This window comes from Leptolyngbya sp. FACHB-8, assembly GCF_014695575.1.
Lineage (GTDB): Bacteria > Cyanobacteriota > Cyanobacteriia > Elainellales > Elainellaceae > Vacuolonema.
Genome location: NZ_JACJOO010000053.1, coordinates 1 through 100,615, shown reverse-complemented (window position 1 = coordinate 100,615; position 100,615 = coordinate 1). Strand labels below are relative to the sequence as shown.

Below are 100,615 nucleotides of genomic sequence, written 5' to 3'. Positions count from 1 at the left end.
TGGCTCAAACGTGGGTGTTAAACGTTCAGCTTTTAGAATAGAAGCCTGAAAGCCAGTGATAACAGGGATGATAGAAAATATTAAGAAGCTCTCAAATGACCTTTAGAGGGCTGGTATTTGGTACTTAAGGAGGTTTCTGCATAAGAATTTAACCAGAATATTGGTGCTTTGCCCGCGAAGCGGGCAAAGCACCAATATTCTGGGGGTAATTTCATTACTGGAAATCTCCTAAAATTAAATTTAAGAATTTTTTGGTGGGTCGGAGCCCCACCAAAAAATCTTGAAAGAACGCTAGAAGTTAGGAGGGAGATGAGCAGGAATTTCAATGATAAATTCAGTACCTTGACCAGCTTGAGACTCACAGGTCAGCCAGCCGTGGTGTTTCTCAACAATGATTTGATGACTAATGGAAAGACCGAGGCCGGTACCCTGGCCTACGGGTTTTGTTGTGAAGAAGGGGTCAAAAACTTTCTGTCGAACATCCTCAGCCATGCCATGGCCGTTGTCTTGGATGCGCACAACAACCCAAGGCTCATCCGTTCTGGAATCACTAGCTTTGGTCTCAGATTCATTCATCGAGCAAGCCGATCGCACGCTTGTTGTAATCGTAATGGTGCGCGGTTCAGAGCGATCCTGTAGGGCATCAATGGCATTACTGAGCAAATTTAGAAATACTTGGTTGAGCTGACTGGCGTAGCAGTCAATGAGAGGAAGCTCACCATAGTTCTTAACCACTTCAATAGCAGAACTAGTCGCGTGAGCTTTTAGGCGATTTTGCAAAATAAGTAGAGTGCTATCAATACCATGGTGTAGGTCAACAGCCTTTACCTCCGCTTCATCGAGCCGCGAGAAATTGCGAAGAGAGAGCACGATTTTGGAGATCCGCTCGGTTCCTATTTTCATCGAGTTTAGCAGGCTGGCATAGTCATCCAGCAGGAACTCCAAATCAATATTCTTGATATAGGTTTGAATTTCAGGATTGGGTTCGGGATAGTGTTTTTGATAGAGATTAAGCAGCCCGACTAAATCCTTAAAGTAAGTGTCAGCATAGGATAAATTGCCACTAACAAAGCCGACTGGATTGTTGATTTCGTGGGCAATGCCTGCGACTAATTGACCCAAACTCGACATTTTCTCATTCTGGATCATTTTGGCCTGGGTTTGTCGCAATTCCTGAAGCGTTTGATTCAGTTGCTGGGCCTGTGCTTGGGCCGCGAATGCGGCGGCGCGAGTTTGGGCGTAGAGCTCTGCCTGGTCAATGGCGATCGCTAACTGGTTTGTCACTGCATACAGTAATTCCACCTCAGGCTGGCTCCAGTGGCGAGGTTCACGACAGTGGCTACAGGCGATCGCTCCCAATTGCCCAGAGTGGGTTTCTAACGGTATTAGCAAGAAAGATTGAATGCCCCAGGTTTCGATCCAGGTTTGTAATCCTGGTTCTTCTGTGCTCTCATTGCGAGCGTCTTCCAACTGTAAGGACTCTAGGCGCAGAATGCGTTCGACTAGGGATTGGCCCAGTTCGGGGGCGTGTTCCCCTAAAAGGCTGGGAAGTTCGGGATGAATCGATTCGTGGGTGATGGCGAGAGTCGGTAGAATTTCCGCTTGGGTGTTGTTGCCCATCAGGCACCAAAGAAAATGGCATCCATCGATGTTAAAGAGCTGGCGGATTTCCTGCACAGCGATTCCCAAGATTGTGTCTAGATCCAGGGAGTTGCGGATTTGGCTGGCAAGGCGAAACAGTAGAGATTCACGGCGACTTAGCAGTTCGGCTCGGGCAACGCTGCGGTCGATAGCGATCGCCATGCTATTGAAAATCCATTGTAAGGCGGCATAAGTGCCTTCGCGAATAGGGGCTTTGCTTAGAAGTGTGATCACTCCAACGAGGCGATCGTCCACTACCAGCGGGTAACCCACAAATGCAGCCAGGTGATCGCTCGTGGCCCACCGCTGCAACTCAAAACACATTTCCCGGTTGAGTTGATTGGTGCGGTAGGGTTGTCGGCTCTGAGCAATCAACCCAACAATAGAAATGCCCAGGGGTATGCGGGGGGCTAAGTCGGTAGGAGAGGAAATAGATCCGGCGATCGCCCGCAAATCCAAAAAATTGCTTTCCCGATCGAATGTCCAGATTCGGGCTAGAGCGATACCTTCCAATTCATCGACCAGTGCCTGCATACAGCGGCTGAGCATCGCAGGTAGGGGATCACTTCCGGCCAGTACTTGACTGATGATGGTGTTGAGGGTTGAAAGGCGAGTGTGTTCCTGTAAGGAAGCTGTTGCTTTGCGGTGTGCCGTCACATCCCGCAGATAGAGAAATAACCCACCTTTGTGGGGACTAACGACAATCTCTAAGATTAACCCGTAGGGCTCATAGGGTTGTTCAAAATGAATCTCTGCTTGATGTTCTAAGGCCCGCTGACAAGCATTCTCGCCGTGGGGCTGAGCAATCTCTGGTATGGTTTCCCACAGAAGGCAACCTATGACCTGTAGGCGATCGCAGCAGAGTATTTGTTCTGCACGCGCATTGATCGCTACCACATATCCATCATGATCCAACGAAATGAATCCATCGGGTAGATGGTTATGTATTTCCTTGGTTTCCTCCAGAGTGTAATGCAGCCGTTTGGATTTTCCAGTTTGGAATGCGGTCATGGTGGATAGCGAATCCCCGGTGAGTCGAACAGGAAGTGACGGTGAGCTTGGCCGGTGAAGGGACATGGCGATCGCTCCAAAAAACAAGGGCCAGGTTGAAATGAGAGATTCGGATTTTCAGGTTGCATATTTAGAATTCCCAAAGCCCATATTTTTTATCTCTGTAAGTTACGCTTTTTCTTAAAGCTTTGATAATGCTAAGGAGATGTGAATATTGATGTATTTGTAGCTCAAAATTTGCCAGTATTTGCTTGGTCGCTTTCTTTAGAAAGTGCTTATTTGATTGAGGTTTAGCTTTTTGAAGTTAATAGTTTTGTAAAGGCTAAAATCTGTGTTCTCAAAAGTTAATTATGGGATTGATTAACTACTAAATCAAAGCTGTCTCTGAGCAAATTACTCTGCAAATATCAAGTTTTATAGAGAGACGTGGAAGGAACGGTAGGGCGATCATTCATATGGGAACGCTAAGAATGTCAAGGGGAAACTTTTAAGTTGGGTGATCTGAATGGACGATGAGCTCTCCCCTCGTTCAATTGGGCGTAAGTTTGTCTACCATTTGATGAGATGGACGCTCAGCACACCCCTCATCAAATGGTAGACAAACTTACGTCGCAGCATATTAGTTTGTTACAGACTTTGGAGTGAACACTATGTCTGTTCCCGTGGGCGATCGCCCCACTATCCTGACGGTTGATGATAGCAAGGTCATTCACCAGATGGTGAAACGGGCGTTGGAACCTGACTATCGGGTTTTGGTGGCAGACAATGCAGTAGCGGCGTTGTCTATCATTTACCAGGAGCCGATTTCGGTGTTGTTGCTCGATGTCATGATGCCCGATGTGGATGGGTTAGAGTTTTGCCGGACAGTACGAAGTCTGCCCCAATTTCATGCTCTGCCCGTGGTGATGGTCACCTCAAAAGACTCTGCCTTTGATCGAGTGCAGGGTAGGCTAGCAGGTGCAACGGAGTATTTGGTGAAGCCTTTTGATGCCGAACAGTTGCGGAAACTGGTGCAACTGTTTGTCCAAAAGGTGAAAACGCAAAATTAATATTGTTAGTTCCTGTTTTAAAGCTAGTAAAAGAACCATTTTTTCGTGCGTGAAATGCACGAAAAAATGGTTCTTAAAATAGACTCTAGGAACTAGGAGATTTCCAACAATGAAATTACCCCCAGGATGTTGGTGCTTTGCCCGCGAAGCGGGCAAAGCACCAACATCCTGGGTAGATTCTTATGCAGAAATCTCCTAGTACGCTGCGGCGGAAATTCATCACCTATGTTTTTGTGTGGCGTGCGAAGTACCCCACACAAAAACATAGGTCGCGAACTTAGGCCGCAGCCTACTAGCTTGATGTCGGCGATCGCTCAAAAATCTGCTTCAACATTGGCCCAATGCGCTCAATGGAAAGGATATGTTCAGCGGCATTAAGGGCGATCGCTTCCTTCGGCATGCCAAACACAATGCACGTGCGTTCATCCTGGGCAATGGTGGTGCCCCCCGATTGGGAAATTGCCAGTAAACCCTCGGCTCCATCACGGCCCATGCCGGTGAGTAGAATTCCAATACTAGAGCGGCGGTAATAAGCTGCGATCGCCTCAAACATGACAGTAATGGATGGGCAATGTCCACTCACCGGCGAACCCATCTGAACCGCAAATCGTCCCTGGGAGTTTAGCTTGAGATGACAACCATCAGGGGCAAAATAAACGGTGCCGGGAGAGGGGAGGGTGTTAGGGCGGGCGATCGTGATTTTCAATGCACACTCAGCATCTAACCAATCCACGAGACCCTGCAAAAATCCCTCGCTGATATGTTGTACTACGACAATGGGTGCTGGAAAGTTAGGCGGTAAGGGTTTCAGAACTTTGTAGAGCGCTTGAGGGCCACCTGTAGATGCGCCAATGGCAACGACTTGGGGGAGGCGGATATCTGGAGTGGGAAGGAGGGAGGCAGAGAGTCGGGGAGTTGGTGGAGTTGGTGGAGTGGAGTGGGGTGGGGTGCGACGGTGTTGCGTAAAGACGGCGACGCCGGAGAGGATGCGAATACGATTGATCAACTCCTTGGCGGTTTGGTCGTACTCGCCGGGTAAGCCGGAGAGGGGTTTTGGAAAAACATCCAGGGCTCCGGCCTGGAGAATTTGAAAAACGTTGTCAGTGTCGTTCTCCTGAACAGAGGCACTAATGACCAGGATGGGACGGGGGCACTCAGCCATGATCCGTTGGGTCAGTTCCAGGCCACCCATTTTAGGCATGTGAAGGTCGGTACAGACAATGGTGGGATTGACCTGGGGAATTAGATCCAGAGCTTCCTGGCCATTGCGGGCAGTGCCGGCGATCGTGATCCCAGGGGCACTCGAAAGTAGCCGTGTCAGGATTGTTAAAGCGACAGGCGAATCTTCGACCAGAAGAACACGGATGGGGGGAGAAGACATGGTGATGCAGCTAGGTGACGGGGCATAGGTCAGGGGGAATGGGGTAATAGGGGCGGGACGTTAGGCGACAGAAAATGTGGCCGTGGGGAGGGAATGCGCAGAAACGTTGCTGTCGGTGTCCAGGGAAGAGCCACTTAGCGTTGCTCCCTGGAGACGGGCTCCGTGGAGTTGGGTCCCGTCGAGGGTCGCATGATCCAATCGAGCAGCCCATAGGTATGCATCGCGCAGATCGGCATGGTTTAGATTGGCATGCTGGAGGCGAGCAGCGTTGAGATTAGCATGGGTGAGAGTAGCTCCGCTAAGGTCCGCTCTACTCAGCTCACTGCCACTCAAGTCGGCCTGGGTTAAATCGGCGTTAGCCAGGGAGGCGTGCTCCAAGTTGGCGGCATGGAGGTTAGTCTGATTGAGGATGGCGACACGCAGATAGGCATTGCTGAGGTTGGCAGCTGAGAGATTGGCGTGGCTCAGATTTGTACCACTAAGTTTGGAGCCGCTGAGGTTCACCCCGTCCAGATCGGCATGGCTGAGGTCGATGCCGTTCATATAAGCACGGGAGAGTTTGGCCCCCAGCAGTTTAGTGCGAGTAAAGATGGCTCCGCTGAGGCGTGCGCCACAAAGGTTAGCCCAGTTAAGGTTTGCGTCCGTGAGATCGGCCGATCGCAAGTTGATGTCATTCAAATTCGCGCCACACAGATTAACCTCGGTTAAGTTCGCCTGCCGCAAGTTTACCCCCCGTAAAATTGCTCCACTCAACTTAACCCGAGTCAGATTAGCGCTTACCAGACTGGCCCCAGTCAGGGTCGCTTTGGTGAGGTCAGCCTCACGCAGATCTACCCCATTGAGCCGGGCATAGCTCAGGTTAGCGGCATAGAGAAATGCCCCCTTAAGGTTTACCCCTGTTAAATTCGCTCGGTTAAGGCTAGCCGATCCCAAAAATGCGCCAGTTAAGTTAGCGCCACTGAGATTAATGCTATTGAGGTTAGCCCCGGCCAGGTTTACGCCTGTGAAGTCGCGTTCCCCTTTAGCGTAACGGGCCATGAGTTCTTCGAGGTGCATAGTGTTGATCCGTGGGTAGGGTTGGAGGGAGGGTAGAAGGTGGAGGGCAGAGGGCAGAAGGGTGTTGGTGGTGGACAGGTGGATTTTCTTCTGCCTTAAATCAATCGATGTAACGTCTCCAGAAGGACATTCTGATTGAAGCTGCCTTTCGTAATGTAGGCGTTAGCTCCAGCCTCGGCTCCGCGGCGTTTGTCTTCGTCGCTGGCGAGGGACGTGACGAGGATAATGGGGATTTCGTTGTACTCTCGATGCTGACGGATGCGGGCAGCGAGGGAAAGGCCATCCAGATTGGGCATTTGAACGTCTGAAACGACAGCATCAAAGGGGCGGCTTTGGAGCTTGTTGAAGCCATCCAGACCATCAACAGCCGTGATCACTTCGTAACCTGCAGATTCGAGAATGCGTTTTTCTTGGGTGCGAGTGGCGATGGAGTCTTCTACAAGTAGGACGCGCTGTTTCTGAGTGGGTTCCAAGTGAGTTTCCGTAGGGGCGATCGCCACTGCTTGCCGTCGCACTGACTTCATTAGGTCAACCGGATTCAGCACCATACATACCTCGCCAGTTCCCAGGATCGTCGCGCCAGAGATATTCCGGACGCGTTTCAGAAGTTTGCTTTGGGGCTTAGTCACGACATCCTGTTCGTCAATCAGAGCATCAACACAGACACCGAGGCGATCGCCCCCTATGCTTAGAATGATGCAGGGTTGCCGCTGCGATCGGTTCCGATTTCGGGTCAGGTTGTTTGGCTCCGGTAATTCCAATAACTGAGCCAGGGGAGCAATGGAAAGGGGTTGGTCATCCCGCACGATGGTGGGACGACCTTCCAGCATAAAGATTTCCTGGGGTTCCACCAGGGTGGCGGTTTGTACGGCTTCAACAGGAATGGCGTAAGGACGGTCGTTGACCATCACGATCAGCACATGGGCAGTAGCCAGGGTGAGACCGAGCTGAATACGGATCGTGCAACCTTTGCGGGGAGTGGAATTGAGGGCGATCGCCCCCTTCAGCTTCTCGACATTGGTGCGTACTACATCCAGCCCCACACCGCGTCCTGACACCTCTGTAACCAGGGGAGCCGTGGAAAAGCCCGGCGCAAAAATTAATTCTTGAATCTGGCTGGGGGACATGGCGTCAAGCTCGTCGGGGTGGCAGAAGCCGCGCTTGAGGGCGGTGCGCTTAATTTTCTCCACATCAAGGCCACGGCCATCGTCCGAGACTTCCAGCACAATCATAGTGGGGGTTTGGTAACCACGCAGACGCAGGGTTGCCGTAGGGGATTTGCCACACCGCTGCCGTTCCTCAGGAGGTTCCAGGCCGTGGTCGATGGCATTCCGCAAAATGTGCATCAGCGGATCTTTCATCTCTTCCAGGATACGTTTATCCGCTCGGGTGTCGCCGCCTTCCACAACAAAGTTCACTTGTTTGCCTTCCTGGCGGGCTAGATCCCGCACCATGCGCGGAAAAACATTGAACAGAGTAGACAGCGGTAGTAGTCGCAGCGTGCGAATATCCTCTTCTAACTCATCGCTAATCAGTTCCAAACGGGCGGTGTCCTCGGAGAGGGAGCTACGCAGCGCCTGAAGTTTATTACCCAGTTGATCTAACCGCTCTTCTGTCCGGTTGTGAAAGCCTGCTAGACGGTTAAGGGCACCGTTGCCTTTTCGTAATTCATCAAATACAAAGCGGTTGTTGAACAGATCCCGATTCCACTCATCCCAAAGAGTCGTGACCGCCTCCAGTTCTGCCAACCGATGGGCAATACGAATTTTTGTGACTGTCAATTCGCCTGCCTGCGTCAGCAAACTATCCAGGTTCTCCGTTGCTACGCGAATAGTGCCAATCCGATACCCTGGAGCGGTTTCGGCTCGGACCCCAGGGTTCGGTTCTGAGGGTTTGGGCATAGCCATGGCCTTGCCATTCATCGCCCCAATGCTCATGGCTTCAGCGGTGGCCGTAGGCTGCTCCATCTCAACCAGCGACCTATCTTCTATTCCCGCTGGCTCTGCGTCCAAACTCTCGATGTGGTCAACCTCTTCCTGCTCCTCTGCTTCCCTGCTCCCTTGCTCCTGCCCTTTACCCTCTGCCACCTCTTCACTGCCCATCAACTCGGCCAACACCCGGAATGTATTGACATGCGCTTCTTTTCCTGTCGTGGCTTCTTCCACCAGGGCACGGATGGCATGAAGGGCGTGGGAGAGGCGATCGCTCAACTCCGATGAAATAGGCTCGGGATGCTCCTTCAGGTCACTCAGCAAGTGCTCGATCTGATGGGCCAGAGTTCCTATATCCTTCACACCCAGCATGTTCGCGTCGCCTTTGAGGGAATGGGCATCCCGCAATAGCGATTCCAGGGTTTGAGGATCGGTAGGATGGCTTTCCAGATAAAGTAGCCCCGTGTCGAGGTTCTGGAGGTGTTCCTCACTGGCGGTTTTGAAAATGGCTCTCAGTTCGTCATCTTGAATCATCATGGTGGCCTTTCTTGTAGCCGAGATCGAGGCGAGTTAGGGCAATGGAGTCTAGCAGGAACGGGTGAGCAGCGACAGCATTAAGGGAGGGGGGGAGCAGGGGAGACTCAGCACAAATTATGAGGGGCCGTTCAGGCCAGAGGGAATGTCAGATAAGCTTTTACACGATCGCTTTCAGTCCCTTCGCAGCATCATTGAGGCGCTGAGTACCGCTGCGGATTTGACCGATGCCGTTGACATTTTCTCGGGCGGCCGCATTAAGTGCGTTCATTGCATCGACCACCTGCTGGATAGCGATCGATTGCTGCTGAATGTTTAAGGAAATTTGCTGACTGTTGAGGACAACATTATTGACAGCATCAGCAACGCCAGAGAAAGAATTGGCTGTGTCTTGGGCAATGCGTACTCCTTCATCCACGGTCTTGGTGCCTTCATCGGTGACCATTACCGTGGAATTAATGGCAGTCTGAATATCGCTGACCAAGGTGTTAATTTTCTCAGCGGATTTCCGGCTCTGGTCGGCTAGTTTACGAATTTCGGTGGCGACTACAGCAAATCCCTTGCCATGTTCACCGGCTCGCACGGCTTCGACAGCGGCGTTGAGGGCCAGCATGTTGGTCTGGTTCGCCAGGTCGCTGACTAAGCCGGAAATGCTGCCGATCTGGCTGGTTTGTTCGCTGAGGCGGAGAATTTGGTCGGCGATCGCTTCCACTTTTCGCTTCAGGTCGCTCATTCCATGAATAGTTCGGTCCACGGCGACCGTACCACCACTGGCCAGCACCAGGGCTTGCTTCGCCCCAGCAGCGGCAGCTTCGGCCTGCTGGGCAGATTGCCGAGAGGATGCACCAAGCTCATCCATAGTAGTTGTGGTTTCACTCACGGATACAGCCTGTTGATTCGCTGTCCGTTCTTGCTGCTCAATGGTGGCAGCAATTTCGGTGGTAGAGGCGGCGATTGTACTGGCGGATTCGGTCATCTGGTTGGATGTCCGGTTAATGATCCAACTTCCCAAGCCCAGAGATACAAGAATGGAAGCGGTTGTCGCTAACAGAAGTGTGGATTTGAGATTATTTAAGGCTTCCGTTTGATTGTGATTATCCTCTTCAACTAATTCCTGTTCTCGGGCGCGCATACCGTCGATCAGTGTAGTAACGATATCGACCTGTTCGCGGCCTTTATCATTACGCCATACGTTGATCGCCTCATTCGCTTTATTTTGATTAACCAGATTAACCAGGTTTTGTCTAGTGGCTCCTAGACGGACCAATTGCGGTTGTAACTCTGCCAAACTTGTTTTCTGTTGACTATCCCGAAGCATAGAGCTTAACAGGGCTATGTCCTCTTTGAGATCAGCTTCTGCTTTATTGACAGAATCCAGTGAAACTGGATCTTTGTCCAGCAGGTAACCACGGATTGCCCGTGAAGAAATTTGTACATCCAATGAAACTTTATTGATAGCTTCTACGATATTGCGGGAAGTGCTGTACTCTTCTGACAAATGGTTAAGTGTATTAACACTACGGATCACAACTCCAGCAGAAATGCAGAGAGCGACAACTGGAATACTGTATCCAACAACAATCCAATGTCTAAGTTTCCACCGTGTGGTCTGGTTCATAATGGGATCTACCTTCGAGTCAAATAAGCGATAAAAACGACGATGCATTTATGGATATAAGCATCTCGCCATGTTGAGTGATTCGGTGTTAACCCAATCACTCAACATGGCTACACGACTGATTGCAGTTGTCGGGCTGCGTCATTCAATTGGTGTGTGCTGGTGCGGGTTTGCGTGATGCCGCTAGCCGTTTCCCGGGCTGCCACGTTCAGGGAACTCATGGCCAGCAGAACCTGTTGCACGGCGGCGGCTTGTTGTCTTGCATTCAGCGAAATCTGTTGCACATTCATGACGATGTTGCTGACAGAGTCCGTAACATTGTTGAACACGGCAGCGGTTTGTTGGGTGACGTCGGCTCCTTGCTGGGCGGTTTTGGTACTTTCGTCGGTTACCATAACCGTGGAGTTAATCGCCCCTTGAATATCGGCTACCAGGGTGTTAATTTTCTCAGCAGAGAGACGGCTTTGATCGGCAAGTTTGCGAATCTCGGCTGCAACGACTGCAAAACCTTTACCTTGGTCTCCGGCTCGCACCGCTTCAACGGCTGCATTGAGGGCCAGCATATTGGTCTGATTGGCCAGATCGCTAACTAATGCGGAGATGCTGCCAATTTGATTGGTTTGCTCGCTTAACCGCACAATCTGATCCGCAACATTGCCTACCTTTTCTGTCAATGCGGCCATGGTAGTCAGGGTTCGCTCAACCGCCTGATTACCTTCCTGTGTCAACCCCAGTACCCGTTGAGCGCTGGAAGCTGCCGTTTCAGCTTGCTGTGCAGATTGTTGTGAGGACGCCCCCAGCTCTTCCATAGTGCTGGTGGTTTCGTTAACGGAGATTGATTGCTGATTGGCTGTTCGTTCCTGCTGCTCAACAGTACAGGCAATCTCATTGGAGGAAGATGCGATCGCATTCGACACGTCGTTAATGGGTCGAATGACAGACCGGGCAATGAAGGCTAGCACGCCGGAACCGAGGGCGATCGCTATTAATGTGCCCCCCAGAGACACTGCATTGGCAAAGGCGGCAGCTTGGTTAGCAGTGGCTTCTCGCTGGTCTAGAAGTTCCTCTTCGACTTCCTTCATCTCGGCAACTTGTGCACGGATTTCATCCATGAGTTGCTTGCCTGTCTGAGCCCGAATCAACTCCAAAGCTTCGTCGCGCTTACCACTCTGCGTCAGTTCGATGGTGTTAGCTAGTTCTTCCATCTTTTGCTGAGCATGGTCGTACACAGCGTCCAAGCGACGTACCTGCTCTGGGTTGTCCTGAATTAAGTCCCGGAGCTCCTGAAAACTCTCCTCAAAATTCTCTTGGGCCCCGTTATAGGGTTCTAGAAAGTCAAGTTGCTGTGTTAGGATATACCCCCGTTGCCCTGTTTCTGCATTGAGCAATAGGGTTGTAATGTCTTCCAAATTTTGTTCAACGGTTTGGGTGTGGGATACCCATTCATTCGACTCCACCAGGCGATTCAAACTAAATTTTGAGGTTACGCCAATACCGAGCATGATGACGAAGATGCTGCCAAAACCAGCTTGAACCACACGCCCCAATTTCATTTGCTGATGTTTCATACCAATCCTTCTGCTCCCAGGGAGCGAACTAAATGATGCAATCAAACTTCTTCGTCAACATCTAAAACCCCAGAGGTCAAAATCTTGGATAGATTGATAACGCTCATTAAGGTGTTTTGGTAAGGGGCAACTCCCTGGAGATAGTCATTGTGGTTGCCCTGAGTAGCGATAGGAGCCGTATTGATTTGGCCGGGGTGGACATGCACAACATCGAAAATGTCTTCTACGGCAATGCCTGCCACAATGTCATCCATGCGCACGACGATCGCCTTCTGCCACGGATGCTGGTTTTTGGACGTCAGGTTAATAACGGGGCTAATATCTACCAGAGTCACGATTTCCCCACGCAAGTTAATGTTGCCCAACACATGGGGTGGGCAACAGGGGATGGGTGTGATGGCATGAATATCTGTAAATTCGTGAATCGTATCCAGTCCCAGCCCAAAGTACTCACCCTGCAACCCCATGACGGCCAATGCTGTAAGGCTTTGAGAGTCTTCCAACTGAAGCGCTTGAGCCAGCCCATTCCGTCGTTGCCGCAACACTTGCCGCTCATCTTTAGATAGCTCAGCCCAGGGGTCTGAAAGCAGTTCTGTTGTAGCTTCAGCTGCCTGCCATTGTTCCTCCAGGTTGGTACCCAGGATGGCCTGCATTGTGATGGCTGTAAAAGCGGTCGGGTTGAGGATGGTGACGATTTCTCCCGCTCGCTTTGCAATACCCAAAAATGCCGGGGGGCGATCGCTATCAACTTCCGTTGTAGCCCAAGGGGTAATGTAGCTGGGGGCGATCGCCTCCACCTCATGGGTATGCTCTACGACCAACCCTAAGGCCTGACGGTCGTTGCGGAGAACAATCACGCTATTGGTAAGGGTATAGGGGCGTGATCCCTGCCCTAAAAACAGCCCCAGATCAAGAATAGGTAGAATTTCTCCTCGTAAATCGATGACCCCAACAACACATCTAGGCAGATTAGGAAGCGGGGTCACTTCGGGGAGAAAAAATAGCTCCTGGACAGCGGTTGCCGCCAGGCCATAGCGGTTTTGGCCGGAATCAAAAATGAGGTAAGACGTATCAGCCATAGCACAGTTGCCAAAGATGGAGAGTCGTCACGTGGAGAAGGTTAGACAGTTATCTCAAAGCACGCAGAAACAATTTGCTTCAACAGTGTGGAGATTAATGGGTTTATCGTTTTATTAAATGTACATACAGCCTGCAACGGCAGCCTTCAATATCTGTGTTGTTCAACAATGAAATGAGTTCTCTTAACCCAAGCCTATTTTTCCCAAACCTTGCAATTTGGGTCAAAGTCGATATAAAAATACAAGGTAAATCGAGTTTTGTAAAAAGTCTGGAGCTCTTTTTAAGGGAAAACTTTAAATTTTAAATTAGGGCTGTGCTTAATAGATTTCTATATGGCTGAAGCTAGATAAATGCGGGGCTATAATCCTTGTAGGCGGGACTTTTGACGGAATCTAATCAATGGTTAAGTTTTGAAATATCGTCAATGTCTCTCTTTGCTGAAGATGGTATATCCCTTTCCAATTCAGGAAGGTATGGGGGAAGGGCATAGGGCTTTGCGCATGTGCCTTTCTTATACCCTACTAAATCGGAAAGTGATACATGCGGTATGTCTTAAATGTCAGATAAAGTGTAATTAATATTGGTGGAATCTACGCGCATAACTGTTGATAAAGGCTTTTATTTTTTTGCTGTTTCCGTAATTCTATCGATGCACAAGTATGGCTCGGCAGCATTGAAATAAAAAAGCTTGGATTTCCAAATTTTTCAAGAAAATGGAAATCTAACGTTTTTACACAGCACTGTGCTTACAGCGCTTTTCAAGCACTTAAAATCTGGTTTTTTTGTGAGAGCCGCGCGGAGCGCGGCTCTCACAAAAAAACTGGCTGATTACAGCGCAAAGCGCTGTAATCAGCTTGAATACCGCTATCTAGCCCTTGTTAAAGACCCAGCTTCATCTTCAAGTCGGTTTCTAAGTCCATATGATTGGTATGGAATGGGGTGCTTGTGGCCAGGTGGGGCGATCGCTGTACCAGGGTTAGCGCCGACTGCCATATACTCATGGCTTTCTTACGATTTCCTTCCCGCGCGTATAATGACCCCAGTTCTAAATAAGCGGAAATGAATTCCGGCGCGGCGTAAATGATACGTTTATAGAGAATTTTTGCTGCCTCGACATCTCCTTGCTCTTCACGGATTTGGGCCAGGAGGTAGCAGGGATCGACTGCCAGAGGATCACACTGCATGGCTTGTTGGCAGGCCGCGATCGCCAGCTCATGCTGCCCTGAATTGGCGTATACCTGTGCTAGCCAATGGTAAGCTGCTCCGTTTTGGGGTTCATTCCGCACGATTTGCTGAAGCTGCTGGATTGCTTGAGCATAGGCCTTTTCTAATAGCAAAGGCCGGATAACCTCAAGAGACGATAGCGATGTGGAAGCTGGTGCTGTAGGGGATGTGGAGGCCAATGGGACTGGGGGCAGAGGCATCGTCGGGGAAGAAGGACGTGGCTGACCCGAATATTCCATACAAAGTAACCCGCTCGTATGGGAGGGTTGAAGCGCTACTTCTCCAGGCCGTTGATAAATGACTGATTCTGTAAAACTACGAATCTGAAAGTTGCCCAAATTTATCCCTTGAAGTTCTGTATGCCCTGCTAACAGGTAGCCTCGGGGGGCTAAGGTCGTGTAAAACTTTTGGAGAACCTGGGCGATCGCTTCCGGCTGAAAATAAATGAAAACATTGCGGCAGATAATTAAATCTACCTGATCTAACAGACGGATAGGGTCGGGATACCTATCCTGTACGAGATTGCTGGATTGAAAGGTCACCATTGCGGCAATGTCAGGACGAATACGCCAGCTATCCCGATGGGCATGAAAATATCGCTGTTGAATAGACGGGTCTAGGGAGCGGAATGACCAGTTGCTGTAAATTCCTGACCGAGCCTGTTCCAGCATGGCCGGATTGATATCTGTTCCTAAAATTGTCAAATCCCAGCGAGCAAAATCAGGGATCAGTTCTCGTAATAGGATTGCCAGGGAGTACGCTTCTTCGCCACTGGAGCAGCCTGCGCTCCAGACCCGGAGGGAAGGCCGTGTGGTAATCGAAGCAGCAACTTGCTGGCGCTTCTGGGCTATGAGATCGGGCAGCACTTGATGGCGCAGTAGCGAAAACTGCCCCTTATCTCGAAAGAAATAGCTCTCAGTCGTTGTCAGGGATTCGATTAACCAACGCCATTCCTGCTGCTGGCGGGAAGAATCAGAAGCTGTTAATAGTGTGTAATAGGCGCTCAGGCTGGGGAGACCAAGGGTTTGCGATCGCGCATTGAGTTTGTGCGCGATCGTTGCCTCATCCTGGGGTCGCAATTGAAGACCCAGTGTTGTGGTGATCAACCGCATCATCTGCGTTTGCATTGCTGTATCCGTTCCATTTGGGGTGCTAGATGCACTATGCCGCCAGTAGTTAAAAAGGTTCACCGTTACACGCTCCCGTATCCTGCCGCATTGCTCTTTTCCCTTTTAACCGGCTGAATTGCCATCCAGAGTGATTTTGAAACAGTCACTTGCTACGGATTTAGCTCACCCCTATGCATCGAAAACTCAAGATGAGAATTGATATAAAACTAAAGTTCTATATCAATTCTCATCACAGAATTACCAGCCCATTTGAGCCGTGGGCTGACGATTTCATAGATGATTCAGACTCTCGAATGAGCTTTTTCAAGAGCGCCTTGTCATCGAGTTGAACGTTCCAAAAATTAGCCATCGATACATTGGCCCCTGTAAAATTTGCCCCATTCAAGTTGGCTCCGCTGAAGTTGACCATGCACAAGGTTGCGTCTCGAAAATCGGCTCCCTGTAAATCTGTCAGGCTCAGCGTCGCCTCCCGCAGATCTGCCCGGCTGAAATTGACTCCACGTAAATTTGATTTGTAGAGATTGGCTCCTACCAGATTGGCCATCTTCAGGTTGGCGCGCTCCAGGTTGTTATCTACAGCGCTGACCATACAAAGATTTGCCCGTTCCAGGTTTGAGTGAGCCAAATTGACCAGGTACAGGGTAGTACCGACCAGCTTGGCTCCCTCCAGAGTTGCTTCCCGCAAGTCAGATTTGTAAAAGATAGCCTCTCGTAAATCGGCCTTGTATAGCACCGCTTCCCGCAAATCAACTTCATAAAAGATGGCGTTTTTCAGTTGCGCCTCTACGAGGGTCGCCGTATAAAAATTGGATTTGTAAAGATCGGCTTCGTGCAGATCAGCCTGGTACAGATCTGCCATACAAAAATCAGCGCGATACAGAATGGAATGACTCAGATTCGCCTGGGAAAGCGATGCCTCCCTCAAACTAGACTGACATAAATCTGTTCCTGCCAAATTGACGCCCCGCAGATGGGCCCGACACCAATCCATATCCCTCAAGTCAGGTCGAACAAGCGGATTATCGCGCCGCCAAAAGTTCCACTCTGGTACACTGCGTTGAACGATTGCCAGTTGCTCCAAGTTTGCCATGATAGTGCCCCTATCCCCCCAGCCCCCTGATGAAACCTACAGCCATCTGTACGGCAACATACTGTATGAGGGGTGACAACCCTAGAGTGCCCCGGTGGGCTTGGAGCAAGACAATCACAGGGCTTTCGCAATATTTCTATAGCTATTGCCGGATAGATAGGACTCAGTCAGAAAAAGGGGTTAACTGTCTTTAAATCCGGGCAAATGCGCTTGATAAAAGAAACTGATCATGTTTGTTTGCGATTTAGGCGATCGCTCCTCCTACACAGCAGGCATAGAGGTAGGCAAACTGGCTCAACATGAAGCTGCCAGTCAGGTATCGTTTTACCTACCCTGTCCAATATCCATGGAATTCGGTGTAGGAACCTTTGCGAACCGGTTCTCAGTCCAAAATCCTGGCGGCGCACGTCAACGTTTGATGATCTATTAATTGACTAAGTTGTACTGTTCGATACAAAGCGAAAACCAATTTTATATTCAACTGGAAATATCCAGAACTGTGTTTCTTTCTGTCTTCGAGCCCGTTGCGTATTTTTGGGCAACTGCTGCCTTTTCTCTTCGCTGTCGTTTTTCTCGCACGGTCTCTGTGGTTGACCTCGCTGCTCCACTTCTTGACTCTACTCGTCTCCTCTTCGAACTCCAGCACGTCAATGAGATTGCCCGGACGATCTCGGGGTGCTTGGAACCGGAGGCGATCGCTCAGCATGTCACGGAAGCTCTTGTTCAGCAATTCGACTGTGTCTTCGCCCGTATTTGGTTGGTGGAGCCTGACCAGGCCGCCCTGCGCTTGGTTTCCTCGTCGGGTCTTTACACTCATATCAACGGCTCTTTTGCCCGAATAGCCATGGGGGCCTACAAGGTCGGCAAAATTGCCCAAAATCGCATTCCGTTTCTCAGCAACCACTTGGCCGACGAGTCCTGGGTAAAAGATCGGGAGTGGGCGATCGCTAATAATATCCAGGGGTTTGCGGGCTACCCTCTGTTGGCAGGCGATCGGGTTATTGGGGTGCTGGCTACCTTCAGCGATCGCCCTCTCGCCCCAGAGTTTTTAGAAGTGTTACAAGTGCTTTGCATGACCACCAGCATTGCTCTGGATGCAGCAGTACAGATACAGCAAATGCAGCCCAGGCCAACTCCTGCGCTTCCTATAAATGAGGTGTTGGCCCTGTCAGAGCATCTGGCCACGGTGCTCAGCTCTACCCGTCCGATGCTGGTGGGGACTGAGCAGCCCCTTCCGCCTGCGTCCACCTATATCTTCCTGAAAGTGGCGGAAGTGTTGAATCGGCTGCAATGTAACTACTGCCGCTTAATCTACAGCCCACAATCAGTTTCTTTGGAGGCGATCGCCCCCGTTCCCAAACACTTAGCGGAGGCTGGAACGGCATGGGTGCGATCGCACTTCGAGGATCTCCGGCTGGTGGTTACCTGTCTGGGAGGAACCTTGAAAACGCAATTGGGGAGCCCGCGGCCTGTGGTGCAAGTGTTACTAACATTGCCCTACCCTACATGTACTGTGGGGCCAGCGATCGCTATTCAATGCAGCGCTCCGGCCCTACAAGCGGCTCTCACCCATCTCGCTTACCTGGCTGGATTATCGGTTTGCGAATCCTCAGAACTCGATGTACTGCTGCTCACAGATGATTTTGGCGCGACTACCCCAGAGCGCCCTTTGATATGGCTCCGTTGCGGTTCTGCTGGCCCAGTGCCTCCCACAGCCCTGGCTATCATTGATCTCTCGATTCAGCCGAATCAATTACGGGCATTGGTGGAGCAAGTGCAGCATGGCAAGAGCGCCCCCTGTCACACGGCTGAAGATAATCAGCAGTTGTCGGAGCGGGAGCAGGAGATTATGCGGTTATTAGTGCAGGGAATGCGCGATCGCGATATCGCTCAGCATCTCTTTATTAGTGAAAGCACCGTTAAGTTTCACATCAACAATAGCCTCACCAAGTTGAATGCGAAGAATCGGTATCAGGCCGTGTATCAGGCTGCTATTCGCGGCTGGGTATGAGTTTATTTCCTGTCACTTTCAGTGGAGCTCGGAATCCGTCTCAGACGGCGGGCCGTTTCCGAGCTTAATTTCAAAATGAGAATGGCTGTTTGAGGGTTCATCTTGTCACCCAGATTCATCTTTCCACCTAGAATAAGGGGAACCACTTTAATAGAACTTTCGTTTTATGTCTGTACAAGCCATTGGAAATCCCCCTCCCGAAGCGGATCAGTTACGTGCTGAAATCGAGCAACAACTGCCTGCAATTATTGCCAGTTTTAGCCAGGTGTTGCGGGAGCAATTTGGGTTTGAAGGTATCCGCGTCGGTGGCTTCACCATCGTTCCTGAAGAGGCGGCTGCCAGCATTTCCTGCAATGAAGAAAACTGCTCCATTGATGGGTGATTGAGCTTCTGCTAGCGTACGCACAAATTGCCCTGTAGTTAAGTCCCATACTTTGATGGTTTGGTCTAAGCTGCCGCTAGTCAGAGTTTGACCATCGTCGCTGATAGAAGGTATGGCAAAAGGGAGACGTTCTATGGAATGTCTCTCCTATTTCGCGAGGCTTACTTCTATGGTGCAAAGGATTCTGGGTGATAGGACTGAATCCCCTTTATGTATTGCACTCGTTCAAAAGCGCTTTCGTTAGGGCAGTTAATTTGGTTCATACTGCCTTACATTTGCTTGACGGATTCGTATTCGTTTTCTTCCATCTAGTGTACCGTTTCCTGTTCTAACACTCGTAAATAGCTGATGCCATGGCGCATTAACACAGAGCAGGCATGGGTGACTTTTGCGCCAGCCATGAGCATTTTGATGCAATCCTGTCCGTGGCTGATGCCGCCTGTTGCTGCCAAATCAGGGATAGAGGATGGCGATCGCTGGTGTTCTAGACCTGTGGATCTGAGGCAAAATGTTCCTACACCTACCCAGAACTCGTGGGTGCGATCGCACTACGAAAAGTAGATAAGCCCAGGGCGAAGTGAGCCGTTTGTTTGCATAGCAAACAAACGGCTCACTTCGCCCTGGGCTTAAAAATCCCGGTGAGTACATCCTCACAACTTCCTCAACATCTTTTCTTAGAACTGGGGATGGAGATGTTCGTTGTCCATGAAGGCGCCCCGTTCGGGCATTTCTCAGTTGTTCCAAACTGTTCCACCCGTTCTGCAACGTGTCACCCACAAGGACTTACCTGTAATGACTACTGCTGTTACTAACCTGCAAGAGCTAGAGGCCCTGATTCAACGGGTCAAAGCCGCTCAAGCGCAATACGCAACGTTTACCCAGGAACAAGTGGATACCATCTTTCGGTATGCTGCTTTAGCTGCCAATGCCCATCGCATTCCCCTCGCCAAGCTCACCGTTCAAGAGACGGGGATGGGCATTGTTGAAGACAAAGTGATCAAAAATCACTTTGCTTCCGAAATGATTTACAACAAGTACAAACATGAGAAGACCTGCGGCGTGGTCGAATCCGATCCGGCCTACGGGATTCAACGTGTGGCGGAGCCTGTCGGGATTCTGGCGGGAATTGTGCCCACCACCAACCCCACCTCTACCGCCATTTTTAAGGCATTGATTAGTCTCAAGACCCGCAACGCGATTATCTTTTCTCCGCACCCTCGCGCCCGTCGCAGCACCATGGAAGCGGCGCGTGTGGTGCGAGATGCAGCTGTCGCGGCGGGTGCCCCTGCTGATATTATCGGCTGGATTGATGAGCCAACGGTGGAATTGTCGCAAGCGCTGATGAGTCACCCCGATGTGAAGCTGATTCTGGCGACGGGTGGCCCCGGTATAGTGCGGGCGGCTTACTCGTCAGGTCACCCCTCCCTGGGTGTGGGTGCAGGCAATACACCCGCCGTGATTGATCGTTCTGCACACATCAAAATGGCGGTGAACTCCATTTTGGTGAGTAAGACGTTTGATAACGGTATGATCTGCGCTAGTGAACAGTCGGTCATTATCGAAGATGCAGTTTATGATGCAGTCAAACATGAGTTTGCTGAACGTGCGGCATACTTTTTGAATGACGAAGAGAAGGATTTAATTCGCAAAGTCATCCTGAAAGATGGGCGGATTAATGCGGATATTGTGGGCCAATCTACCGAGAAAATCGCTCAACTCGCTGGCATCACCATCCCTACTGGAACCCGTGTCCTAATTGGCGAAGTCGAATCCGTTACCTGTGACGAACCCTTCGCCTACGAAAAGCTTTCACCCATTCTCGCCCTCTATCGCGCACCTGATTTTGATATAGCTGTCGATCTGGCTGAAAAACTCATTCAGTTTGGTGGGCAGGGTCACACGTCTGTTCTCTATACCGATCCACAGAATTTAGAGCACATTCGCACGTTCAAAGATACGCTGACGACGGGGCGTGTGTTAATTAATACACCGTCTTCGCAGGGGGCGATCGGCGACCTCTATAACTTTAAGCTTGATCCGTCATTAACGCTGGGTTGTGGCACCTGGGGCGGTAACTCCGTATCCGGTAACGTTGGCCCGCAACACTTGCTGAATATTAAGACGGTGACGGAGCGGCGAGAAAACATGCTGTGGTTCCGCGTTCCGCCGAAGGTGTATTTCAAGTATGGTTGCTTACCCATGGCATTGCGGGATTTGCAAGACCGTCAGCGGGCTTTTATTGTCACGGACAAGCCGCTGTATGATTTGGGCATGACTAATCGCGTAACCGATGTGTTGGAAGAAATCGGGATGCGGTATGACGTGTTCTACGATGTAGAACCTGATCCGTCTCTCAGCACAGTCAATCGTGGCTTGGAACGAATGCGTCAGTTTAATCCTGATGTGATTATTGCGATCGGGGGCGGTTCCCCAATGGATGCCGCTAAAGTGATGTGGCTGATGTACGAGCATCCTGAAACCAACTTTGATGGGTTGGCGATGCGGTTCATGGACATTCGCAAACGGGTGTACGAATTGCCGCCTCTCGGTGCGAAGGCTCAACTGGTGGCGATCCCCACGACTTCGGGGACGGGATCGGAAGTCACACCGTTTGCAGTAGTAACGGACGATCGCACGGGGATCAAGTATCCTCTAGCGGATTATGCGTTGACACCGAATATGGCGATCGTTGATCCCGAACTTGTCTTGAATCTACCCAAGACTTTGACCGCTTACAGTGGTCTGGATGCCTTGACCCATGCGATCGAAGCCTACGTTTCAGTGCTGGCCTCGGAGTATACCAACGGTCTTGCATTGGAAGCGATTCGGCTCCTGTTCAAATACCTGCCCAGTGCTTACGAGAGTGGCGCGACTGACATAAAAGCTCGTGAGAAGGTACATTATGCCTCCACGATCGCCGGGATGGCTTTTGCTAACGCATTCCTGGGTATTTGTCACTCGCTGGCGCACAAGCTGGGATCAACTTTCCACGTACCGCACGGTTTGGCAAACGCGCTGATGATTTCTCATGTCATTCGCTACAACGCCACAGATGCGCCCTTTAAGCAAGCCATCTTTCCTCAATATAAGTATCCGAATGCTAAATTCCGTTACGCACGGATTGCAGATTATCTGAATCTGGGCGGAATCACCGAAGATGAGAAGGTGGAAAATTTGGTGAATGCGATCGAAGCGTTAAAACGCCGCTTGAACATTCCCCGTACATTGGCAGAAGTGATTCCTGCTGATGCCCGCACCTTCTATGAGCAGGTGGAAGAAATGGCTGAGCAAGCCTTTGACGACCAGTGCACCGGGGCCAACCCCCGCTATCCGTTAATTAGTGATTTGAAGGAATTGTATGTGCTGAGCTATCTAGGCTGCCGTCCCGATGCCACACCTCGCTACACGGATGAGGCACACACTGATCCCTCGGAACTGCTAACAACCTGATCGAATGACCACGGGATGGGAGTGTAAACTTCCATCCCATCTTCTCTGCGCGAGCCCCATCGACGAAAAAGAAGGGATATCCTATGTCGAGTGCAATACTCCACAATCCTATGGCCCTGACAAGCGACCCCACCCACGATCTGCTGCGCGTTGAGTATCGTCCGCTAGATGCGATTTTTGCTCCGAAGGCGATCGCCGTCATTGGTGCCAGTGAACGCCCCAACAGCGTCGGTCGTACCCTCCTCTGGAATTTAGTCAGCACTTCGTTTGGTGGCACTGTTTACCCCGTGAACCCCAAGCGCAATAGCGTCTTGGGAATTCGCGCGTATCCCAACATCGCCGCCATCCCTGAACAGGTGGATTTGGCGGTGATCGCCACCCCAGCCCCTACCGTTCCTTCCGTGATTCAGGAATGTGGGGAAGCCGGTGTTAAGGGGACGATCATTATTTCCGCTGGTTTTAAGGAAACGGGAGCAGCAGGGATTGAGTTGGAACGGCAGGTGATGGAGCAAATCCGCCGTTACAAGATGCGGCTGATTGGCCCCAACTGCCTCGGCGTGATGAATCCGATCAGTGGGCTAAATGCGACGTTTGCCAGTAGTATGGCTCGGCCTGGTACCGTGGGATTTATCAGCCAGAGTGGCGCGTTGTGTACTGCCATTCTCGACTGGAGTTTCCGGGAGAATGTGGGGTTTAGTGCATTTGTCTCCATCGGTTCTATGCTGGATGTGAGTTGGGGCGACCTGATCCATTACTTGGGGAATGATCCCAACACGGAAAGCATTGTCATCTACATGGAATCCATTGGGGATGCGCGATCGTTCCTCTCGGCGGCGCGGGAAGTGGCGCTTACCAAGCCCATCATTGTATTGAAGGCGGGTCGTACCGAAGCCGCTGCGAAAGCTGCTGCATCTCACACAGGCGCATTAGCAGGTAGTGAAGCGGTCTTAGAAGCCGCATTCCGTCGCTGCGGCGTCCTCAGCGTTAACCGCATTTCTGACCTGTTCGATCTGGCGGAAGTTCTGGCGAAACAGCCGCGACCCAAAGGCCCGAAACTGACCATCATTACCAATGCCGGTGGGCCTGGTGTATTAGCAACGGATACCCTGATCGCGACAGGCGGCAAATTAGCAGAATTGCCCCAGGAAACTGTGGATGCAATGAGCGAGTTTCTGCCCACCCACTGGAGCCATGCGAATCCTATCGACATCCTTGGGGATGCCGAACCTGAACGTTATGCAAAAGCGTTGGAAGTGGCGGCAAAAGATCCCAACAGTGATGGTTTGTTAGTCATCCTGACACCCCAGGCGATGACCAACCCCACGGCAACTGCTGCTCAACTGAAGCAGTATGTTGAGGCCGCTCAAGCGAGGCCGTTTGCCTCTCGCAACGCCAAGCCCATCATTGCGAGTTGGATGGGCGGCGACGATGTCACTCCGGGGGAAAATTTGCTGAATGATGCAGGGATTCCCACCTACCGCTACCCCGATACAGCGGCGCGGGTGTTCAGTAATATGTGGCGTTATAGTGATGCCCTACGGGGATTGTATGAAACGCCAGTGTTGCCTTCCCGAGGGGACAAAGCACCCGATCGCACTCTAGTCGAATCCCTCATCCAAACAGCGCTCAAGGAAGGGCGTACACTTCTGACGGAAGCGGAATCCAAGCAGTTATTAACGGCCTATGATATTCCCACCGTTGAAACACACGTTGCTACCAGCGTTGACGAAGCTGTTCGTTATGCAGATGCGATTGGATATCCAATTGTCCTCAAATTGCATTCCAAAACTATTACTCACAAAACGGATGTGGGTGGTGTGAAGTTGAATTTAGAGAATGCAGAAGCGGTGCGGAATGCGTATGCGGCGATCGCCCAAGCCATTTCCAACCCTGATGATTTTCTGGGCGTAACCGTTCAACCGATGTTGAAATTAGAAGGTTACGAACTCATTCTCGGTAGTAGCTTAGATCCACAATTTGGCCCGGTGTTACTCTTTGGTTCGGGTGGTCAATTGGTGGAAGTGTATCAGGATCGGGCGATCGGTCTGCCGCCCCTGAACAGCACACTGGCTCGGCGTTTGATGGAACGCACCAAGATTTACAAAGCCCTGCAAGGAGTGCGCGGTCGTGCTGCCGTAGACCTGGCTGGATTGGAGCAACTGCTCACCCGCTTCAGCCAACTCATTGTGGAGCAGCCCTGGATTAAGGAACTGGACATTAACCCATTAGTGGCCTCTCCCGTTCAGGCGGGGACGAACACGGGTCTGGTGGCTCTGGATGCACGGGTTGTGCTGCATCCTCCGGAAACACCGCTTGAGAAACTACCCAAAACCGCGATCTGTCCCTATCCCAGCCAGTACATTACCGACTGGTTCTATGAGGACACCCCTGTTGTACTGCGCCCCATTCGCCCCGAAGACGAACCCCTGATGGTGCGCTTCCACGAAACCCTGTCGGAACAAAGCGTATATATGCGCTACTTCCACATGATGAAACTGAGCCAGCGCACAACGCACGAACGCCTTACCCGAATTTGTTATGTCGATTACGACCGGGAAATGGCCTTCGTGGCAGAGCGCCAAGATCCAGCCACAGGCGAGTCTGAAATAATGGCCGCCGGACGGTTGAGCAGACTGCACGGGACAAACTCAGCAGAGTTTTCCATGATGGTGAGCGATCGCTACCAATGCCACGGCCTTGGTACCGCTCTGCTCCGCCGTCTGGTGCAGGTCGGCGTCGATGAAAAGCTTGATACCATCACCGCAGACATCCTCTCGGATAACATTCCCATGCAGCGGGTCTGCGAAAAGTTAGGCTTCAGTATTCATCGCACTGCCGATCCATCCGTGGTCAGAGCCGACCTGGATTTGCACTCGGCTTCATAAACCTCTATCGCGGGAGCACTATATGAGCAAACAAAAGCGCATTGGCATTATGACCAGCGGGGGGGATTGCCCGGGCCTAAATGGCGTTATCCGGGCGGTCGTCCACCACGCTACCCTCCAGTATGGCTGGGAGGTAGTTGGCATACCCTATGCGACACAGGGCTTATTAGAACGCAAAACCATCCCCCTCACCCTTTACGAGACGGCTCTACGAGGCATGGACCCGTTGCTGACGATGGGTGGCACCATCCTGGGCACCATTAACCGGGGCAACACCCTGGCAGAGGCCCAGGAAATCATCGCCAGCTATCACGACCTGGCTCTGGATGCCCTGATTGCCATCGGAGGCGACGGGAGTCTTGGCATTCTGCGCCAACTGGCTCACCAGGGTAACTGGAATATGGTTGCTATCCCCAAAACCATTGATAACGATGTCGGTGTAACGGAACGCTCTATTGGTTTCGACACGGCTATCAATACGGTGATCGATGCCATTAGCCGCCTTACCTTCACAGCAGCTAGCCACGATCGCGTCATGGTGGTCGAAGTAATGGGCCGTGAAGCCGGACACCTGGCCCTGAATGCAGGGATTGCAGGGGGTGCGGATGTGATTCTGCTTCCCGAAATTCCCTACTCCATTCAGGAAGTGTGCAATCACCTGGATAATATGCGCGATCGCTGGGGCCGTAAGTTTGCGATCGTCGTCGTTGCCGAAGGCATCCAGGCGGTTCCCGGTGCTCCCATCTGTACGACCGAAGATGACAAACCCAGTTGTGGGATGGGTCAATACATCGCGGATCAAATCGCCCTCCTCCGCTCCGTCCCGGTGGAAACCCGCGTCACCGTCCTGGGTCATGTCCAGCGAGGCGGTATGCCTTCAGCCCTCGATCGCCTGGTCGCCGCTGCCTTTGGGACTACAGCGGTAGACCTCGTTGCTCAGGGTCGCTTTGACCACATGGTGACCTGGCAAGGTGCCCAGGTGAAGGTGCATCCCCTGGAATACGTCCTCTCCCAAAGCCCTCGCCTGGTAGACCCCACTGGCTTCCTGGTGCAAACCGCCCGTGGTCTAGGGATTTATGTGGGTAATCCGGCGTTGGGGACGACGCATCCAGAGATTGTGGGTGAGGGGGCGATCGCCCCAGCCCTGGCAACATAAACCATACAAACGAAGCTGGAACTGTCTCTTCCAGCTTTAATATTCTCTTTCCGTATAAACTAAAAATATTAAGAACACTTAGCGTGTTATAGGTAATGATTCCCCGGCTTTTTGCCTTGCTTCACCATATAAGATTCGCAAATACTTAAGCTTTTCAGAAATTCATTTGGCTCCAAATAATCTTTAGAGAAATTCTTGTGGGTCAACTAATTAGAAGTGTTATAAAGAAAACAAGTTAGGATCAGTTTTCCTTCTATCAGGCTGGTAGAAGTGTAGCTTTTATCAGACTAGCATCTCTAAAGATTTGCTCCAAACTACTGTATCGAGTTTTGGTGAAGATATGACAGATGAGCAAAAAGCCATTCTTGAATCCATCCGAGCAAGGATTGAACTCGCGAAAGCGCAAGGTGATGGAACAAAAACGGCTGAAATGAATATGCAATTTTTAATTCATGCCCCAATACTTCAATCTCTCGATTTTGCTGAGGTTATGAAGGAATTAGGTTTGAGCGATTCATTCAAAACCGAATTGAGTAAAATGGTAAACCTATACAAGCAACTTAAGCTTAATGGAATAAGTCTAACAAAAACTTTCTAGAGGCAGCAGCGATTCAAGAGACAAGTATTCTTGGGAAGTTAGGGCTTACAATGAATGAGTTTGAAGCAAAACTGCATCGCACTTGGGTTCAGCTTCTCGTTGATAATGATTACAAAGAGATTGCAGCAATTGCCATAGAAACCGAAGTATCTTTTGTATATAGTGGCTATAACCCTGAAGCTATTGCATTTGATGTTTCAACTTCTGCTTATGTCTATATAAAAAATGACGAGCGGATAAAAAAGGTTATGGAACGTGCAATGCAAACTGTTAGTCAAGGATATATTTATGATAACAACGATGTTCTAGTAGAAGATTTGCCTTTCGTCTACCGAGTTCGTCTCTTAGAAATAGAGAATGACTGGAAAAACATTGTTAAAAATTTAATTGTCAATGCACAAAGCTCTAATCAGGCTTTGATAAGCGAGAAAGTAGCTTTAAAGAAGGAAAGGCAAATTTATATTTACAATGAAATGAAGTTTGCTTCTCATTCTGAGGTTAGAATCGCTCAGGAATTAGAGGTACGAAGAGTTTTATTCTTTCCTCTTCCTTTAGGAGTTCGTGCGGATACAGGGAATTTCTACAATGATCATCGCGAGGTAGATTTTCTCATTTGCCAGGATGGTGTCTGGGGTATTTTAGAAGTTTCGTATCATCCAGGTAGATATGAGAAGGATTCTGAGAAGGATATATGGTTTAAGAAATCAGGTATTCTATGTATTCAGCACTACTCTGCTGAACGATGTTATAGTTCACCAAGAGAAGTAGTTGATGAGTTCCTAGTAGTTTTGGCAAAGCATAAAAGATAAATTCACGAACTTTTAGGGTGAAAGAATCGCCTTCACCAAAATTTTGGATTGAGCGCTCGCTTGTAAGACCAAGAGAAGGCGATCGCTGCTAAGGAGAACCGGGGCTATGAGGGCGATCGCTTTTACTGAGGAAGAGGGGGCGATCGCTTGGGTTAAAAGAAGGGGGCGATCGCTTGAGTGAGCAAGAGGAGGGGATCGCCCCAAGAAAGCCTTATGTTTTTTAGGTTATCCTCAAAGAGTAACTGTCGGTAACGTCGTTATGAGTGTTGTTATCTCAGACGAGATTTTGCAAGCATCCCAGCTCACACCCAGCGAGTTTCGCCAGGAAATTGCGCTGCACCTATTCCAAACAGGCCGCTTGACCGTAGGCTATGCCAGTAAGCTAGCCGACATGCCATTGAACGCCTTTCGCCAACTCCTGAAGCAGCGCAACATCCCCCTTTACTCCTACGATGTTGAAGACTTTGAACTGGACTTGAAAAACCTGCGGGAGTTAGGACGGTTGTGATCGTCATTAGCGACACATCAGCGATTACAAATCTGGCAGCCATTCAATATCTGCAACTCCTGCCCGAGCTTTATCAACAAGTCATCATCCCAGAAGCGGTATACCGAGAACTTACAGATCTTGATCCGCCTGTTCCGGGAACCCTTGAAGTTCAAACTGCTTCCTGGTTGGGAATTAGACAAGTTACGCATCGAGAGGTTGTTGAACGCCTCCAGAATGAAGTGAGGTTAGATCCTGGAGAATCTGAGGCGATCGCCCTCTCTCTTGAACTCAACGCAGACTTACTCTTGATCGATGAGCGTCGCGGAAGAGCAGAAGCAAACCGCCTCGGAGTCAAAATTACTGGGCTGTTAGGTATCCTGGTCGAAGCCAAGCAAAAGAATGTTATCCCTGCGGTTAAACCCTTAATGGATGCATTAATAGCAACTTCCGATTTCAGAGTATCCAAAGCTTTATACAATCAAATCCTGAACATAGTAGATGAAATCGAATAAGCCTTTGCAAGAGAGCAATGTCAATTCTCTTATAGAGAGGTTTCTCCAAAGCTTATGCTGAGGGAAAGGGGGCGCTCGCTTGCGTGACCAAGAGGAGGCGATCGCTGCCGAGGGAAGCCAGGGATATGAGGGAGATCGCTGCAAATCCCTGGCTAGTCAAATTTGGGAAGATTGGGAGTCGCTAACGTTCCTGGTACAGCGGATTCCCCGAAGCCGCTTGCTGTGCAGGAGAGACCCTGAAAACTGCTGTTAGCTAGCTTTGTTTCTTGGTTGCGACTGCACAGCAAACTTGTTGGTCAGTTGTGGGTGTTAGACTTTACTCAGAAATATGAGGAGAGCGATCGCTGTGGCTTCTATCACCATTGATCTTTCAGATAGCCAATTCCAACAGCTACAAGATTTAGCAAAGGTACACGGCATTGCAATTGAGGTGCTCTTGAAAGCAAGCCTGGAGGATTGGCTCAATCTGCAGAAAGGTGGTTTTGTTAGTGCAGCTGATTATGTGCTGAACAAGAATGCTGAACTGTATCGACGTTTGGCATGATCCGCTATTTGACGCTCATTGAGGTATTAGAACTGCATCGCAGAATTCTTGAGCAATCCGGTGGAGCATTAGGTATCCGAGATATTGGGTTGCTAGAGGCAGCAATCGCTCAGCCCCGAATGACGTTTGGTGGAGAAAATTTGTACCCAGGATTGCTTGAGAAGGCAGTCGCATTAGGATTTTCTATCATCATGAATCATTCATTTGTGGATGGTAACAAACGTACAGGTCATGCTGCGACAGAAACTTTTCTTGTCTTGAATGGAATGGAAATTAACGCCTCTGTGGATGAACAAGAACATCTGGTGTTGGCGATTACATCGGGTGAACTAAGACGCGAGGCATTTTTAGAATGGTTGCAACAGAACACAACCGCTCGCTAACAAGTCATTAAAGTGGTCAACCATCCCCTTCAAATTCGTTCAGAGTGCTTATGAGACTAGCTTCACCTGTGTCTGAGTTAGGTTCTTCGTGTATATAATTCAGGACGTGTGAACTGCCAGCATTGGAAGTTTGTGTAGAAAATTCGGTATTGGGAATGAGGCATTTGGCAGTTGTTGGTAAGGGGGCGATCGCCCAAATCTATACAACCTAAGCAATACAAACGAAGCTTGAGCTGTCCCTTCCAGCTTCATCATCACTCCACCTAGCTCTAGACGCTGATGCATACCTACACGCTGCCGGGCACTGATTTGAGGGTTTCGCGAATTGCCTATGGCTGCATGAATATTGGTGGCACCTGGGATGATGCACCGCTTTCTACAGATGTGCAGGAAACCGCATCTCGGGCCATTCAGGTAGCCTTAGAAACAGGCATTACCCTGTTTGACCATGCCGATATTTACACACGCGGCAAATCAGAGCAGGTGTTTGGTAATGTGCTTAAAGCCTCGCCAGGTTTGCGTGAGCAAATGGTGCTTCAGTCAAAGTGCGGTATTCGTTTTGCGGGAGAGCCTCAACCTGGCGACCCGCAGCGCTATGACTTCAGCTATGAGCACATCATTGCATCAGTGGAGGGCAGTTTGCGAAGACTGCAAACCGACTACCTCGACATTCTGCTGCTGCATCGCCCTGACCCACTGGCAGAACCCGAAGAGGTAGCGCGAGCCTTTGATGCATTGCATTCAGTGGGCAAGGTGCGCTATTTCGGTGTCAGCAATCATACCGCAAGGCAGATTGAGCTATTGCAAAAGAGCTTGAGGCAAGGACTACTGATCAATCAGGTAGAGCTGAGCCTGCTGCACCCGTATTTGATTGATGAGGGCATTGTTGCTAACATACCTGGCGTTAGCTCAGCCCTGGCAACAGGAACGCTGGACTACTGCCGTAACCACAAAATCCTGATACAGGCATGGGCTCCACTGGCCGGTGGCAAGCTTTTTAAGCCTAATGTAGAAGCAGATACGGCATTGGGCAAGACGGCTCAGCTAGTGAGTCAGTTGGCTGAGGAAAAGCAGACAACTTCTGAGGCCATTGTTCTTGCTTGGCTGTTGCGCCACCCTGCGGGCATTCAACCCATTGTGGGGTCAACGAAACCAGAACGGATTGCAGCGTGCGCTTTAGCAGATGAAGTCGCCCTGACACGGGAAGAGTGGTACGCAATGTTTACAGCAGCTAGGGGTGAACGGGTTCCCTAAACAAGTGAGAAGTTAGGAGTTTCGAGACTCCACCGAACTCAACACCACGGCCTTACTATTTGGCATCAGCGCAGGCAGCGGTTCACTTGAGTTTGAGGGGTTTGCGATCGCTCCCCTCAAACTCATCCTCATCTTCGGAACTGGTTTGCAAAGCCCCGGAAAGGGTTGGAGCTGCATACACAGCATTACCCCTTTCCGGGGCTTTGCAAACGGATTCTCAGAGATCATCGCCTTCCACGTTGTACTCAGGCTGTTTATCGATGCTCACTAACCCCGACCTGTTGGCACATTTCCAAGAGAGGACAGGTGGAACAATGGGGCATTTCGCCAGTACAGATATGCTTTCCAAACGGAACCAGGAGAGCGTTAATTTCGATCCAGTACTCCTTCGGTAATTTGGCCTCCAGGGCTGCCATCGTTTTCTCTGGAGTGCGAGTCTGCACATAGCCCCAACGATTCGTTACCCGGTGAACATGCACATCTACACTGATGCATGGGTAATCACAGGCAATACCTAGAGATAAATTCGCACATTTGGGGCCCACTCCTTTAAACGAAGTGAGTGTTTCGAGATCACACGGAAGTTCTCCCGCAAACTCGTGCAGGATGCGATCGCTAATCTCCCAAATCTGTTTGGCTTTGGCGTCGGCAAAGGTTGATGCTTGAATCAACTGTTCGATTTCGGCTACCGATAGCTGCCTCATCGTTTCTGGGGTATTCGCACGCTGAAACAGCTTTTTGGCAACGGGTAGCGAGGTTTCATCACGGGTGCGAATGGATAGGATGCAGGCAATGAGCTGTTCAAAGAGCGATCGATGACCCTCTTCTGCCAAAGCAAACATGGCTGCTTTAGGAAACGGATGTACCGCTTCCCGTAATTTGCTAATTGCCAGATCAATATCAAACGATTGTTTTGACATGAGAGAACTGCTCAAATGCCTCCTGATCGTAGCAACTCTTCCCGCCTATCTTAATCATCACAAATGTATACTAGGGCTTGCTTTAAAGCTTGCTGAAAGGGTTATTTTTTCGCGTGCTTTGTACGCGAAAAAATAACCCTTAAAACAGAGCTTCGTACTTCATCGGGTTGGAAAATGCTGTATCTCTCTTTAGAGTATCTCATTAGTTATTAAGATTCGTTACAGTTGCAGAGTAGGTCAGGATGATAAGCACATGAGTTCTGAGCGGGTTTCAACATCGCAATCCCACATGAATTACTGTTGTGTTGATCTGGGGGATTGCAGTATTTTTTACACGCAAACTGGGTCAGAGTCAGACTCAACGCCTATTCTCTTTCTACATGGTTGGGGAATTTCTGCTGAGCCTTACCATAAAATCCTGAAACTCCTGGCACAGCAGCATCGTGTGCTGGCTCCTGACCTACCCAGTTTTGCCCGCTCGTCCTACTCCAAACTGATTCCAGACTACGACAGCTATGCTAAATTTCTGCTTTCGTCTCTGGACACACTCAATCTCCAACACGTGCATTTAATTGGGCACTCATTTGGTGGAGGCATTGCAATTGCTTTGTCTGCTCTTGCTCCACATCGAGTAAGAAGTCTGATTTTAGTGGATAGTACAGGCCTTCCCTGTGTATCTATTCCAGAACTCTTACCTCGTCGGGCTCTTGAAATGACTGCTCAGCTTCTACTTCCAGGGCTGAGATTAAAATTGGTTGATATTCCTCAGATCTTTTCTTCTAATCTTTTGTTCAATACAGGAAACGTTATTCAAGCATTACTACTTGCATTACAGGTAGATCTAAAACATTTGTTACCTGAAATTCAGGCTTCTTGTTTGTTGTTATGGTCAGAAAAAGACTTGACGACACCACTAACGGCTGCTCGGGAAATGGCTGCAATAATTCCAAATTCTAGCCTAACGATTGTAGAAGAAGGTTTCCACGAATGGGCGCTCTGGTACCCCGAAAAATTTACGTCAACGATGCTTGATTTTATTCGCCAGGTTGAGCGTGCCGATGCGATCGCAAACCATTCCTGAACATCAGTCTAAAATACCTTCTGATCATTGATTGGAAAGCCAGGTAACAGGATATGGGGCAATGCCAATCTTCCCCTCCAGAATGTCGCCCTCTTGGACTAATTGTCTATACTCAGCGATCGCCTTCGCATGGGCAACATTGACAATATGAGAGACTTCAACGGCTCTCCGTTCATCCTTGACTTCGAGTGGATGAATGCCATCTCGATAGCCGCGCATGATGAAATGAATCACTTCATTGAAGGTGATCCAATATTTGACGCGATCGCCAAACTGTTCAAAACAAGTTCTGGCATAACCAGCAAACGCATCAGCAACGTCTCGGCAGCGATGTCTCCATTGATGCCCTGATAAGTTGGGCCCGGTAGATGGGAATAGACGTCCCAGATAGATAGCCCTTTCCCATCCTGTTGATAAGCCCCCTCAACTTGATAGGAGGCGGTAGCGGCTCCCCAGAGAAAATCACTTGGAAGGTCCATAGTTAACGTCAGTTCGGGATAAGCCGAACCGCCCATTATTGCGTGCGCGACGCGCACACAATAATGGGCTTTTTCGAGTGCCGCGCGAAGCGCGGCACTCGAAAAAGCCCTTAACCCGAACTGACGTATAGTTAAGGCAACATGAAGATGTCATGCTGCACCAAATAACTGCATTGTAGATAGAATTCTGTTATCCTTCAGGGCGTTTAAGGATGATATGGGATTCCCCAATCCAGTAAGCGCAATTCGATCCTTTAACTTATTCCTGTAGAGAGAGGAAAGTTTGTGGGATGCCCACTAAAACACAATCAGCTTGTCGGTTCATGTGAAGCATTTGAATTTTGCCACTTTGCAGATGTGGAATGCGGGAGCATTAAGATTGCAAACAAGAACTGGTCTGAAAAGGTTGATTTTTTGTGCTCCAAGGTCACAAAAAATCAACCTTTTCAATAACTTCTCAACTGACTCCTCAACCAGGAGGGAAAATAGGATGTGAGTATGGGTGCAAATCTCCTCAGCAGGGTGAATGTGTAGATGGTTAGTGATAACAGCTCAATACACGATGACATTCGGTTTATCCCATTGTCCCTCGCGCATCACAGTTCCCGTGAGGTTGCCGCGTTAATTTATGAGTCAGCCCCAGAGCTATTTACTGTAGTGTATGGGCCGTGGGCAATTTCATGTTTGACGAAGTTTGTAGAGCGATCGCACAATCGATTCGGCCATCAATATATCCGTGTTGCCGAAAAAGCTCAGCGGGTTGTGGGCATTGTAACCCTGCTGCCTGTGCTTCATCCAGACGATGATACAGACGGTCCTGCCGTCCTCAGCCGGGGGCAGCGGCTCTGGTTAAAACTATTAGATCGGCTCATTTTGCGGCATGTTTTGCATCGGGATTACCCGCCGGGAAGCTTTTATGTCGGCAACCTTGCTGTTGCTGCCGAGTATCGTAATCAAGGAATTGGTCGTCAGTTACTCTCGCAATGCATCAACGATGCTGTAGTGGCTTCACGTCCTATTTATATCAGTGTTGATATTCATAATCCCAGGGCTCAGAAGCTTTATGAATCTTTGGGATTTCAAGTGATAGCAACCAACACAATAACAATTTTGGGAACGGCTGTTGGCTCGCGCACCTTATTTCTTGAGCATCCCAGCAAAGATATGGAAGGGACACGAAATGCCTCTTCCACATCCCCTCCACAGTTTGAAACATAACCCCCTGTAACCCGATAAGAAGTGGCACCATAGAACAGTAAGGACGTTGCTTCTTGTCCTTGTGTGCTAGAGAACGGCTTTATTATTCCTTGGGTAGCGCTATGGAACCGACGCATTCAGACGTACAGCCGGAGCTTGAGCGGGAGCCGTTGCCCCATCTCGGTCATTCCATTGGGGGCGGGCTGCCTGTGATTGAGCAATGGGTCAGCCACACGCTTACCCCAGAAGGGCCACACCTCTGGAAGACGTTGTTTCATAAGAGCGCCTGTCTGTCTTGTGCCTGGGGAACGGGAGGGCAAAAAGGTGGCTTTAGCAACGAACTGGGGGAAACGCTGCAACGGTGCGCGAAAAGTGTAGAGGCGATCGCCGCCGAACTCCAACCGGGCATTAAATCCCACTTTTTCGACCATCGCAGTATTGGAGAATTACAACAACTCACCTCTCTAGAAGCCGATCGGCTGGGACGGCTGAGTTTCCCGGTTATTCTACGGACAGGGCAGTCTTACTACGAACGGATTTCCTGGGCTGAAGTTTATGACCGGGTAGAAACGGCTTTTCGTCGGCCTGCAGAACGGGTTGCATCTTATAGCTCCGGGCGATCGTCCAATGAAGCAGCATTTTTGTTGCAACTGATGATTCGTGCGATGGGATCGAACAATCTCGCTGATTGTTCAGACCTCTGTCATCGTGCATCTTCTGTGGCATTAAAAACGGTGTTTGGTACCGGGACATCTCTCGTGAGTTTGGAGAGTTTACACCAGGCAGATTGTGTTGTTTTAATTGGCTCAAATGCGCCTGCGAATCATCCGCGTTTGATGAATGATTTGATTAAATTGCGCGATCGCGGTGGTACTGTCATCGTGATCAATCCTGTTCAAGAAATTGGGTTAATCAAATTCGGTTCTCCGGCGTTTCCATTGAAATCGCTGCTGCCTGGTTCTGATATTTCGTCTTTATTCCTTCAGCCTCATCCGGGTAGCGACTTAGCTATTTTTGTTGGTATTCAAAAATTCTTACTTGAGCGAGGTCTGGTTCAGATCGATTTTCTCAAGGCTTATACGGAAAACTGGGAAGCGGTGATTCGACAGGCCAATGCTACATCCTGGGAAGACATTGTAGAAACCTGCGGCGTATCTCAGGAAGAGATTGAGCTTGCGGCAGCTCTGATAAGTCGATCGCAGCGCATTGTCTTTGCCTGGGCTATGGGTGTAACTCAGCAGCTCAACGGTGTCGAAACCATTTTCAGCATTGCCAATACCGCATTGATGACCGGTAATGTCGGTAAAGTGGGTGCCGGGTTGATGCCCATTCGGGGGCACTCCAATGTGCAGGGATTTGGCTCGATGGGGGTGTCGAATGTGTTGGGTCAGGAATTGCAGAAGTCGTTGGAAAAGCTTTTGGGGCGATCGCTCAACCGGGTGCCGGGGTATGATGCGCGATCGCTCATTGATGCCGCTGATGCCGGTAAGGTGGACACCTTGCTGTGTTTAGGAGGCAATCTCTATGCGGCTAATCCTGACTTAACCCAGGCTAAACGTGCCCTGGGTAATATTGATACGGTTATTTACCTCTCAACCAAGCCGAATCTCGGCCATTTCCACGGCTTGGGACGGCAGGAAACACTGATTCTTCCGGTTCTGAACCGCTTCGAGAATCCCCATAAGACGACGACAGAGTCGGGTAATAATTTTGTGCGGCTGAACGACGAAGGCAAAACCCACCTGACGGAAGGTGATTTGGTTTCTGAAGTGGAATTCATAACAGAACTGGCCCATCGCATTCACGGCGACACACCTGTTAATTGGCGTCGGTTGCAAGACACCCGCTACGTTCGTCAGTTGATTGCCCAGACGATTCCTGGTTACGAAAAAATCGGGCAAATCGACGAAACGGAAGCGGAATTTACCATATCCGGGCGCATCTTCACGACACCCCGATTCAACACCCCGTCCGGCAAAGCGCAGATGCAGAAAACACCGCTCCCACAGCTCACCCTACCGACTCCAGCAGATTTTGGTGCCTCCAAGGGGATTGTCGTAGCTCTCATGACGGGGCGTAGCTATACTCAGCACAATACGGTCGTTTATCGTACTGCTGACAAATACCGTGGGATGCCTCACCGTCACTGCATTTTGATGAACCCGGAGGATGTGCGCGAAGGTGGCTTTGTGGATCACCAGCTGGTTACGGTACAGGGCGATGCAGGCAAGCTGGAGCAGATTGAGATTATTTGTGGGGCGGTGCGCCGGGGTGCGGCATTGATGTTTTACCCCGAGGCGAATGTGTTGATGACAGCGCAGGTGGATGAGCGATCGCGTACTCCCGCCTACAAACGAGTGCCTGTTCTGGTCTATTAACCTTGAAAAAATCTGGGTTCTGAAGGTTTTGTCCTGTACTACAGCGCTTTGCGCTTGAATCAGCCACGGTTGTTTTTGTGAGAGCCGCGCTCCATGCGGCTCTCACAAAAACAACCAAGTTTTAAGCGTTTGAAAAGCGCTGTAAGGTTAAAAAGATATTAGTTGCCGTGCGTTCTCTTTTACAAAAATACAAATTACTCTGATTTAACTGAGAACATTAAGTATCCGAATAAAGATCAATGGAAGTATATCTTTGAAAGGTTACTTTTTATTAAAAACTTATAGTGTAATAAATGCTTTGTTAAGGCTGAAAATGCTTGATTGGTAAGCCTTTTATTTTGAGCTGTAAAAATACCTATTTCTTTGGTCGTACGCTATTCGGAGGAGAGTGAAAAAAACGCCTCGTATAGGATTAGAAAATGGAGAGCAAATAAAACGCTGATTGAAGACCCGAGCTTCATGGGTTTCTTGACGAATTGCCATTGGTTTTATGTTCCTCATGGGTGTTTACTGTGAATAACCCTAGTTTTTCAAAGTGTTTTTGGTTCCTAACCATTGACGCGTTTTGCTTTTAATATGTTGGGCTAAATCCGTTTAAGCAAACACAACACTGTAGGAACATCTCAGCTTTGTATTTTGGATGAACAAGCTTTGCTCGCTACCGCAGCAATCAATAGCAAAGCACCTTGACGTCAAAACAGAGCTAGCGCAAAAAAGTTAAGGAAACCGAGAGTTACTTCAGTTGGTTAGGTTAGAGCCTGGTTAAGCCGAGCTCCAGCTTTGCGATGTCGAGATGGTTTGTTTCCTGCTCCTCCGCTTGATCCGAACTGTAGGAAAGGAGATACGTTGTGAGAAAGTTAGCGATCGCACTTGGCCTATTTGGGCTTATCGGTGGGACTCTGGGATCCTGCACGATGGAGAATTCAGGTCAGGCTAACAATCCCCAGGCTGGAACGACAGCTGGTGGAAATGGTGAGGCAAAAGAGCTGAAGGCTGTGGGCGTTACTGTTGGGGATTTAGGCAACCCCTTCTTCGTTCAAGTTGGGGAAGGGGCTAAAGCTGCTGCCCAGCGCTTGGGTGGGGGTGCCATTAAAGCAACCGTTGTGTCGAGTGGCTACGACCTGAACCAACAAATTAACCAGATGGAAAACTTTATTTCCTCTGGGGTCAACCTGATTCTGCTCAATGCTGCAGATTCTAAAGGTATTGCTCCGGCAGTACGAGCGGCTAAAGAGGCTGGGGTAACTGTTGTAGCGGTTGACGTCGATGCTGAAGGTGGTGTGGATGCCACGGTGACATCGAACAACATACAGGCGGGAGAATTGGCGTGCCAGTTCATTGTTGAACGGCTCAACGGTCAGGGCAATGTGGTAATTATTAACGGCCCTCCAGTGTCTGCCGTCATTGACCGGGTGAATGGTTGCGAAAGTGTGTTTGAGAAGAATCCAGGCATCAATGTTCTTTCGCGTGACCAGAATGCTGAGGGTAGCCGCGAGGGTGGCCTGCGGGTGATGGGAGATTTGCTCACCTCCTTCCCAGACATTGATGCGGTGTTTTCGATCAATGACCCCACTGCGATTGGAGCCGAGCTGGCGGCGAAACAAGCAGGACGCAGTAATTTCTTCATTGTCGGTGTAGACGGCGCACCAGAAGCGGTGGAAGTGCTGAGGCGTCCTGATAGTTTGTTCATTGCCACGGCAGCCCAAGATCCCTTCAAGATGGCTGAAACTGCTGTTGATGTGGGCAATAACATTTTGCAGGGCAATCCACCCGCTGAAGACCGAGTGCTAGTTCCGGTTCAACTGATTACTCAGGAGAACGTGAACGAGTACAAGGGCTGGACCAGTGACAGTGGTAAGTAGGGTTTTAATTCCAGTTTGAGACGCTGATATTGGGTGCGCAGGACGCATCCAATATCAATTCCTTCTAATGAGCTATCTAAAACACTATGACCGATGCAACTCACCTCGGCTCCACGGCTCCTGTGTTGGAGATGCGGGGTATTAGTAAACAGTTTTTTGGTTTCTCCGCCCTCCGCAATGTCAATCTGACTGTGTATCCTGGCGAGGTCCATGCCTTGATGGGGGAAAACGGTGCGGGCAAGAGTACCTTGATGAAGATTTTGGCCGGGGCCTATAGTGCAGATTCCGGTGAAATTCTCATTAACGGGCAACCCACCAAGATTACGCACCCAAGCGAGGCACGGGCAGCGGGCATCACCCTGATTTATCAGGAGTTGAATGTCGCCCCTAACCTGACCGTTGCCGAAAACATTTTCATGGGGCAGGAAAGAACTCGGGCAGGGTTGTTTTTGCAGCGGGATCAAATGTATCAGGAGGCAGAGGCGATTCTAGAGAGTTTGGGAGCCAGTTTCTCCCCTAAAACGACCGTCTCGACCCTTTCCATTGCCGAGCAGCAGCAAATTGAGATTGCACGAGCCCTTAAAGATAAGAGCCGCATTTTGGTCATGGATGAGCCGACAGCCGCTCTGTCTGATCGGGAGACAGAGCGGCTGTTTGGTCTGATCCGGCGGCTGCGGGATGATGGCATCGCAATCATCTACATCAGCCACCGCATGGAGGAAGTGTACGCCCTTGCCGATCGCGTCAGTGTGTTGCGAGATGGCGAATATGTAGGCAGCCTGGAGCATCAAACTATTTCCGCCGATCGCCTGGTACAAATGATGGTAGGTCGCCCACTTCAAGACTTTTATGAGCATGAATCCCATGCATCAATGGCTGCCGATGAGGCACCGCTCTTGCAAGTCGTTGATCTGACCGATGGTCGGGAAATTGGGCCAGCCAGCTTCAATCTCTATGCCGGAGAAATCCTCGGGTTGGCTGGATTGGTAGGGGCGGGCCGTACAGAACTGGCGCGCCTCATCTTTGGAGCAGACCCGAGATCGGGGGGCGAGGTTTACTTGCAAGGGCGCAGGCTGCATATTGACAGCCCGGTCGATGCTTTACGCGTTGGGATTGCTTACGTTCCAGAGGATCGCAAAGACCAGGGGTTGTTCCTGGAAATGAGTTCGCACAACAACATCACTATGAACGTGTTGGGGCAGCGAGCGAAAGCTGGAGTAATGAACCTGGGGTTCCTCAAAAACATTGCTGCCGATGCCATTGAGCAGTTGGGCATTCGTCTTGCCAGCCCCAATACGCGGGCGGTGGATTTATCCGGTGGCAACCAACAAAAGTTACTGCTGGCTCGTTGGCTGGCGATTAAACCCAAAGTGTTGCTGCTAGATGAACCGACCCGAGGTGTAGACATCGGCGCGAAAAGTGAAATTTATCGCATCATCAGCGACTTAGCGGCTCAGGGAGTCGGGATCTTAATGATTTCGAGTGAACTGCCGGAGGTGATTGGTATGAGCGATCGCGTTCTAGTCATGCGCGAGGGCCGCCTGGTCGGCGAAGTGGGCGGCACTACGGGTGAAGCGATTACCCAGGAAAACATTATGGTTTACGCCACGGGCGCAAGGGAGATGAACTTAGCATGAGCCAACTACAGACCCATACCACGCGGAAGCAGGGGGGCGATCGCCGCAAAGCGGATCGGCGGGAGTCCTTACGAACCTTCTTTCAAGTAGCAGGTATCCTTCCCATCCTGCTGATTATCTGCATTCTATTCACGGTTCTCACGCCCAACTTTCTTACCGCTAGCAACCTGATCAACGTTGTTCGGCAAGCTTCCATTAATATCGTGCTGGCAGCGGGGATGACCTTCGTGATTCTGACCGGAGGGATTGACCTATCGGTGGGGTCAATCCTCGGAGTCACAGCGGTGGTGGGGATGCTGACGTCGCTATCGCCGTTGGGTGCCCTTTCGATCCCAGTGGCATTGTTAGCAGGCCTGGGCTTAGGACTGTTGAACGGTTCGCTCATTGCGTACCTGGATTTGCCCCCCTTTATCGTGACTCTGGGTTCTTACACGGGCTTGCGAGGGCTGGCCTACCTCCTGGCTAATGGTACGACTGTCATTAACCCAGACATCAACTTCGCCTGGGTTGGCAACAGCCGTATCGCCGGCATTCCCACCCTGGTTATCATTGCCCTAATCACGATCGCCGTCTGCTGGTTCATCCTCAGGCGCACCGTGTTAGGAACCTATATCTATGCTGTGGGAGGTAACGCCCGAGCCGCCCGCTTGACTGGTATTAAAGTCAGTTGGGTGTTGCTGTTTGTCTATGGCATGAGCGGCTTACTCTCCGGCCTGGCTGGGGTAATGAGCGCCAGCCGCCTCTACAGCGCCACCGGTATGTTGGGCCAGGGGTATGAATTGGATGCGATCGCTGCCGTCATCTTAGGCGGCACCAGTTTCTCCGGCGGCATCGGCACCATCTGGGGTACCCTCCTCGGTGCATTAATCATTGCCCTGTTGAACAATGGTCTTACCCTATTAAACGTGTCCTTCTTCTGGCAGTTAGTAGTCAAAGGCCTGGTCATCATCATCGCCGTCGCCATCGACCGCCTCCGCACCCGCTCCGCCGCCCGCTAGGCTTTTTCTTTTGTTGTTTTTGGCTCCTAGGAGCCAAAAACAACTCCCCTAATATGTACCCCAGACGTGCCCCCAAGCCAGGTCTTCGCCAAATATCTCCATCTTTGACGAATATATTTCCAGGGTTGTTTTTTAGGCGCTTTGCAACTAAAAAACAACCCTTAAAGTTGTCACACAGAGTTAATAAGGACGAGCTTATATGAACTGGTATCCCATCAAACTCACCGCCCACGTTCGTCACTATGCCTTCGGTGAACGTCTCATCCCCGATCGCCTTCACAAGCAGAACATGCCCGAAGGCATCATCGCTGAAACCTGGGAAATTAGCGACTACCGCGATACCACCGGCACCGTCACCAACGGCTCCTTCGCCGGAAAAACCCTCCACGACCTCATTCAGAGTGACCCCGATGAACTGGTCGGACAGGGTTGGCGCGGGCCCCACTTCCCACTGCTAGAAAAGTTTCTAGACGCCTCCCACATGCTCCCCGTCCATCTCCATGCCGATGACGAAATTGCAGCCCGGGTATACAACGAACCCAACGGTAAAACAGAAGCCTGGCACATTCTCTGGGCCGCACCCGGTGCAACCATTTTGGCTGGATTAAAAGGCGACTTCAGCCGGGAAGAATTGTTCGAAGCATTCGTTAATAAAGACTACGATGCCGTCATTCACCGTTATCCCATCCAGGCTGGAGACACAATATATGTGCCAGGGGGAATTATCCACTCCTTTGGCCCAGATGCCCTGGTATTTGAGGTGCAGCAAACCTCTGACTTAGGGCAATTTGTCATGCCTCACGACCTGTATGGCCAACCGCTCTCAACCGAGCAATGGCACGCCAACATCAATGGGACGTTGGATGAGCTAAAGAATCATTATCATCCCCGCCCAAACCCAGGCCTGGTGTTGGAGAGCGAACCTAACCGTCGTGTTCTCTGCTGTGCTGGTCCCTACTTCGCCATGGAACGCTGGACGCTGACGGCACCTCACACCGAACCTTCCCACCCCCACCGTTGCTCCACGCTGACGAATGTAGGTGATCATGCTGTAGAGCTACAGTTCGCGGGCGGTACTGAATCTTTGCCTCCCGGAGAGTCCTGTATCTTGCCTGCGGCGATCGGGCAAGTACAAATTGTGCCTCAAGGGGAGGCGAGCCTGGTCGTTTGCTATGTGCCAGACATGGCTATGGATGTGGTTGGTCCCCTTCAGGCTGCTGGCTATGAGGATGAACAAATTCAGCAGTTAGGGGAGGTTGCGGTTCATTAGTTGGATGGCATTTTGGTTGGCTTTTATAAGCATCTGGCCGACCAAAACAGAAGGCTATGCTCTGCCGCGAAGTGACAGAAAAATAGCCTTCTGGTTTTGGTCCATGCTCAGAAGATTTGATACGCGCTCTTGAGGATCTGTTTAGGGACGCTGAACCCTTCGTGCACTGGTTGTAGGAATCTTCACGTCGCTGTTAGGGCCGACGATTAAGTAGGTTTCCATATCTCCTTTTCCTTTGATGGGCATAATGCCCTGAGACTCGGCCTGGTACTTGTGCTTGATCCGTTGATACGTACTGTCTGTAATGTGGATGCCACCCGGAACGCCATAGGCTTCCATCCGGCTAGCTGTATTGACCGTGTCACCCCAGAGATCGTAGATAAACTTTTTGATGCCGATCACTCCAGCAACGACGGGGCCAGAGTTGATGCCAATACGAATCTGAACAGATTGCTTGTTTTTCTGATTAAAGGTGGCGATCGCCTTCTGCATATCGATCGCCATCGCTACAATCGCCTCTGCATGATCGGCCCGGGGCGTGGGCAAGCCTCCCACCACCATATACGCATCGCCAATGGTTTTGATTTTCTCCAGGCCGTGTCGTTCTGCCAGTTCGTCAAAGGTAGAGAAGATCTCGTTGAGTAACCCCACCAGTTGTTGGGGCGGCATGGTGGTGGAGAGTTGTGTGAAGCCTACAATGTCAGCGAATAGAACAGAGACTTCTGCAAAGCCATCGGCGATCGCCTGCTGGCTCTCTTTCAGCCGATGGGCTACAGGCCGAGGCAAGATATTCAGCAACAGTTTTTCCGATTTCTTCTGCTCCTGTTCTAGCCGTTTAGCCATGGCTTGAGTTTTTTGCAAGGACTCTGCCAGTGCCCTCATGGTTTCACGAATTTTGTTGACAGCCGGGCGAAATACCACCAGGCCCTCCATGGCTAGCACCCCTAACGTCACCACCAAAAGCCCCAACTCCAACTGCTTGAGATACTGGGTACTGGCGGCCACCTGCTGGTTGTAGGTCAGAATCAACTGATCCAAATCCCGCATAAATCTGTGTTCCAATTCCATGGGATCACCCCCCTGCTGCCCTCCCGCTCCGGGTGGCTGCCTCTGCCCAGAACGTTGTTCAGGTGCTGGTGGCTGTTGCTGTCCCCTTGGAGGAGGAGGTTGCTGCCCAGCTTGAGCCTGTGGGTCTTGGCCAGGACGCTGTCCCAAGGGTGGTGGCTGTCTCTGTCCCGGCAGCGGAACCGCACCTCGGCTGTTTCCACCTGGCTCAGCTTCTTGCCCCCCAGCTCCTCTGTCCTGCCCTCCTTGCCCCTTCTGCCCTGTCATCGCTTGCTGCGCTGTCGTAATCAACTGTTGATGCGTGGGTGCAAGCTGATCGACCATTTGTTGAATTTGCTGCCGTCGGGACTGAGACAGCCGTCCGTCTCGTGCCAACGTACCCATGGTTTGTTCCCAGGAATTCGCGTTAGCGATTGCCTCCTCCATTTCCTCCTGATACTGGGTTTTTGTTGTACTATCGCTGCTCATCTGCATCAGCATTGCGGTTCGCGTCATCTGCGGAATCAGCATTTTTTGCTGTTGAGCTTCGCTAATGACTTGAATGTCGAGTTCCTGCTGTTTCAGTGCATTTTGAATGAGCAATTGACCCAGAATGGAAAGACCGGCGATCGCACTCAACGACGACACATAAAAAATAGTGAGGCGGCGGGTTGCCTGGGTGCGGTCAGTCATCGGTTGGGATGAGGAACAGGCTGAAGCGTTAGAAGACTTAGAAGCCATTGTGTTGCCAGGAACTCATGGTCTAGGTTTCCCTGGCCGGGAGAGTTGTGAACAGGACGCAGAGAGGCTGAAACTTTAGAGGTCCAGTGTTTTGGGAAACACTGGACCTTTGCATGCAACGCAGCCGGAACGCGTGACTTCGCTAATGGGCAATCAGGACTCTAGTTTTTTAAGAAGTGCAAGCAATGCGTTCGGCAGTATTTCTTCTTCCATCGGTTGCTGCAGCAGTTGCTCAATCAGAGGTTTGACGACCTGAGGGCGCTGGGCCAGAGTTGTATAGATCAGGTTCCAGCGATCGCGCAAGGTAGATTGCTGAGGTATGAGTTCGCGATCGATGGTTGTCGCTAATGTGCGCCAGTCCATTTGTTGAAGCTGCAACTTTCTGACTCGTAGTACCCAGTTATCACTCCGGAATGGAAAGGCTGGTAACCCCGCAGAGTTATAGAGATTGCCAATGGGGTTATTGGCCCAACCGTAGCGCACAGCAACTGGTTGTTCGACCGATGGACTGCTCAGCACAACGGTATTGTTTACGGTGCGTCCCTTTGCCCAGAAGAAGCGCTGATCTGTCCCTGCCAGGGCAAAGCCTCTGAGGGGCTGACCATCCTGAGTGACTAACCTCTCGGCAACGTGATCAAAGGTCGCGATCACCTCCTTGCCTCGAAATTCCACCGATTTAAACACTGGCCCGCTCCACTCCTGATCTGATTGGTTGTAGACCTGGGCGATCGCGGCCAGGTATAACCGATGCCCAGCCAACTGTTTATTGCTGGGATGTCCGGTGGTGTCTTCCCCGGGTAGCAGAATATCAATTGTGGAAACCATGGCTGTGTTGGGTAAACGCAAGGCTTCCTTCTGAGCGTCGCGCAGTGCAGGCCAGGGAGCATCCTCAACGGGGAAGGTTTGGGGCTGAAGGAAGTTGGCTAACTCGACAAAGAGAAATGGCGCATCTTCCTGGTGCCACAGGTGTCGCCACTCCTCGATTAATCCAGGAAATAAAACCCGGTATTGGAGGGCGCGATCGGCATTCGCTTCACCCTGCCACCACAGAAAACCACGGGTCGTAAAAGGAGCTGCGGGGTAAACCATGCCGTTGAATAAGCCACTGGACCGCACCTCTTTTTTAGAGCCGGCCGCTTCAACCATCGGCGGTACGTGGGCCGTCATAAATTCGCGGCTGAGAAATGCTTCGATGTCCTGTCCGGGTACGGCCAGATGAACGATCCCAATGGGCACTTTGAGAGCCTGATAAAGCTCCTGGGCAAAGAAGTAGGGTGTTGCAGGAAATGCCCCAACGCTTTCAGGGGTAGTTATTTTCCATTCTGTAGGTACCGTTTTTTGAGGGGTATCCGAACTCCAGCCCAGAGCACGATCGCCCGTGTTCGCGTCCCAGATGCGGATGGCCGAGTTGGTGGCAGCCGGGATGGTTCGCTCGGCATTCCAACTGGCCTGTACCGCCCACCACATATTGCTTTGCCCACCTGCAACCCACACTTCCCCAACCCACACATCTTCTAAGACAATGGTTTGGGTGCCACGAACGCTGAGGGAAAATGCACCTCCTGCAGGGCCACTGGGAATTTGCACCATCCACTGGCCATCCAATCCTGCCTGAGCAGATTGCTGGTGGTCACGAAACTCAACCTGCACAGTGGTACCTGGCCGATCCCATCCCCAAACCGCCACATTCGCTTGCTGCTGAAGCACCATGTGGTGGTTGATGATAGAGGGCAGGGTCAATGTATTGGGAAGTTGATTGGTGACTAAAGCATTGCAACTATTTAGCATCAGTACCATTGCGAAACCGATAACTAGAGTAACAATACTTTGAATGATTTTTGAGGAAGGTTTGATTTTAGGGAGGCGAATTACAGAGGCCATTCAGTAGGGGATAGTTGAAACAAGCTCGTTATCATTATTTTAGGCAGACTTTGTGAAGGAATTAATTCTTTTGATTTGAAGCGTTTGTAAAATCAATTTCACAAAATCTGCCTCGGTTTGTGTATGGAGATGATTATGGATTTGCGATCGCCCAGAGGAGGCTAAATTCCATAATCTATGGCTCAGTCTTGTCGCCATGAATCTGTGCTTGTCTACCCTTTCAGGTGATGGGCAACCTCTACAAGTAAACCTGATTGTGCTGGCGATCGTAATGAACGGTGCCTGCTTGGGATAGCGTATGGAGTGCTTCGGTAAATGGAGCCAGAACTTCTTGAATGGGTTGACGTAACTGCCTGGCAGATTCCTGGACGAGTTCCTAGAGGCTACAGGGATGATCAGAGAGAATTTAAGGAAGAACTTGAAGTAGAGAGAACAGAGCCAGTTCGAATTCATTCATGAGTACTTATACTTAACTCTACTTCTAGAGTACCGAAGCAAAATTGAGCTGACGAGCTTTGATTACAGACTGTATTAGAGCTTCAAATTACTTCGTGAAGAACGGCAGATCGTTTCAGAACCGCTACATTTGTAAGCTATTGATTCATTTTTCAAGCTTGGTCACGAACCCGGAAATGACACTGAGCCATCGGCTAGTAGGGATTAAGGAGATTTCCAGCAATGAAATTGCCCCCCAGGATGTTGGTGTTTTGCCCGCTTCGCGGGCAAAACACCAACATCCTGGGTAAATTCTTATGCAGAAATCTCCTAAAACTGCTTCCCAAAAGCCTGTGTTTGCTGAGTGTAATGTAAAGTAACCTCACTTCGGGATAAGCCGAAGTTCTCATTTTGGCGTGCGCTTTGCGCACGCCAAAATGAGCGTTTTCGAGTGCCGCGCAACGCGCGGCACTCGAAAACGCCCTTAACCCGAACTCAGGTTAAAGTAGGAGCGGTCAACTCATATCAGATCCGGTTAAAGAACGATGATATGCGGTGGCGCGTTGGGCCGTACCACTGCATATTCATCGTTCTTTAACTGGAGATCGTATAACCCCTCATCCATGCCACCTTCTATTCCTGACGTTCTGGCTCCTTTACTGCAAACACTTCGCTCGTTACGCGATCGCCCCCACGCTCCTTTCTACGTGCCGGGGCACAAGTGCGGTCACGGCGTCCATCCAGAACTGGCCGAACTCTTGGGAGAGCACGTCTTCCGGGTCGACCTGCCGGAACTGCCCGATCTCGATAATTTATTTGCTCCTGAAGGGGTTATTCGTGAAGCACAGGAGTTAGCGGCTCAAACCTTTGGAGCCGATCGCACCTGGTTTTTGGCAAACGGGTCTACATCGGGCATTGAGGCAATGGTGCTGGCCACCTGCCGCCCCGGAGACAAGCTTATTCTGCCGCGTAACTGCCATCAGTCTGCGATCGCCGCCCTGATCCTTTCGGGAGTAGTCCCCATCTTCGTCACCCCTGAATTAGATCCCCATTGGGGGATTGCCCATGGTGTTCCCCCTCAACGAATTGCAGAGGCGTTGCAGCAGCATCCGGATGCCAAGGCTGTGATGCTGGTGTCTCCGACCTACTACGGCGTATGCAGCGATGTGAAGGCGATCGCGCACCTGACCCATCAACACAACATTCCCCTTTTAGTAGATGAGGCGCATGGAGCCCACTTCGCCTTCCATCCCGACCTGCCAACTCCTGCCTTGACCGCCGGAGCAGATGTGGTTGTGCAGTCCACCCACAAGACCCTGGGAGCCCTAACCCAGTCAGCAATGCTCCACGCCCAGGGCGATCGTGTTTCCCCCAATCGTATTCAAAAAGCCCTAGCCCTTGTGCAATCTACCAGCCCCAGCTACTTGCTGCTAGCCTCGCTGGATGCTGCCCGCCTGCAAATGGCGGAATCTGGTTTTGTCTTAATGGAACGGACGTTGGCCTTGGCTCAGATGGCGCGCGATCGCCTTTCCTCTATTCCCGGTCTCAAAGTCTTAGATTTGCCAGATCTACAACTGCAAGACGTCGTAGATTCAGTCTTTTTTGACCGTACCCGCTTGACTGTGGACATTCGTGAGCTTGGGCTTACAGGCTTCGAAGCTGACGAAATTCTCCACGAGGAGTACAAGGTCACTTGCGAACTTCCGGGTCTGCACAGCCTCACCTTCGTCCTCACCCTGGGCACCACCGAAACCGACATTCAGCAACTCATTAACGCTTTTAAGACTTTGTTAAATCAACACCATCCCTCTCCCTCCCTGTCTCCCTTTTCCCCCACCCCTACCCCACCCCACTCTCCCCTTGCCCTCACCCCCCGTGATGCTTTCTTTGCGGATACCAACCTCATTCCAGTCGAGCAGGCTCCCGGCCATATCGCTGCCGACCTCATCTGCCCTTATCCTCCCGGTATTCCCGTGCTGGTACCTGGCGAAATCGTCACGGAAGAAGCGATCGCCTACCTCCAGGGCATCCAGTCTGCTGGCGGCATCCTGACTGGCAGCACCGATCCCACCCTGGAAAAATTCCGTGTGATTCAATAGTCATCCCTTGGCACTCGGAGAATTCTACAGTAGACTTCCTGCGTGAATCGTTGCGTGGCGGAGCTACGCAACGATTCACGCCCTGAAAAAACGATTCATGCAGGAGGTCTAGTGTAGGGTGTTATAAACAACGTGCCTGCCCCCACTCATTCACCCCTCCCCCATGTCCCCCTCCCTCTGGCCCTACAGCACCCCCGGCATACCTGACGAACTCTTCGAACAGCTCCCCGGTATTCCCCTCACCAAGCGCGAAATTCGTGTACTGCTGGTGTCACAACTGCGGCTTCAATCGAATGCAATTTTGTGGGACATCGGCGCAGGAACGGGGACAATTCCGGTGGAAGTGGGACTTCTCTGCCCGCGAGGGCAGATTTTTGCCATTGAGCGAGATGAAGAAGTGGCAAGCTTGATTCGGCGGAATTGCGATCGCTTCTCTGTCACCAATGTCACGGTTATTGAAGGGAGTGCTCCGGAGTGCTTGGTGGATTTGAAACAAGCTCCGGATTGCGTTTGCATTGAGGGAGGCCGTTCTATCAAAGATATTTTGCAGGCAACTTGGAAGCGGTTGAAAAGTGGAGGACGTGTCGTTGCAACCGCGACTAATTTTGAGTCACTTTATGCAATTTCTGAGTGCCTTTCAGAATTGCGAATGCGAAACATTGAAGTGGTTCAATCAGCTCTCAACCGTTTAGAAACTCGAGGTATTAATCAAATCTTTGCAGCCCTCGATCCGATGTTTATTGTTAGTGGCGAGAAGTTTGAGTGATCGCGAACCGCAATCAGAAAACCTACACAGCCTCGGATGTTGTGTCATACTATGCCCAATTACGTCAGCTCCAGCCCGCAGAAGCTACTATTTTGCGCCGCTTCAAGCCTGAATGGCCGCAAATCAAACTCTTAGATATTGGTGTAGGCGGTGGGCGAACAACCCAGCATTTTGCCCCACTGGTATCAGAATATGTGGGAATTGATTACTCTGCCGATATGATTGCTGCCTGTAAACGGCGCTTCCCGAGTACATCACAAATGCACTTTCAGGTTTGCGATGTCCGTGACCTGAGCCAGTTCGCCGACAACACATTTGATTTTATTTTATTTAGCTTTAATGGGATTGATTATATTTCTCACGAAGAGCGCTTAAAGGCATTACAAGAAATTTCCAGGGTGGGAAAGTCAGGAGGGTATTTCTTCTTCTCAACTCATAGCCTTCAGGGGATGATACGGGAATTTAAACTACAAAACAAATTCAGTTTTAATCCCCTTAAAACTTACGTGAATTTAGTTATGCTGGCGATTCTGCGCTTGGCGAACCGATCGCTCACGTTGGCTCAACTACAACAATTAGATCACGCCATTATCAAAGACGAATCCCATAACTTTCGTCTAAAAACCTATTACATCAACCCCGCTGATCAATTAAAACAACTTGCCGAAAACTTCTACGATATTCAAATCTATTCTTGGAGTACTGGATTAGAAATTAAAAACCAGCTTGAATTAGATGCGAATGTAGAGATGTGGTTATATTACCTGTGTACCATCAAGTAGCTGTTTCTGAAAGAACAAAGTAGCCTGGGTAATAATTCATCTTCATAGCTTCTTTATACAATACTCTGGACAGTTTTTCTGAAACCGTTGATTTTGCGTGCGCTTCGCGCACGCAAAATCAACGGTTTCAGAAAAACTGTCCGAACTAATGTTTATAGTTGTCTGCATACAAATGGCGATCGCACAACAAAGTGCCGACCTGAATAGTACGCAAAAAAACTCGAATTTCTAACGGTAATTCCGGAGGAGTGCTGAGGCTTTAAGACCTGAAAGTTAGAGATAATCCTAGCGGCAAAATGTCTCGCTGCACCTGTGCATTGCTTCTATACACATGAGTTCAACGCAGGATAATACCCTCAACACAGCTCGAAATCTCGGTACACTTTCGGGTCTCCGTAGCCTGCAAGATTCCCTCACAAGCCTGGATCGAGTTAATTATGTGAAGTTTCAATTAGGAACTCGTAGCCGTCTGACGTTTTCTCTAAATCAGTTGCAGCAATCAACCAACTTGAAATTGCTGAATCGGTCAGGTACTCTAATTACCCAATTTAACCAACCTCCTGCTGGGCAGGGGCAGGCGATCACTCGCACCCTCAATACCGGTCTCTATTACATCCGGGTTGGCAGAATTAGCGGCAATACTTCATACACGCTAAAACTCAATGCCTTGGTCGTGCAACCGGAACCAGGAAATACTCCATCTTCAGCCCGCAATTTAGGAATTTTGCCCGGAAGCCTCACACTCCGAGAGTCTGTCGGGGGCACGGATGCGGCAGACTACTATCGCTTTCAAGGAAGTGCCTTGAGCAATGTTGGTGTTAACATCAGTAGTCCCAGCGGAAGTTTGAGCACTTACCTGTATCGGGATATTAACAATAATCGGGCGATTGACAACAATGAACTGGTTACGAGTCGTTATGGCAGTAGCATTAGTTTCAGCAATTTACTGCCCACTGGATTCTACTTCTTGAGGGTTGAGGGTTCATATTATAGTTCTGCAGGCTACACCCTCAATCTCAGTTCAATTAACTATCCAGGCTATACGCTAAGTCTTGATCCAGGAAATCAGGCCAACACAGCACGCCTGCTTGGGTCTCTGCCCGCTAACGCTGTTTTCAAAGACTATGTGGGTGCTTTAGATGATGTTGACTATTATCAATTTCAAGTTGATGAGGTCACGCAGTTTAATGCCATTACGGAAAGTTTGGATGGCAGTACATGGACGCGATTGTACAAGGACCTGAACAATAACCGTGTGATTGATAGTAACGAAAACGTTGCGAACGGCAGTGCTGGTACGAGTAGCAGCTTCAGTGCCTTGTTAACACCCGGTAGTTATTACATTAGTGTTCAACAATATTTGTCGAGCTCAACCCGTTATAGCCTCACTCTAAACTCAACAACCTATCCAGGGTATGTCTCGACGCCTGATCCGGGTAATCAGGCTTACCTGGCGCAAAACTTAAATGCACTGTCTACCACAACAACTTTGCAAAACTATGTTGGTGATCTCGATGATATAGATTACTATCGCTTCCAAGTCGATTCTGTAAGCAGTTTTAGTGCCGTTTTTAATGGTTTAGAAGGTAGGATTAACACTGCCCTTTATAAAGACATCAACAATAACAGTGTGATTGATAGTGGTGAGTCGGTTGTGAGTAAGAGTGGTGTGACGGAAAGCTTTAGCGAATGGCTAACACCTGGAGTTTATTACCTGAGTGTTAAACGCTATATCTATGATTCAACCCGCTATGATCTCACGTTAAACGCAACAGCCTACCCTGATTACACGACTTCTTCTGATCCGGGTAGTCAGGCAAATACTGGTCGTGATTTAGGGCTCCTCTCTCAATCCATAACGTTGAAAGATTACGTGGGTAAATTCGATGAGGTAGATTACTATCGCTTTCAGGTAGATAGTAATCGGAGCTTTACTGCAACACTGATCGGTTTGGATGATAGTGCTACAGTAACGCTGTATCGAGACACAAATAATAATGCAGTGATTGATTATGGTGAGCAACTGATAGCACGAACCGGAACAAGTGTGAGTCTGGTTCAAGCATTAACGCCAGGTGTTTACTACATCAGTGTCGGAGGATCTGCTTATGATTCCACACGCTATCAATTAGATTTGGTTGTGTAATATCTTTGGCACCTCTTTGTCCTTGTGTGGAGAACTGTTCAATACATGCCTTCGCAACCCTGGCAGATTGCCCAGGGTTATCCAATTAGCGGAGGTGTGCGGCATCTTGCATCGCACACCTCTGCCTAGGTAGCGTCCTACTCGCCTTCTACCAGGGCACGATACTCGGGGGCTGACATCGCATCTTCCATTTCATCCAGTGCATCCAGACGCACCTTGAGTAACCAGGCTTCGCCATACGGATCATCGGCCAGTTGTTCGGGGGCATCGACTACCGCATCATTGCGTTCAATGACGGTCCCTGTTACTGGGGATTTGAGGTCTTCGACCGCCTTTACAGACTCGACGGTACCAAAATTTTCACCTTTCTCAAGGGCTGCGCCTACATCCGGCAATTCCAGGAATACGATGTCGCCCAGTTGATCAATGGCAAAAGCTGTAATGCCAATCGTGGCGATTTCGCCTTCGACGCGAGCGTACTCATGGGTATCTGTATATTTCAGGTCTTCGGGGTAGTCAAAGGACATAATTCGATATTCCTTGTAACAAGCACTGCTGTAGACACGATGGGAGGGTATGCGGCGTTGCCGACCCAACGAAAATCGCTCAAACCGATTTTGCGCTATTTCTAGGAATTCTGACCTCTAGGTTTTTGAATTCCTTCAGCACTTTTCCGTCGGGTATTTCTATCTCACAATGCGTTTCGATAAAAAGGACGCTTAACCACCGTTGCCGGAAAGGTTTTGCCCCGAATACTAACTTCCACGACTTGTCCCACTTTACTAAGAGCCACGGGCACATAGGCCAACGCGACTGGGTAACCCAGAGTTGGCGATAGGGTGCCGCTGGTAATCTTACCCACGACTTCCCCGTTATACAGCACCGGATAGTCATGGCGCGCAATGTTTCGGCCCTCCAGTTGTAGCCCCACCAACCGTCGAGCGACACCTTCGCGCTTTTGCGCTTCCAGTACGGCTCGCCCTATAAATTCCGGTGTGCTGTCCAGATGCACCAGCCAGTTCAACCCGGCTTCCAGGGGAGTGGTGGTATCGTCGATATCCTGGCCGTAAAGGGCCATGGCGGCTTCTAAGCGGAGAGTGTCACGGCACCCCAAACCACAGGGGGTAACGCCTGCTGCGAGGAGCGATCGCCACAACTCCTGCGCTACTTCTGGTGCCACCATCACTTCAAAGCCATCCTCCCCGGTATATCCGGTGCGAGCTAAAAAGCTGCGTTGACCAAGTACCGTTCCTTCCAGATGTCCAAATCGGGGAATGACTGAGAGATCTTCCTGTACAAACTTTTGCAAGGTGGCAACAGCAGCAGGCCCCTGCACAGCCAGCAGGGCCTGAGAGAGGGATTGGTCCTCAAACTGAATGGCGTGGCCTACATTTCCCAAAACCCAATCGCGATCTTTCTGGGTCGTGGCAGCGTTGACGATCAGTTGTACCCGCTCATCCCCGTTGCGGTCGGTGCCCTGAAAGTACACGATCAGGTCGTCAATAATTCCACCCTGGGGGTTTAGAAATACGGTGTATTGCGCCTGCCCGGATTGTAAACGGCTGAGATCTGAAGGGACGAGGGTTTGCAACAGGGCCAGGACACCTTTTCCCCGTAAGGCAAACTTACCCATGTGTGAGATGTCGAACATGCCGGCCTGTTGCCGTACCGCCTGGTGCTCCTGGGTGATGCCGCTAAATTGAACTGGCATTTCCCACCCGGCAAAGGGAGTCATACGGGCTTTTAGTTCCAGTTCCAGAGGGTAGAGCGGTGTCTGTTGAAGGGATTCAGCCATTGCCGTAAGGAATAACTGTGCTTCCTAACGCTATCATTATCTGCCTATGATGGGTGGCAGAAGGCAAAGGAATAGACTGAAGTTGAACGTATCCAGCTGAATCAGGGGCGGCTATGGCAGGTCCAACGGAGTTTTTGAATTTACTGGTGGGGTTGGTGGTGATTATTAATCCCGTTGCCATTGCACCGATTTTTGTGAGTTTGACGGCAGGGGAAAGCCCCAGGCGGTGCCAGGAGGTGGCTATTCAGGGGGCGATCGCTTCTGGCATCATCATGCTGGTGTCATTTCTGTTAGGCAATACACTGCTGGCATTTCTGGGTATCGACATTCACGCCTTCCAGATCGCCGGTGGGCTGTTGCTCCTCAACATGGGGTTGAGCATGGCCCAGGGACGTAACCAGAAGCATCAACCTGTGGATGATCGGGGAGAGTCGATCGCCGTCGTTCCCCTGGCTTTGCCCGTTACTACGGGACCGGGGGTTATTAGTACACTCATTGTCTACGCCAGCCTTTACCGGAATCCGGTGCAGTGGCTGTTGATGGCAGTGATTATTGCGATCGCCACGTTCATTATTTACTTGTCCTACCACTTCTCCCCAACCCTGGCGACGCAGTTAGGCAATGACGGCTTAAGCATTGTGACTCGTATCAGCGGCCTGATTCTAGCGGCTTTTGGCGTCAAATTTATTCTGGTCGGGATTGGGAGTCTGCTTCCGGGCTTATTGTCTCTTGCATAACGGCGGGGAAAGATGCTGCCTCAGGTTGGGATAAGCCGAAGCGCGCCGAAAAGGGCTTTTTCAAGGGAAATGCGAAGCAATCCCTTCGAAAAAGGCCTGAACCCGAAGTTGAGTTAAAGATTCCCTTAAGATACTTCGAGTCGGTTGCCGCCCAGGGCGGTCGCCTCCAACGGTGGATACAGGGCCAGCCGTTGATCCAGCCAGTTACCGACCCAACCCTTCGGTTTGCGGATTTCCTGAGTGGGGTCGAGCCAACGGGGGTAGGGGCTACGGTAGAAGTGGCTGGGGTTGAGCACTGTCTTAGTCACGGCCCCCGTGCCACTGGGGCGGGGTTGCCAGCCCAATGCTGCAAAGATGGAGAGGGTTTGATGCCACTGATCAAAGAGTCCCTGAGCTTCACTTAAGCTGAGGTCATCGATGGGTTCAGTGCTTGATAGACCGATCGACAGCAGTCGCCGCACCTCGTACTCATGGGGATTGGACGAGCTGGCTTGCAGCCGGGTATCGAGCATCAAATAAATCAGGAGTCGTAGTGCCAGATCATTGGTAAAGGCCTGCCGTTGTAACAGAAGGACAGCCATTCGTCCAAAGTGTTGCAGTGCTGTTCCCAATCGGCCCTCTGACCGCTGGGCAATGCCCTCAACCCAGAGGCCAGGGCGTACTAATACATGAATCGCTTCCGGTTGTTCAATGCGGCCACTGCTCCAATCCAGGTTGCCCTGGGGTTCAATCAGAATGTCCCAAAGTTTGGCAACGGGGGTTTGAATCAGCGGGGTCGCCGTTTCTCCCCAAATCATTTTCACCAGCAGACATGACAGTGCATAGGCTAAGCCTGCGATCTGGTTTTGCCGGGTAGCGCGGCCCATTCGGGGAGGACGGGTGCCATCCAAAAGCGGCAGGATGTCATCCATATCGAGCTGAAAACTACCGTGCCAGGTCTGTTCATGCTGCATCGCAAAGGCGCAGAACAGCAAATGCAGGCGTGTAGCACTGAGGCCAAACTTTTGCAGGAGCTGCTCGGTCATTTCCCAGGGCAAGTAGATCAGATCGGATGGATTGGTGACATAGTGCTCCAGATAAGCATTGCGGTTATGTCGCGACTGGTATCGCAGGAAGGCAACGTTACGCAGATCGGCATCCCACAGATCAGTCTGTAGCCGATCGGAAAAATAAAGAACGCCCTCTGCATCTTCCTGACTGACTACAGGAAACTCACTGGGGATTTCTGCGATCGGCCCGGTTCCCACTTCCTCGACTTCGGGGGTGGAGACAATGCGGGGAGCCTCCGTGCCCAGCCGTAGCATCCGTTTTATAGTTGAGAAGGGCTGTTGCTCTAAATTGAGGGATTGGACAATCTGCTCTGCAATCCGCTGACCGTGAAAGGATTCTAACTGGGCCAAACGGGCGTTGAGACGATCGCGATCGCCATTCCCCAAATACTGCAACAGCATCCGATTAAACGCTTCCCAGTCAAGGGATTGCAGCACCGCATCCCCCAGGTCTCGCTCCATATCTTGTAAGGCGCGCATGACAAGATTCGAGCGCAACTCTTGCACCAATTGTGGCCAGCGATGCTGTTGCTCCAGCCAGTCGTCGGCTAAGTCCTTGATGTTCGTGAAGATGGTGTCGCTGGTGATTTCCTGATCGAGTTCTTCGCCATAGCGTTCCAGCAGCTTCTGGTAAAGCTGAATGGTGATGGCATCCAGAAACGTCGATTCGTTTTTAAGGTAGTCAACTGTGAGGGCCAGGTTGCCCACTTCCAAGGAGTCACCGTCTCCTGCCAGAAGCGCAGCCATAGGATGCTCAAAAGATCCTGACCGCCCTTCTGAGGAAGGTGGTACCCCGTCAGAATGTGGGTTATTGTGCCCAGACGGATCACTAGGATTTGGCTGTGAACGGTGATATGTCAAACTGCAAATGTCAGAAAGGCTTGAAATTTCAACAGTCTACCGTAATATTTCCTGGAATCTTCGCCAACTCACTGTCTGTCAAGAATTTTTGCGGAGCTCTTCGGCTCCTCAAGAATGTTTATGCTAGCTGAGGTTGATTTTTCGTGGATTTACCCACGAAAAATCAACGTTTCGGCTACATGGCGGGATACCAGAGAAGAGTTTATTCAGCGTTGTAGCGAGCGCTCAGGGAGGCAGCCACTTCCCGGAATTTGCGTGGGTCGCCTTCGGCCATAGGACGCTCTTCTGATTTGCGGTGGTAGAGCCGCTCCAGGGTCGCGTACCAGTCGCCTTCGGGAGTGCCATCGCTGGGAGTGTGGCTGTGAAGGCTCTGCTGAGCCAAACGGATGCGCGCCTGCACGGCCAGCGTCTCTTCTACCTGAAGCTGCTGCTGCCAACCGGCTTGAATGTGTGCGATCGCTTTAGGGTCAGAGAGGGCGGTTGCCAGGGCATGTAATGCCGCGATCGCCGCATACCGCACAATCCACTCTCCATCCTGGCTGGCAACCAGAAGGGTCTCCATGGCGGCAGCTTGCGCAGCGGGGCGATCGCTTTCAGGCATTTCTTGCCAGCGAATGTTGCCCAAACCTCGGGCAGCGGCCCGACGCACGCTCATGGCAAAGTCGGTTTTGAGGGTTGTCAGTAAGGTTTCTAGACCGCTGGGATGGCCGATCCCAGCCAGAGCACGAACGCCCCAGGCCCGAGCCGTGTAGTTGTGCCCATCCAGGTGCTTCAGGAGGGGCTCTACCGCCATATCTCCTAATTGCACAAGCCCGTCTACAGCGGCTACAGCGGCACCCGGGTTGTTGTAGCCCAGCACTTCCAATAAGGTTGGAATGGCTTCGGGGTGATGGGCCTCAGCGAGAGCATTAACCGCCTTGATCAGCTTAAGAGGAGAGTCAGCATCTTGAACCGCACGAATTAAAACCTGAGGTTGGGTATTCGTCATGATGCGTAATTTAATTTGTTAATGGAATAAAAACAGGGTCATCGAGCCAGAGGAGCACTGAGATCCACCGAGATGGAAAAGCACTCGAACTTGAAACTGCGTCGCCTTTAAATTGAATCGAACGGGGTGTTTATAGAATCTCTATATTTGATTGTGGGGCGGATAGGGATCAATTTCAAATATGTGACAAAATGCAACGATTAGACGCTTTTCGATGCGATCGCTATCTCAATGATTTCGTTACAAAACCCCTGGAACGTTTCTTCTTGAGTCCGCGAAAAACGATGCCTGATTTTTCCGGGCTCTCCGGTTGGTGAGTGCGAAACGTCCCTTAACTCGGACTAAAGTTTTTTGTATCCCTTTCCGCTCTGTTGTGAGAGAAGGATATAAACTTTGCCTCATATCCTTCTCCTATAACCGGCTTGGAAGATGCTGTAGAGGTGACTACAGCAAAGCATCCATCAATTGCATCACGCGTACGGCTTCTGGCGGAAGTGTATCGCCCTCACTTTGCTGCATGGCGTGTTCCAGTAAACCTTTCAGGGCAATCAGCTTGAGGCTATTTTCGGCCAAGGTTTCAGCGATCGCATCCGCTGCTCCTAAGTAACCGATAGCCCCCAAATCTGCCAGGGCCGCCCGTCGCAGTTGCAAGTCGCGTCCTGACAGGGCCTGCACCAGCACATCGCCATATTGGCTCGCCTCATTCGGATCAGGGGTGAGCTGGTACAGCGCGCGGGCTGCTGCATAGCGTACCCGCTCAATGGGGTGCTCTAAAAATGACTTGATCAGGGGGATTGCATCAGCCGCCTGTAGAGTACCCAGTGCTTCCAGAAGGGAGTCGTAGGGTTGGATGAAGTCTGGCTGTTCTGGAGACGGTAGGGTTCCGGGTACTTCGTCCTGTAGCAGCGCTACCAGGGCGGGTACACAGACCGGGTCGCCTAACATTTCCAGGGATTGGGCCGCGGCTTCGCGTACATAGAAGTCGGTGCACTTTAAAGACTCGGTAAGGGGGGAGACAGCGCGGCGATCGCCCAGTTTCCCTAACGCTCGGGCTGCATTCCGGCGCAGTGGATAGCCACCTGCTTCCGTTCGATCAGCTTCATCCGATAACGCCTCAATGAGTACCGTTACCGCTTCGGGTTCATTCACTCGAAAACGACCCAACCACCAGGCGGCATAGACCCGAAGCCCCAAGTCGTCTCCGCGCAGGTTGGCGATCGCCCGCTCCACTGTCAAGGTACCATCTGTTTGACTTTCGCCCTGTGCCATAACCTTCAGACCTGTTACTCCTGAGTATTGATTGTGAGTTGAAAAAGGTTGAAAGGATGACGATCCGTTCTAGGGGATAGCCCTCTCGCCCGGTTAGAGGTTCTACCCTCATGCATTCAGACGAAGTAAGTTGGTCGTCTTCCTAATAAAATTTTTTCAATAGGCAAAAGGCAAGATTGCTTGCCCTGCCGTTATTTAAGGATACAAAAAGAGAAACCCGGCATCCCCCTCTGCTTATAGTTAGTTAATGAAGCAGGCTTAATCGGGTTCAGCCTTTAAGGGGTAGCAGGGCAAGATCCTGCGATGATGCGGGCACAATGGTGTGATAGCAGGAATACTTCTGACTCCAGGCTCTTCTGACTTTCCCGCCACATTCCATTGTTTCGCCTTGTCCAGAACTTCACCTTGTGTTCTACCCTCCTGTCTTTGGAGCTGTTGCCTTTTCGGATCTTCCTCGACGCAGTATGCAGTCTAACAGTGCTGATGCAAGCCTGAAATCTTCTCGGCAAAAAGCTCCCCTGCGATGGGTGCTGATTGTGCCGTTCGTGACGCAAATGGCGATCGCTGTCGGCATTACAGGCTGGCTCTCCTTCCAAAACAGTGCAAAAACTGTGCAGGAGCTTTCCTCTCATGTGCGCTCCGAGAGCCTGGCTCGAGTTCAAGAGTATTTAGATTACCAGCTAGAAACGGCCCAACTCATCAATCAGAGCAATTTAGAGCTCATTGCCAATCACTGGTCTAATCAGGATCTGAAGTTTTTAGGTACGTACTTCTGGCATCAGCTCAAGAGCTACCCCTCGATTGGGGTCATTTACTATGGCAATCCAGCCGGACAGTTTGTCGCCGCTCAGCGGCTTGAGCCCGATACAATCGTGCTGGCTATACGGGAGAAAGTTCCGGGCCCCAATCGCATTTTTGAGTCGGGGCCCGATGGAGAATGGGGCGCGTTTCAACGGATTCTTCCCAATTTCATTGATATTCGACAGCGGCCCTGGTACACCGAGGCATTACGGCAGCGTACATTTACCTGGGGCGATATCTTTCCCCTGCAAATAACCCCCCGCATCGATCTGCCTGCCAGTGTTCCGATCATTGATCACACGGGGGAAGTGCAAGGGGTGGTCGGGAATAATTTGGGGCTGGGGGCGATCAGTAAGTTTCTGCAACAAATTGAAATTGGGCATACGGGACAAATTTTTATCCTGGAGCGGAATGGCAACTTGGTAGCTAGTTCTGCGTTACCTCAGCCCTTTGTGGTCGCACCCGATGGTAAGACAGAACGCATCCAGGCCATAAAAAGCGACAATGAGCTGTTACGGGACACATCCCTGGCCCTGCTGCAACAATTTCAATCTTTTGATGCCGTTCAAACGACCCAAAACCTGAGACTGTCCATCCATGGCAAGCCCCACATGGTGGATGTGCTGCCCTACCAGGACAAATGGGGGTTGGATTGGTTGGTGGTCGTGGTCGTGCCAGAGTCTGACTTTATGTCGCAGATTCAGGCCAATAACCGCAACACGATTTTGCTATGTTTGGCAGCTCTGGGGTTAGCAACCTATTCGGGAGTGATGACAACACAACGGTTGACTCGCCCGCTGCTACAACTCAATCAGGCAGCCCATGCCATTGCCCAGGGAGACTTGCAAGCGACAGTGCCGGCAGGCCCCATCCGCGAGGTGGATGAACTGGCAGCGTCTTTTAACCAGATGGCTTTTCAGCTTCAGTCATCGTTCAAACAGCTCCGGTCTTTGAACCAGGCTCTCACGGATAGCGAAAACCGCCTGACGCAATTTCTGGAAGCGTTGCCCGTTGGTGTCGCTGTACATGACCCAACGGGTAAGCTGGCTTACCTTAACCAGATTGGCAAAGATTTGTTGGGACTCCAGGATACAGCGGCGACGGGGATGGAGGGGTTGAACTACCGCATGCGCGTGTTTCGAGAGAACACCCAGGAGCTTTACCCAAATGATGAGCTGCCTAATGTGCGGGCGATCGCCGGAGAATTTGCCTGGGCTGAAGATCTAGAAATTCACCGTCCAGATCGCAGCGTTATCCCTTTAGCACTATGGGCAACTCCGATTCTTGATGACAAAGGAGCAGTGCAGTATGCGATCGCTGCTTTTCAGGATATTAGCGATCGCAAACAAGCCGAGCACCAACTCATCTACAACGCCCTGCACGATGCCCTTACCGATTTGCCCAATCGGGCTCTGCTAATGCAACGGTTAGAGCTAGCTATTCAGCGCCAACGGATGAACGCAGACTATTGCTTTGCCGTGCTGTTTTTGGATCTCGATCGCTTCAAAGTTATCAACGACAGTCTGGGACATCTGGTCGGGGATGAACTGCTGATTTCGGTTGCTCAGACCTTGCAGCAAATTCTGCGCCCGGTGGATCTGGCAGCCCGCTTAGGCGGGGATGAGTTCGTAATTTTGCTGGATGATGTGGCTCAGAACTCGACGATTGTGGATGTAGCAGAGCGGATTTTGGCCGCATTGCGATCGCCCCTGGCGATGGAAAGTCGAGAGGTGGTGTTGAGTGCCAGCATTGGCATTGTGATTGGCTCGTCGCAATACATTGAGGCATCTGATTTATTGCGTGATGCAGATATTGCAATGTATCGCGCAAAAGCTCAGGGCAAGTCCCGCTATGTCATATTTGATGCGGCTATGCATGCCCAGATGCTAAAACAAATGCAACTGGAAAATGACTTGCGTAAAGCTCTAGAGCGGCAAGAATTTGTATTGCACTATCAACCCATTGTCAAAGTCGCCACCGGCCATCTTGTAGGCTTTGAAGCCCTCGTGCATTGGAATCATCCCGTTCAAGGATTTACCGGGCCAGCCGCATTTATTCCATTGCTAGAAGAAACCGGCTTGATTGTGCCCCTCGACATTTGGGTGATGGGCGAAGCCTGTCGGCAACTCGCCGTCTGGCAACAGAAATTTCCCCAGTGGTCAGCCCTCCGTATGAGCGTAAACCTTTCCGCTCAGGATCTCTACAATCCTCTGTTGCTCGATCATATCGATGCAATTCTGGCAGAGACGCAAATTCCCAGCCGCTGTCTGACGCTGGAAATTACCGAAAGCATGCTGATTGCAGACATTACAACCACGATTGAAGTGCTGACACAAATTCAGGTCCGAGGTGTACATATCAGCATTGATGATTTTGGAACAGGGTATTCTTCGCTCAACTATCTGCATCGGCTGCCCGTTGATGCTCTCAAAATTGACCGTTCTTTTGTATTGCAGATGCAAGAAGACAGCAAAAACTGTCAGATTGCTGCCACCATCATTGCCCTCAGCCATCAGTTGGGATTGGAGGCGATCGCCGAAGGGATTGAGACCCTCCAACAACTGGCCCAAATTCAGGCTATGGGTTGTGAAATGGGGCAGGGCTACCTGTTTTCCCGAGGGCTTCCCGCCGGTAAAGCCTATGAGTTGCTTCAGGAGGGCCGCTCTTTGTTTTAACCAGAACTGAGGCATGGTTGTGTGCGTTGTACACCACCATGCCTCGTTCACGATTCTTGCTTTTGGGTTGATTGGAGTGTCTACAGACCCCCATCAACCTAAATTTATCGAATCTGGCTGGCTTCTACCGCGCGCTGCATTAAAAACTCCTGAGCGTTTAAAACAGTGCCGTTATCAGGACGGCGCTGGGTGTAGGTGCCATCGGCATGTAAATCCCAGCACTGGCGATTGTCGTCCATAAAAATATCAAGCTGTTCCTTCAAATCCGCCATCAGAGCGGGGTCTTCTACGGGGGTAATGGCTTCTACCCGTCGATCCAGGTTGCGGGGCATCCAATCGGCACTGCCGATATAGACTTCCTCCTCCCCACCATTGCCGAAGTAAAAGATACGGGAATGCTCCAGGAGCCGCCCAATAATGCTGATGACGCGGATATTCTCGCTAACCCCCTCAATGCCAGGGCGGAGGCAGCAGATACCTCGAATAATCAGGTCAATTTTTACCCCAGCCTGGGAAGCTTCGTAGAGTAGAACAATAATTTTGGCGTCTACCAGCGAATTCATCTTGGCAATGATACGACCATCGCGGCCATCACGGGCATGGTCGATTTCGCGACGGATCAGGGCAGACATGCGATCGCGCAAATTGACCGGAGCGACGAGCAGCTTCCGATAGGCATGCTGACGCGAATACCCCGTCAGGTAATTGAACAAATCCGTCAGGTCAGCTCCCAACTCATCCCGGCAGCTGAGCAATCCCAAATCCGTGTATAGCCGTGCTGTTTTGGAATTATAGTTGCCCGTGCCAATGTGCACATAACGGCGAATTTCCTCATTTTCCTGGCGTACCACCAGAACTACTTTGGTGTGGGTTTTCAGACCCACAACGCCATACACGACATGCACCCCCGCATCTTCTAGCTTGCGTGCCCAGGTGATGTTGTTTTCCTCATCAAAACGGGCTTTCAGTTCTACCAGAGCCGCGACCTGTTTACCGTTCTGAGCAGCGGCAATCAGAGCGTTAACGATGGGCGAGTCTCCCGATGTGCGGTACAGGGTCATCTTAATGGCCAGCACATGGGAGTCGTGAGCTGCCTGGTAGATGAATTGTTCTACCGTAGCGCTGAACGATTCATAAGGATGATGCACGAGCAAGTCGCCATTGCGAATCACTGTAAACATATCCGGTGCTTCTTGCTCGTCGTTGGGCGATCGCAACCGTGCGGGAAGCACCGGAGGCCAGGGTTCATCCTTCAGTTCTGGCAGTGGCAATCCAGCTAATGCAAATAAGTCTTTGAGATTCAGTAACCCTTCCACTTCGTAAATGTCGCCTTCAACCAGCTCCATTTCCTCCATCAGGGTCTGCCGTATGTTCTCCGGCATAGAGGGGTAGACCTCCATCCTGACGACCGAGCCGCCAAACCGCCGCCGCCGCAATTCTTGCTCGATCGCCAGCAGCAGGTCGTCCGCTTCATCTTCACTCACCTCAAAGTCTGCATCACGCGTAATGCGAAAAGGATAATACTCCTGAATCGCCATACCTGGGAACAACACGTCTAGATTGTGCGCAACCACCTGTTCCAGCGGTATCCCTGCCCACACCATAGCGTGACCATCCTTGTCAAATACTTGTAAGTTCTCGGGTAGGGTAATGAACCGGGGCAAGCTGTTGGGGACTTTCACCCGAGCGAACCGCTCATTATCGGTTTGTGGATCTTTGACGAGTACGGCGAGGTTCAGACTCAGGTTGGAAATGTGGGGGAATGGGTGGGCTGGGTCGATTGCCAGAGGAGTGAGAACCGGGAAAATGCGCTTCTCAAAGTACTGTTGCAGATAAAGCCGCTGTTCCTGGTTGAGGTCGATGTAATTCAGTAAATAAATGCCATGGGTTTCAAGCTGAGGCCGCAAGGTTTGCTCAAAAAATCGATGCTGTTCAACCACCATGGGTCGCAGTTGTTGACAGATTTCAATGAGTTGCTGTTTGGGCGATCGCCCATCCGGTGTTAAGCGACTCACCTGCGCCTCGACCTGCTCTTTCAGGATGGCGACCCGCACCATAAAAAACTCATCCAGATTGGAGCTAAAGATAGCTGTAAACTTCAACCGCTCTAGCAATGGGGTACGAGGATCAAACGCCTCATGCAAAACCCGACGGTTAAACTCCAACCAGCTCAACTCTCGGTTGAGATAGTAAGCCGGATTACTGAGATTAATATTTTCTTGTGTTGCCTTCGCGGTTGTCGTCATCGTGCGGCCCCTACTGCGTTAGTGAAATCATCCCAAAAGGTTTTGAGGAATGGAGGTGTTGTTAAAGACATCGGGATAGAGCAAAGGATGAAGGGCAGGAGCCGAAGGAAAGACAGGTTCGCCAGAGGGCCTGGATGGGAAATGCTTCTGCTCCTTATTCCAAGGAGCTTGTTGATCCGCACGCTGCCCTCGTACATAGGGCTATTAGCGGTTAGCGTTGGAGCTCTTAGGCACTCATGCTGAACGCTCAAAAGTATTCATGCAAAATCTCCAGCAAAAGGTTTCTGATTCCTCTACTTAAGAAGCTAAACCCTTCTTTCTCAACAAGTTGCCCTAGTTCTAATTTACCGCTCCCCGCTAAGCCGTGGTCTTAAAAAGCATCAGGTGTTTTCTTGTTGGGTGATGTCCACTCCATACGCATGACCCAACAAGAAAACACCTGATGACTCCTGACCCAGCTCATAGGCTACTCCCATCTCTGCTTCCCTCTCCCACAGCCCTCAACTTCACCATTTTCCCTCCCACCTTCCGCCTCCTGCCCTCTGCCTTCTGCCTTATCATAATGACTGTCACAAAACTCTAACGAAAACCTCCTTATACCCATGACCCATGCGACGGATGTTGCCACCCTGATGCGCTGGATGGCAGCGGACTACAGCAATCAAGAGCAGGCTTTTGAAAATCCTCCCTTCTTCGCCCACATACGGGTGTGCATGCGTCCCTTACCAACAGATTTGTTGGGTACCCCGGCATTATTTTTGGAGCAAGCTTACGACATGGCGCTCGATCAGCCCTATCGAGTGCGGGTGCTGAAAATGTTGGTGGAGGACGGGCGCATCCTTTTAGAAAACTACAAAGTTAAGGATGAAGCGGAATTCTTTGGAGCCTCCCGCGATCGCACCCGGTTGGAGAAATTGACGGGCGATCGCCTCGAAAAAATGTCCGGCTGCGACATGAATGTAGAGTGGACCGGCAAGTGTTTTCGGGGGCAGGTGATTGGTAAAGGCTGTATAGTCGTGCGGAAGGATAAAACCACCTATCTGGACAACGCCTTTGAAGCGGATGGTGAAACCCTCATTAGCTACGATCGGGGCCGTGATCCAGAAACCGATGAACTGGTATGGGGTTCTGTCGCGGGGCCGTTCCACTTTGTAGCCCGTACACGCTTTGCCGATGAAGTTGCGGTCTAGTCGCCAATCTTTGCAAAAGAGAGTGGGCCAATCCCACTCTCTTTTGCTGTGTTCAGTTTTGCTGCGATCGCAGCAAAACTGAACGAGACTAGAATCAATGCTCAAACACGGTGGGCAAGCATGGAGTGTGGCACAATAATCCCTACGGTTTGCGAATCTTATTCTCTGCAACCTGGTGTTCGTTTGAAAAGCCCGTACGGTACAATCCCTGCGCTAGAGGCAAATCATGATTCGCTCTAGAGTCTTTGGGGTGCCGTTCTGGTAGCTTTCAATCGCGATCGCCCCTCACTTGAGTCATTAACGAGGACATTCATGACCATGCATCCGACGCTTCACAGTGCCTTCCACAAGCGCAACGCCCTCAAAGTTATCAGCGGTTTGACCAATTACGATATCGAGCGCGTGGCTGCTGTCGTTCTGGCTGCCGATCGCGGTGGTGCAACCTTTGTAGACATTGCTGCTCGTCCTGAACTGGTGCACCGGGCTAAACAACTGACTACTCTGCCCATTTGCGTTTCGGCGGTCGACCCTCAGGGATTTGTGATCTGCGTTAACGCTGGAGCTGACCTGATTGAAATTGGTAACTTTGATGCGTTCTACGCTCAGGGCCGTCGCTTTGAAGCCGAGGAAGTACTGGCTCTGACCCGCGAAACCCGCGCGCTGCTACCCAACATCACCCTGTCGGTGACCGTGCCCCACATCCTCACCCTGGATCAGCAAGTTGACCTGGCCCAGGCTCTAGTAGAAGCCGGTGCAGATGTTATTCAAACCGAAGGTGGCACCAGCAGTCAGCCCACTCACCCTGGCACCCTGGGCCTGATCGAGAAAGCCGCTCCTACTCTGGCAGCCGCTTCTGAAATTTCTCGGGCCGTTTCCGTTCCCGTGCTTTGTGCGTCGGGTCTCTCCAGCGTCACGGCTCCCATGGCGATCGCCGCTGGAGCCGCAGGCATCGGTGTTGGTTCTGCTATCAACCAACTCAACAGCGAAGTGGCGATGATCGCCGCTGTGCGGAGCCTGGTAGAAGCGATTTCCAACACCGTTCCTGTTCGTCGTTAATGAGAACTCGATAAACAGAAGAGGCACGGTGTAATGCACCGTGCCTCTTTTAGTTCTTCTGTGTAAATTGTTGCCTGGCTCGCAGCGATTTACGCCCTCAAAAAACGATTTATCCAGCAGGTCTTTACAGAGGGAGTTAGGTAGAGAGAGCCGCGATCGCAAACCCCGCACATAACAGTACCCCACTCCAAAAGTGAAATGCTACGGCAATAAATTTGCAGTTGCTCACTTTGTCAGGATGGTTGTGGAAGCGCCACACATGCTTACACAACTGCACCGCTGGAGGCGTACTGAGCAAAATCAGCAGCGTCCACAACGGGAAGATTTGAAATCCCAGAAACAGGCCCGCCAGGAAGAAAACACTACTGCAAATCCAGGGGAGCAGGGCTGCACCACGCTGAGTACCTAGACGAACAATGGGCGATCGCTTCCCGGCTGCAATATCGTCGTTCACCTGATGAAAGTGGGAACAGAACAGCACCAGGCTGGTGGTAATGCCCAGAATCACCGAGGCGGCCAGAGCCATGCCTGAGAAGTGCTGAGCCTGGCTGTAGTAAGCTGCTTGTACTGCCAGGGGGCCGAAGGCAAAGAAGCAGAGAACTTCGCCCAGTCCCAGGTATCCTAAGCGGAAGGGTGGCCCCTGGTAGAGATAGCCCAGGGCACAACAGGCCAGAATCAGTTGCAAGACGGTCGTATCCCGTTGCAGCAGCGCGATCGCTCCAATCCCTAAAACTCCCAGGGTCAGGCACAGATTGCCAATCATGAAAACCAGGCGACGGTTACCCGTCAAGTTGACCAGGGAGTGGTGCTTATTTTTATCAATTCCTGTGTCCGAATCGAACACATCGTTTGTGATATTTTCCCAGGCCAAAATCAGAATGGCCGAGACAAGAAAGAGTAGAAAAATCGGAAGATGAAGCGCTTCGGTTTGATAAAAGGCGATCGCTGTGCCCAGGGCGATGGGCATGATAGCCACGCTATACATCGGCGGCTTAATGGCAGCCATCCAGAGTTTTTTGGAGCGCGGTGGCGTAGCCTCTTTCTGAAAGAATCGCACCTCCCCTTTGGCCGGAGACGCGAGGGATCGAATCGGCTTAATGGTCATCCCGGTGGAAGTAAAGAACCATAATAAAAGACTGAAACCCCATCATTCTAAGGCTTATGGAAGCGCTCTCAGGTGCTTTCTGCGGGCTGGAGTGTAAAGACTTGTGACCCTTCCAATTGGGAATGGATCCGGGCACCTGGGAAATTGTGTTACCTGTAAGAGACAGATTCGCGTCGGAATGGCTGTGTGGCTTCTACGTTTGGATCATGCCCTTTCCAAAAAGGTAATGCTGAGCGCAGTTGTCGTACCCCATTCTGGGATCTGCATCCCTGACCCAGCAACGGACTCATGCCAGTTCTCCCCAATAAAACACATCCTTTCAAAGACCTTAAAACGCTCCATTGTTTCCTTTCTGAGTTTCAGCAATCACGATTCAGTACTGATACCCCAGCGATTACAACGGTCGTGTTTGACATTGACCCGGTCGACCCCCTGGCGGTGATCCAAACTGCGATTCAAAATGGTACGGCTCACTTCTATCTAGAAAAACCATCTACCCATGAGGCGATCGCCAGTTTTGGGGTTGCCCACCGGATAACGGCTGACGGTCCTCAGCGTTTCCGAACCATACAACGCCAGTTAACTGCCTGGAATGCAGCAGTGCGATCGCCCGAGGCTTTAAAGCATCAATATTTCCTGGGCAGTTTTACTTTTTTTGATCAGAATGACGCGCCAGAGTATGGGTTTCTGCCAGGGGAACTGGTCTTGCCCCAGTGGCAGGTTATTCGGCGGCAGAATCAGTACCAGGCGATCGCCCACTTGCCTCAACCGGCCTATGGCAACCTGGAACCGCTGACCGAAACGCTCTGGCATCAGTTTCAAACTATCATTCAGGCCGAGTTACGGCCCAGCCTGACTCCTGGTATTGCGCCTCTAAGTCAGTTCTGGCAGACGGATGAATTGCAGAGCTTCCCCAGCGCTGTCGTGTCAGCTCTCCAGGCAATCCAGCAGAACCAGGTACATAAGTTGGTGTTGGCCCATGCCTTGGATGTGTTTTCTCCCATCCCGTTTGATGCTGTGCAGTCGTTGCAAAATTTGCGGCAGTTGCATCCCGACTGCCGGGTGTTCTCCGTAAACCACGGGGGGAGTACGACATTTCTGGGGGCCAGTCCTGAAACCTTGGTACGCATTCGTGAAGGGCGGCTGATGACTGATGCACTGGCTGGTTCTGCTGCCCGAGGGCGTACCCTTATTGAAGATGCAGCTCTAGGGCAACAACTGCTGCACAGTCCGAAGGAACGCCATGAGCATCAGATTGTGGTGGATTTTTTGAGCGATCGCCTGACCCAACTCACTATCACGCCTCAGGGCCGCCCTACGCCTGAATTACTAAAACTCTCTAATATCCAGCACCTACATACCCCCCTTTATGGCTCCATGCCTGCTGATCTACATGCCATGGATATCCTGGCAACCCTGCATCCAACTCCGGCAGTTGCGGGAATTCCTCCGCAGACAGCGATGGAGTTGATCCAGAAGCATGAGTCCTTTGGGCGATCGCTCTATGCGGCTCCTATCGGCTGGGTGGATGCGGCTGGTAATGCAGAATTTATTGTAGGGATTCGCTCAGCCCTGCTAACAGGGCACCATGCTCGCCTGTTCGCGGGAGCAGGAATTGTTTCAGGATCTGACCCCCAGCGGGAACAGGCCGAGGTCAACTTAAAATTACAGGCCTTACTTCGAGCACTAGCATAAATTAATACCAATAAAACCTGGTAGCCTGTAGTGCCCACAAGAACAGCACTACAGGTTTTCTATTAAAGTATGTTGTTTTCTTGCTTCAGTATTCTTGAGGGTATAAAAGCTACTCTTGCTATTGAATTGTACGGAGCTATTTAACACTGAAGAATGAGTCTGAAGTGCATTAAAACCAGTATTACTACCCGCAGGCTTAAAAGTAGTTTTACTGGGCTATTTTTCAAACTTTATAAAAAGACTGTCAGTACTTTACAAGAATTTCAAGTTTTCTAACCTGATGTGTATGAAGACCTTGAAGTAACTATGTGCTATTTAAAGCTCGCAAGAAATAATTTTATTTTAGAGGGATTAGTAAATTTCCTTAGACAGTTTAAATGCTGATTATGTGCCTTTCGAAACACAGTACATAACCCCTATTACGATTGAATGATTTTGGGTTAAAACTTCTCTGTTGGTTGCCTCGCAAGGATTTCCAGCTTCTTAAGAACTATCCGGAATGAGAACAAAAATTGCCTTTTGAAGTGATTGAGGATTCCGTGTAAGTACTGAATTGAGAATTATTCAAGGTTTCTTGAAGCCGTCGTAAAGGAGGATCAAATTCCTCACAGATACTTCACTGTTTCAGTCTATTAGAGTCAAGGTGGAAATGTTATGTTCAGAATATCAACTGCCATCATTATTGTTTTGACCAAACGTTAAATTCGTTTCAATTAAGAAAGATAAAGACTTTTGATGAGTGCTATGTATCACCCTTCATGGTTCAGGGAAAACTAAATTGAAAACAGTTTTTCTTGGCGTCATTTTGGGCCGATAGGCACTGGCAAGTTCAGTAATAGGCTGGGTAATTTTCGAAGTTTCGTTGAACCTCTTCTGGTCCCATACGCTACAGATTTTTCAGACGATGAACCCTAAACCTGCAAAGCAACAGTCTGCCTCAGATGCCTCAGAAATCGGTGTTTACGATTGCGAAATTCATCTCAAGTTTCGTTTAATTGAAGAAAAAGCAGTTTTGGGCGATCGCGAGCAACTCCTCGAAACCCTCCTGGATGCCTTTGCCTGCGGCGCTGACGAATACCTGGAACACATTCAGGTTGAAGTGAACGCCCAGGAAATTTCTGAGGTTCTGGCCTCTCCTAAAATGCGCCGTCAACTAATTCGCCTGCGTAATTCTAAAGAAATGGCCTGAAGTACCCGTCAAATTGAAGAGGAGGGTGGGCTCAAAGTGCCCACCCTCCTCTTTCGTTTGTAAGAGCAGGGTTTACAGTCACAGTTATGGAGGAACGGTGGGTGCAACGCACCCACCGTTCCTCCATAACTGTGACTGTGACTTAAAATCGTGAGCCAGGTTGCTTGAGAAACACTTCCTCTTCGGGAGTGGATATCCGGCCTAAAATCTCATTGCGATGAGGAAATCGGCTAAACCGTGCAATAACATCACGATGGCGTAAGGCATAGTCGTAGGGGTCTGCCAGGGCGGGGTCTTCCTGCACGAGTGCCTCAATGAGCGCAACGGCTTTGTGCTGGTCTTCCAGAACTTCGCTATGTTCTAGCGGCAGGTAAATAAATAGCCGTTGCAGTGGGTTTAATTGTTGGTCAAAACCATGGGCGATCGCCCATTTTGCCACTCTTAGCGCCTGCTCATCAGTAGCAAAGGCTTGGGGCTTCTGACGGAAGAGGTTACGCGGAAACTGATCTAACAGCAGAATCAGGGCCAAACATGACTCTGGCTGGGCTTGCCATCCATCCAGTTCCCCTAACGCGGCCTGGGTATACAGCGTATAGAATGCGGTGCGGATGTATTCATCCACTTCTGAGCTTTTGCCAAACCAAAGCTTGCGACGCCCAGCATAGGATGTATCCTCAGAGCCTGGAGTGCCAAACCAGAAATTCAGAACAGCCTCGACCCCGCTCACAGACCATCAGGTACGGAGGTTGTAGGAGGTTCAGGCTGGGGTTGCTGCTGTTGTGGCTGTTGCAAGCGATTGCGCTGTTGTTGACGGAAAAGCTCTGCCGCATTTTGGATGTTGTTGCGCCGATCGAGCTGGATTTCTGCATTGGTGCGAGAGTTGCTGAAGTTAGCGCGATGGATCATATCCATCACGTCTCCCATATCGGCGTTATCAGAAAAGACATCACGGGCTTCTTCAGGATTGCTGAATCCATCATCGGGATTGGCAGTAACCTGGGCTGATGCCGATGGGCTCAGCCAGGCCAGCGTGGAGAGGGCGATCGCCATTCCACCACCAATCAAACCCAGGCGCACAAACGAATGCGACATTTTTTCCACCATGGTAAGGGTCTCCCAAAAAATAAAGGGGGCTCGAAACCAATCCCCCTATCATAGACGCAATTTCTCCGGTCGATGTTGCGCAAAATCTGATGGGAAGCCGTGCGATCCCACCAGATTTTCCTGTATGAGCTTAAGCAAAGTTGCGTCGGAGCAATCCACGCACTCCCAAGAGGGCGATCGCATCGAACCCTAACAGCACCAGCAACGCAACTCCCAGAGTGACAGCCCCAAAGGGAGTCTGCATGACAACGCTGCTGAGGGACCAGCTGCTATGCAGATACACATAACGGATGGGCTCGATAGCGTAGCTCAGGGGGTTGAGGCTCGCAACAACCTGTAGCCAACTTGGCATGAAGCTGAGGGGCGCGAGAGCTGTGCTCGCAAACAGCAGAGGTAGGTTAGTGACGAAAATGACGGCAATCAGTTCAATATGACCGGGTAGGGCAAAGGCCAGGCCCAGGCTGAGGGCGGTCACACCCAGTACAAGCGTCATCACGATGCCAATGACTAAAGCCAAGCCGGCCGCATCGGGAATGCCCGTCCCCAAAACTGCACCCATGACGATGATGGCGATGGTTTGCAAGAGGCTGAGGGTAGCAATGAACAAGGCTGAAGCCAGTACGATGGAGAACCGCGATACCAGCGGCGCGACCAATAACCGATTCAGAAAGCCGAATTCCCGGTCAAACATCACCGGTAAACCGGCATTCAGTGCTCCACCAAAAGCGGTGAAGACCATCACCCCGGCTCCCAAAAACTGACCGTAATTGGCACTATCCCCGAACAGACCAGGGGGGACGTTCTGAAACAGAGCGCCAAAAAGAATTAACCACATGATGGGCTGGATTAACCCAGCAATTAGCGTTGAAGGGCGTCGCTGCAACTGGATAAAGAGCCGTCGCGTGAGGGCGGCGGTTTCCTGGATAAACTCATTTAACCCGGGGGATTGAGGGGCGATCGCCGCTGCCCGGCCCGCAGGCTTCAGGGCCGATTCCAGGTTTCCGGGGGGTGGAGTAACCGTCTGACTCATGCCAAGTTCCCGTGTAATATGGGTGATCCATTAAATGGAGTTCAATTTTTAGCCTAGCGCATCCACATCCAGAACTGGCTTGCTTTCACGAAAACTGTCGCCGGCCTGTAGGAAAAAGAGGAACTTCTTTTTGTGGGAGTGGCAGCGGACCTGTCACTCCCCCACTAAATGCACGATCCTATGGCTAAACTTCAACGACGCCTCTTTTCTACCCAGCTGGCAAGGACGATAATCCTCAATTCCCCAGCAAAACCTGCTGTACCATGCAGGTAGTATGGGTTGATTTCCCGTCTGAGCATTCAGGTTAAGCATTTCAGGTTGAACACCATGTCATCCCAGATGTCTCCCCACTCCAATCCATCGCAACTCTGGCACCAGCTCTGGCAACTCGTGAGCTGGCTAGAAGAGGCTGCCGAGAAGCCGAAATATAAGGTGTGGCGGCGCTATATTCGTCGCTATACCCGTCCAGCCTGGTTGATGAGTGCGACGCTGGCTCTGGTGCTGTTATCGGTCAACACCCGCTTTGTGCTGGCCTCGGGGGCCGGAGTTGGGGCCGCTTTAACCGTATTTTATCTGGCACAGAAGCAGTGGGTCTTGCCGCCTTTCTGGCGAGAAATGGTGGGGATGCTGACTCGCAGCCGGGGGATGGCGATCGCGGCTGGATCTGTTGCTACTCTCAGTACCTATGCTGGCCTCAGCCTCAACAAACCGTTTGTTGATCCGGCAATGGCGATCGGGTTGGTGCTGGAAGGCTCTCTTCTGCTGGGCTTTTTGCTTTGGCTGAGCAGCCGTCCTGACACGCGTTCAGAGGCATCGGAAACGGTAGCGGCCGATGGCGTGGAGCATTACCTGGAGCAATTGGCAGATCCCAGCCCTCTGAAGCGGTTGCTTGCCATTCGTCAGACCACACGCCTGGCCCGTTCCTCTGAGACGCCTGCCGAGATCCGGGCTGACTTGGCAGACTGCTTTCGCATTATGCTGGCCCACGAACCAGACCCCACCGTTCAGCAGGCCCTGGCCCGGCACTTGAATCTGCTCACCCCACCTCCACAATTGGGGAAAGGGGCTGCTCCCCTGGCAACTCCCATCGTTGCTCGCCAGCCGGAACCCCTCCTCGAAAGCCGGGCAGAGTCTCAGATGGTTGTGGATTAGGTTCTGTTGCCAGTTCTTTTTGTATGCGAAGCGCGGATAAGTTTTGCCCGTTCGTTTCAAAACTCGCCCTAATATCCTATGGATCGTGCCTCCAGTAACCTGTCATTCTTTTTGTGGGAGTAGTAGTTTTGCCAGCACTCCCACAAAAAGAATGACAGGTTGTTTTGTTATTTGTGATTTCTATGGCTTTAAGCTGGACGCCTCAGCGTACCGATGACGGTTCTTTTACTTTTTTTTCTGAAGAGTTTGGCGAAGCGTTCCATAGCTCTCGGGGAGCCAGAGCTGAGGCGTTCGATAAGTTCGCAGAGGCTACAAAGCTGGTGGAGCGAGCAAAGGGCGATCGCCTCCAATTGCTGGATGTCTGCTACGGGTTGGGATACAACACAGCGGCAGCTCTGGAAACCGTCTGGGCGACAAACCCCCAATGTTGTGTCACGGTATATGGGCTAGAACTCGACCCCACGGTGCCTGAAGCAGCAACTCAACCACCTCTGGTTGACGTGTGGACACCGCCCCTCCGTTCCATCCTGCAGGAATTGGCCCACGCTCAACAATCCCAACGCCCTGAGCTAGAGGCCCATTTGCTGATTGGGGATGCCCGGCAAACGATCCAGCCACTGGCCCAATCTGGCTTTCAAGCAGATGCCATTTTCTTCGACCCCTTTTCTCCGCGTCGCTGTCCACAATTGTGGACGGTGGAGTTTTTTGCTCAGGTCGCCCAGTGTCTAGCCCCCGGTGGCATTCTTGCCACCTATTCTCGTGCAGCTTCGGTGCGGCGAGCCATGCAGTTGGCTGGATTGCACATTGGCTCCATGCCGTTGCCTGTGGGAGATGGACTGCCCCATGAATGGTCGCAGGGAACTGTTGCCAGCCTGGATGTCGTAGACCTCCCTCCCCTTTCCCCAATGGAACAGGAGCATTTGCAGACTCGTGCTGCGATTCCCTATCGAGATTTGACGTTGCAGGAGAGTCCGGAGGCGATCGCCCAACGCCATCAGCAAGAGCAAGCGGCCTCGTCACTGGAATCCACGTCTAGTTGGCGGCGACGGTGGAATATCCGTTAGTCGGATTGGTCATGTTTCAAATACGTGGATGGGATGTGGTGAAAGGAGCATCTCGTAACCCTTTCACCACATCCCATCCACGTTTCTAGAACCCTACCATCGTATTTTGTTAGGGGGGGTGAATCTCACCATGCAACAGGGCACGATTAGATTTTTCTATGAAGCAACTCTCCCACTTAAAACTTAACCGCCTCTGGGTGCAGTGGCTGGCCGTGATGCTATTCATCACGTTTGGGTTGTTGTTACAGGAAAACATGGGGCTCAATAATGAGATCGATGTCCTGCCGCTAGCTCGGCAACTGGCTCAACCTGATTGGATTCCCGGCGACTGGTATCTGAATCAGCCTGCTGGGTATCGATTTCTTTTTTCAGAGGTAGTGGGCCGGATGGCGGCGGCCTGGGGATTTTTAGCGACTTCTATTATCGGCCGTCTGGTGTGCTATGCCCTGGTGTCTTTAGGGTTGGTGGGCATTGGGCGGCGGTTGAATTTGAGCTTGCCCTTTTTGTTACTGGCGATCGCCCTCTTCCTTTACAACTCCTCTGACCAGGGGGTCGCGGCAGAAGAGTGGATTGTTGGGTCCCTGGAGGCGAAGGCGGTGGCGTATGGATTCGTGTTGTTGGCGATCGCCTCCCTTCTGAGTGGTTGTTATTGGCAGGTTGCGCTATTGCTGGGGCTGGCAACGTCCTTCCATGTGCTGGTGGGTGGATGGGCCATGGTGACAACCGTGTTATGGGGTCTAGGTTGGCGTTCCAGGCTACGATTGCACCCGGCTCTGGTTAGTTCTATTGGCGGCGCTTCTGATTTTAAGAGGATGGGCGATCGCTGGCTCAACCTATTGCTGTGGGGTGGGTTGTACGTTGCTGGAGCTGCCCTGGCCATTCCGGCAATTCTGAAACAGGTGTTCAGTTCTCCCAGCCTGGGAGACATTTCCCCATCATTTGTCTATGTGTTTTTGCGATTGTCCCACCACTTAAATCCTTACGCGTGGCCGCTCTGGTGTTGGACCCGGTTGGCCGCATTTGTGGCAGTGTTCGCCGTTCTGGTAGTGCTGTTGAGGCGGCACCGTTCCCTCTTTCCCGCAAAGCAGTATGCGGTTTGTTGGGATTGGGTAGCTCTGGTGCTGTGTAGCCTGGTGCCCTATGGGTTGGGCCTGGTGCTGGCTCTCCTCGATGCGGAGGGGCGATGGTTGCAATACTATCCTTTTCGTCTGGGAGACGTGATGCTGCCGTTGGGTGCCTGCTTTCTGTTAGCGTGCTTGCTGGAGCAGGCGCTATGTCACCATCCCCGATTGTGGGAACGAGTGAGCACAGGGTTACTGGTTATTTTTGCGGTTGGGCAAACAGTCATCTTTAGCTCGCAACTGGGGGCGATCGCCCACTTTCCCAGCGAACCCCAGGTTGTCAATCCGGCCTGGTCTGAACTGTGCGCTTGGGTGCGGCAAAACACGCCTCAAAACGCACAATTCATTATCATGCCGTTGGATCGCGATAGCTTCACCTGGCTGGCCGAGCGACCCATTGTGGCAGGCTACAAGTTCATGCCTCAGACCCCCAACGAAATTGTGGAGTGGTACCACCGGCTAGATGATTTAACCGCAGGCACCTTCACCCGGTTGTCCCAGAATATTGAATGGCTCCGGGGAACCCCAAACGTCGGGCGTGAGATTCGACAACAATTGCGGCAGAGATTTGCCAGCCTGGATACAGAGGAGGCGATCGCCCTGATGGAGAAATACGACGCGCCCTATTTCCTGACGCGCTCCTGGCATCGATTGGATTTGGCGATCGCCCACGAAGTCTTTCCCTATATTCTGTATCGTGCTCCTTAATCTAAGCGGCGGAAATCAACCTATGTTTGAGGATGGGAGTGCTTTACGCCCCACCATAGATATACTTAGCTAGAAGGTGGGGGGTGCGAAGCACCCCCCACCTTCACTAGAAAAACTGAAGTTGCGTAGTACTCGTCAAAGTTCGCTTGGCGTACTCGCTTCTGTCGGCTTTCTGTTGGTAATGGGCAGGTAATAACTGGCCACAAGAGCCAGCATCAGCCACCAAAGGCTACTGATCTGGGGCCGATACCAAACAGTATCAACAAGACCGTGGCTGAGGACTCCAATCATCGTCGCGATCGCCCCCATCAACCAGAAACCATTGCGATCGCCGGCTGCCCGCAAGGTTTGAATGCGCTCCCAACCCATCGTGAAGGTGACGGTGAGCAACCACAGGAAGCAGGTAAAGCCGATGATGCCCGTTTCCACCAGGATTTCCAGGTAGATGGAATAGGCACTTAGAGCGGTGTAACCCGTCTGCTGATAGCTAGGATAAACCTTGTTAAAGGCCGTATTACCGGGGCCAATGCCCAGGATGGGGCGATCGCGAATCATGCGGCGGACAGCGGCCCACACGTTGATGCGGTAGTTGTTACTGCTGTCTTCTCGTCCGGCAAACATACTAAGAACGCGATCGCGTAAGGGATCAACGGCAATCACGGCCGCCACAACGACAGCAGCAGTCACTCCAAGCACAATCGGTAACGCCCACTTCCGCCAGAACCTGGGCAGATAAACGCTAAACCAATGCACCAGCAGCAATAGAAGGGCAAAGCCCGACAGGACAAAGCCAATCCAACCCCCCCGGCTAAAGGTCAGCACTAGGCAAGCCGAATTCAAGACCCACAACCCAACGGCGAGCGCCTTGGGTACCCAGCGCTGCCATGCAAACACCGCCGCTGCACTCATAATGCAAGCCGGAATGAGATAACTCGCTAACAGGTTTGGGTTGCCTAAAAAGCTATAAACCCGAGTCGTTCCCGCCAGAGTGGATTCAGTATCAACCCAGGTGGCGAGAGCATTGGCTCCAAAGAACCATTGCCGCATTCCAACAACGCTGACAATGGAAACCGTCATCAGGTAAAGGGTGATCAGGGTAGACCGGAGACGGGGCGATCGCAACACCCGTGCTAACAACAGAAACAGCAGCACATTCAGGGTCAGCTTCATCAACCCCACCGCCGCCCCGGCCTTAACAGGAGACGCCGCCGTTGCAATCAGCGAAATGAACCAGTACAGCAACACCAGCATGTGAATGGGCGTTACCCCGGCTCCATCCTCATCTGACAGGGTCAGGATGGCCCAATACAGACCACAGGCCAGCATCATGACGCCAATCAGCGCCGTCGAGACGAACGGGGCCAGACAGAACAGAATCGCCGCCAGTCCCATGCCCAGGGTATCGCCCCACTGCATCAGCCAACTTCCCTGCCGCCAGGAAGCCAAGCTTCCCACCAAACGGTGCAGATAACTGTACTTCACCCAGTCCTGGGGAGCCCCATTCGCAAAGGTGAGTTGTTGCCAAACGGCATTAAAGGCCGAAGTCATAGGGAAAATTTCCTGGACTTTATCTTGAGATGAAAATTTTAGCCCAGTGGAACCAGGCTGGTTGGAATAGTATCACTACTCCGTCCCTCATATATGGGATCCGCTTGAATACAGCAATTCTCATGGTGAGCTTCAAAGCCGAACAATCACCTCAAGCGATCGTTCGGGCTGGATTCCGCCATGAGAAGTACTGGCTGGACTAAGCGGATTTGACATTCAATAAATGATTTCGTACCCAATGGATAACGACATTCAGTCAATTTGGGTGCATCCCACTTTTGTAGGTGAAGCGGGTGCATCCCACTTCACCTACAAAAGTGGGATGCACCCGGCAATTTTACGTGAGTGCTGGAATTCCCTAGCTGAAACGTGAAAATCTCACGCACAATGGTGATCACGCACAATGGTTATGGAATCCTGACGGCAGGACGCACGCACAATGGCTCATCTTCTGGCGATTTTAGTTGGCTTGAGCGGCTTCATTCTCTACATGGCAGCCTTCTTCTTCCCAGAAGTGCATCGCAAGAACGACTTCATCTGGAGTGGCGTCATTTTCTTCTATGCACTGGCACTGTGGGTTTACTCTGGCCGGATTACAGGTGGCGTCTTATTAGGCCAAGTAGCCAGCGTCGTGGTATTGGGCTGGTTGGGCTGGCAAACCCTTGCTATGCGGCGGCAACTTACCCCCTACGACCAACAGACTTGGGTATCCAGTTCTGGTAAATCCGTCGGTGATGTGTTGTTTCTGAATGCCACTCAACTTGGGAGCCAATTTAAACAGCGCTGGGAGCAGTTGCCCTTACCTGCACCTCTAAAAGGCTTACCCGACCAGGTAGGCCGTACAGTGGGCAACTTACAAGCAAAACCCCAGCCCAAAATGGCTCCTCAAGCACCCGTGAAAACAGCCGAGGGGGCGGAAGCTGAACCGCGTAAGGTTCGTAAAAAGCCGAAAACAACTCAAGAAACTCCTGCTTCCCAATCTGCCACCTCTCCTGACGCAGCTCTCAGTAAAACAGAGGCTCCGCAAACGGAAGTTGCCCCTGAAACGAAAGTGGCGATCGCCTCAACCCCACCACTCAACGAACCGACCGCAACGCCCGAGTCGAACAATGAGAATGCTTCAAGTACTAAATCAGCTTCAGCAATAGAAGCATCAGATCTGGAGAGGGCGATCGCCTCGCCTCAACCCACATCTGAGTCGGCTCAAAATCCAGAGCCACCGGTAGAAACGGCTCAGGCTTATACAAGTGCGGCCCCAGTTTCAGAACCTCCTGCTGAACGTCTGGCCCCCGCGCCCGAAAGGGATTTCACGCCAGAGTCTGTTTCTGTTGTGGATACTCCGTCCTCGGAACTGACACCCGCACCCAGCGACGCCTCCACTCCCCAAACAGGTTCTGAGCCCGAAACAGCAGCGGATATTCCCTTTACCCCTCCCCCTGGCACGGAGCCCACCGCTGTCGCTCATGTCGTAGAGGTGACTCCGGCTCCTCCCAAAGAGTCTTTCGACGCGACGACGCCCATGGAGATTGCTCCTCCGTCACCCAGCCCGACCGTTGCAGACGAGCCATCTTACATTGTCAATACAGAGACGATGGTTCCAGCCCTGGAACTCCCAACGGGTCCACAGGATATCAGCGATATTCCACCAGAGAGCCCAATTCCGACCTCAATAGAGCCAGTGGAAACAGCCACAAATCAGGCCGATGAAACCTCTGAACTCGCTGAGACAATATCAGGGACGTCCGATAGCATTGCTTTTCCGACGGAGTCTACATCAGGCGATCTATCGGGTATAGAGCAGGAATCCGAAGCGCTGATGGCTCCACCCGCGACGTCTCCTACCGATGAGCCAGAGACCGAATGGGAGGCGATGACCCAGGATCTCTGGGGCGGAGCTGTGCCTGCTGGAGAAACAGCGTCTGTGGAGGACGAACGTGAGGACGATGTTCTGGAGGACAGCCCAACCGATCGCCAATCTGTCGTTGATGATGGTGCACTCCCCTCACCCGTGCCGATCGCCACTGCAAAGGGTCTCGATCTGTCTATGCCAAATGTCTCAGAATCCTTACAGGAGGAGGATTGGGGTGAAGAAGACACAGAAGAATCCGTATCTAACGGCTCAGCAGAAGACTGGGATATGGACTGGAACGAACCGCCCGATCTGCCAACTCCCATCCAACCGCCCCCTGTGCAGCCTATTATTGAGCCTGAGGAGCTGACCTTCGCCGACATGGTCGCCGCTGCCAACCGTACTTTGACACCTGAGGATCGGGTGGTGGTTGATGTTAAGGCGATCGCTATTACCGACGACGACGTTACCCCTCCAGTCGACAATTGGGATGACTGGGATGAGGAGGACAACGATGCCTGGTTCGATCGCTAGGCTCCTTGTTGCCCGTTACTCAATAAAGCTATGAAATGGGGTGTGGAACTACGATTCCACACCCCATTTCATAGCTTTATTGAGCAATGCCCAGTGTTGAGTGAGCTGAATTGTTCTCCTTCCATCCCACCCAAGTATTGGCCCTGAAGCAATGTTAGCTAGCTCTACAGGAGTGATAAATTCTCCCCAAACTTCCTTTTCCAGAAACGTTGCTTCCTGCCATTTGATGGCAGGATAGATTAGGAGCACAGTGGTATACACTACAAGTAAAGGGCAATAGGTATAGTTGCTTACTGTTTCCAAAAGCAGTGTTTGGTGCGATCGCCCAAATTTGCCCGTCATACCCCTGTCCACGCCACTTGAATAGAGGAAGTCATGGCTGTTGCAACCACCCAAACCCTTGAAGCGCTTTGCGTAAATTCGATTCGTTTTCTCGCGATTGATGCCGTCGAAAAAGCCAAATCTGGTCACCCCGGTCTGCCCATGGGTGCAGCGCCGATGGCCTTTGTGCTGTGGGATCAATTTCTGCGGATCAATCCCAAAAATCCGCAGTGGTTCAATCGCGATCGCTTCGTATTGTCTGCGGGTCACGGGTGCATGTTGCAGTATGCCCTGATGTACCTGGCTGGCTTCGACAGCGTGACACTGGATGATGTCAAAAATTTCCGTCAGTGGGGCTCTAAAACCCCCGGTCACCCCGAAAACTTCGAGACCCCTGGTGTAGAAGTTACTACCGGCCCTCTGGGTCAGGGGATTGCCAACGCGGTTGGTTTGGCTATGGCTGAAGCCCACCTGGCGGCCCGCTTCAACAAAGATGATCTGAAGCTGGTTGATCATTACACCTACGTCATCCTGGGTGATGGCTGCAACATGGAAGGGGTTTCCGGTGAAGCCTGCTCCCTGGCGGGTCACCTGGGTCTGGGCAAGCTGATTGCTCTGTATGACGACAACCACATTTCTATCGACGGCAACACCGAAATCTCCTTCACCGAAGATGTCAGCAAGCGTTTCGAAGCTTATGGCTGGCACGTGCTGCACGTCGAAGATGGAAACAACGACCTGGAAGGTATTGCGAAGGCGATCGCAGAAGCCAAAGCGGTTACCGACAAGCCGACCATGATTAAGGTCACCACCACCATCGGCTACGGTTCCCCCAACAAGAACAACACCGCCGGTGTTCACGGTTCACCTTTGGGCGCTGATGAGAACAAGCTGACCCGCGATAACCTGGGTTGGACTTACGATCCCTTTGTGATTCCCGATGACGCTCTCAGCCACATGCGCCAGGCGATTGATCGCGGTGCCAGCCTGGAGGCTGAGTGGAACGAAACCTGGGCTCAGTACAAGACGAAGTACGCTGAAGAGGCGGCTCTGTTCGAGCGCTTCCTGAGTGGCAAACTGCCCGAGGGTTGGGATAAGGCTCTGCCCGTTTATACCCCCGAAGACAAAGCTCTAGCCAGCCGGAAGCACTCCGAGATCTGCTTGAATGCTCTGGCTCCCGTCCTGCCTGAACTGATTGGTGGTTCTGCTGACCTGACCCACTCCAACCTGACGGAGTTGAAGATCAGCGGCAGCTTCCAGAAGGGCGCTTACGAGAATCGCAACCTGCGCTTCGGTGTGCGTGAGCATGGTATGGGCGCTATCTGTAATGGGATTTCCCTGCATAACTCCGGCCTGATTCCCTACGGTGCGACCTTCCTGGTATTCACCGACTACATGCGGGCTTCCATCCGTCTGTCGGCTCTGGCTCAGGTAGGCGTGATCTGGGTGATGACCCACGACTCCATTGCTCTGGGTGAAGATGGCCCCACTCACCAGCCTGTGGAAACCATCGCTTCCCTACGTGCTATTCCCAACCTGACCGTTCTGCGTCCCGCTGATGGCACCGAAACCTCCGGTGCCTACAAGGTGGCGATTGAGAATGCTGTTGCGAAGAAGCCGACCCTGTTGGCATTGACCCGTCAAAACCTGCCCAACCTGGCTGGTTCTTCCATTGAAGGTGTTGCGAAGGGTGCTTACACCGTTGTGGAATGCGACGGTACTCCTGACCTGATTCTGATTGGGACTGGTTCCGAAGTGAGCCTCTGCGTGGATGCGGCTGCTCAGCTGACTGCTGAAGGCAAGAAAGTGCGTGTTGTGTCCATGCCTGCGTGGGATCTGTTTGAAGCGCAAGATGAAGCTTACAAAGAGTCCGTACTGCCTAAGGCTGTGACCAAGCGTCTAGCGGTGGAAGCCGGTATCAGCATGGGTTGGCACAAGTATGTCACCTCTGATGGCGACACTGTGAGCATCGATCGCTTCGGTGCATCGGCTCCTGGCAACGTTTGTATGGAGAAGTTTGGCTTCACCGTCGATAACGTGGTTGCTAAAGCCAAAGCTTTGCTGGGTTAATCGGCTGAGAGCTTGCTTTTGAAGAAAGAGGGGGCGATCGCCCCCTCTTTTGCGTTCTAAGGCTTCTCAAAAATAACTCTTCGAACCAAATTGCGTCAGGCTGGACATCGCCGTAATACTCTCTGGCTGGGTACGATGAGTTGGGGTCAAAACGGTTGAGGGAATGGTTATGCGATCGCGTTTTCCCAAACTTCATAATCGCTATCTATTCAACCTCAGTTCGGGATAAGCTGAAGTGCTCATTTTGACGTGCGCTTTGCGCACGTCAAAATGAGCGTTTTCGAGTGCCGTGCGTCGCGCGGCACTCGAAAACACCCTTAACCCGAACTCAGGTTTTGTGAATGTGGCGAAGTCTGCCACATTCACAAAACTGAGATGCACCCTCTTTTACTGAGGATTGGAGGTAATGGTGAGCGTTACGGTGTAGTCACCTGCTTCAATGGGTTGTTGCGTGTTGGGATAAGGGGCTACTTCACTCAATTGAATGTGATAGCGGCCCACCGTTGTGCTGGATTGCGCATCGGCACCTGCACCTTTGGTTAGCACAACCTCTTCAGCAGGGGCATCGTTGGCGCTGACCCGGAACCGGGCACTCACCTGCCCGGCCCATATGCACTGGACATTGCTAGGGCAGCGGGAGTCGTCGGATACACCAAGGAATTGAATCGTGAGCCCATCAATAACGATCTGTTGTTGAACCCCCAATTGAAAAGGTTGATCCAGACGAGCAGAAATCTGATTTCCTGGAACCCGCTGGCAAGAAAATGCAGCATTGGGCTGGGCTCCCACCAATAGCAGTGCTGCCAGAGAGACGATCAAACCTGTTCTCTGGAACCATAATCCGTATTTTGGATGTTTCATATCAAAGAACCTGGCTCGTATTTGAGCCTGAATTGAGTGGAGCTATGATTGGGACCGCTGCTCCAGAGCCAATTCCTGAAGACGCTCCTGGAGCGATCGCAGTTGTTCTGGCATGGTCATATCGTTGTAGTGGAGCGATCGCCGCTCCTCACCCTGCTGGATTGAAATCTCGTATTGCATCATGTCCGGCAGCCCTCCTGCAGCGGAAATCGCAGGTGCCGCTTGTAACGTAAAAAACTTTGTTTGATTGACCAGACGCTCCAGTTCTTGGGCGAGTTCCTGGGGTAATTTGGTGGTGTCAACAGAGTACGTCAGGCGGAGATTGGCAAAGCCTCCTGAGCTGCTGTAGTGAATCAGCATCATTCCTCCAACAGAAAGAGCAAACCCCTGATATATTGGCGCAGCAATGACTTCATGAACCAGCGTCAGATCCGGTCTGGATGTGCAAAATCATATTTCATGGTGATTTGAGGCTGATTTTGCAGGGACATCCCTGCAAAATCAATCCTCTTCTTAAACGATTGGAATGCCCACCGCTCGAAATGCACTGCGCACGACTTGAGGGGAACCGACAGGAACTTTGCCATCCCGGACGAGTACCCGGGCTGCTTCCACTAAAGCACTGGCCGCCATATTGAAATCAGCAGTAGCCGTAAGGCGTAATAGACCGGCATACCAAATTTGCACCGCTTTGTCGGTGCCAATGTCCATGGCTGTTAAATAAAAGGCTTTGTTGGGGATACCGCTGTTAATGTGAACCCCGCCATTATCTTCAGCTCCTGTATAGTAGTCCTTCATATGGGCGGGCTGAGGATCTTTGCCCATGAGGGCGTTGTCATAGGCGGTGCCAGGGTCTTTCATGGAACGCAGTGCTTCGCCATACAACTCTGGCCCCATAATTTCGTCTCCAATCAGCCAGTCCGCTGTATCGGCTGTTTCACCCTTAGCGTATTGAGTGATGGCACTGCCAAATACATCCGAGAAACTTTCGTTGAGGGCTCCCGATTGGTTCTTGTATTCCAAATTGGCTGTGTACTGAGTCACGCCATGGGCTAATTCGTGGGCAATGACATCCAGGGATTGAGCAAAATTGGTAAAGATTTTGCCATCACCGTCGCCAAAGGTCATTTCATCCCCATCCCAAAAAGCATTCATATACTTTTTGCCGAAATGGACGTTGAGGACGAGATTTAGGCCCAAGTTGTCGATGGAATTTCGGCCTAAAACTGTTTTGAAGAATTCGCGAACAATACCAACACTGTCATAAACCTGGTTGGCAACGGGATCTGTGATGGCAGCAGCCCCTTCTTCGCGAATGAGTTTAACCCGTTGTACCCACTTACTTTGACAGTCATACACTTGCCGTAGGCTTTGACCGGTCTGAGCCATAGCCAATAAGGTTACACTAATGTCCTTCTGGGTGCGGCGGGCGCGTTGCCGTTGGCTTTCCAGAGAACTTGTCCGTGCTGCTTCAACTCCCGATTTGGACAGGTTGCTGGTGACAATGGGAGGAATGAACTGACACGTACATTTACCAAAGCAGGTATGTTGACGTAAAACCATCGAAATCCTTCTCCTTTTGGGGCGTAATGGGAGTCGTGAAATGGGTGGAAACCGTTGCAGTTAGGGGCTTATGACGGGGCGATCGCCTTAAGTAAGTGAGCAAAGCCTCCGATCCACTACAGGGAAACGGTCAGCTATTCCAGGCTGATTCAATCGATTACAGGACGGGGTTGGCGATCGCCCTCCTACCTGGCGATGCCCAAACCATAGCAAATCCTGCTAAGCTTCCGTGGGTTGTTGAAGTTTTTGAAACCATCAACTTTCAGACGTTTCCTGAACATTAGTTCGGACAGTTTTTCTGAAACCTTTGATTTTGCGTGCGCTTCGCGCACGCAAAATCAAAGGTTTCAGAAAAACTGTCCAGAGTATTGCTGAACGATATTTGAAATAATGTTGCAGCATAAGAAATAACATCTCAGGGAATGGCTGAAAGTGCCATTTCTACATCGTTGAAGCCGACTTAGAAAACGGCAAGTGAAAAAATTTTGAAGAGATTTATACTCCGTTTTTAAACGGTGCGAAACATCAACCGATTTAAGCAGGTTCTAACTACCCTTTGAAAGATGGAATGTACTCATCTTTTAATAGGTATTCCATAAATCATATAGAAACGCTATGGCGAACTGAAATACTCAATAGTCTTAACGTTATTTATATAAAGGTACGGGTTTGAAAAAAGGATCACATGATGAGGGCTCTCACTCCCCCTAGCAGGAAGAGTTACACGTTAATCTTGCTTAAAGAAAGTATACTTTTTCTGAAATGTATGCAATCTGCGTGTTTGCTGGAGCTGTTTTGCTACACAGATTTTGGGCGCTATATCTGTCAAAAACTTATGTTCTTAAAGCAATGCTGCATAAAATAGAATTGGGATTGCCTTGTAGAGTTCGGTATATCTAATAACAATGCTTTAATTCGTTTGTTCAAACGCACAAAATAGGTTTTCTAAATCTACCCCTTTGGGGTAATGGAGGCCGTGATTGCCTGTGGGAGGATCAATCAGATTTAATTTAAGCTGATTAGAGGAAAGATTATGAAAGCATTATTGCTCTATCCTCAATTTCCAAAAACATTTTGGTCTTACGATCGCTTCATGGAGCTGGCTGGGCTGAAGGCAACCATTCCACCCTTAGGTATTCTGACTGTCGCTGCATTGCTTCCAAAAGAATGGGAAATTCGGTTTTATGACCGCAATGTTAGCCCCGAAACTGATGCAGATTGGGAATGGTGTGATATTGTCATTCTCTCGGCAATGCTAGCCCAAAAAGAAGATTTTCATGAGTTGATTCGGAAGGGCGATCGCTTTGGCAAAAAGGTTGCTGTGGGTGGTCCTTACCCGACCTCTGTCCCTGAACCTGCTCTACAGAACGGAGCAGATTATTTGATTTTGGATGAGGGGGAGATTACGATTCCAATGTTTTTGGAGGCGATCGCCCAGGGGCAGGAACAGGGAACTTTCCGTACGAGTGAAAAACCTGACGTTACCACCAGTCCTATTCCACGCTTTGAGTTACTTCAGCGTGACCAGTACTTGATGATGGCTATTCAGTTTTCGCGGGGGTGCCCGTTCAACTGCGAGTTTTGCGACATTATCAGCCTTTATGGGCGTAAGTCTCGCACCAAAGAACCTGGCCAGACCCTGGCAGAACTGCAATCCCTCTACGATTTGGGTTGGCGAGGTTCAATCTTTATCGTGGATGACAACTTCATCGGTAATCAGCGCAATGTCAAACGGTTGCTGCGAGAGTTAATTCCCTGGATGGAAGCCCGCAATTACCCATTTACCTTCCTCACCGAGGCGTCGGTAAACCTGGCGGAGGATACAGAACTTCTGGATCTAATGGCTCAGGCAGGGTTCTACGGGGTGTTCTTGGGAATTGAAACGCCGGATCAGGATAGTCTGCAAGTCACCCGCAAGCAGCAGAACACTCGCAATCCTTTAATTGAAGCGTGCCGCACCATTAACGAGGCGGGCTTGCTCATTTATGCCGGATTTATTCTTGGGTTTGATGGCGAGCGGGCAGGGGCGGGCGATCGCATTCGTGCCTTTGTTGAAGCGACGAGCATCCCTCAACCCATGCTCGGCGTTCTCCAGGCGTTGCCAAACACTGCGTTGTGGCAGCGGCTAGAGAAGGAAGAGCGACTGTTGCAAAGTCAAGGCATTACAGAGGTTGGGGACCAAAACTGCTTGATGAACTTTGTACCTACTCGTCCCCTTGTAGAAATTGCCCAAGAATATGCCCACACCCTGTGGTACCTCTATGAACCTAAAAATTACCTGCGGCGTTGCTTCGAGCAATGTCTCAACATTACTGCCAACCCTCGGTTGCACCAGAATGTGCACTTCCCCCTGGGTAAAAGCCTGAATCTAACGGCCCGGCTCTTTTGGATTCGAGGCATCTATCAAGAAGGTGCCCGACGGCAGTTCTGGCAACAGTTTTGGGCGATCGCCACCCAGAAACCCCAATTCCTCAATCTCTACATTGGCCTCTGTGCCGCAGGGGAACACTTCCTGGAGTACCGCACCTTAGCCCGTGAACGCATCACCCAACAAATTGGCTTCGATCCCCTTGGGGAAGCTCCCGCTTCCCAGGAACGGGAACTTGCTGTTGCGGGGTAGGGCGACTGTGAGCCTTTCCTTGAAGGAGCGTATAGAGGCAAAGCCTACACACGCTCCTTGTAATCCCCCCATATAGAACCCCTCAACTTTTGACATCGCAAAGTAGTGATGCCAGCATCTGTTTTGTGTTGCTAAACGGAAGTTACGCCAAAATGAGCGTTTTCGAGTGCCGCGCGTCGCGCGGCACTCGAAAACGCCCTTAACCTGAATTCAGGTTTAGTAAACTTCTGGTACAAAAAACTGTTCGTTTCGCGGAGGTCGCACATACCCTCCACCAGATTTTCGTGGCGGCAGTTCTAGAGGATCTGGTGTCATATCGACATAGGGAACTTTGCTCAGAATATGGTGAATGCAGTTGAGCCGAGCCCGCTTTTTATCATCGGCCTCGACGGTAAACCAGGGAGCTTCAGGGATGTTGGTATGGGCAAACATCACGTCTTTTGCTTTGGAGTATTCGACCCAGCGATCGCGCGACTCTAAATCCATTGGGCTCAGTTTCCAGCGGCGGGCGGGGTCAGTCATGCGAGCCTGGAAGCGGCGCTCCTGTTCTTCATCACTGACGGAGAACCAATATTTCAGTAGGATGATGCCCGATCGCACCAGCATCCGCTCAAACTCAGGGCAGGTTTGTAGAAACTCCCGATGCTCATCGGCAGAGCAAAAGCCCATCACATATTCAACCCCGGCCCGGTTGTACCAACTGCGATCGAAGCAGACAATTTCGCCCGCAGCAGGCAGGTGCGCCACATAGCGTTGGAAGTACCATTGGGTCTTTTCGCGATCGCTCGGCGTTCCCAAAGCCACAATCTGACATCCCCGTGGATTCATTGGCTCAGTAATGCGCTTGATGGTGCCCCCTTTTCCGGCGGCATCCCGCCCTTCAAACACAATGATGATCCGGGCTCCGGTAAACTTTACCCAATACTGCATTTTGACCAGCTCTAGCTGTAGCTTCGCCAGTTCTTTCTCGTAGTATTTATTGGTGAGTTTGGAACTTCCTTCATCCTCGGTTGTTTGTTTCTCTAAATGTAGAGGACTGGCTTCTTCTAAATGTTTTTCTTTGAGTTGTTTCTCTTTAGATTTCTTCTTTTTAGATTTTTTCTTCTTTTGGGAAGCCATTAATGAGCTGCCGTTGGTGGATGTTACGAACTCATCAAGCTTTTTAGGGTTCATAGCGAGATCCGGCTTCTTGTGAGGCATGTCACTTTAATCCACTCTAAAGTAGGATAATGCCTTGAATTTCTATAGTTTTTCTAATGTTTTGGCTTCGAACAAATCTTCAAAGTTTTGCAACTGAAAGCAAAGATACAGCGCTTTGCGCTTGAATAAAATGCAGCTATTTTTGTGAGAGCCTCGCGGAGCGAGGCTCTCACAAAAATAACTTGTACCTCATAGGCTTGAAAAGTGCTGTACAAACGTTACAGCTAATACAAAAACTTTGTTGTGTGTGGTGTGCGCCGCACAACACACAACAAAGATGTGTAAGGCCTAACAGTATTACTCCATCGGAATTCCCATCGTAAAGCGAAGGGTTTTGAGAATTGTGCTAACGCTCAATACAGATAAAATGCTTCCGGCACTAAATGCGCTTAAGATGCTTCCGGCGCTTCCAAAACTTAAAATACTCCCGACGCTGCCAATACTCAGAATGCTACCGACGCTGCCAATACTCAAAATACTTCCGGCACTACCGATGCTGAGGATGCTGCGGTAGCTTACCAAACTTAAGAAACCCTGTTCTGGAATCAACCAACCTGTACCCATCCCATCCTCCTCATTTACCTAAGGACCATTACAGGTTACCAAATCCAGATCCTTAGGAAGGAAGCTTAGTGCGGAGTTTAGCGATCGCCCTCAATACTTCATCACGATGCTTGCGCGACTGCATCCACTTGGGTAAGCGTGATGCGAGGCTCTGATTGAACCAGCCATAGCGATCGTCCGGTTGCCGCTCCCGTAATGTTGCCCGAACAAAGTTTTCCAGGAAATCCAGATGCTCTTGATTGTTGGCCCATAAAATCTGATTACAGCAGGGCGTTTGCAGCCACAACGGATACCGAAAAAAGGCATCCGTCGGCTCACTGGCTTTAAACTGAACCATCGTGTCCGTCCAATCCTGGGCAGTACCGCAGGCTGAACACGTTAGGCGACGAGGCGCAAACCAACCACTCGTATCGTTGGGGGTAACCAGTCGGATCATTGCACAGCCCTGGCAATTAGGACAACGCACTAAAACCTCATCCTGAAAAGCATCGAGAGATTTTCCCGTATCCAAAAATCGAGTCATACTCCCTCCAGGCACCGACAATAGGCTGGACCATTCTTCTTAAAAACCCTTGATTTTGCGTGTCGTGTACACAAAATCAAGGGTCTCAGAAAAACTATTCGAACCAAAGCTACTCAGATCCCTAAATTCTCCAGGAATCTGGATATCTAAGCTCATCGGCTGCAAAATTAGGTGCTCACCTTCCCACACGCCATAAATGATGACCGATTACGAGACTTCCTGTGTCAATTGTTGCGTAGCTTTGCCGCGCAACAATTGACACCCTCAAAAACCGATTCATGCAGGAGGTTTACCGATTACCAATCCAACGTCGGCTCTGGCATCGGTGCAGGAGCCGCCGCCAGCCGTGTTCGTACCGCCGGAGCCCGGAACATCACCTGGAAGCTAGACTGCCGTTCTGCTGGAGGCTCTGGGGCTTCGTCCCAAAGGCTTTCGTAGAAGAAGAAAGCGACACCTAATCCGCGCGATCGCGCGGCCTGAATCTTCGACTGAATCAACCGCATGGGTACAGGCTGATTCCGTAAGCCCGTGAGAATTCCGGCTGCCGTAGGGATGAGTTGTCGCGCCTCTTGAATTTCTGGGCGGCTAATTTGGTCCGTAAAGCTGCCAATATCTGGGCGATACACCTGCACCAGCAACTCATCAACAATACCCTGACGCACCCAGGTCAGCCAATCCTGTAAGTAGCTGTTATAGGCTGTGTCGTAGGGGTTGGGTGACACTGAGAAAATAATGTTGGGTTTGCGGGCTTTCACGGCATCATGCAGCCGCGTCATAAAAGCTGTGAGCTTGTCGGCACGCCAGCGCATCCAGGCGGCATCGCGGGCATTGGCTGGGGGCGGTTGTCCGGTTTCTTGCTCGTAGAGGCCCATGGTATAGGAGTCATAGCCAAATTCCACAGGCAGGCTGGTGTGGTCGTCAAACTGAATCCCATCGACATTGTAGCGGGTCACGACCTCCAGTACCAGGTCGGTAATGAATTGCTGCACTTCCGGATTGAAGGGATTGAGCCAGTTCACTTCTCCGGCACCGCTGACGGAAGTATTGGTGCCATTCTGCCGCTGGGTGAGCCAGTTGGGATGGTTCATGGTCAGCTCCGAGAGGGGCGGAGCCATAAAGCCAAACTCGAACCAGGGGATGGCCAGTAATCCCTGCCGATGGGCATGGTTGACCAAATCGGCCAACATATCCTGCCCATCAACGCCACGCCATACAAAGGGTTGGATACCTTCTCGCTGGGCGACAGGGCTGGGATACAACACGTAACCTGAATTCCACACGACGGAGTAGACCGTGTTGAAGTTAAGGGCCGAGAGCTGAGCCATGGCTTGCTGCAACTGGAAGGAGTCGCGCAAAATATCCATGTCATTCGTCGTCACCCAAACCCCTCGAATTTCCTGAAAGGAGCGAGTGGGTATAGGTGTAGGGGCTGGCAGAACTGAGTCAGCACCAGGAACTTCTGGAAAATTGGTAATGGGAACTTGCTGGGCGATCGCTCCCCCCAACCCCGTCAGGTACGTAGTCAGCACGGCTAATAGAATTAGAACGCTGTATTTAAGCTTCTTCCAGACAGAACGTCTATGGCCGAACTGCCATCCTGCACAAAATTGCGATCTCATAGGCTCCAACACTGCAAAACCAACGGTGGGAAATCTCGCCTCAATCTTAGGTCACAGACATTTATATCTATCAAAGAATGTGTTGCTCAGCAGGATGTTTCTACTGAATCGCTTGAATATCAAAATTTTGTCCAGGTGTAAATTTCTGTGGATGATTGGGAGGGGAGGCACGGCCGCCCCTCCCAATCATCCACATATTTGCAACACAATCCAGGGGTGATGACTAGTAGGCTGCGGCCTAAGTTCGCAACTTATGTTTTGTGTGGAGTGCGAAGCACCCCACACAAAACATAGGTGATGGATTTCTGCCTCAGCGTATTAGCGGTCTGTCAGTTTTTAAGCATGGGGTAACCCCACACTTAAAAATTAAATTTAAGGAATTTTTGAGGGGTTGTAGACCCCTCAAAAATTCCTGAGCAGAGTACTAGGATTGATGGCCAGGATTGATGGCATAGTGAAGAGTCGAAGTGGTCTGGAGTGATGACAATGCCAAAGTATGTAATGTGGGGCAGCTATTGCGAGGATGTGTTAGAAAAGCGGGCACCGTTTCGGCAAGCTCATCTGGATGGTCTAGCCCAGCAGAAAGAGTCTGGGGTGTTAGTGACCATTGGCCCAACTAAAGATGTGACAAAGGTTTTTGCCATTTATGATGCACCAGATGAAGCGACCGTGCGATCGCTCGTAGAAGGCGATCCCTACTGGAAAAATGGCATCTGGACGGAATACACCGTGATGGAGTGGATTCAAGCTATCTAAGGCAAAAGGCGCGTGGGGTAATGCTCCACGCGCCTTTTGCCCTCAGTGTTTGGAATGCAGCTATGCAACCTGTCCAGCAAATGCGAGGGTTGCTGGCCCTGTCATGTACAGATGCTGATCGGTTTCATTCCACTCAATTTGCAGAGGGCCGCCGGGGAGTTCGACGGTGGCGCGGCGATCGCTCTTCCCATTCAACACAGCCGCTACCAAGGATGCACAGGCCCCTGTGCCACAAGCCAGGGTAATACCAGCGCCCCGCTCCCACACCCGCATCTTCAGGTAATCTGGGCGCACTACTTCGATAAATTCTGTATTGATGCGTTTGGGGAACACAGAGTGATTTTCAAACTGAGGTCCAATCTGCTCCAGAGGAATGGCGGCTACATCATCTACAAACGTGATGCAGTGAGGATTACCCATGCTGACGCAGGTAACCTGCCAGTTCTGCCCGGCGACCTCCAGAGTTTGGTCAATCACCTTGGTACCAGGCTCTCCCAGTGTTGTAGGGATTTCCTCTGCCAGTAATCGAGGTAGACCCATATCCACTGTCACCTGTCCATCGGCCTGCATCCGCAGCACCATCGTTCCTGCCAGAGTATGCACGTTGTAGACCGGGCGCGAAGTTCCTGTCTCCGCGGTTTCTAAATCTGCCAGGAAGCGGGCCAGACAGCGAATACCGTTGCCGCACATCTCTGGCTCTGACCCATCGGAATTGAAAATTCGCATGGTGTAGTCCGTCCCATCCTGGCCGGGAAGGGCAAAAATGACGCCATCGGCACCGATGCCGAAGTGGCGATCGCACCACTTCACCGCTTCCTCCGGCGTAATTAATGGCTCAGGTTGATGGCGGTTATCCAACAAAACAAAATCATTGCCCAGCCCGTGGTACTTTTTGAACTCCATTCCCAGCTACTCCAGAAAGTCACTTTGCTTATTATCTAATGAAGGCAGAGGGCAGAAGGCAGGAGGCAGAAGGGAAATTTAGGCTGAAGATGGGGAGCAGAGACAGAAGCTTGCCAGAGCAACTAATTCCTTGCCTACTCGTAATCTCCTGCCCTCTGCCCTCTACCCTCTCTCCCCCAAAAGATGCCACTCTTTCCAGAAATGGCTATAGTTTGAACGAGTAACATTTCGTTGTTGAGCGATCGCCCCTATGGCTACGGAACTGGAAACTGGCTTACCAAGCATCCGGCAAATTCAAACCTTGATTCGTGATGGGCAGGAAGTTGAGCTGAAGCTGATTACGAATGATCTCATTACAGGAAAAATGCGCTGGCAGGATACTAACTGCATCTGTGTGGTGGATCATTACGACCAACCCACCATTGTTTGGCGCACGGCTATTGTCTATATGAAGCCGAAGATGCTCTAAACACATTTTCATAATTCCATGGTTGCCGGGTTGTGTGAGCTTTGCTCACACAACCCGGCAACCATGCTTTTTTAGCGGCGTGAGACTGCGGGAGAATCGGTAACGTACCAACGCCAGGGGAGATCCGTGCCCTGGGTGAGCCCGATGCGGGTTGTTTGGGTGATGGCGATCGCCCCCGCCTCCTGAGCCTGTTGCCATTGGGGCGATCGATGCTCTAGCCAGAGGGGTTCGCCGGGTTTGAGGGGTTGAGCGGTCAGGCTGAGATTAATGCCAAGGGCGCGGCAGAGCTTGCCCGGTCCGGCTCCTACTCGGCTCAGTTTTTCCTGACGGACAGGAGCCTCTGGGGGGAGGCTATCAAACTGAAGAGCGCGAATGAGTACGGCACTTGGAACGCCATCCTGGTCAGTCACCACATTGAGGCAATGGTATATTCCATAAATTAGATAAACGTAGGAAAAGCCTGGTGGGCCGAACATGACAGCGTTTCGAGTGGTGCGACGACGGTAAGCATGGCAAGCAGGGTCTCCAGGGATATAAGCTTCGGTTTCGACAATCAATCCACGGATGCAACTACCATCCGACCACTGCCGTACGAGGACACACCCCAGCAGGTCTGGAGCAACGTCAGTCGCACAGCGCGACAACCATTCCGTGTCGATGGGAGAGTTTGGATCTAGCGGGGTAGAGATATTTGTCAACATGAATGCAGCCATAGAACGATGTCTGTAGGCAATAACAATCGGTAGATTGTATAAAAGCCCAGCGGCGTCATCCTTTCACAAAACTTACCGGAAGTTGGCGTATTGACGCTCCTGCGGTCTAAAAAAGGGATTGTATAGTAATGACGGAGGGTACAGTATGTTCCCTTCGTGTTACATCAAAGTCTCCTTCAAAATGAGCCGTTTTCCCTCTCGCTTCCGGGCGAGACAACGAGGTTAATACATGGACGTTAAAGTTATTTTGCTCGGTCTGACGCCTATCTTTATTCTGGCCTGCCTGTTCTTCGGCACCCGCAATGGGTTCTACGACACTGACAACTACCATGGCAACGGCTCAGCCCACTAAGCCTTCGGTTTAGCCGTGCGTTTTTCACGGGTCAACCTGCGAAAGACACCATGTTGTAACAGAGCTACAAGTTGTAGGCGATCGCATCACCGAGAACAGTGACTGAACTGGCCTGTTTACCCTACGGGGTCGACTCCCTTCATGAGGGGGTCTGCCTCATGGTTCGGATGGGCAACTATCGCATTTTGCTGGATTGTGGCCTTACCGACCTGACACCGCTCCTGGCATCAGCCAGGGGGATGCCCCCAGTGGATGCGGTGTTCTGTTCCCATGCCCATGCAGATCACGCCCGAGGTCTGCTGGAGTTACATCGGCTTTTTCCAAAACTACCTATCTACGCCAGCGAGGCCACGACTCAACTCCTGCCGCTGAATTGGTTGGATGATTCGGAGGTTGGGGCATCTATGGGGCAGGCATTGCCGTGGCGATCGCCTGTCGAATTCCTGCCCGGCTTTACCGTCGAGCTTTTTCCTGCTGGCCATCTGCCAGGAGCCGCGGCATTGCAACTGACCTATGAGGGGCGTGACCGCTCCTATACCGTTTTCTACTCAGGCGATTTTCTGCTTTCCAATGCACGTCTGGTTAATGGTTTGCCCTTAGAAGAACTACGGGGCTTACGTCCTGATGTGCTGATTGTTGAAGGGACCTATGGCACGGCCCGACACCCGCGTCGCCGTCAGCAGGAAAACCACCTGGCGGAGTTGATTGATCGAGCGATCGCCCACCAGCATTCTGTCCTGCTGCCAACGGCAACTTTAGGCTTGGGCCAAGAGTTGCTCATGTTGCTGCGGAGCCACCACCATTTCACTGGGCGCGACATCGATATTTGGGTCGATCCCATGATTGCTGCCGGGTGTGATGCGTACCTGTCGCTGCTTCCCCACCTGCCCAGCTCTGTCCAAAACTTTGCCCGTCATCAACCCTTATTTTGGGACGAGCGTGTGCGGCCTCACGTACGTCGCCTACTCCCCAATACCAATTTGTCCAAGGCCCTCTCATCGTCGAAACCCTGCATTGTCTTAAGCCATCGTGAGGCTGCTTTAGAACCATACCTGGAAGCGAGTGCCTTTCCCTGGTTGCTCCTGCTATCACATCAGCCCGGAGAGTTCGACCCGACTCAGTCTATCCTCTCCACTGGGACGGCGCGATCGCCTTCCCTTCCAACCGCTCTCCAGAGTGGTCAGCTTACTCTGGAGACCTACCTGCTTAGCGAACACTGCGATGGCCCCAGCACAACCCAGCTCATTCACAATCTGCGGCCTCAGCACGTTGTCTTCTTCCATGGCCCGCCGACGTATCTGGCCGATCTCACCAGTCTAGAAGAACTACAAAACCGTTACCAACTCCATACGCCTTCGGTCGGCACGCTCGTAGACCTGCCGGTTGGTGAAACCTTTATCCAACCGGCCCCGCCAGATAACCACTACCAGGGTGAACTTCTGGAAACGGAAACCGGTGTACAAATCCAGCTTCCCGAAACCCTGATGGCTGATCCGCGTTGGGCCCAGTTCGCTGATACAGGGGTTGTTGAAGCCCGTTGGCAAGGCGAAGAACTAGTCATTCGCACTGTCCTCCAGCGAGAAGTTCTGAACCGCAACCGCGATCGCCTGCTTCCCACAGACACAGAGTGTTGCCAAAATTGCCAATACTGCCGAGGCCAACGCTGTTGGAACCAGGCATCACCGCTCCATGGCTTCCGCGTCAGTCCTGAAGGCTACTGTCCTGCATTTGAGGCGATCGCGCCCTATCCCCCCTTGGATAATTCGCAAACTGGGTAGATCTATGACAAAGCAGTGCGGTACTTTGCACCGCACTACTTCTAGTCTGAATAGCGCAACTAGGCGTTGGAAACCACTTCTTCTACCGGAACATCATCCCGCACCCGTTGGACTCTAGCTCCTAGTCGGCGGAGTTTTTCCTCCAGATTGTCATAGCCCCGGTCAAGATGGTGCAGACCGCGAATGGTGGTCATTCCCTGCGCTGCTAAGCCTGCAATGACGAGGGCTGCGGAAGCTCGCAGGTCACTCGCATCCACAGGTACACCCGTCAGGAAGGGTACACCCCGGATGATGGCATTGCTGCCCTTCACCCGAATGTCAGCTCCCATACGATTGAGTTCTGCCACATGACGCAGACGGTTCTCAAATACGGTCTCGGTGATCACGCTGTTGCCTTCGCTTACCGCGAGGAGTGCCGTAAATTGGGCCTGCATATCGGTCGGAAAACCCGGATAGGGTAGGGTTTCGATATCCGTAGCTCGACGCTCATTTCCGGGCACCAGCCGCAGGCGGTTAGGAGCTTCGGCAACGACTTCGGTACCAATCGCCTGTAGTTTGGCGACAACCGCTGCAATATGGTCGGGTACTACGGGGGTAATGGTAATGGGCGATCGCGTAATCGCACCGGCAACCAAAAACGTCCCGGCTTCAATCCGGTCGGGAATGATGGAGTAATCAACCGAATGTAGGTTAGGGACGCCTGAGATGACGATGGTGTTGGTGCCAGCACCCCGAATTTTTGCCCCCATGGCTCGGCAGAAGTTTGCCAGGTCGACGACTTCAGGTTCCTGGGCAGCATTTTCGAGGATAGTTTCCCCATCAGCCAGGGTAGCCGCCATCATCAGCGTTTCTGTAGCACCTACACTGGGGTAATCCATGTAGATTCGTGCTCCTTTCAGCCGGGCACCAGATCCGGGTATGCAGGCGTAAACCGTGCCCTGATCGATCTGGATTTCGGCACCCATGCTTTGTAAGCCGCGCACATGCAAGTCCACAGGCCGTGCCCCGATTGCACAGCCGCCTGGCAGGGGGACTCGGGCAACCCCGAGCCGCGCCAGCAATGGACCAATCACGAAGAAACTGGCCCGCAGCTGGCTGACCAGCTCATAAGGCGCTTTTGATTGACCAATGTGACGGGCGTCGATATCTAAAGTGTCGCCAGTTCGCTTGACCTTGACTCCAAGAGATTCCAGAATCTCGCCCATCCGGGCTACATCCATCAGATTCGGAACATTGCGAATTCGACAGTCTTGAGGACACAGCACAGCCCCGGCCATCACAACCAGCGCAGAGTTTTTGGCACCACTAATACGAACTTCGCCGGAGAGGGGGTGCTGCCCCCAGATTCGCAGGACATCCGCACCCTCGGCAGATGAAGAATGGTTGAGTGAAGTGTTAGGCCGAATGATAGGTTTGTCCTCCAAAACTCGCGTAAACAGGCTCTAGGGCTAAGTAATCCCGGATGACGCCGTCTGCTATCGCCCACGACGGTTTTGATTCTACCGGAAACCCCTGGGTTGTCCAGGCTTAGTTGTGCCTCTTGCAAGGCCAGGTTAGCGCGACTCAGGCGATTCTGGAAAAAAAACTTTCGACTGCCTGTTGACAGGCAGGGGCTCATGCCGCACAATGGTAAATCGTGATGCAAAGCCAAACGGTGCTGCAAAACACATGCGGAACTGGCGGAATTGGTAGACGCGCTAGATTCAGGTTCTAGTGTCTGCAAAGACTTCCGGGTTCAAGTCCCGGGTTCCGCATAAATCATTGCCTTAAAGAATCCCCGGCTTTAACTTTCGAGTTGATGGTCTAGGGGATTTCTTTTTGGCAGGTTTCTCTCCAGCCTGGGTACTAGTCGGAACTTTGCGACAAGCCGAAGTAGAGAAATCTCTTATCATTTTGGGTAGTTTTGAAAGAAATATCAAATTTCTTAATATTTACTGTTCTAGCTAGCTGAAATTGTTGTAAGGCTTGTGCTTGACCTGAGATATTGCTTCGAGAGCAGAATTATCAACTCGCCTGGTCTGAGCTTTTCTCTAGATAAAGTAATTTTAGTGTTGCTGTCGCGTAGACTTGCGCTTTTGTCAATCGATCATGTTAACCAGCCTGCAAAACCCCTTAGTTAAGCAGATGCGGAAACTGCATCGCAGTAAAGCCCGTCGGGAAACGGGTTTGTTTTTGCTGGAGGGGACACACCTGTTGGAGGAAGCACGGGCGGCAGGGTTTTCTGTAGAGACGGTATGCTGCACCCCAGAGTGGCGCGATCGCCATCCCGACCTCTGGGCCTATCTGGAACACCAGGCTCAGCGCCTTGAACTGGTGAGTGAGGCTGTGCTGGAGGCGATCGCTACGACCGTTAGTCCCGATGGGATTGTTGCCACAGCGCCCCGTCAGGCTCCCCAATCCATTCCACCGGCCCCAACCCTGGGGCTTGCCCTGGAAACTTTGCAAGACCCTGGAAACCTGGGCACCATCATTCGTACGGCTGCGGCGGCTGGTGTTGATAGTCTGTGGCTGACCCAGGACAGCGTCGATCTGGAAAACCCAAAGGTGCTGCGATCCACAGCAGGGCAGTGGTTCCGCCTGCCGATGGCTGTAACGGCGGATTTGCCAGGGCAATTGCGGCAATGTCAAGCGTTGGGGATGCAGGTAATCGCAACGCTACCCACAGCTACCGCAACTTACTGGGACGTGGATCTGACACGACCTTCTCTGTTTCTGCTGGGCAATGAAGGGGCAGGATTGTCAGCAGACGTAGTCGCCCTGGCCGATGTTGGGGTCAAAATACCTCTGGCAGCAGGGGTAGAGTCACTGAATGTGGCGATCGCCGCTGCCCTTCTCGTATATGAAGCACAGCGTCAGCGATCGCTGAAGTCTCACTAGTGGGTCATCTGGCGTGAGTATTGCCATTTCAGGTGGAGCATTTCAGGCCACCAAGGACTGGGTTACAGCCCCAGACCCTCCTAATCGATGCTTAGGTCGTTTAGATCGCGCTCGTTGTCGTCGTGCCGCTCGCTTGCCACCCCACTCAAACGGTGTT

At 51.2% G+C, this 100,615-nt stretch carries 81 protein-coding genes, 1 tRNA gene and 3 pseudogenes; 46 read left to right on the top strand and 39 right to left on the bottom strand.

The features are described 5' to 3' along the window. Positions 1 to 291: 291 nt before the first annotated feature. Positions 292 to 2,718 (bottom strand): ATP-binding protein, encoded by a 2,427-nt coding sequence (locus tag H6F91_RS12980; protein ID WP_190770355.1) that lies wholly within the window; start codon positions 2,716 to 2,718, stop codon positions 292 to 294. 584 nt (positions 2,719 to 3,302) lie between these two features. On the opposite strand from H6F91_RS12980, the gene H6F91_RS12975 reads away from it, so the two are divergent. Further along, positions 3,303 to 3,701: a response regulator gene (locus H6F91_RS12975; RefSeq protein ID WP_190770354.1), complete on the top strand. Its 399-nt coding sequence runs from the start codon at positions 3,303 to 3,305 to the stop codon at positions 3,699 to 3,701. 292 nt (positions 3,702 to 3,993) lie between these two features. Here the strand turns inward: H6F91_RS12975 and cheB are convergent, their stop codons facing one another. The 8 genes from cheB to H6F91_RS12935 all read right to left on the bottom strand — a co-directional run bounded on the left by cheB (position 3,994) and on the right by H6F91_RS12935 (position 16,313). Continuing rightward, the gene (cheB, locus tag H6F91_RS12970) at positions 3,994 to 5,082 is read right to left on the bottom strand and encodes a chemotaxis-specific protein-glutamate methyltransferase CheB (protein ID WP_190770353.1); all 1,089 of its coding nucleotides are present in this window, start codon (positions 5,080 to 5,082) and stop codon (positions 3,994 to 3,996) included. Between the two features lie 60 nt (positions 5,083 to 5,142). After that, positions 5,143 to 6,138: a pentapeptide repeat-containing protein gene (locus tag H6F91_RS12965; protein ID WP_190770352.1), complete on the bottom strand. Its 996-nt coding sequence runs from the start codon at positions 6,136 to 6,138 to the stop codon at positions 5,143 to 5,145. A 95-nt stretch (positions 6,139 to 6,233) separates the two neighbouring features. Then, on the bottom strand, positions 6,234 to 8,603 hold the full coding sequence (locus H6F91_RS12960) for a response regulator (RefSeq protein WP_190770360.1): 2,370 nt from the start codon (positions 8,601 to 8,603) through the stop codon (positions 6,234 to 6,236). 160 nt (positions 8,604 to 8,763) lie between these two features. Beyond that, positions 8,764 to 10,221, bottom strand: coding sequence for a methyl-accepting chemotaxis protein (locus H6F91_RS12955; protein WP_190770351.1), 1,458 nt, complete (start codon positions 10,219 to 10,221; stop codon positions 8,764 to 8,766). 110 nt (positions 10,222 to 10,331) lie between these two features. After that, positions 10,332 to 11,789 carry a CHASE3 domain-containing protein gene (locus H6F91_RS12950; protein WP_190770350.1) on the bottom strand — a complete coding sequence of 486 codons (1,458 nt, stop codon included), beginning with the start codon at positions 11,787 to 11,789 and terminating at the stop codon, positions 10,332 to 10,334. Positions 11,790 to 11,830: 41 nt separating this feature from the next. Next, positions 11,831 to 12,868, bottom strand: coding sequence for a chemotaxis protein CheW (locus tag H6F91_RS12945; protein WP_190770349.1), 1,038 nt, complete (start codon positions 12,866 to 12,868; stop codon positions 11,831 to 11,833). Positions 12,869 to 13,747: 879 nt separating this feature from the next. Further along, positions 13,748 to 15,283: a CheR family methyltransferase gene (locus tag H6F91_RS12940; RefSeq protein WP_190770348.1), complete on the bottom strand. Its 1,536-nt coding sequence runs from the start codon at positions 15,281 to 15,283 to the stop codon at positions 13,748 to 13,750. 169 nt (positions 15,284 to 15,452) lie between these two features. Further along, complete coding sequence (locus tag H6F91_RS12935) at positions 15,453 to 16,313, bottom strand: pentapeptide repeat-containing protein (protein WP_190770347.1); 861 nt, start codon at positions 16,311 to 16,313, stop codon at positions 15,453 to 15,455. A gap of 229 nt (positions 16,314 to 16,542) precedes the next feature. Between H6F91_RS12935 and H6F91_RS12930 the strand changes: the two genes are divergently transcribed. From H6F91_RS12930 to H6F91_RS12920, 3 genes are all read left to right on the top strand, one after another. After that, positions 16,543 to 16,743: a hypothetical protein gene (locus H6F91_RS12930; protein ID WP_190770346.1), complete on the top strand. Its 201-nt coding sequence runs from the start codon at positions 16,543 to 16,545 to the stop codon at positions 16,741 to 16,743. Positions 16,744 to 16,899: 156 nt separating this feature from the next. After that, positions 16,900 to 18,324, top strand: a complete 1,425-nt coding sequence (locus H6F91_RS28285; protein WP_190770345.1) for a LuxR C-terminal-related transcriptional regulator — start codon at positions 16,900 to 16,902, stop codon at positions 18,322 to 18,324. 166 nt (positions 18,325 to 18,490) lie between these two features. Next, on the top strand, positions 18,491 to 18,706 hold the full coding sequence (locus tag H6F91_RS12920) for a hypothetical protein (RefSeq protein ID WP_190770344.1): 216 nt from the start codon (positions 18,491 to 18,493) through the stop codon (positions 18,704 to 18,706). Positions 18,707 to 18,752: 46 nt separating this feature from the next. On the opposite strand, the pseudogene H6F91_RS28565 reads toward H6F91_RS12920, so the two are convergent. Together H6F91_RS28565 and H6F91_RS28560 are read right to left on the bottom strand one after the other, a co-directional pair. After that, positions 18,753 to 18,811 (bottom strand): annotated as a pseudogene (locus H6F91_RS28565) (hypothetical protein); the annotation flags it as partial. A 62-nt stretch (positions 18,812 to 18,873) separates the two neighbouring features. Continuing rightward, positions 18,874 to 19,180, bottom strand: a pseudogene (locus H6F91_RS28560) (dihydroorotate dehydrogenase-like protein); the annotation flags it as partial. A gap of 318 nt (positions 19,181 to 19,498) precedes the next feature. On the opposite strand from H6F91_RS28560, the gene adhE reads away from it, so the two are divergent. The 5 genes from adhE (at position 19,499) to H6F91_RS12890 (ending at position 27,604) form a co-directional block, all read left to right on the top strand. Next, positions 19,499 to 22,156: a bifunctional acetaldehyde-CoA/alcohol dehydrogenase gene (gene adhE, locus H6F91_RS12910; protein ID WP_190770359.1), complete on the top strand. Its 2,658-nt coding sequence runs from the start codon at positions 19,499 to 19,501 to the stop codon at positions 22,154 to 22,156. An 83-nt stretch (positions 22,157 to 22,239) separates the two neighbouring features. Then, positions 22,240 to 25,041, top strand: coding sequence for an acetate--CoA ligase alpha subunit (acs, locus tag H6F91_RS12905; RefSeq protein WP_242035763.1), 2,802 nt, complete (start codon positions 22,240 to 22,242; stop codon positions 25,039 to 25,041). 22 nt (positions 25,042 to 25,063) lie between these two features. Further along, complete coding sequence (locus tag H6F91_RS12900; RefSeq protein WP_190770342.1) at positions 25,064 to 26,197, top strand: ATP-dependent 6-phosphofructokinase; 1,134 nt, start codon at positions 25,064 to 25,066, stop codon at positions 26,195 to 26,197. A gap of 340 nt (positions 26,198 to 26,537) precedes the next feature. Next, a complete protein-coding gene (locus H6F91_RS12895) occupies positions 26,538 to 26,795 on the top strand; it encodes a hypothetical protein (protein WP_190770341.1) in 258 nt (85 codons plus the stop codon). A 50-nt stretch (positions 26,796 to 26,845) separates the two neighbouring features. Then, positions 26,846 to 27,604, top strand: coding sequence for a hypothetical protein (locus H6F91_RS12890; protein WP_190770340.1), 759 nt, complete (start codon positions 26,846 to 26,848; stop codon positions 27,602 to 27,604). A 12-nt stretch (positions 27,605 to 27,616) separates the two neighbouring features. Here the strand turns inward: H6F91_RS12890 and H6F91_RS12885 are convergent, their stop codons facing one another. Beyond that, the gene (locus H6F91_RS12885) at positions 27,617 to 27,808 is read right to left on the bottom strand and encodes a hypothetical protein (RefSeq protein WP_190770339.1); all 192 of its coding nucleotides are present in this window, start codon (positions 27,806 to 27,808) and stop codon (positions 27,617 to 27,619) included. Positions 27,809 to 27,863: 55 nt separating this feature from the next. Here H6F91_RS12885 and H6F91_RS12880 point away from each other — a divergent pair, with 55 nt between their 5' ends. The 6 genes from H6F91_RS12880 to H6F91_RS12855 all read left to right on the top strand — a co-directional run bounded on the left by H6F91_RS12880 (position 27,864) and on the right by H6F91_RS12855 (position 30,787). Continuing rightward, positions 27,864 to 28,112, top strand: a complete 249-nt coding sequence (locus tag H6F91_RS12880; protein ID WP_190770338.1) for a UPF0175 family protein — start codon at positions 27,864 to 27,866, stop codon at positions 28,110 to 28,112. Beyond that, positions 28,109 to 28,606: a DUF3368 domain-containing protein gene (locus H6F91_RS12875; RefSeq protein WP_190770337.1), complete on the top strand. Its 498-nt coding sequence runs from the start codon at positions 28,109 to 28,111 to the stop codon at positions 28,604 to 28,606. Before H6F91_RS12880 ends, H6F91_RS12875 begins: the two co-directional genes overlap by 4 nt. A gap of 79 nt (positions 28,607 to 28,685) precedes the next feature. After that, on the top strand, positions 28,686 to 28,859 hold the full coding sequence (locus H6F91_RS12870; protein WP_190770336.1) for a hypothetical protein: 174 nt from the start codon (positions 28,686 to 28,688) through the stop codon (positions 28,857 to 28,859). 93 nt (positions 28,860 to 28,952) lie between these two features. After that, entirely contained in the window at positions 28,953 to 29,150 is a 198-nt protein-coding gene (locus H6F91_RS12865; RefSeq protein WP_190770335.1) for a DNA-binding protein, read from the top strand. Beyond that, on the top strand, positions 29,147 to 29,533 hold the full coding sequence (locus H6F91_RS12860; protein WP_190770334.1) for a type II toxin-antitoxin system death-on-curing family toxin: 387 nt from the start codon (positions 29,147 to 29,149) through the stop codon (positions 29,531 to 29,533). Before H6F91_RS12865 ends, H6F91_RS12860 begins: the two co-directional genes overlap by 4 nt. Before the next feature lie 279 nt (positions 29,534 to 29,812). Then, positions 29,813 to 30,787: an aldo/keto reductase gene (locus tag H6F91_RS12855; protein ID WP_190770333.1), complete on the top strand. Its 975-nt coding sequence runs from the start codon at positions 29,813 to 29,815 to the stop codon at positions 30,785 to 30,787. A 254-nt stretch (positions 30,788 to 31,041) separates the two neighbouring features. On the opposite strand, the gene nth is transcribed toward H6F91_RS12855, so the two are convergent. Continuing rightward, positions 31,042 to 31,707, bottom strand: a complete 666-nt coding sequence (gene nth / locus H6F91_RS12850; protein ID WP_190770332.1) for an endonuclease III — start codon at positions 31,705 to 31,707, stop codon at positions 31,042 to 31,044. A gap of 253 nt (positions 31,708 to 31,960) precedes the next feature. Between nth and H6F91_RS12845 the strand changes: the two genes are divergently transcribed. Next, positions 31,961 to 32,788, top strand: a complete 828-nt coding sequence (locus H6F91_RS12845) for an alpha/beta hydrolase (protein ID WP_190770331.1) — start codon at positions 31,961 to 31,963, stop codon at positions 32,786 to 32,788. A gap of 24 nt (positions 32,789 to 32,812) precedes the next feature. Here H6F91_RS12845 and H6F91_RS12840 read toward each other — a convergent pair whose 3' ends face one another. Both H6F91_RS12840 and H6F91_RS27905 read right to left on the bottom strand, forming a co-directional pair. Further along, positions 32,813 to 33,175: a family 1 glycosylhydrolase gene (locus H6F91_RS12840; protein ID WP_242035767.1), complete on the bottom strand. Its 363-nt coding sequence runs from the start codon at positions 33,173 to 33,175 to the stop codon at positions 32,813 to 32,815. Next, a pseudogene (locus H6F91_RS27905) lies at positions 33,173 to 33,267 on the bottom strand (family 1 glycosylhydrolase); the annotation flags it as partial. The gene H6F91_RS12840 and the pseudogene H6F91_RS27905, both read right to left, overlap by 3 nt. A 534-nt stretch (positions 33,268 to 33,801) precedes the next feature. On the opposite strand from H6F91_RS27905, the gene H6F91_RS12835 reads away from it, so the two are divergent. The 6 genes from H6F91_RS12835 (at position 33,802) to H6F91_RS12810 (ending at position 42,609) form a co-directional block, all read left to right on the top strand. After that, the gene (locus H6F91_RS12835; RefSeq protein WP_190770330.1) at positions 33,802 to 34,485 is read left to right on the top strand and encodes an N-acetyltransferase; all 684 of its coding nucleotides are present in this window, start codon (positions 33,802 to 33,804) and stop codon (positions 34,483 to 34,485) included. 101 nt (positions 34,486 to 34,586) lie between these two features. Continuing rightward, positions 34,587 to 36,842: an FdhF/YdeP family oxidoreductase gene (locus H6F91_RS12830; protein ID WP_190770329.1), complete on the top strand. Its 2,256-nt coding sequence runs from the start codon at positions 34,587 to 34,589 to the stop codon at positions 36,840 to 36,842. An 848-nt stretch (positions 36,843 to 37,690) separates the two neighbouring features. Beyond that, the gene (locus tag H6F91_RS12825; protein ID WP_347280034.1) at positions 37,691 to 38,704 is read left to right on the top strand and encodes an ABC transporter substrate-binding protein; all 1,014 of its coding nucleotides are present in this window, start codon (positions 37,691 to 37,693) and stop codon (positions 38,702 to 38,704) included. 86 nt (positions 38,705 to 38,790) lie between these two features. Further along, on the top strand, positions 38,791 to 40,341 hold the full coding sequence (locus tag H6F91_RS12820; protein ID WP_190770328.1) for a sugar ABC transporter ATP-binding protein: 1,551 nt from the start codon (positions 38,791 to 38,793) through the stop codon (positions 40,339 to 40,341). Beyond that, entirely contained in the window at positions 40,338 to 41,339 is a 1,002-nt protein-coding gene (locus H6F91_RS12815) for a ribose ABC transporter permease (RefSeq protein WP_190770327.1), read from the top strand. The genes H6F91_RS12820 and H6F91_RS12815 overlap by 4 nt, the downstream gene beginning before the upstream one ends. A gap of 199 nt (positions 41,340 to 41,538) precedes the next feature. Continuing rightward, the gene (locus H6F91_RS12810; protein ID WP_190770326.1) at positions 41,539 to 42,609 is read left to right on the top strand and encodes a type I phosphomannose isomerase catalytic subunit; all 1,071 of its coding nucleotides are present in this window, start codon (positions 41,539 to 41,541) and stop codon (positions 42,607 to 42,609) included. Positions 42,610 to 42,750: 141 nt separating this feature from the next. On the opposite strand, the gene H6F91_RS12805 is transcribed toward H6F91_RS12810, so the two are convergent. Beyond that, entirely contained in the window at positions 42,751 to 44,394 is a 1,644-nt protein-coding gene (locus tag H6F91_RS12805; RefSeq protein WP_242035762.1) for an adenylate/guanylate cyclase domain-containing protein, read from the bottom strand. Between the two features lie 153 nt (positions 44,395 to 44,547). Then, positions 44,548 to 46,191: a sialate O-acetylesterase gene (locus tag H6F91_RS12800; protein ID WP_190770325.1), complete on the bottom strand. Its 1,644-nt coding sequence runs from the start codon at positions 46,189 to 46,191 to the stop codon at positions 44,548 to 44,550. Between the two features lie 1,142 nt (positions 46,192 to 47,333). Here H6F91_RS12800 and H6F91_RS12795 point away from each other — a divergent pair. The 4 genes from H6F91_RS12795 (at position 47,334) to H6F91_RS12780 (ending at position 52,503) form a co-directional block, all read left to right on the top strand. After that, positions 47,334 to 48,809: an aminotransferase class I/II-fold pyridoxal phosphate-dependent enzyme gene (locus H6F91_RS12795; protein ID WP_190770324.1), complete on the top strand. Its 1,476-nt coding sequence runs from the start codon at positions 47,334 to 47,336 to the stop codon at positions 48,807 to 48,809. 163 nt (positions 48,810 to 48,972) lie between these two features. Next, the gene (gene cbiT, locus H6F91_RS12790; protein ID WP_190770323.1) at positions 48,973 to 49,575 is read left to right on the top strand and encodes a precorrin-6Y C5,15-methyltransferase subunit CbiT; all 603 of its coding nucleotides are present in this window, start codon (positions 48,973 to 48,975) and stop codon (positions 49,573 to 49,575) included. Further along, entirely contained in the window at positions 49,572 to 50,357 is a 786-nt protein-coding gene (locus H6F91_RS12785; protein ID WP_190770322.1) for a methyltransferase domain-containing protein, read from the top strand. The genes cbiT and H6F91_RS12785 overlap by 4 nt, the downstream gene beginning before the upstream one ends. 331 nt (positions 50,358 to 50,688) lie before the next feature. Continuing rightward, the gene (locus tag H6F91_RS12780; RefSeq protein WP_190775897.1) at positions 50,689 to 52,503 is read left to right on the top strand and encodes a hypothetical protein; all 1,815 of its coding nucleotides are present in this window, start codon (positions 50,689 to 50,691) and stop codon (positions 52,501 to 52,503) included. A 137-nt stretch (positions 52,504 to 52,640) separates the two neighbouring features. Here H6F91_RS12780 and gcvH read toward each other — a convergent pair whose 3' ends face one another. Together gcvH and gcvT are read right to left on the bottom strand one after the other, a co-directional pair. Then, the gene (gene gcvH, locus H6F91_RS12775) at positions 52,641 to 53,030 is read right to left on the bottom strand and encodes a glycine cleavage system protein GcvH (RefSeq protein WP_190775896.1); all 390 of its coding nucleotides are present in this window, start codon (positions 53,028 to 53,030) and stop codon (positions 52,641 to 52,643) included. A 164-nt stretch (positions 53,031 to 53,194) separates the two neighbouring features. Then, positions 53,195 to 54,298 (bottom strand): glycine cleavage system aminomethyltransferase GcvT, encoded by a 1,104-nt coding sequence (gene gcvT, locus H6F91_RS12770; RefSeq protein WP_190789374.1) that lies wholly within the window; start codon positions 54,296 to 54,298, stop codon positions 53,195 to 53,197. Between the two features lie 113 nt (positions 54,299 to 54,411). Here gcvT and H6F91_RS12765 point away from each other — a divergent pair, with 113 nt between their 5' ends. Continuing rightward, the gene (locus H6F91_RS12765; protein WP_190775894.1) at positions 54,412 to 55,035 is read left to right on the top strand and encodes a MarC family protein; all 624 of its coding nucleotides are present in this window, start codon (positions 54,412 to 54,414) and stop codon (positions 55,033 to 55,035) included. 125 nt (positions 55,036 to 55,160) lie between these two features. Here H6F91_RS12765 and H6F91_RS12760 read toward each other — a convergent pair whose 3' ends face one another. The 3 genes from H6F91_RS12760 to H6F91_RS12750 form a co-directional block, all read right to left on the bottom strand. After that, entirely contained in the window at positions 55,161 to 56,831 is a 1,671-nt protein-coding gene (locus tag H6F91_RS12760) for a hypothetical protein (RefSeq protein ID WP_190775893.1), read from the bottom strand. 316 nt (positions 56,832 to 57,147) lie between these two features. Continuing rightward, positions 57,148 to 57,933 (bottom strand): HEAT repeat domain-containing protein, encoded by a 786-nt coding sequence (locus tag H6F91_RS12755; protein WP_190775892.1) that lies wholly within the window; start codon positions 57,931 to 57,933, stop codon positions 57,148 to 57,150. 444 nt (positions 57,934 to 58,377) lie between these two features. Next, positions 58,378 to 59,202 (bottom strand): HEAT repeat domain-containing protein, encoded by an 825-nt coding sequence (locus H6F91_RS12750; RefSeq protein WP_190775891.1) that lies wholly within the window; start codon positions 59,200 to 59,202, stop codon positions 58,378 to 58,380. 407 nt (positions 59,203 to 59,609) lie between these two features. On the opposite strand from H6F91_RS12750, the gene H6F91_RS12745 reads away from it, so the two are divergent. Next, a complete protein-coding gene (locus H6F91_RS12745; RefSeq protein ID WP_206754934.1) occupies positions 59,610 to 62,678 on the top strand; it encodes an EAL domain-containing protein in 3,069 nt (1,022 codons plus the stop codon). 104 nt (positions 62,679 to 62,782) lie between these two features. On the opposite strand, the gene ppk1 is transcribed toward H6F91_RS12745, so the two are convergent. Continuing rightward, complete coding sequence (gene ppk1 / locus H6F91_RS12740; protein ID WP_190775889.1) at positions 62,783 to 64,924, bottom strand: polyphosphate kinase 1; 2,142 nt, start codon at positions 64,922 to 64,924, stop codon at positions 62,783 to 62,785. A gap of 602 nt (positions 64,925 to 65,526) precedes the next feature. On the opposite strand from ppk1, the gene H6F91_RS12735 reads away from it, so the two are divergent. Together H6F91_RS12735 and H6F91_RS12730 are read left to right on the top strand one after the other, a co-directional pair. Then, on the top strand, positions 65,527 to 66,114 hold the full coding sequence (locus H6F91_RS12735; protein ID WP_190775888.1) for a chromophore lyase CpcT/CpeT: 588 nt from the start codon (positions 65,527 to 65,529) through the stop codon (positions 66,112 to 66,114). A gap of 312 nt (positions 66,115 to 66,426) precedes the next feature. Beyond that, the gene (locus H6F91_RS12730; protein ID WP_190775887.1) at positions 66,427 to 67,170 is read left to right on the top strand and encodes a DUF561 domain-containing protein; all 744 of its coding nucleotides are present in this window, start codon (positions 66,427 to 66,429) and stop codon (positions 67,168 to 67,170) included. A 136-nt stretch (positions 67,171 to 67,306) separates the two neighbouring features. Here H6F91_RS12730 and menA read toward each other — a convergent pair whose 3' ends face one another. Next, complete coding sequence (menA, locus tag H6F91_RS12725; protein WP_277874386.1) at positions 67,307 to 68,176, bottom strand: 2-carboxy-1,4-naphthoquinone phytyltransferase; 870 nt, start codon at positions 68,174 to 68,176, stop codon at positions 67,307 to 67,309. Between the two features lie 387 nt (positions 68,177 to 68,563). Between menA and H6F91_RS12720 the strand changes: the two genes are divergently transcribed. Together H6F91_RS12720 and H6F91_RS12715 are read left to right on the top strand one after the other, a co-directional pair. Beyond that, positions 68,564 to 69,970: an isochorismate synthase gene (locus H6F91_RS12720; protein WP_190775885.1), complete on the top strand. Its 1,407-nt coding sequence runs from the start codon at positions 68,564 to 68,566 to the stop codon at positions 69,968 to 69,970. A gap of 904 nt (positions 69,971 to 70,874) precedes the next feature. Further along, positions 70,875 to 71,159 (top strand): Npun_R1517 family heterocyst differentiation transcriptional regulator, encoded by a 285-nt coding sequence (locus tag H6F91_RS12715; protein WP_190775884.1) that lies wholly within the window; start codon positions 70,875 to 70,877, stop codon positions 71,157 to 71,159. 142 nt (positions 71,160 to 71,301) lie between these two features. Here H6F91_RS12715 and H6F91_RS12710 read toward each other — a convergent pair whose 3' ends face one another. The 3 genes from H6F91_RS12710 to H6F91_RS12700 form a co-directional block, all read right to left on the bottom strand. Further along, positions 71,302 to 71,886, bottom strand: coding sequence for a DUF924 family protein (locus H6F91_RS12710; RefSeq protein WP_190775883.1), 585 nt, complete (start codon positions 71,884 to 71,886; stop codon positions 71,302 to 71,304). Further along, on the bottom strand, positions 71,883 to 72,251 hold the full coding sequence (locus tag H6F91_RS12705; RefSeq protein WP_190775882.1) for a hypothetical protein: 369 nt from the start codon (positions 72,249 to 72,251) through the stop codon (positions 71,883 to 71,885). Before H6F91_RS12705 ends, H6F91_RS12710 begins: the two co-directional genes overlap by 4 nt. Before the next feature lie 142 nt (positions 72,252 to 72,393). Next, positions 72,394 to 73,293 carry an ABC transporter permease gene (locus H6F91_RS12700; RefSeq protein ID WP_190775881.1) on the bottom strand — a complete coding sequence of 300 codons (900 nt, stop codon included), beginning with the start codon at positions 73,291 to 73,293 and terminating at the stop codon, positions 72,394 to 72,396. A 327-nt stretch (positions 73,294 to 73,620) separates the two neighbouring features. Between H6F91_RS12700 and H6F91_RS12695 the strand changes: the two genes are divergently transcribed. From H6F91_RS12695 to H6F91_RS12685, 3 genes are all read left to right on the top strand, one after another. Then, positions 73,621 to 74,445: a hypothetical protein gene (locus tag H6F91_RS12695; protein WP_190775880.1), complete on the top strand. Its 825-nt coding sequence runs from the start codon at positions 73,621 to 73,623 to the stop codon at positions 74,443 to 74,445. Between the two features lie 182 nt (positions 74,446 to 74,627). Next, positions 74,628 to 75,509, top strand: a complete 882-nt coding sequence (locus H6F91_RS12690) for an MnmC family methyltransferase (protein ID WP_190775879.1) — start codon at positions 74,628 to 74,630, stop codon at positions 75,507 to 75,509. A gap of 158 nt (positions 75,510 to 75,667) precedes the next feature. Continuing rightward, positions 75,668 to 77,338 (top strand): DUF6798 domain-containing protein, encoded by a 1,671-nt coding sequence (locus tag H6F91_RS12685; RefSeq protein WP_190775878.1) that lies wholly within the window; start codon positions 75,668 to 75,670, stop codon positions 77,336 to 77,338. A 135-nt stretch (positions 77,339 to 77,473) separates the two neighbouring features. Here H6F91_RS12685 and H6F91_RS12680 read toward each other — a convergent pair whose 3' ends face one another. After that, a complete protein-coding gene (locus H6F91_RS12680; protein ID WP_190789373.1) occupies positions 77,474 to 78,886 on the bottom strand; it encodes an IctB family putative bicarbonate transporter in 1,413 nt (470 codons plus the stop codon). Positions 78,887 to 78,915: 29 nt separating this feature from the next. On the opposite strand from H6F91_RS12680, the gene H6F91_RS12675 reads away from it, so the two are divergent. Further along, a complete protein-coding gene (locus H6F91_RS12675; RefSeq protein WP_190775876.1) occupies positions 78,916 to 79,089 on the top strand; it encodes a hypothetical protein in 174 nt (57 codons plus the stop codon). A 236-nt stretch (positions 79,090 to 79,325) separates the two neighbouring features. Then, positions 79,326 to 81,269, top strand: a complete 1,944-nt coding sequence (locus H6F91_RS12670; protein ID WP_190789372.1) for a Ycf66 family protein — start codon at positions 79,326 to 79,328, stop codon at positions 81,267 to 81,269. Between the two features lie 48 nt (positions 81,270 to 81,317). Here H6F91_RS12670 and H6F91_RS12665 read toward each other — a convergent pair whose 3' ends face one another. Further along, entirely contained in the window at positions 81,318 to 81,611 is a 294-nt protein-coding gene (locus H6F91_RS12665) for a hypothetical protein (protein ID WP_190775874.1), read from the bottom strand. Positions 81,612 to 81,644: 33 nt separating this feature from the next. Here H6F91_RS12665 and tkt point away from each other — a divergent pair, with 33 nt between their 5' ends. Then, positions 81,645 to 83,660, top strand: a complete 2,016-nt coding sequence (gene tkt / locus H6F91_RS12660; RefSeq protein WP_190775873.1) for a transketolase — start codon at positions 81,645 to 81,647, stop codon at positions 83,658 to 83,660. Positions 83,661 to 84,047: 387 nt separating this feature from the next. On the opposite strand, the gene H6F91_RS12655 is transcribed toward tkt, so the two are convergent. The 3 genes from H6F91_RS12655 to H6F91_RS12645 form a co-directional block, all read right to left on the bottom strand. Further along, entirely contained in the window at positions 84,048 to 84,521 is a 474-nt protein-coding gene (locus H6F91_RS12655; RefSeq protein WP_190775872.1) for a hypothetical protein, read from the bottom strand. 42 nt (positions 84,522 to 84,563) lie between these two features. Next, a complete protein-coding gene (locus tag H6F91_RS12650; RefSeq protein ID WP_190775871.1) occupies positions 84,564 to 84,884 on the bottom strand; it encodes a protealysin inhibitor emfourin in 321 nt (106 codons plus the stop codon). Between the two features lie 150 nt (positions 84,885 to 85,034). Further along, positions 85,035 to 86,084 carry a M4 family metallopeptidase gene (locus tag H6F91_RS12645; protein ID WP_190775870.1) on the bottom strand — a complete coding sequence of 350 codons (1,050 nt, stop codon included), beginning with the start codon at positions 86,082 to 86,084 and terminating at the stop codon, positions 85,035 to 85,037. 95 nt (positions 86,085 to 86,179) lie between these two features. Here H6F91_RS12645 and H6F91_RS12640 point away from each other — a divergent pair, with 95 nt between their 5' ends. After that, positions 86,180 to 86,368 carry a hypothetical protein gene (locus tag H6F91_RS12640; protein ID WP_190775869.1) on the top strand — a complete coding sequence of 63 codons (189 nt, stop codon included), beginning with the start codon at positions 86,180 to 86,182 and terminating at the stop codon, positions 86,366 to 86,368. A 749-nt stretch (positions 86,369 to 87,117) separates the two neighbouring features. Beyond that, positions 87,118 to 88,704 (top strand): B12-binding domain-containing radical SAM protein, encoded by a 1,587-nt coding sequence (locus H6F91_RS12635; RefSeq protein ID WP_190772039.1) that lies wholly within the window; start codon positions 87,118 to 87,120, stop codon positions 88,702 to 88,704. Positions 88,705 to 88,920: 216 nt separating this feature from the next. Here H6F91_RS12635 and ppk2 read toward each other — a convergent pair whose 3' ends face one another. The 4 genes from ppk2 to H6F91_RS12615 form a co-directional block, all read right to left on the bottom strand. Beyond that, the gene (gene ppk2 / locus H6F91_RS12630) at positions 88,921 to 89,823 is read right to left on the bottom strand and encodes a polyphosphate kinase 2 (RefSeq protein ID WP_199307794.1); all 903 of its coding nucleotides are present in this window, start codon (positions 89,821 to 89,823) and stop codon (positions 88,921 to 88,923) included. 378 nt (positions 89,824 to 90,201) lie between these two features. Continuing rightward, positions 90,202 to 90,468 carry a hypothetical protein gene (locus H6F91_RS12625; protein ID WP_190772040.1) on the bottom strand — a complete coding sequence of 89 codons (267 nt, stop codon included), beginning with the start codon at positions 90,466 to 90,468 and terminating at the stop codon, positions 90,202 to 90,204. 52 nt (positions 90,469 to 90,520) lie between these two features. Then, positions 90,521 to 90,991: a TFIIB-type zinc ribbon-containing protein gene (locus H6F91_RS12620; RefSeq protein ID WP_190772041.1), complete on the bottom strand. Its 471-nt coding sequence runs from the start codon at positions 90,989 to 90,991 to the stop codon at positions 90,521 to 90,523. A gap of 296 nt (positions 90,992 to 91,287) precedes the next feature. After that, the gene (locus H6F91_RS12615; RefSeq protein ID WP_190772042.1) at positions 91,288 to 92,610 is read right to left on the bottom strand and encodes a glycoside hydrolase family 10 protein; all 1,323 of its coding nucleotides are present in this window, start codon (positions 92,608 to 92,610) and stop codon (positions 91,288 to 91,290) included. A gap of 486 nt (positions 92,611 to 93,096) precedes the next feature. On the opposite strand from H6F91_RS12615, the gene H6F91_RS12610 reads away from it, so the two are divergent. Continuing rightward, positions 93,097 to 93,366, top strand: coding sequence for a YciI family protein (locus H6F91_RS12610; protein WP_190772043.1), 270 nt, complete (start codon positions 93,097 to 93,099; stop codon positions 93,364 to 93,366). Positions 93,367 to 93,426: 60 nt separating this feature from the next. Here H6F91_RS12610 and dapF read toward each other — a convergent pair whose 3' ends face one another. Continuing rightward, positions 93,427 to 94,275 carry a diaminopimelate epimerase gene (gene dapF / locus H6F91_RS12605; protein WP_190772057.1) on the bottom strand — a complete coding sequence of 283 codons (849 nt, stop codon included), beginning with the start codon at positions 94,273 to 94,275 and terminating at the stop codon, positions 93,427 to 93,429. Positions 94,276 to 94,519: 244 nt separating this feature from the next. Between dapF and H6F91_RS12600 the strand changes: the two genes are divergently transcribed. Further along, positions 94,520 to 94,738, top strand: coding sequence for an RNA-binding protein hfq (locus tag H6F91_RS12600; protein WP_190772044.1), 219 nt, complete (start codon positions 94,520 to 94,522; stop codon positions 94,736 to 94,738). A gap of 71 nt (positions 94,739 to 94,809) precedes the next feature. Here H6F91_RS12600 and H6F91_RS12595 read toward each other — a convergent pair whose 3' ends face one another. Then, entirely contained in the window at positions 94,810 to 95,451 is a 642-nt protein-coding gene (locus H6F91_RS12595; protein ID WP_242035761.1) for a DNA-3-methyladenine glycosylase, read from the bottom strand. A gap of 229 nt (positions 95,452 to 95,680) precedes the next feature. Between H6F91_RS12595 and H6F91_RS28280 the strand changes: the two genes are divergently transcribed. Beyond that, positions 95,681 to 95,803 (top strand): hypothetical protein, encoded by a 123-nt coding sequence (locus H6F91_RS28280; protein WP_277874385.1) that lies wholly within the window; start codon positions 95,681 to 95,683, stop codon positions 95,801 to 95,803. Between the two features lie 158 nt (positions 95,804 to 95,961). Beyond that, a complete protein-coding gene (locus H6F91_RS12590) occupies positions 95,962 to 97,581 on the top strand; it encodes an MBL fold metallo-hydrolase (RefSeq protein WP_190772059.1) in 1,620 nt (539 codons plus the stop codon). Between the two features lie 59 nt (positions 97,582 to 97,640). On the opposite strand, the gene murA is transcribed toward H6F91_RS12590, so the two are convergent. Further along, positions 97,641 to 99,005, bottom strand: a complete 1,365-nt coding sequence (gene murA, locus H6F91_RS12585; RefSeq protein WP_190772045.1) for a UDP-N-acetylglucosamine 1-carboxyvinyltransferase — start codon at positions 99,003 to 99,005, stop codon at positions 97,641 to 97,643. Positions 99,006 to 99,251: 246 nt separating this feature from the next. Between murA and H6F91_RS12580 the strand changes: the two genes are divergently transcribed. After that, positions 99,252 to 99,335 (top strand) — tRNA-Leu (locus tag H6F91_RS12580). Between the two features lie 334 nt (positions 99,336 to 99,669). Then, entirely contained in the window at positions 99,670 to 100,458 is a 789-nt protein-coding gene (locus H6F91_RS12575; RefSeq protein WP_190772046.1) for an RNA methyltransferase, read from the top strand. The last annotated feature ends 157 nt before the right edge of the window (positions 100,459 to 100,615 follow it).

What these genes read in the sequence shown, in the direction of transcription:
- H6F91_RS12615 (WP_190772042.1), bottom strand. Translation starts at nt 92,610, where the DNA reads ATGAGATCGCAATTTTGTGCAGGATGGCAGTTCGGCCATAGACGTTCT.
- H6F91_RS12635 (WP_190772039.1), top strand. Translation starts at nt 87,118, where the DNA reads ATGAAAGCATTATTGCTCTATCCTCAATTTCCAAAAACATTTTGGTCT.
- H6F91_RS12595 (WP_242035761.1), bottom strand. Translation starts at nt 95,451, where the DNA reads ATGGCTGCATTCATGTTGACAAATATCTCTACCCCGCTAGATCCAAAC.
- H6F91_RS12735 (WP_190775888.1), top strand. Translation starts at nt 65,527, where the DNA reads ATGACCCATGCGACGGATGTTGCCACCCTGATGCGCTGGATGGCAGCG.
- gcvT (WP_190789374.1), bottom strand. Translation starts at nt 54,298, where the DNA reads ATGGCTGAATCCCTTCAACAGACACCGCTCTACCCTCTGGAACTGGAA.
- H6F91_RS12795 (WP_190770324.1), top strand. Translation starts at nt 47,334, where the DNA reads ATGCCACCTTCTATTCCTGACGTTCTGGCTCCTTTACTGCAAACACTT.
- H6F91_RS12820 (WP_190770328.1), top strand. Translation starts at nt 38,791, where the DNA reads ATGACCGATGCAACTCACCTCGGCTCCACGGCTCCTGTGTTGGAGATG.
- ppk2 (WP_199307794.1), bottom strand. Translation starts at nt 89,823, where the DNA reads ATGGCTTCCCAAAAGAAGAAAAAATCTAAAAAGAAGAAATCTAAAGAG.
- H6F91_RS12965 (WP_190770352.1), bottom strand. Translation starts at nt 6,138, where the DNA reads ATGCACCTCGAAGAACTCATGGCCCGTTACGCTAAAGGGGAACGCGAC.
- menA (WP_277874386.1), bottom strand. Translation starts at nt 68,176, where the DNA reads ATGGCTGCCATTAAGCCGCCGATGTATAGCGTGGCTATCATGCCCATC.
- H6F91_RS12650 (WP_190775871.1), bottom strand. Translation starts at nt 84,884, where the DNA reads ATGATGCTGATTCACTACAGCAGCTCAGGAGGCTTTGCCAATCTCCGC.
- adhE (WP_190770359.1), top strand. Translation starts at nt 19,499, where the DNA reads ATGACTACTGCTGTTACTAACCTGCAAGAGCTAGAGGCCCTGATTCAA.
- H6F91_RS12935 (WP_190770347.1), bottom strand. Translation starts at nt 16,313, where the DNA reads ATGGCAAACTTGGAGCAACTGGCAATCGTTCAACGCAGTGTACCAGAG.
- H6F91_RS12730 (WP_190775887.1), top strand. Translation starts at nt 66,427, where the DNA reads ATGACCATGCATCCGACGCTTCACAGTGCCTTCCACAAGCGCAACGCC.
- H6F91_RS12700 (WP_190775881.1), bottom strand. Translation starts at nt 73,293, where the DNA reads ATGAGTCAGACGGTTACTCCACCCCCCGGAAACCTGGAATCGGCCCTG.
- H6F91_RS12765 (WP_190775894.1), top strand. Translation starts at nt 54,412, where the DNA reads ATGGCAGGTCCAACGGAGTTTTTGAATTTACTGGTGGGGTTGGTGGTG.
- H6F91_RS12665 (WP_190775874.1), bottom strand. Translation starts at nt 81,611, where the DNA reads ATGACGGGCAAATTTGGGCGATCGCACCAAACACTGCTTTTGGAAACA.
- H6F91_RS12620 (WP_190772041.1), bottom strand. Translation starts at nt 90,991, where the DNA reads ATGACTCGATTTTTGGATACGGGAAAATCTCTCGATGCTTTTCAGGAT.
- H6F91_RS12890 (WP_190770340.1), top strand. Translation starts at nt 26,846, where the DNA reads ATGAATGAGTTTGAAGCAAAACTGCATCGCACTTGGGTTCAGCTTCTC.
- H6F91_RS12815 (WP_190770327.1), top strand. Translation starts at nt 40,338, where the DNA reads ATGAGCCAACTACAGACCCATACCACGCGGAAGCAGGGGGGCGATCGC.
- H6F91_RS12760 (WP_190775893.1), bottom strand. Translation starts at nt 56,831, where the DNA reads ATGGCTGCGCTTCTGGCAGGAGACGGTGACTCCTTGGAAGTGGGCAAC.
- H6F91_RS12800 (WP_190770325.1), bottom strand. Translation starts at nt 46,191, where the DNA reads ATGGTACTGATGCTAAATAGTTGCAATGCTTTAGTCACCAATCAACTT.
- H6F91_RS12880 (WP_190770338.1), top strand. Translation starts at nt 27,864, where the DNA reads ATGAGTGTTGTTATCTCAGACGAGATTTTGCAAGCATCCCAGCTCACA.
- H6F91_RS12855 (WP_190770333.1), top strand. Translation starts at nt 29,813, where the DNA reads ATGCATACCTACACGCTGCCGGGCACTGATTTGAGGGTTTCGCGAATT.
- H6F91_RS12610 (WP_190772043.1), top strand. Translation starts at nt 93,097, where the DNA reads ATGCCAAAGTATGTAATGTGGGGCAGCTATTGCGAGGATGTGTTAGAA.
- H6F91_RS12895 (WP_190770341.1), top strand. Translation starts at nt 26,538, where the DNA reads ATGACAGATGAGCAAAAAGCCATTCTTGAATCCATCCGAGCAAGGATT.
- H6F91_RS12690 (WP_190775879.1), top strand. Translation starts at nt 74,628, where the DNA reads ATGGCTTTAAGCTGGACGCCTCAGCGTACCGATGACGGTTCTTTTACT.
- H6F91_RS12845 (WP_190770331.1), top strand. Translation starts at nt 31,961, where the DNA reads ATGAGTTCTGAGCGGGTTTCAACATCGCAATCCCACATGAATTACTGT.
- H6F91_RS12950 (WP_190770350.1), bottom strand. Translation starts at nt 11,789, where the DNA reads ATGAAACATCAGCAAATGAAATTGGGGCGTGTGGTTCAAGCTGGTTTT.
- H6F91_RS12980 (WP_190770355.1), bottom strand. Translation starts at nt 2,718, where the DNA reads ATGTCCCTTCACCGGCCAAGCTCACCGTCACTTCCTGTTCGACTCACC.
- acs (WP_242035763.1), top strand. Translation starts at nt 22,240, where the DNA reads ATGTCGAGTGCAATACTCCACAATCCTATGGCCCTGACAAGCGACCCC.
- H6F91_RS12860 (WP_190770334.1), top strand. Translation starts at nt 29,147, where the DNA reads ATGATCCGCTATTTGACGCTCATTGAGGTATTAGAACTGCATCGCAGA.
- H6F91_RS12645 (WP_190775870.1), bottom strand. Translation starts at nt 86,084, where the DNA reads ATGGTTTTACGTCAACATACCTGCTTTGGTAAATGTACGTGTCAGTTC.
- H6F91_RS12625 (WP_190772040.1), bottom strand. Translation starts at nt 90,468, where the DNA reads ATGGGTACAGGTTGGTTGATTCCAGAACAGGGTTTCTTAAGTTTGGTA.
- H6F91_RS12975 (WP_190770354.1), top strand. Translation starts at nt 3,303, where the DNA reads ATGTCTGTTCCCGTGGGCGATCGCCCCACTATCCTGACGGTTGATGAT.
- H6F91_RS12955 (WP_190770351.1), bottom strand. Translation starts at nt 10,221, where the DNA reads ATGAACCAGACCACACGGTGGAAACTTAGACATTGGATTGTTGTTGGA.
- H6F91_RS12945 (WP_190770349.1), bottom strand. Translation starts at nt 12,868, where the DNA reads ATGGCTGATACGTCTTACCTCATTTTTGATTCCGGCCAAAACCGCTAT.
- H6F91_RS12655 (WP_190775872.1), bottom strand. Translation starts at nt 84,521, where the DNA reads ATGAAACATCCAAAATACGGATTATGGTTCCAGAGAACAGGTTTGATC.
- H6F91_RS12575 (WP_190772046.1), top strand. Translation starts at nt 99,670, where the DNA reads ATGTTAACCAGCCTGCAAAACCCCTTAGTTAAGCAGATGCGGAAACTG.
- gcvH (WP_190775896.1), bottom strand. Translation starts at nt 53,030, where the DNA reads ATGTCCTTTGACTACCCCGAAGACCTGAAATATACAGATACCCATGAG.
- cbiT (WP_190770323.1), top strand. Translation starts at nt 48,973, where the DNA reads ATGTCCCCCTCCCTCTGGCCCTACAGCACCCCCGGCATACCTGACGAA.
- H6F91_RS12900 (WP_190770342.1), top strand. Translation starts at nt 25,064, where the DNA reads ATGAGCAAACAAAAGCGCATTGGCATTATGACCAGCGGGGGGGATTGC.
- H6F91_RS12600 (WP_190772044.1), top strand. Translation starts at nt 94,520, where the DNA reads ATGGCTACGGAACTGGAAACTGGCTTACCAAGCATCCGGCAAATTCAA.
- cheB (WP_190770353.1), bottom strand. Translation starts at nt 5,082, where the DNA reads ATGTCTTCTCCCCCCATCCGTGTTCTTCTGGTCGAAGATTCGCCTGTC.
- H6F91_RS12705 (WP_190775882.1), bottom strand. Translation starts at nt 72,251, where the DNA reads ATGTCGCATTCGTTTGTGCGCCTGGGTTTGATTGGTGGTGGAATGGCG.
- nth (WP_190770332.1), bottom strand. Translation starts at nt 31,707, where the DNA reads ATGTCAAAACAATCGTTTGATATTGATCTGGCAATTAGCAAATTACGG.
- H6F91_RS12755 (WP_190775892.1), bottom strand. Translation starts at nt 57,933, where the DNA reads ATGACGAATACCCAACCTCAGGTTTTAATTCGTGCGGTTCAAGATGCT.
- H6F91_RS12715 (WP_190775884.1), top strand. Translation starts at nt 70,875, where the DNA reads ATGAACCCTAAACCTGCAAAGCAACAGTCTGCCTCAGATGCCTCAGAA.
- H6F91_RS12780 (WP_190775897.1), top strand. Translation starts at nt 50,689, where the DNA reads ATGAGTTCAACGCAGGATAATACCCTCAACACAGCTCGAAATCTCGGT.
- H6F91_RS12680 (WP_190789373.1), bottom strand. Translation starts at nt 78,886, where the DNA reads ATGACTTCGGCCTTTAATGCCGTTTGGCAACAACTCACCTTTGCGAAT.
- H6F91_RS12930 (WP_190770346.1), top strand. Translation starts at nt 16,543, where the DNA reads ATGTTTGTTTGCGATTTAGGCGATCGCTCCTCCTACACAGCAGGCATA.
- H6F91_RS12835 (WP_190770330.1), top strand. Translation starts at nt 33,802, where the DNA reads ATGGTTAGTGATAACAGCTCAATACACGATGACATTCGGTTTATCCCA.
- H6F91_RS12685 (WP_190775878.1), top strand. Translation starts at nt 75,668, where the DNA reads ATGAAGCAACTCTCCCACTTAAAACTTAACCGCCTCTGGGTGCAGTGG.
- tkt (WP_190775873.1), top strand. Translation starts at nt 81,645, where the DNA reads ATGGCTGTTGCAACCACCCAAACCCTTGAAGCGCTTTGCGTAAATTCG.
- H6F91_RS12920 (WP_190770344.1), top strand. Translation starts at nt 18,491, where the DNA reads ATGTCTGTACAAGCCATTGGAAATCCCCCTCCCGAAGCGGATCAGTTA.
- H6F91_RS12810 (WP_190770326.1), top strand. Translation starts at nt 41,539, where the DNA reads ATGAACTGGTATCCCATCAAACTCACCGCCCACGTTCGTCACTATGCC.
- H6F91_RS28280 (WP_277874385.1), top strand. Translation starts at nt 95,681, where the DNA reads ATGGACGTTAAAGTTATTTTGCTCGGTCTGACGCCTATCTTTATTCTG.
- H6F91_RS12675 (WP_190775876.1), top strand. Translation starts at nt 78,916, where the DNA reads ATGAAAATTTTAGCCCAGTGGAACCAGGCTGGTTGGAATAGTATCACT.
- ppk1 (WP_190775889.1), bottom strand. Translation starts at nt 64,924, where the DNA reads ATGACGACAACCGCGAAGGCAACACAAGAAAATATTAATCTCAGTAAT.
- H6F91_RS12960 (WP_190770360.1), bottom strand. Translation starts at nt 8,603, where the DNA reads ATGATTCAAGATGACGAACTGAGAGCCATTTTCAAAACCGCCAGTGAG.
- H6F91_RS12750 (WP_190775891.1), bottom strand. Translation starts at nt 59,202, where the DNA reads ATGGCACAGGGCGAAAGTCAAACAGATGGTACCTTGACAGTGGAGCGG.
- H6F91_RS12805 (WP_242035762.1), bottom strand. Translation starts at nt 44,394, where the DNA reads ATGGCTTCTAAGTCTTCTAACGCTTCAGCCTGTTCCTCATCCCAACCG.
- H6F91_RS12670 (WP_190789372.1), top strand. Translation starts at nt 79,326, where the DNA reads ATGGCTCATCTTCTGGCGATTTTAGTTGGCTTGAGCGGCTTCATTCTC.
- H6F91_RS12830 (WP_190770329.1), top strand. Translation starts at nt 34,587, where the DNA reads ATGGAACCGACGCATTCAGACGTACAGCCGGAGCTTGAGCGGGAGCCG.
- H6F91_RS12720 (WP_190775885.1), top strand. Translation starts at nt 68,564, where the DNA reads ATGCCAGTTCTCCCCAATAAAACACATCCTTTCAAAGACCTTAAAACG.
- H6F91_RS12695 (WP_190775880.1), top strand. Translation starts at nt 73,621, where the DNA reads ATGTCATCCCAGATGTCTCCCCACTCCAATCCATCGCAACTCTGGCAC.
- H6F91_RS12590 (WP_190772059.1), top strand. Translation starts at nt 95,962, where the DNA reads ATGGTTCGGATGGGCAACTATCGCATTTTGCTGGATTGTGGCCTTACC.